The following is a 111,023-nucleotide window of genomic DNA, read 5'->3' as shown; positions in this document are numbered from 1 at the left end:
GGACGGCTGGAGAAGTATAGTTAAGGCGGGCCGCCGCCGTCCGGAGCGGCGGGTTTGACCCCCGGCCCCCCGCGCGTTACCACACGCCGGAACCGAGCCAGCGAGCAGCGATGTCCTTCAACACCTTCGGTCACATGTTCCGCGTCACCACCTTCGGCGAGAGCCACGGGGTGGCGATCGGCTGCGTGGTCGACGGCTGTCCGCCGATGATCCCGCTGACTGAAGCCGACATCCAGGGCGATCTCGATCGCCGCCGGCCCGGCCAGTCGCGCTTCACCACCCAGCGCCAGGAGCCGGACCAGGTCAAAATCCTGTCCGGCGTGATGGCGCATCCGGAGACAGGCGTGCAGGTGACGACAGGCACGCCGATCGGGCTCCTGATCGAGAACACCGACCAGCGCTCGAAGGACTATTCCGAGATCAAGGACAAGTTTCGCCCGGGTCATGCCGACTTCACCTATGAGGCCAAATACGGCCTGCGCGATTATCGCGGCGGCGGCCGCTCCTCCGCGCGCGAGACCGCGACGCGCGTCGCCGCCGGTGCGATCGCGCGAAAGGTGCTGCCCGATGTAAAGGTACGCGGTGCGCTGGTGCAGATGGGCCCGCACAAGATCGATCGCGACAAATGGGACTGGGACGAGATTGCGAAAAATCCGTTCTTCTGTCCGGACAAGGACAAGGCCGCCTTCTTCGAGACCTATCTCGACGGTATCCGCAAGAGCGGCTCCTCGATCGGCGCGGTGCTCGAGATCGTCGCCGACGGCGTGCCGGCAGGACTGGGCGCGCCGATCTACGCCAAGCTCGACGCCGAGCTTGCATCCGCAATGATGAGCATCAATGCGGTGAAGGGCGTCGAGATCGGTGCCGGCTTCGGCGCGGCCGAGCTCACCGGCGAGGAGAACGCCGACGAGATGCGTACCGGCAATGACGGCACGCGCTTTCTGTCCAACCATGCCGGCGGCGTGCTGGGCGGCATCTCCACCGGGCAGCCGGTGGTGGTGCGCTTCGCGGTGAAGCCGACCTCGTCGATCCTGCAGCCGCGTCTGACGGTGGATCGCAAGGGCGCCGACACCGAGATATTCACCAAAGGCCGCCACGACCCCTGCGTCGGCATCCGCGCCGTTCCCGTCGGCGAAGCCATGATGGCCTGCGTGCTGGCCGATCACTTCCTGCGCGACCGCGGGCAGGTTGGGCGGTAGGGCAGGGCGAGCGGTCGTGTCGCGGTACTAGCCCACCGCGCAGCTTGACGATCCCACAACTTCGTCCGCAAATGCGGACATGCAAAACTCCGAGATCCAGCGCATCACCAACTGGCTGATCGACGGCGCGAGGTCGTCGGGGACACCCTCCGAGATGATCGCCGAGGTCTGCGAGCATCTGGTCGCGGCCGGCCTCCCGCTGTGGCGGTTCGGCATCTTCATCCGCACGCTGCATCCGGAAATCTTCGGCCGCAATTTCGTCTGGCGGGAGGGGCAGAAGGTCGAGATCGGCACCGTCGATTTCGAGATCCTCGAGACGCCTGAATTCGCACGCAGCCCGCTGCGGATCGTGTTCGAGGAGGGACTGGAGGTCCGGGGGCGGATGGACGATCCGGACAGCAAGCGGTTTCCGTTCCTCGACGACATGCGCGCCGAAGGCGTGACCGACTATTTCGCGGTGCCGATGCCCTATCTCGACGGCTCGATCCACGCGACGAGCTGGGTCACGCGGCGTCCCGGCGGTTTCAGCGAAGACGACATCGCGGCGATCCGGACCCTCGTGGCGCCGCTCGCGCGCGTCAGCGAGATCATCAGCCTGCGCCGCACCGCCGAGATGCTGCTCGACACCTATGTCGGCAACCGCGCCGGCGCGCGCATCCTCGGCGGCCAGATCCGCCGCGGCCACAACGACACCATGCAGGCGGCGATCTGGCTCTCCGACCTGCGCGGCTTCACCGCGTTGTCGGACCGGCTGCCGGCCGAGACCGTGGTCGAGATCCTCAACCATTATTTCGACTGCCAGGTCACCGCGATCCGGGGCCATGGCGGCGAGGTGCTGAAATTCATGGGCGACGGCCTGCTCGCGGTGTTCCCGATCGACGAGTATGTCGGCGACGCCGCCCATGTCTGCTCGCGCGTGCTGGAGGCGGCGCGGGAGTCCCGCGCCAGCGTCGAGGCGCTCGCCTATCCCGTCGGCGACGTCGTCGAGCGCTTCCGCTTCGGCGTCGCGCTCCACGTCGGCAACATCCTCTACGGCAATATCGGCGGCGGCAATCGCCTCGATTTCACCTGCATCGGTCCTGCGGTCAATCTCGCGGCAAGGCTGGAGAAGATCGCAGGCCGGACGGGACGGACCGTCGTGGCGTCCGAGGGCTTTGCCAGCGTCTGCAACGGCGGCTGGCGCGAGCTCGGCGAATTCCCGATCGCGGGCTTTTCCAAGGCGCAGCGCGTCTACGGACTGGCGGAGGAAACGCCGGTGGTGATGGCCTGAGGTAGTCCCCGGAAGTCGGCCGCCGCCAAACCGGTCGGCAGAATTTCAGGTGCCACTCGCCATCACCGACCTCAGCGGTACATCCAACTGATAGACAAATCCGGACGCTTCATAGGCGAGGCGCACCTGCCCGTTCAGTTGCTGGCCGAGTGACTCGATCATCCGGGTGCCGTAGCTCCGCCGGGTCGGCGGCGTCACTGCGGGTCCGCCGCTTTCGCTCCACTTCAGCCGCAGCCTCTGCTCGATCTCGTCTACGGTCCATGCGATCTCGACATGGCCGGAGGAATTGGACAGTGCGCCGAATTTCGTCGTGTTGGTGCAGAGCTCGTTGAATGTCATCGCGAGCGCTATCACGGCACCGGATGTGATCCTGAGGTCCGGTCCATTGAAATGGAATCGTCTGCCCCCCTGAACGTCAAAGGGATCGGTGGCGCCGCTCAGGGTATGGGTGAGGCTCGCATTTGCCCAGCTGACCTGGATCAACAGGTCGTGGGCACGCCCCAACGCCAGCAAGCGGCCGTCCATGGCCTTTTGCCCCTGCTCCAGATTGATTGCGGCCCGGAAGCTCTGGGCTGCGATTGCGCTCACCGTCGCAAGCGTATTCTTGATGCGATGATGCAGTTCTCCGAGAATGAGCTTTTGCAGCTTGTCGGCAGCCTCGCGCTCCTGGGCTTCGATGCCCGCTTGAGCGAGCAGCAGCTTGGCGTCGGTGTCGGCCTGTTCCAGCAAGAGGCGGAGATTGTCGTTTTCCGCGACCAGAATCGATTCCTGCGGCGATCGAACCACCTCGAGGTCTTCCCCGGAGGCCGTGGTTGCGCTCGGGACGATCTTCAACGCGCCCGCCCCGATCATTCCCTGCAACTGAGAGATCATTTCTTCGACAGCGAGCGGCTTGCGAAAGAAGCGGCTGTCTGCCGGCGCTTCGGCTTCAGACGGCTTTACCTGGCCGGACACCAGCACGATCTTGATGGCAGGCCAGCGATCGTGCACCGCGTGGGCCAGCTTCAGGCCGTCCATGCTGCCGGGCATTTGGATGTCGCTGAACAGAAGCGAGATGTCCGATCGCGACTCGAGGATCGCGATTGCTTCGTCGGCGTTGACGGCCTCCACGGGGTGGAATCCTGCATCCTCCACGATATCGACCGCGCGCATGCGCAGTATCATCTCGTCTTCGACGACGAGAACGTTCGGCGAGGACGTTGGAATCGTTGACATCTGTGCACCACTTTCCTGCATCGGCCGACAAGCCCGGTCGGCGCCTTGCAATTGTTGGTCTAGCGGCGCGCAGTCACCAAACGAGCGTCATGAACTCTGACATCCGACCCACTTCTGCGCAGGCACGATGCTTTGAAGTCCGGCCAGACTTGGCCGGAGCAATTCCGGACAACAGGATGGATTGCGAGCCGATCCGCTTTTGCCAGAGCGACTGTCTCGCGCGCCTTCACTTCGGGAGCAAAGCCGGGCAACACAATCACGGACGCTCCGAGGAGGAAGAACATCGCGAACGCGATAAGAGATTTCATCATTCGGGGGCCGCTTTGGCTGTTGTCTGCCCCCGCTTCGTTTGGGGAGTGCTGCTACAACGGCCAAACCGAAATATCGTTCATTATATGCAACTTATATTCGAGGTCGCATCTGTCGGCGGATGCCGACCGTGGCCGGTGGTCGCTCGACATGAAGAGACCGCCGTCCAGGGTTGGCTTTGCCGCTACCTTGGCACTTTCGGGCGAGGCGGGCTGATCCAGTTATGAATGTGCGAGGCGGTTTCGCTCAACTGCGCTGCCTTGAGAAGCGCTTCGCGCTGGGCTCCGGGTGGCGCGATCTCTGCGCGGCGGCGGGCTTCGTCTGCCAATTGGGCAAGACGATCGCTGAGCGGGATGCTTGTCTTGGTGGTGTTTCGCACGGGAGCTCCGCATGTGGGCGGGAGCGCGAGAATCTCTCAGTCACCGTTGGAGGCCGGGATGAGCCGGTGATGGCTCACCATGCGCTTCCTGGCGGCCAATAGATACCTTATTCGGCGGGCAAATCGGGCTGGAAACGAAAGACGGCGCGCCTCATTCCTCCGGCTCCGTCGTGAACAACAGCGGATAGCCCTTGGCCCGGCCGGCGTCGGTGGCGCGGGTCGCCTTGGTCTCGGCGACGTCCCTGGTGAACACGGCGACCACGCAGGCGCCCAGCTTGTGCGCGGTGATCATGACCTTGTAGGCCTGATCCTCGGTCATGCGGAATTCGGCCTTCAGGATCATGGTGACGAATTCACGCGGCGTGAAATCGTCGTTGATCAGGATGACCTTGTGCAGCTTCGGCCGCTCGACCTTGGTCTTGGTCCTGGTTTTCGGCTTGGTGACGGTGTCGTTCATTCCGCCTCCTGGACACGGCGGGCTGGGGGTTCGGCCGGAGCGCTCAGCCTCCGGCCTTCTCACCATATTGCAGGACCTGCACCTTCTCCAAGGTGATCAGCCCGCTCGACATCATGCCGTCCAGGATGGGCAGGAATGCGTTGATGTTGTCCTCACTGTCGACGATCTCGATCAGCAGCGGCAGGTCTTCTGACAGCCGCAGGATCTTCGATGTGTGCAGCCGGCTCGACTTGCCAAACCCCATCGGTCCGCGCAGCACGGTGGCGCCTGCCAGATGCCGCTCGCGTGCCGTCATCACGATGGCTTCATAGAGCGGCTTGCCGTCGAAATGGTCGCTCTCGCCGATGAAGATCCGGAGCGAGACAGCCTGATTGGGGATTTGCATGGTCAGCTCCTTTTCAAGCGGTTGTAGCGGCTTGCCATCATATGGCCTGCCCACACCGATACCAGCCAGCAGACGACCGACGCCGCGATATAGGCCAGCGCCGTGTATTTCAGGCCGCCATGGAGCAGGCGGAAGGTCTCCAGGCTGAAGGTCGAGAAGGTGGTGTAGCCGCCGCAGAAGCCGGTCATCACGAACTGCCGGTGCCCGGGACTTGCCAGCACACGGCCGTCGGGACCGGTCAGCGCCGCATAGAAGCCGATGATCAGCGATCCAGTGGCGTTGATGAAGAGCGTCGCGAAGGGAAAGCCCGGACCGGTATCGAGCGCGAGCCCGACCAGATAGCGCGTCAGCCCGCCGGCGATGCTGCCGGCTGCAACCCAGGCATAGAGCGTCGCGCTGTGCCAGCGCTCGGCGGAGGAGGGAGCGTTCATCTGCGTCTATCCTCCAAGGCTGTCAGCAAGGAGGAAACCGCAGCTCACAGCGGCAAGACACAGTCCGACCGAGAACACGATATTGCCGAGCGCATGCATCGGCTCGCCGTTGCGCGCCAGGGTGAGCGTCTGCAGGCTGAATGAGGACACCGTGGTGTAGCAGCCGAGGAAGCCGGTGACCGCGAACAGCCAGGGATCGGGCGCGGCGAACACCGACCCGGGGTGGGTCGCCAGCGCGCCAAAAATGCCGATCAGGAAGGCGCCGGTGACGTTGATGGTCATGGTTCCCCAAGGAAAGGTCTCGCCCATCCGCCGCGCGATCGCGCCGGAGACGAAATAGCGCGCACAGCCGCCAAGGACGCTGCCGATCGCGATCGCAATCACTCCGCTCAGCACGACGAACAGTCCTCCGTCATCTCATTTGCTCCGCTGCGAGCCCGTTGCCGACGGCGAAGAGTCCCACGAGCGCGACCAGTGCGAAGCCGAGCCCGGCCAGGAACGTTGCGGCCGGACCATAGGCATCCCACAGCGCGCCGGCGATCACGCTTGCGGCCAGCAAGGCAAGGCCGGTGAACAGGTTGAAATAGCCGAACGCGGTGCCGCGCAAGCTCGGCGGTGCTGCGTCGGCGACGAGGGCCGAGAGCAGGCCTTGCGTCAATCCCATATGCAGCCCCCACAATACGACGCCGAGCGCGAGGCCCGCGAGATTGGGCAGCAGCGCAAGCGCAAGATCGGCGCCGGCGAGGAGGACAAGGCCGAGCGCGAGCAGGCCGGTGCGGTTGATCCGGTCCGAGAGCACGCCGGCCGGATAGGCCGACAGCGCGTAGACGACGTTCATCAGCACCAACACGGCCGGCACCCACATCGCGTTGAGCCCGATGTTCTGCGCGCGCAGGATCAGAAAGGCCTCGCTGAAGCGCGCCAGCGTGAAGACGATTCCAACCGCGACGACACGCCAGTACACCGATCCGAGTTGCCGCATCGCGACGGCGTTCAGCGGATTGCTCGACGGCTCCCGGCGCGGGTCCGGATCCGGCTCGCTCACCGCAAATGTGACCAGTCCGAACGACAGGAACGCTGGCAGCACTGCCACCCAGAACACGATCGTAAAATTGTCCGCCGTCCACCACATCAGGCCGATCGCCACGAGCGGACCGACGAACGCGCCGATGGTGTCGAGCGACTGTCGCAGCCCGAAGCTCGCGCCGCGCAGGCCGATGGGTGCGATATCGGCGATCAGCGCATCGCGCGGGGCGCCGCGAATGCCCTTGCCGACGCGGTCGATGAAGCGGGCGGCAATCAGCCATCCGACGCTTGGAGCAAGCGGAAACAACGGTTTTGTCAGCGCGGCCAGCCCGTAGCCGAGCGCGGCGAGCAGCTTGCGCCGGCCGAGCCAGTCCGACAGCGCGCCGGAGAAGATCTTCGTGATCGAGGCGGTCGCCTCGGCAATGCCCTCGATGAAGCCGACGGTGAGCGTGGAGGCGCCGAGCACGGTGACCAGATAGACCGGCAGCAGCGCATGGATCATCTCGGAGGAGATATCCATCAGCATCGAGACGAAGCCGAGCACCCAGATCCCTCTGGGCAGCCCCGCACGCGCAGCATTCGGTGTCGTCGTCACGCCTTGGACTTCTCCTTGACCTTCACGTCCTGACCCTCTCCTGGCCTTCTTCCAGGCAACAAAAAACCCGCCATTGGCGGGTTCGTCCATGCTCCCGCCGAAGGCAGAGGCCCAAAAGATTGCCTCTCCTCAAGCAGGAGTCATCAGCCCATTACAGCCGGAGGCCGCCGGGCGGTTGTCGGGGGACTCCATCCCCATCTGTGCGGCCAGCCTAGCATGGAAATCGCGCCGGACAAGTGGGCGGGACGCTCTGTCCCAATGGCTCGTCATTCCGGGAGCGCCACTCGAGCCGCGGCACGGCGGGGCCGGACGGGCGCGTGTGTTCCAGCGGCGCAAGCGCGGCAACATGACGGCAGCTTTGCGTAAAGCGCGCCAGTCCCGACTCGCAAATCCTGTCTCGCAAGATTCTCAGCCCGCAAAGCTTAACTGGAATGTGAAGCGCAAGCGATCTTCGCACTTTGCGGCAAGGAGATTGCATGTCACCATCGCGTCATACGACGGGAGGCTGCGATGCGCTTGCTGTTCTCGATCGGGGCTGTGCTGTTGACCGGCATGTTCGCCGGAGGGGATGTTGCGGGCATCGCGGCACCAGGACCCAGGTTTGGTTCGCCTGGATCCGAGCCGCCCAAGATTCATCCGCGACGGCTGGCGGCCGACCGGGACGCGCAGACGGTCGATGTCGAACTGATCCTCGCGGTCGACGTGTCCTACTCGATGGACATGGATGAGCTCGCGATCCAGCGCGAAGGCTATGCGCAGGCGATCCAGTCGAAGGAATTCCTGCAGGCGCTGAAGCTGGGTCCGAACGGCCGGATCGCCGTGACCTATTTCGAGTGGGCCGCTTCGACCGACCAGAAGATCATCATTCCCTGGCGGCTGATCGACGGGCCCGAGACGGCGGACGCCGTCGCCGCCGAAATCATGAAGACGCCGATCCGGCGCGCCTCGCGCACCTCGATCTCCGGCGCGATCAATTTCGCGATGCCGCTGTTCGATGAGGACCCCTATCGCGGCCTGCGCCGCGTGATCGATATTTCCGGCGATGGTCCCAACAACAATGGCGGCCCGGTCACGGTGGCGCGCGACGCCGCGATCGAGAAGGGCATCGTCATCAACGGCCTGCCGATCATGGTCAAGGAGCCGTCCTATTCGACCATGGATATCGACAATCTCGACTACTACTACGAGGATTGCGTCACCGGCGGCCCCGGTTCCTTCGTGATCACGATCAAAGATCGCGACAAGTTCAAGGAAGCAATCCGCACCAAGCTGCTGATGGAGGTCGCCGGCCGCACGCCGGAGCGCCCCGTGATGCACGTTGCGGAGAAGGAAAAGGAGCCGCGCGTGAGCTGCATGATCGGCGAGAAGATCTGGTCGGACCGCTGGGGGCGCTGAACGCCCACCTCCAATGAGACCTTTTGCCCGATCCCGCCCCGTAAGATCTTAACTGCGCGTTAACTGTCGCGTGGCCCTAATCGGTTGTTTCCAATTGTTTCCGGATAATGTTCTGACGTCGCTGTCGGCGCGCGAACGAAGCGGGCCCGTCAGACCAATCCGCCGAGCAACCCGATGGCCATCGTCACCTCGAGCACCAGCCAGATCGCTCCCGCCAACGAGCGGCTGTATCACCAGAGCTCCCTGCTCGGTGACTGGAAGGGCAATTGGGTTGGCAATAATCAGCCCGTCGGCTTCAAGGTCGTGAACATCCGCGGTAACCGGGCGCAGGTCGAGTATACCCACAACGGACACACCGAGCGCGGCTTTGCCCAGGTCAGCGGCACGCTCATCACCTTTGGCGGGGTCACGGTCGGCACCAAGGACGGCAAGAACATGGTGCTCCTGTTCTCCTTCGGGGGCGCCGGCAAGCAGACCGCCAATCTCGAGAAGCAGGCGCCGCCGGCCTCCGACAGCCGCCTGATGGGAAGCTGGGGCGGCTATTCCAGCGACAACGGCAAGAGCGCGAGCTTCAAGGTGCTCTCCGTCGATGGCAAAGAAGCGCAGGTCAGCGTCACCACCGACGGCATCACCCGTCAGGGCACCGGATACGTCTACAAGAACGTCATCATGTTCGGCCAGACGCAGATCGCGACCGACGACGGACAGAACGGCAAGATCATCTACCAGGTCGGCAGCAAGTCCTTCATGGTGCCGGTGACGAAATATCCGCCGGCGGATTCGTCGTCTTCGGTGGACAAGACGGCGTAGGGGCCTCACGGCCGTCGCTGCGGTATGAGGTCAGCGCCGCCGCACACCGTCGTTGCGAGCGCAGCGAAGCATTCCAGAATCTTTCCGGCATTGGCATGGCCGTCTACCGCAGGCTCGCGCCGGCATGAGGAAGATCAGATCCGTGCCTCCAGGATCAGGTTGAAAGGCGTTTCGGCGGCGCGGCGGAAACGCGTCAGGCCGCCCTCGCGCGCGACCTTGCGCAGCCTTGCTTCGCCGGCTTGTGCGCCCAGCGCGAGGCCGACCTCCTGGTCGAGCGAGGCCGGCGTGCAGATCATGGTCGACGCCGCATAGTAGACGCGGCCGACCGGACTGAGATTGTCTTCGAGGCGGTCGCCCGCGAACGGCTCGACCAGCATGCAGGTGCCGTCCTTGGCCATGGCTTCGCGCACGTGGCTGATGGCGCCGACCGGATCGCCCATGTCGTGCAGGCAATCGAAGAAGCAGACGAGATCGTAGCCTTCGGCCGGATAGGTCTTGGCCGAGTGAACAGCGAAGCTGACCCGGTCGCCCAGCTTTGCTTCAGTGGCCGCCTTTCGCGCGGCCTCGATCGAGCCCTCGTGATAGTCGAAGCCGTAGAAGCGGGAGTTCGGGAAGGCTTCCGCCATCAGCCGAGTCGAGACGCCGTGCCCGCAGCCGACGTCGGCGACCTTGGCGCCGCGCTTCAGCTTGTCCACGACGCCGTCGAGCGCGGGCAGCCAGGCCTGTACCAGGTTATGCATGTAGCCGGTGCGGAAGAAGCGGGCGGTGCCGCAGAACAGGCACTCGCTGCGGCGATTCCAGCCGACGCCCTTGCCGCTCTTGAATGCGTCCGTAATCTTCGGCTCGTCGAGAAACGCCGCGGCAATGACATTGCCGACCGCGCCGAGAAACACCGGGCTGTTCTCGTCGGCAAGCGCCATCGCCTGCTCCGGGAGCATCGAGAACTTGCCGGAAGCGGAGTCGTACTCCACGTAACCGGAAGCCGCCTGGCTCGCCAGCCATTCGCGGACGTAGCGTTCGTTCGTTCCGGTGGCGCTCGCCAGCTCGGCGGAATTCATAGGTCCCTTGCCGGCGAGGGCGCGGTAGAGGCCGAGCTTGTCGCCCAGCAGGAGCAGCGATGCGTTCATCGCCGCCCCGACCTCGGTGATCATCTTGCCCATAAAGGCATTCAACCTGTCGGAATTGACCTCCATGACAGCCTCCGTGCAATGTCGGGCATTTTCAAAGGTCTTGCGCAACTGCGCGTTGCAGGACGTCTTCAAGCCGTCGCGGTCAAAGCGACGGTCTGGGCTTGCGCGTCCTGTAAATGGGTCAATCCGGAACGAGGGAGGTTCAATGCGTCAGGAAGAGGTGAATCCTGGAACCCCATGGCGCGATCGGCGGCGTCGCATCGCTGGCATTTGCGCGATCCGGCGCGTATAATTTGCGGGCTTTCCAGACGGTTACCCGAATGCCCGGCCTTGCACGTTCCTGCACTCTTGTCGCTCTCTTGGCGGTGCTTTGCCTCAGCGCAGCTCCGGTACGAGCACAAGTGGCGCCTCTGCAATATTGGATCCCGGGCGGACCATTCGGCTTTGGCGGCAGTGTTGTCCAGAGCGCCGACGGCTATGGCAACTTTCCAAGCTTCAATGCCGGCGAGGCTGGCGGCTACGATTTTCGCCCGGGCTTCTTTGTCGGAAGCCAGCGCGGCACCCTTGGTTTGAGCGGCCTCAGCCAGAGCGCGCCCGCCGGCAATTTCAGCGCGCTCTCCTATGACAGCACGCAGTTCGGTTACAACACCAAGACCGCGGGCGGCATGCCCGTCACCTTCTTTGCCGGTTTCGACACGCTGAAATACGGCAACGGGATTGGCAGTTCGCTTGCGCCGCTCACCTCCGGCACCGCACCGGGCTATGGCGGGTTTGCCGGTGTCGAATTCAAGCCGACCTCCAACCTCAGCCTGTCGTTCGGGGCCGGGTTCGCCCAGCAGCAGTCGGGACGCATGGACAGCGACATCAACTCGTCGATGCTGCCCGGCGAGTCGCCGGCGTTGGGCGGACTTCGCCGCTAGCTATCGGCTGAACCGCGCCACCAGTTCCTCAAGGGGCGGTTATGTCGCGCGGCGGTCGGATGGCGTCTGGAGCATGCCCCCGGAAAGTGTGTCGCCTGGGCGGACCGTCCCGTCGCGCGATCGATCAAAATCAGAGCCACTGTCATTACGCCGCTGGCAAGGAGCAGCCAATCCTGCGGCACGCGCAGAAGTATTGCCGCGCTGCCGCCGATCAGCGACCAGATCACGGGGATTATAAGCAGGCCGGCAGGAAGGGTCCCGCGCGTGAGCAGCAGCATGCCGAATGTGAAGATCGTGACCGGGCACGGCGTCACTCCGAACATGGGCAGTTCGGGCCAGGAATGTCCTGTGATCAGGCCGATCAGTGGATACAGCAGCGCAGAATAGGTCACGAAGAATAGTCCGATCCAGCCAGCCAGATGGCAGCGAAAGCGGAACATGACACGGTGCTGCACCAGTCCTGCATGGATCAGCGCAGCCGCCTGAAGCACAAAGAGCGCGCCAAACAAAATGGCCGCCTTGTTGATCGTTGCGAAGAACACCAGGTGATAAGCCACGCCGGTCCAAGCCCACATGACGGCAAGGATCGCTGCGATGACACGATCCGACCAGCGGTTGGGCGCAACGAGCAGGACCAGCGCCGTGCCGCCAAGCAGATAGGCCAGCACCTGTGCCGGCCAGATCGCCTGGTTGTAGCTAGCGAAAATTGCGAGGAATTGGTATTCGGTGAACGGCAACATGGGCTAGCCGGGATTCCGGTGCGCCAGCTCCGGCATGATCGCGAACAGGAGCAGCAGCGACGCATAGATCGCGTCTTCGGCCGTCACGAAGCGAGCGATCTGTTCGCGCAGGCCGATTCCGCGAAGCGCCACACCGACGACGACGTCCGCGATCTGCTGCATGGCAAGCGCGGTCGCTCCGACGCCGAGCAGGGCGCGTGTCCGGGGCTCGAGCCGCACCGCACGCGGCGCCATCCGTGCGGCGACGAGGATGGCGGCCAGCAGGAACGGTGTCTCGCATAGCACGGCTCCGAGTGAGCCGATGCGCGGCTCCAGCAAGAACACGCGGATTGGCCCCAGCAGAAATCCCGCGCCGAAGACGATCAGAAAATAAAGGCCGGCAGCCGCCATGATCCGCAACGTCATCAGCGCATCACCTGCTCCGGGGCGCGCCGGAGCGATTTCGGCAGATCCGGCCCGGCTCCGAAGCGCATGATGACATCGGGACGCCGATCGCCGAGGCCGAGCGAGGTCGCGAATTGCGGCCTGAGCGCCGCCACCTCGACCGGCTGGTTGAGGAAGGAATATTTGAGCCCGAGCGCGGTCGCCTGCAGGCCGAACCGCTGACAGGCACGGCCGACCGCAATCCAGTGCGGCGGGTCGCCGCGATCGGCGGCAAGCACGACGACGCCCGCCGAGCTGTCGAGCTCGGCGCGGTATTTCCCGTTCTCGCCGCTTTCGGTGAAGAAGAACCTCAGCAGCGGGCGCGCGATCCATGCCGGCAGGGACGGATTTCCCGAGGCCCGCGAGAACAACCCGTCCATGGTTGCGACCGCATCCGTCTCGTTGAAGCGCATCCAGCTCACGAGCTCGCGCATGAAGGCCTCGTCGCGCATTTGCGCGGAGTTGCCTGCGAGCACATAGTCGGCGACGTTCGCGATCGCGGCGCGTTCGGTCAGCAGGATCGCCGAGACATTCGGCTCGCGACAGGCATTCTCGAGCTGGCGCAACGCGTCGGGCCCGGCCGCGCGGCCGTCGAAGGTTGCGCGGGTGCATTGCCTGAGCGGAATCGCGTCCGCGAGCGCCGATGCGGCAGGCGGGGCCTGTTCGAGTGCGATCACGATCCGGTCGCCGTCGACGATCGGGTTTGCGCGCCAGCCCAGCGTCGATGCCGCGAGGACGAGGTTCTCCACGGCGCAGCCGAGGCTGACGAAAAGGTGGTGATCGTCCGGATCGACCGCCGGACAGCGGCGCGCGAAGTCGGGCGCAATCACGATGTCATTGCCGCCTGCAGAGAAGATCCAGGGCTGGGTGTTGTGGCTGTTGGCGGCGAGTGTCGCAAAGCGTACGAGCTCGCGATCTCTCGGCGTCGCGCGCAGCGGCGCCCGCGACGCTTGCACGGCCTCCTTGTAGCTCATTGTCGTCGCTGCCGCGGGCCGGCCGGTGAGTGCCGCTGTGGAAAGCCCGAGCGCGGCCGCCATGAGTTGTCGCCGGTCAATCGTCATCATCCGCTCCGCGGCAATTCCGCACGACGCTTCTAGCGCCGCCGCAGACCCGGAGGGTTGACCGACGTCAAGGTCCGGAGTGCCTCGGCTAGCGCGTAAACCGCGCCACCAGCTCGACATGCGGCGTGTGCCGGAACTGGTCGACCGGCACGACGGTGTCGATCCTGTAGCCGCCATCGATCAAGAGCCGCGCATCGCGGGCGAAGGTTGCGACGTTGCAGGAGACCGCGATCACCACAGGAACCTTGCTCGCGGCGAGTTTCAGCGCCTGCGCCTGGGCGCCCTGGCGCGGCGGATCGAACACCACGGCGTCGAAGTCGCGCAGCTCCGGCGGCACCAGGGGGCGGCGGAACAGATCGCGCGGCTCGCATTTGATCGGCTTGAGGCCGGGCGTGCGCGCGGCCTTCGCCAGCGCTGCGATGGCGGCGGCGTCGTTGTCATAGGCGGTGACGCGGGCTTTCTCGGCGAGCCGGAGCGCAAACGGGCCGGCGCCGCAGAAGAGGTCCAGCACCTTCTTGGCCTTGCCGATGCGTTCGGCGACGAGCGTGGCAAGCGTCTCTTCGCCGGCAACGGTCGCCTGCAGGAACGAGCCCGGCGGCAGCGTCACCTCCGCCCGGCCCATCCTGACCGTCGGCGGCAGGCGTTGCAGCACCAGCTCGCCATGCCGCGTCAGCCGCGCCAGGCGATGCTGCTCGGCGACGCGCGACAGTGCCGTGACCAGCGGCGTCGGCAGCGGACCGGAGCCGCGTACGTCGATGTCGAGGCCGTTGATGGTGGCGGTGACCTGGATGTCCAGCGGCTTGGTCACCGACATTTTGGACGACAGCAGCTCGGCGAGCGCCCAGGCGGCATCGAGCACGCCGTCGAGCCCGGGATCGAGGATCGGGCAGCGATGAATCGGGATGACGTCGTGCGAACTCGCCGCCGAGAAACCGACCTTGAGCACGTCGTGCGAGCCGAAGCGGCCGTGCAGCGTGACGCGCCTGCGCCCCGTACCATGGGCGTCCACCAGCGGCGCCACCTCGCAGTCGATGCCGGCCTGGGCCAGCGTCTCGACCACGATGCCGCGCTTCCAGGCCTGGTACGGTTCGGTTGCCCAGTGCTGGATCGCGCAGCCGCCACAAACGCCAAAATGCGGACAGAACGGTGCGATGCGTTCGGGGCTGGCGACGTCTACCGCGAGCAGCTTGCGGCGGTCGGGATGGTTGCCCGGGACGTGGTCGACCTCGACGGTCTCGCCGCCGAGCGTGTAGGGCACGTAGACCGCATCGCCCGCCCTGAGCGAGACGCCGTCGCCGCGATGGCCGACGTGGTCGATCCTGACACGCTCAACCACGGCGCGCGCCCAGGAAGAATTCGATATTGCCGTCGCCGCCGGTGATCAGCGACGGGAACACCTCGATATCGGTGCAGCCGAGCGAGGTTGCAAAGGCGGCGATGTCGTCGCAGATCTGCTGGTGCACGGCGGCGTCGCGAATGATGCCCTTCTTGTTGTGCTTTCGGTCCGCCTCGAATTGCGGCTTGATCAGCGCCAGCAGGCTCATCGGCGCGGCCGCCAGCGACAGTGCCACGGGCAGCACCGCCTTGAGCGAGATGAAGCTGACGTCGATGACGACGACGTCGGGTCGCGCCTGGAGGCGCTTGCCGTCATAGGCCCGGATGTCGGTTTCTTCCATCGACACGATCTTGGGATGGTCGCGCAACGACGGATGCAACTGGCTGGTGCCGACATCGATGGCGAATACCAGGCTCGCGCCGTTCGCGAGCAGCACCTCGGTGAAGCCGCCGGTGGAGGCGCCGACGTCGAGGCAGACATGGTCCTCGATTTCGATCGGATAGCGCTCCAGTGCGCCGGCGAGCTTGACGCCGCCGCGGGAGACATAGGGGTGCGCAGGCTCGGCCTGGATCACGGCGTCCTCGGCGATGGTCTCCGACGGTTTTGCGACCTGCTTGTCATCGGCCGTGACGAGCCCGGCCTCGATCGCCGCGCGCGCCCGCGCCCGGCTCTCGAACAGGCCGCGCTCGACCAGCAGAACATCGGCGCGCTTGCGGGCAGGGGACATCGGTTCTCCGGAGGATCAAGTCGCGCACGCGGCGAGATCGTGTCGGACGTCGGCCGATCTCGGTCGCACCCGGCCGGAACACATTGGCGCCCGCCAGCCGGATTGTCGGGAGAGCGATCCGCCGACCAGGCACCGCGGCACAGTACAACGCCTCTCCCGGAGGGAGAGGCGAGGGGCGTCCGATCGACGATCAGATCAGGCGAGCTTGACCGTCTCGGTCTTGACGTCCTTGCCGAGCGCCTCGAACACCTTGGCGACGATGCCCTTGGCGTCGAGACCGGCGCGGCCGTACATCGCGGCCGGCGTGTCGTGGTCCTGGAACACGTCGGGCAGCACCATGGAGCGGAAGCGCACCATGCCGCTGTCGAGCGCACCCTGATCGGTCAGGAATTGCGCGACGTGCGAGCCGAAACCGCCGACCGAGCCTTCCTCGATCGTGATCAGGATCTCGTGGTCACGGGCGAGCTTGAGCACCAGCTCGGTGTCCAGCGGCTTCATGAAGCGCGCATCCGCGATCGTCGTCGAGAGGCCATGGGCGGCGAGCTCGTCGGCCGCCTTCTCGCATTCGGCCAGGCGTGTGCCGAAGGAGAGCAGGGCGATCTTGTTGCCCTGGCGGATCACGCGGCCCTTGCCGATCTCGAGCGGAATGCCGACCTCGGGCATCTCGATGCCGCGGCCTTCACCGCGCGGATAGCGCAGCGAGCTCGGACGGTCGTTGATCGCGACCTGGGTCGCCACCATGTGCACGAGCTCGGCTTCGTCGGCCGCGGCCATGATCACCATGTTCGGCAGACAGCCGAGATAGGCGTTGTCGAACGAGCCGGCATGCGTCGCGCCGTCGGCGCCGACCAGGCCGGCGCGGTCGATGGCGAAGCGCACGGGCAGGTTCTGGATCGCGACGTCATGCACGATCTGGTCGTAGCCGCGCTGGAGGAAAGTCGAGTAGATCGCACAGAACGGCTTGTACCCTTCGGTCGCGAGACCGGCGGCAAACGTCACCGCGTGCTGTTCGGCGATACCGACGTCGAAGGTGCGGTCCGGGAAGGCCTTGTTGAAGATGTCGACGCCGGTGCCGGACGGCATCGCCGCGGTGATGGCGACGATCTTGTCGTCCTTCTCCGCTTCCTTGACGAGGCTCTGGCCGAACACGTTCTGGTAGGCCGGCGCATTCGGCTTGGACTTGGCCTGGGTGCCGGTCGCGACGTCGAACTTGACGACGGCGTGGTACTTGTCGGCGGAGGCTTCCGCCGGGCCATAGCCCTTGCCCTTCTGGGTCACGACGTGGACCAGGATCGGGCCGGTCTCCATGTCGCGAACGTTCTTCAGCACGGGCAGGAGATGGTCGAGGTTGTGGCCGTCGATCGGGCCGACGTAATAGAAGCCGAGCTCCTCGAACAGCGTGCCGCCGTCCATCATGAAGCCGCGGGAGTATTCCTCGACGCGGTTGGCGCGGTTGGCGAGGATCTTGGGCAGGCGCTGGTTGATCTGCTTGGCCACATCGCGCAGCGTGCGATAGGTCTTGCCGGAATAGAGCCGCGACAGATAGGCGCTCATGGCGCCGACCGGCGGCGCGATCGACATGTCGTTGTCGTTGAGGATGACGATCAGGCGCGAGTTCATCGCACCGGCATTGTTCATGGCCTCATAGGCCATGCCCGCCGACATCGCGCCGTCACCGATGACTGCGATAACGTTGTTCTTGCCGCCTGCGAGGTCGCGCGCGACCGCCATGCCGAGGCCGGCGGAGATCGAGGTCGAGGAATGCGCGGCGCCGAACGGATCGTAATCGCTCTCGCTGCGCTTGGTGAAGCCGGACAGGCCGCCGCCGGTGCGCAGGGTACGGATGCGGTCGCGCCGGCCGGTGAGGATCTTGTGCGGATAGGCCTGATGGCCGACGTCCCAGATCAGCCGGTCGCGCGGCGTGTCGAAGACGTAATGGATCGCGGTGGTGAGCTCGACCACGCCGAGGCCCGCGCCGAAGTGACCGCCGGTCACCGAGACGGCATCGATGGTCTCCTGCCGCAGCTCGTCGGCGACCTGGCGAACCTGCTCGACCTTGAGCTTGCGCAGGTCGTCCGGCGTCCGGATGGTGTCGAGAAGCGGCGTTTTACTGTATGCGTTCACGGCGATTTCCAATTTGTCAGCGCCGGAAAGATCGTTCCGGTGCGCGATGGGTTTGCACAATATCGGCGCAGCGCGAGTCCTTAAACCGTCGGAGCCACCTGCATGGGGCAATGCCCCGTCTTCAAGCTTAGGTGAGCTTAAGTGCGCTCCGGTTCAGTCTCTGTGATCCCTGTCACTTAGATCGGCTTCGTCCGTCCCAACCAATTTCATTAGCAGTTTGAAGCGCTTGTCGTCGGTAATCAGTGCCCACGCAAGGCTAACAAAAAGCCACACTCCGCGCAGCTTTACACCAAAGCTTGGGCCAAAGCCAACCCGCTGGGCCGATTACGGGTATGCAGGTGCAACCCGTGGGCCAGAGTGGTTAACCCGGGCACCAGCGGAAGGGTTCCTGCCTTGCCCGGTTCCTCGGCAGGATTTTGGCCGAGAGCAAGGTCTTTTGGACGGGATTCAGAGGGGCAAAGGCCCTCGTGGGGGAGTTCCCCGATCGTCGTGCTTCGCCACCCGGGCCCAAACACGCAAATGGCAACGTGCGATCATGAAAAATTGCGGGCGGCCGTTGCTCGCGGCGGGCGGCTTCGAACGGTGGGCCTTACTGGACGTCGAGCGGCGCGGTTCCGGTAGCCTGGCCGCTGGCATCGGTGGTGATCTTGTCGACGCGCGCCTCGGCCTGGCGCAGCAGTTCCTCGCAACGGCGCTTCAGGGCCTCGCCGCGCTCGTAGATCGTCACGGATTCCTCGAGCGGCACCTTGCCGTCTTCGAGCCGCTTCACGATCGTCTCGAGCTCCTCGATCGCGCGCTCGAAGGTCAGCCTGGAGACGTCGACTTGGGTGTTTTCGGCCATATAGGTTTCCGATTGCCCGATTCGCTTCAGATCCAGAAGAAGCAGAGTTTTGCGGGCTTAATGTGGCGGGGGCGTCAGGCGCCCATCAGGGCGCCGACATGCGCCGTAACAGATTCTTTCAATCCTTGCAGGTCGTAGCCGCCTTCGAGCACAGAAACAACGCGCCCCCCGGCGCTCTTGTCGGCGAGGTCCATCAGCTTGCGCGTCACCCAGGCATAGTCCTCCGCGCGCAAATTCAGCGAGGCCAGCGGATCGCGGTAGTGCGCGTCGAAGCCTGCCGAGATCACGAGCAACTCGGGGCTGAATTTTTCGAGCTGCGGCAGGATCAAATTCTCGAATGCGGAGCGGAATTCGGGGCCGCCGTCCTCGGAAGCGAGCGGCGCATTGACGATGGTGTCGTGGTCGCCGCGCTCGCCCTTGGCGCCGGTGCCTGGAAACAGCGGCATCTGGTGCGTCGAGCAGTACATCACGGTCGGGTCGGACCAGAAGATGTCCTGCGTGCCGTTGCCGTGATGCACGTCGAAATCGACGATGGCCGCACGCTTGATGCCGTATTTGCGCTGCGCATGGCGCGCGGCGATGGCGACGTTGTCGAAGAAGCAGAAGCCCATCGGCTTGCCGATCTCGGCGTGATGGCCCGGCGGGCGCACCGCGACGAAGGCATTGCGATGCTCGCCGTTCATCACTGCTTCGGTCGCCGCGACCGCGCCGCCGACGCCGCGCATCACCGCTTCCCACGTGCCCGGCGACATCGAGGTGTCGCCGTCGATATAGACCTGGCCGCTGGTCGGCGCGATGTGGCGCAGCTCGGTGACGTAATCCTCGTTGTGGCACAGCGTGACCAGATCGAGGTCGCCCTCCGGAGCCTGGTCGCGCGCCAGGAACTGGAAGCGCTCATTCGACAGCGCTTCCTCCACCGCGCGCAGGCGGTCGGGCCTTTCAGGATGTCCCGGCGGCGTGACGTGGTCGAGGCAGGCCTTGTGGGAGAGGAGAAGCGTGCTCATCAGGTCGGCCTCACAGCTACGGGCTCTCGACGTCGCTTGGCGCATCCGGCGCCAAAACGCAATGCAAAACACAATCTATGCGTTCCATCGGGAATGGCAAAGGGTTGTCCCGGACCGGTCCATTTGATCCGAATCAATTCACGCGCAGGATGCGGCTCAGCGGCAGTGGCCCGATCGGTCCGTGCGCCCTGAAGAACGCGAACAGCGCGTCCGCGTCGTAGCCGCCATATTGCGGCGCCGTGCCCTGCTTGGCGACGGTAAAACCGTCGCCGCCGACGGCGAGGTAATCGTTGAGGGTGACACGGTAGCCGCTTCCAGCTTCGACCGTCCTGCCGTTGAGCGTGATCTTCTCGGCGATCACGCGCTCGCCGAAGGGCTTCGCCGCGTCCCAGGCATAACTGAACCCGTTCGACACCTGGAGGATCCGCGGCCGCTTCGGATCGAGCCATTGCTGCTCGAGCATGTCCTTGAGCTGGCTGCCCGTCAGAGTCATGGTGACGAGGCGGTTGCGGAACGGCTGGCTCGCGAAGACGTCGCCGAAGGATATCGCGCCGTTCTCCCTTGGAACGATGTCGGTGCGGATACCGCCGGGATTGGTGAGCGCGATGACGGCGCTGCCCTCCTTGGCGTCCCTGGTCGCGGCAAGCTGCGCGTCCGCGATGATATCGCCGAGCGCGCTTTCGCCGGCCTCGTTCGGAATGCGCGACAGCGTCTGCGTCACCGATCCGGCCGGACGATTGGCGATCGGCGCCGACAGCTTGTCGTAGGCATCGATCAATGCGGTCTGCTCGGGATCCCTGGCCAGCGAGGCATTGGCGACGATGACGTTCTCGCCCCTGGCGCCGACGACGTCGCGGGTTACAGGATCGAGCTTGAGGTCGATGGCAGTGACCAGCGTGCCGTATTTGTCGCCGCTGGTGACGAGCCGCCCGTCGATGTCGCAGACATAGGCGCGGTGAGTGTGGCCGCTGACGACGACATCGACGGCGCGATCGAACTTCTTCACGATATCGACGATCGGGCCCGTGATCGCCGGGCATTCATTGTAGTCGCCGGCGGGCTCGCCGCCCTGATGGATCAGCACCACGATCGCCTCGACCCCGCGCGCCTTCAGTTGCGGCACCAGCGCGTTCACCGTTTCGGCTTCGTCGCGGAATTCGAGGCCAGTGATTCCGGCCGGCGAGACGATGCCCGCCGTCTCCTTCAAGGTCAGTCCGATGAAGGCGACGGGGATGCCCTCGAATTCCCTGATCTCATAAGGCGGCAGCACGCTCTTGCCGGTCGACGTCTCGAAGGTGGACGCGGCGAGATAGTGGAATTTGGCGCCCGTGAAGGCATGCGGCCCCTGGCAGCCGTCGACGGGATGGCAGCCACCATTCTGCATCCGCAGGAGCTCAGCCGTGCCTTCGTCGAATTCGTGATTGCCGACCGAGGTGATCGCGAGCCCCATCATCGAGAGCGACTCGATCGAAGGCTCGTCGTGGAACATCGCCGACAAAAACGGGCTGGCGCCGATCAGGTCGCCGGCAGCGACGAAAATCGTGTTCTTGTGCCCCTCGCGCAACTGCTTCACCAGCGTCGCCATGTATTCGGCCCCGCCGGCGGTCACCGTCACTTTCTTGGTTCGATCCTCGGGATCGCCGATCCGGCTGCCGCCCGGCGGCGGGCGCAGATTGCCGTGGAAATCGTTGATCGCGAGGATGCGCAGCTCGACCGGCGCTGCGGTCTGGGCCGAGGCGGGGAGGGCGGCGAGTGCCAATGTGAAGGCGGTCAGGCGGAAGAGATGTCGCATGGAACCAGATTAATCGTTCCGCGCGAAGATTTCACGAAGCCTTTTGCCGAAACACCGCGCGTGCCGCGCGCCTCCCCCCAGGGGAGAGTCGCGTGCTTCACCGCTTCTTTCTGTTCGCGAACGCGTTGAACGCGGCAATGGCTTCTTCCGATTTCAGCCGCTCGCCGAACAGATGGGCTTCCTGGTCGATGCGGCGGGTGAGCTCTTCCGGCTGCACGCGCAGCAATTTGCGCGAGATCGCGACGGCTTCGGCGGGCAGCTTGCAGATCTCGCGCGCCACCTTGCGCGCCTCGACCTCGGTATGTCCCGGCGAGACCACGGTGTTGACGAAGCCGGCGGCATGCGCCTCTGCGGCAGTGAAACTCCGCCCCATCACCAGCATGGCGAAGGCACGCTGATAGCCCATCGTGTTCGGCATCAGGAGGCTGGCCGCGCCGACCGGCACGAGCCCGAGGCGGATGTAGGGCGCCGAGAAGGTCGCAGCGTTCGAAGCCAGCACGTAGTCGCAGTGGAACAGCATCACGGTGCCCATGCCGATCGACGCGCCGTCCACGGCCGCGATGATCGGCTTGACGTTGAGGGCGAGCGAATAGAGAAATCTGGCGCCGTCCGACAACGTCTCGGGGCGGGAGGTGTCGGCGTGCATGAAATCGTCGATGTCGTCGCCGGCGGTGAACACGCCGGAGCCGCCGGTGATGATCATGCAGCGGATGTCGGGATTGTTCTGCGCAGTGTCGATCGCGCGGCTCATCTCCCGGTACATGTCCTGCGTGATCGCGTTCTTCTTGCTCGGGCGGCGCAGGGTGATCACCCGCGTTTCCCGCTCTTCGGTGACGACGATATTGCCATTCGGCATGAAAGACCCCTGCAGTCGCCGCGACGCTTGACGCTCGCGAGTCTCGCGAGGCGTCAGCCTACATCATCCTGCAGGCGTGCCAATGCGCTCGCTGGATCTTTTCCGAGCCGAATTGCTGGCGGCCACGATCGTCATGGTGGTGCTGGTGCTGCCGGTGGTCGTCATCCGGCCTTACCCCAGCAGCACCGCATCCGCCGCAGCAACCGAATCCGCGCTCTCCGTCACGGTGCGCTCGAGCGCACCGGCCTGCACGGTGATGTTCTCGGCGAAGAAACGAGCCAGCGAGACGTAGCGCGCGGCGTCCGTGTTGCCGTCGGCTTTCGCGGCGAGCGCTTCGGATGCCAGCATGCAGCCGCCGAGCGTGGCGCCGAACTGCTGCAGATACGGGGTCGCGCCGGCGAGGGCCTCGTTGGGCGCGGACGCAACGCGCTCCAGCAGCCATTTGCTGGTGCGCGTCAACGCATCGAGTGCCTCGCGCAGCTTTGTACCCGTGGTGCCGAAGGCGGGATCGTTGGAGGCCTCGACCTGCTTGACGGTTGCGGAGAGCTCGTCGAGCAGCGCCCACACCGCAGCGCCGCCATTGGCCGCGAGCTTGCGCGTGACGAGGTCGATGGCTTGGATGCCGTTGGTGCCCTCGTAGATCGCGGTGATGCGGGCGTCGCGGTAGTGCTGCGCGGCGCCGGTCTCTTCGATGAAGCCCATGCCGCCATGCACCTGCACGCCGAGATAGGCGACCTCGTTGCCGATATCGGTGGAATAGCCCTTGGCCATCGGCGTCAGCAGCGCTGCGCGCGCGGCAGCGTCGGCGCGGACCTTCGGATCCTTGGCACGCGTCGAGACGTCGAGCGCAACCGCCGTCGCATAGCAAATGGTGCGCGCCGCCGCGGTCTGCGCCCGCATCCGCATCAGCATGCGCTTGACGTCGGGATGGACGAAGATCGCATCCGACCCGTCGCCCTTCTTGCCGACGGCGCGGCCCTGCTTGCGTTCCTGTGCATACGACAGGGCCTGCTGAAAGGCCCGGTCGGCGACGCCGACGCCCTCGAGGCCGACGCCGAGCCGGGCCTGGTTCATCATCGTGAACATGCAGCGCATGCCCTGGTTCTCTTCGCCGATCAAAAAGCCGATCGCGCCGCCATGGTCACCCATGGTCATGGTGCAGGTCGGCGAGGCATGCATTCCGAGCTTGTGCTCGACGCCGCTTGCGAAAATGTCGTTGCGCTGCCCCAGCGAGCCGTCGGTGTTGACCATGAACTTCGGCACGAGGAACAGCGAAATCCCCTTGGTCCCGGCGGGCGCGTCGGGCAGGCGTGCCAGCACGAAATGCACGATGTTGTCGGTCATGTCGTGCTCGCCATAGGTGATGAAGATCTTCGTCCCCTTGATGCGATAGGTGCCGTCGGCCTGCTTTTCGGCGCGGGTGCGCAGTGCGCCGACGTCGGAGCCGGCCTGCGACTCGGTGAGCTGCATCGTGCCGGTCCATTCGCCGGAGACGAGCTTTTCGAGATAGATCTTCTTCAACTCATCGCTGCCATGCGCATCCAGCGCCTCGATCGCCGAGGCCGTCAGCAGCGGACAGAGGCCGAAGGCAACGTTCGCGGCGCTCCAGATCTCGGTGCAGGCGGCATTGATCGCGATCGGCAGGCCCTGGCCGCCGAAATCCTCAGGGCCCGACACCGCGTTCCAGCCGCCCTCGGTCCAGCGCTTGTAGGCATCCGGCCAGCCCGGCGCGGTCGTGACCTTGCCGTCGTCAAGCTTGATGCCGTGCTCGTCGCCGACACGGTTGAGCGGCGCCAGCACGTCCGAAGCGAACTTGCCGGCTTCCTCCAGCACGGCGCTCACGATGTCGGCGTCGAATTCGCCGTAATGGCCGGCTTCCAGGGCGGCCTTCAGGCCGGCGCCATGGTTGAGCGACAGCAGCATGTCAGAGATCGGCGCGCGGTAGGTCATGGCTCACTCCCCGTGGACAGGTCTTGGCGGGACAGATCTTGGCGCCGTATTCCCATGAAACGGCAGAGGTCTCAATGGGCGGGAGGCCGGGACAGCGGCGGTCCGGAACGGAGCGTTGCAAGGGCCCAATAATAGAGTGTGGCGCGATTTAAAGCCGGCGATTGCCGCCCGTATTTGCCCCCCGGGGGCTCTGAGTTTGATTCTGGGGGCCCAATTCGATCTGCGTGATGCTCGTCACAGCCAGAGAGAACCGCCTGGCGTACTCCTGCGGTCACAGGTGCCGAGGGGAATGGTTCTCCTCATCAGGGGGCGGAATGGTCCGCCCGATCTCAACAGGAGCAGACGATGCAGAACATAGAGCATAAGAGTTCGGAAATCATCGAGCTGACGGATTCGGATCTCGAAACGATTGTCGGCGGTAACTGGCTGGGCGACGCCTTCCGCGCCATCGGCGGCGCGATCAAGGACGCCGTTGAGTGGGTCGGCGGCGCGATCTTTGGCGCATTCCAGGGCCCGGGCAACCTGCGCGGCCCGTTCGGTCCCGGCTCGGGACCGGGCCAGCCGCCCCTCTGATATCATCCTTCCAGACTTCCCCGCTAAATTGGAGGCCGCCCGGTTGGCGGCCTCTTTCATTTGCGCCTGAAGCTATCCGAGTTCCTAATCCCTTTGGAAATGCCATTTCGTCCGCCATTATTGAGGCGGACTCCGCCCACATTTTTTGGATGGCTCAAGTCGCGCACGCGCCGACGGCGGTGGTATTTTGCCCTTCAACCGGTTGAAATACCGCTTCTCTCCCTATAGACCGGCAGCGACCGGAGAGAATCCGCGGGCGCCAATTCTTCCGCCATCTCCGGTCGCCTGATGGGGCGTAGCCAAGCGGTAAGGCAGCGGATTTTGATTCCGCCATTCGGAGGTTCGATCCCTCCCGCCCCAGCCAGCTCGCCCGCCCAGCCCGCAATCACTCACGAAACCGGCCTGGCTGGGGAGCTGCTGCACAGCTCTGCGACACATATATTCCGCTCAAGCTCCGCGCTGGGCATGTACAGCGCTCTCACTTTATTGTCGCCCGTGCGCGGGCATCGGCGGCAACTCGCTTGAAGCCCTCGTAGTTCAGGGCCTGGGTCACACGGTACTGACCGACGATGTAGGCAGGCGTGCCCATCAAACCGAGCGAATCCGCCTGGGCGAGGTTGCGTCGCAGGAGCTTGGTGATGTCGTCCCCGTGGGCCTGGAGATCGGCATCGAGACGATCCATGTCGACGCCGGACTTCGCGATCGCTTCCCGCATCCGCTCGGCGGGAATCTTCGGCCCCGGCATTCCCATCATCGCGAAATGCGCGTCGTCGTAGCGATTCTGATACTTGGCGGCCAGAGCCCACTGTGCGCCCTTGATCGAGTCCGGCGTGAGGATGGGCCAGTCCTTGTAGACGAGGCGGATCTTGCCATCGGACTTCACCAACCGCTCGAGCTCGGGCTCCGCCTGTTTGCAGAAGGGGCAATTATAATCGAAGAAGACTACGATCGTCAGATCGCCCTTCGGGTTTCCCGCGGTCGGTGTCGCGGGATCGTAGAGGATGGCTTCGCGCGATACGTCCGCTTCGGTGGGGCCGTCGTCGGCGCGCGCGGGACCGACGAGGTAGCGGACGCCTGCGACCCCGATCATCTGGGCGAGCGTGCGTCGAGAAATGTGCTGAAGCATGTTTGCACTCCTTTTCCGTGAGGTGGGGTCAGTCGGCCGAAGCGACGGTCGACAGTTTTCCGAGCAGGGCGTCGGCATCGACCGCGCCAACGATTTTGATCGAGGGATTGGCGCTTCCGTGCGAGCCGAACAGCAGGATCGTCGGCGGCCCGACGATTTCGAAGCGCTTCATCAAGGCGCGGCTCGCGTCATCGACGGCGGTCACGTCGGCCCGTACCATCCTGAAATCCTGCAGCCGCTCTCGTACTTCAGGTTTGCGCAGGACGGCGTCCATGACCCTGCATTCGACGCACCAGTCGGCGGAGAAGTCGAGCATGACTGGCTTCCCGTCGGTACGCGCCGCAGCGAGTTCGTGCTCCAGCGCGGCGACCGATCGGATCGTTTGGACGGGGGCTTCAGGTCCGGGTTCGCGCGTCACGAATTGGTCGAGGATGCGGGTCGCGTTGAGATCGTCGTCGCCCGCCGAGCCGATCATCAGGACAGAGCCGACCAGGAGCGCGAAGCTCGCCATGCCCATCGACACGAAGCGCCATCGACTGTTCGCCATCAGGAACTGCGTTCCGAAATAGACCGAGACACCCGTCGCAAGGGCGCCCCAGAGCCGCAGCGTGGTCTGCTCCGATAGAACCCGGGAGAAGATGGAGATCGCGACGGCGAGGAGGATGATCCCGAAGGCATGCCTGACGCGGACGAGCCAAGGGCCTGGCTTGGGCAGGAATCTGGGCCCTAGCGCTCCGAAGACCAGGAGCGGCACGCCCATGCCGATGCCGAACAGGAAGAGGGCGGCCATGCCGCGCAGGACGTCGCCGGTGCGCGCGACATAGAGCAGGGCGGTGGCAAGTGGAGGCGTCACGCAGGGGCCGGCGATCAGCGCCGATCCGAATCCGAGAACGGCGGCGGCGGCCAACGGTCCGCGACTGCCTCCGGACGCCGCGCCTGATATCCGGTCGACAAAGGCAGCCGGGAGCTGGATTTCGAAGAGTCCAAACATCGAGAGAGAGAGGATGACGAGGACCGCGCTCATCACGCCCAGCGCGACGGGTGTCTGCAACAGGATCTGCAGGTTCTCTCCGGATCCGGACCAGGCCGCGAATGCGCCCAGCATGGAGTAGGCCGACGCCGACGTGCCGACGAACGTTGCCGCGAGCGCAAGACCGCGACCAAACGAAAGGCGCTCCTGCGAGCGGGCCATCAGGCCGAAGAAGATCGGCACCAGCGGGAAAGTGCATGGTGAGAACGACAACAGAGCGCCGAAGCCGAAGAATGACGCCAGCATGCCTCCAAGCGTCACCCAGTAGGAAATGCCATCGGCAGACGTGGGCGCGGCTTTCGTCGAACCGCCGTCGCTGGGTCCGCCGGCTGCGTCTGGAGCGTCCGCGAACGGTGATGAGAGTCCAGACCGGGCAGCGCGCGCGTCGTCGCGGTCCTTGATCGCCAGCGTCTGCAGATCGATCGTCTTGGCGACCGGCGGGTAGCAGATTTGGTACTGTTCCGCACAGCCCTGATAGGCAACTACGATTTCGTGCAGCCCTCGCAGATCGGTCGACGCGATCTTGGCCTTTGCGGAGTTCCGGTAGATTTCCTGCGGTCCGAAATCCGGATCATCCTTGAGTTCTCCCTGGGGCGTTTGGACCGTGACGGGCGTCCCGGGGGGGACCACGTTCTTGGCGGCGATCATTGCGCGGTAGAGGTAGCTGCCCGGCCCGATCGTCCAGACGAGCGACAACCCCGCGTCGTCGCGCGAAACCTTCAATTGGAACGCCTGGTCTGCAGACGGCGGCGTTACCGCCTGCGCCGTCGCGAACGAGGACAGCAGAACAAGCAATACGATCGAAAGTCGCTTAAAGCCTGGCATGTTCGGTGGCGGCCTTGCGTTTTGTGAGCGGATGCCGCGTCTTGGATAGGCTACCTTAAGCCAGCCTTAAGGCGGGCGACCGAGAGGAACCCTCGGAGGTACTGATGCGCATACTTGTCGTCGAAGACGATCCGATCCTGTCCGACGGTCTGCGGGCGGGCTTGTCGTTGACAGGCGCGACCGTCGACGCGGTCGAGACGTGCGAGGACGCCGACGCCGCGCTCGCGACGTCGCGCTACTCGGCGGTCGTGCTCGACATCATGCTGCCGGATGGAAGCGGCCTGGAACTGCTCCGCAAGCTCCGGGGACGCCGGGACGCGACGCCCGTCCTTCTCCTGACGGCGCGCGACAGCGTCGGCGACAAGGTCTCGGGACTGGATTCCGGAGCCGACGACTACCTGGCCAAACCGTTCGATCTCGATGAACTGGCAGCGCGCCTGCGCGCCATCGTCCGCCGGGAAGGGGGACGTGCCGCTCCAGCCATGACCCACGGTGCGATCGTGCTTTCGCCAGCTGATCTTTCGGCGACTGTCGCCGGCGAGCCCATCAACCTATCGCGCCGCGAGTTCGCGATCCTGGCAGCGCTGATGGAGCGTCCGGAGCAGGTCCGTTCGCGTGCCGAACTGGAGGAGCGCCTCTACGGATGGCAGGAGGACGTCGAAAGCAACGCGGTCGAGGTCCATATCCACAATCTGCGAAACAAGATCGGAAAGGACGCGATCCAGACGCTGCGCGGCGTCGGATATCGGATGGGACGGACCCAATGAGATCGCTGAAGCTGAGGCTGTTCGCAATGCTCGTCTCGGCGACGGGTATCATCTGGTTGGCCGCGGTGATCTGGATCTACGTCGGCAGCCGCGGTGAGCTGGAGCACGTTCTCGACACGCGCCTGCAGGAGGCCGCGCGCATGGTGGCCTCGCTCGCGTCCGGATTCGACGGCCTTCCCGGAAGCTCAGCGCCTGCCGCCGTGCAGCCGCTCGGCAGCTACGAGCGCCAATTGTCGTGCCAGATCTGGTCTCTCGACGGTCGCATGGTCGCGAAGTCGAGCGGCGCGCCCGACCAGCAGCTCTCGCCCGCCGCATCCGGCTTCTCCGACCGGATCATCGACGGCGAACCCTGGCGCGTGTTCTCCGTCGAAGACGCCGATCACAATCTGCGCGTGATGGTCGGGGACCGCGTCGGGCTGCGGGAGCGATTGGTGACCGATCTTATCAAGGGGCTGATGCTGCCCGCGCTGCTGATCGCGCCGCTACTTGGTGCGGCGATCTGGGCGAGCGTCGGGCAGGGCCTGCGCCCGCTGCGGCGAATGGCCCAGGATCTCTGCGCGCGGGAGCCGGACGACATGCGGCACGTGGCAACCGACCGGGCTCCAGCCGAAGTCAGGCCGCTGGCGGTCGCGCTCAACGGCCTTCTCAGCAGGGTGGAGGCCGCCCGCCGGCACGAACGAGAGGTAACTGCTTTCGCCGCTCACGAACTGCGCACGCCGCTGGCGGGCCTGAAGACGCAGGCGCAGGTGGCTCTGGCCGCCGAGGATCCACAGGTCGTGCGCGGTGCACTCGAGCAGATCGTAACCGCCGTCGACAGGAGCGCACGCCTGGTGCGCCAACTGCTGACGATCGCAAGGCTGGACTCCGACACCGTCGATGCGCCGCTGGCGCCCGTCGCGGTCGGACCGATTTTGGAGGAAATCGTCGCTGCTACTCCAAGGAACGATCGCACGACCGTGACGATCGATGCCAGCGTCCGGGCGATGGTGCTCAACACCAACGCAGAATGCCTCCAACTCGCGCTTCGGAACCTGCATGAAAACGCCATACAGCACACCCGCGAGGGGTGTGTCGTCTGGACCGCCGGAAGGAACGCCATCGCGATCGAGGACGAGGGGCCGGGGATTCCAGCCGACGAACTCGATCAAATCGGCAAGCGCTTTTTTCGCGGAAGACTGCGGAGTCCGGTCGGAAGCGGGCTGGGCCTTGCGATTGTCAAGCTCGCGCTTGCGAAGGTGGGAGCGGAACTCACCATATCGAACCGCGAGGGTCGCAGCGGCACCAGATCGGAGCTGACGTTCGGCGTTCGAGCAACGACCGGTGCCGCGGCATGACGCGCGACAGGCCTCTTGCCTACACGCAGGTCCGGGCGTCCCCCTTCAGCTTCTGCCGGTCGCGACTGGCCAGCATTGACTGCTCGAGCTTCAACACCAGGCGCCGATCGGCGCAAGAAGTCTCGCCTTCGTGGATACGCTGGTCGGACTTCCTGTGTTCCTCTGGTTCTTCCCCGGCCGGCCTTCGTCGTGCCGGGTTCGTTATGGCCGGCGTCACAGGGTTTTTGCGGTATGGCTCGCATCCTCATGCGGGCGCCTGGGACCGCAGCATCTGCCGGTGCAAGTCGCATGACGTTGCGAATTGAGGAGTTTTCACGATGCTTTCGCTGACGCAAGGCGCACTCGGCGTCGCCTCTGGCTCGCTGGTCGGCTTTTCGCTGGGGCTGGTCGGAGGGGGCGGCTCGATTCTGGCCGTGCCGCTCCTGATCTATCTGGTCGGGGTATCGGACCCGCATGTCGCGATCGGGACCAGTGCGATCGCCGTCGCGGCGAACGCTGCCGCTAGCCTTGCGAACCACGTCCGCGCCGGCAACGTGAAATGGCGCTGCGCCTCTGTGTTCGCGCTCGCGGGCATCGCCGGTGCCCTTCTCGGTTCGACGCTCGGCAAGATCCTCGATGGTCAGAAGCTGCTCGCACTGTTCGCCGTCGTCATGCTCGTCGTAGGCGCCCTCATGTTGAAGGGGCGCTCCGGCGCAGGCGAGCCGTCGGTGCGGCTCAACCGGGAAAATCTGCCGAAGCTCCTCGCTTCGGGGCTCCTCACGGGAGCTTTGTCCGGATTCTTCGGCATCGGCGGCGGATTCCTGATCGTCCCGGCGCTGATCGCGGCCACTGGCATGCCGATCCTCTATGCTGTCGGATCGTCTCTCCTTGCGGTGACGGCATTCGGGCTGACAACGGCGGCAAACTATGCCGTGTCGGGCTTTGTGGATTGGTCTCTGGCCACGTTGTTCATCGCCGGCGGCGTTCTCGGCGGGCTCCTCGGCGCCCGTTCGGCCAATTCGCTTGCCGACCGCAAGGGGGCGTTGAACACCGTGTTCGCTGCAATGATATTCGCGGTGGCAATCTACGTGCTAATCCGCAGCCTGGGTTTGTTGTGACGACGCGAAGCCAAGCGGGACAGCAGCCCGATCGCGTGCGACGGCCCGATCGGTCCGTCCTCCGCTCACATCCTGGTACACCAATTGGGGTTCCTTCATGCCGATGAAGCCGCAAACCTGGGTATCCGCTCTCCAGGCACAAACGTCTCTTCGCGGGGACGGAGATGGCCGTGACCTGCGGCTGGATGCATGCCGCGGGCTGGCGCTATGGTTCATCCTCATCGATCATATTCCCGACAGTTCGCTCGATTGGCTCACCCTACGCAAATATGGCTTTAGCGATGCCTCGGAAGTGTTCGTGTTCGTATCGGGGTACACCTGCATGCACGCCTATGGCGGCGGGTTGCGCGAACAGGGGTGGCCAACGACGGTGGTTCGCGCGCTGCGGCGAGGCGGGGAAATCTACGCCTCGTTCCTTCTATTGCTGATCGCCTATTTCGCTCTGGTCTGGCTGCTCGGCGACGGTCACCGCTATCTTGATGAGACCAACACGAGGATATTCTTCGAAAATCCCGGTGCGGCCATTCTCCACGCCGCGGCGATGCAGTATGCGCCCCTCAATACCGACATACTGCCAACCTTCGTGCTTCTGCATCTGGCCTTTCCCGGCCTTCTTTGGCTTTTTACCCGCAACGCTGCGGTAACACTGGTAGCATCGCTTCTTATTTATCTGATGGTGCAGCTGTTCAGCTGGCACGTGCCAGCGTGGCCCAGCGGCGAGTTGTATTTCAATCCGTTGGCGTGGCAATTGCTGTTCGTGCTTGGTGCCTGGTATTCGTGCGAGGCGACGGGTCGGTTGAGGGCAATGGTCCGGTCGCGCGCCGCACTGGTGCTGTCGATGCTCTATCTTGCATTCAGTCTTGCCATCGCGTTGAGTTGGCAAATTGAGGCGCTTGAACAGATGACGCCTGATTGGCTTTCATCAATGATTTATCCTATTGATAAAAGCCACCTTTCACCGTTGCGGGTGCTGCACTTTCTGGCATTGGCGATCGTTGTCTCCCGCCTGATGCCTCGGGACTGGCGCGGCCTGATGAACCCATGGACGGTGGCGATGATCCGCTGCGGCGAAAACTCGCTGGCGATGTATTGCCTGAGCATTTTGCTGTCATTCTTCGGCTATGTCATTCTGGTCACAGCTTCCAGCACCATCGCGATGCAAGTCGCCGTTGGCATTGCCGGTATCGCCCTCCTGGTTGGAACGGCTACTCTCATGACCTGGACTGCCAAGCAGGATCGGCCTGGGCCAAAGCTGTTTTGAGGGCATAGCGCAATGAGCATCATCATTGGGCGATCAGATCGATAACAAGAAGCAGAACGCTTGAGGTGAGGCCCGCAACGGCACCCAGCGCGGGCAAATGAAGGCACCCGATGGCGGCATTTCGTTTCCGCTTTCTCGGCGGAGTGTCGCGCCGGGCAGACAGCAGGAATGGCTGTAAGGGCGCAAAAAGCGGACGTTAGACCGATTTCGTCGCTATTCAGGATAGCAGATCGCGTCCGACATGACGCTGACATGGATCAACTGTGTGCTGTAGTCCCTCGGTGTATTCTTGTCGTGTCGGCCAAGACTCGCGGCTCGCTTTCACAGATGCCCGGTGTCGCTCGATCGTCGGCAGACAATGGAACATTGATCATGCGTCTCCGTCCGGTGAACTTGAGCCTGCGCTCCTGGCAGAGCTTGGCGCGAGCAGTGCTTGCGCTCGCGTTCGTCGGCCTCCCAGCCGCGTCGATGGCTGACGAGGAAGTGAAGCTTAGTCCCGCACAAGCGCAAACCCTGGGCGTTCGCGTCGTACATCCCGTCTCGAGCCGAACTGATCAGACCCTGCCGTACCCCGCTCAGATCGTGATCCCGACTCCCCAATTGTGGGTCGTGAGCGCTCCGGTAGCCGGTATGGTCGCCAGTCTATCGGTCGCGCGAGGCGACCGGGTGGACTCCGGCCGGCCGCTGGTAACGCTTGAGAGCCCTAGCTTTGTCTCGCTTCAACGTGACTATTTGCACGCCTTCGCCCAAGACGTGCTTGCCGCCCAGCAGCTGAAACGGAATACGGATCTGTTTGAGGGAAAGGCGGTGCCGCAACGTGTTCTGGAGACCAGCCAGGCCGAAGCGCGGCAGGCAAGCATCGCCTTGGCCGAGCGGCGGCAAATGCTTCGGCTCAGCGGATTTTCAGACGACGCAATTGCGCGCCTGACCAGCGAGACGGCGATTACGGCAACCGTTTCGGTCGCAGCGCCACAGCAGGCAACGGTGGTCGAAATTGTGGTTTCCCCCGGCCAACGGGTGGAGCAAGCTGCGCCGCTCGTCAAGCTCGCTCGATTGTCGGCCCTTTGGGCCGAGATTGCGATTCCGGCATCGAGCATCCGTGCTATCCGGCCCGGCGCGAAAGTGGAAATCGACGGTTATGCGACTCCGGGCCATGTCGTGTTGGTCTCGGAAACGACCGATGCGGCGAGCCAAACCATCCTGGTGCGCGCGGAAGTGCCGAACACGGGTGAACTACGCCCCGGACAAACTGCCGCGGTGCGGATCAGCTTTCTTTCGTCGGGTGAAAGTGCCTGGGAGATTCCGTACGCGGCGCTCGTGCGTCGCGGTGATAATGCGTCGGTCTTTGTTGCAACCGAGAGCGGATTTCGCCTAGTGCCCACGACGCTGCTCGCCGAGGATCAGGATCATGTCGTGGTCGCGGGCGGGATTACGGACAAGGATGAGGTGGCCGTCAGCGGCATCTCGGCCCTCCGGGGAATTCTGCTGCGGCTCGGAGCCAGCGAGTAATGCTTGAGCGTCTGGTCGCGTTCGCGCTTTCGCAGCGCATGTTCGTCGCTTTGAGCGTGCTTCTGCTCATCGGCGCAGGCGTCGTTGTTTTGCCTACCCTGCCGATCGACGCATTTCCCGACGTTTCGCCCGTACAGGTGAAGATCATCATGAAGGCGCCGGGCCTGACCCCGGAAGAGGTTGAACAGCGGATCACGGTTCCGATCGAGCTTGAATTGCTCGGATTGCCCAACAAGAAGATCCTTCGCTCGACGACAAAATATGCACTCGCCGATATCACGCTCGACTTTGAAGATGGCACCGACATCTACTGGGCGCGCAATCAGGTCTCCGAGCGCTTATCGAACATCGCGCGCGATCTGCCTGAGGGGGTGACCGGTGGTTTGGCTCCGATCACTAGCCCCCTCGGCGAAATGTTCATGTTCACGATCGACAGCCCCGATCTCTCGCTGGCGGAGCGTCGAACGTTGCTCGATTGGGTGATCCGGCCGGCGTTGCGGACTGTTCCGGGGGTTGCTGACGTCAATTCGCTCGGCGGTCATGTCCGGGCATTCGAGATCGTGCCTCTGAATGATGCACTCGCAGCACGCGGCATTTCGTCTGAACTGTTCCGGCGGGCGATCGAGACAAATAGCCGCAACGATGGCGCGGGCCGCGTCAACCAGGGTGAAGACAGCGCACTCGTCCGCATCGAGGGCAGCATCCGCTCAATCGATGACATCAAGGCGATTGTCATTGACACCCGGGACGGGGTCCCGATCCGAGTGAACGATGTCGCCCGTGTTCAGGTCGGTTCGCTGACGCGCTATGGAGCTGTCACGATCGACGGTCGGGGCGAAACGGTCGAAGGACTCGTGCTTGGATTGCGCGGTGCCAATGCCGGCCAGCTCGTCAGCGATGTGCGCCGGCGCCTAGAGGAGCTGCAACCGTCGCTTCCGAAGAGCGTTACCGTCAACGTGTTTTACGATCGAAGCCGGCTGGTTGGCCGCGCCGTCGGGACGGTTGTCCGGGCGCTGGGGGAAGCCACCATCCTCGTCATCGTCTTGCTACTGTTGTTTCTCGGTAACTGGCGTGCGTCGCTGGTGATTGCCCTAAGCCTGCCGCTCGCGATCATGATCGCTCTGATGGTCATGCGCGTGGTCGGGATGTCGGCCAATCTGATGAGCTTGGGCGGCCTTGCGATCGCGATCGGCATGTTGATCGACGCTTTGGTGGTCGTCGTCGAAAATATCGTGGGAAACCTCAGCAAGGATCAGGAAGGACAGACAGCACCGCTCATTCACATTGTGTTTCGTTCAGTCTGCGAGGTGCTCGAACCGGTTGCAACGGGCGTAATGATCATCATCATTGTTTTCGTGCCGCTGCTTGCGTTGCAAGGTCTCGAGGGAAAGCTCTTCATCCCCGTGGCGCTCGCGATCATCTTTGCATTGGCCGCATCGCTTTTGCTGGCGCTCACCGTCCTTCCTGTCGCTACCTCGTTTCTTCTCAAGGCGGCCCCGCATCGGGAACCATGGCTGATTCGACTTGCTTCACGAGGCTACGCGCCGGCGCTACGCTGGGCATTGGCCAATGAACGCAAGGTGATGGTGGCGGCAGTGGCATCTCTCGTTGCTGCGGGCTTCGCCTACACCCAGCTCGGCAAGACATTCATGCCGACCATGGACGAAGGCGACATTATCGTCAGCGTCGAGGCAATTCCGTCGATCAATCTCGATCAGTCAATTGCGATCAATACCAGGCTTCAAGCCGCGATTTTGACGCAGGTATCCGACGTTGCGGGTGCCATCGCCCGAACGGGATCGGATGAGCTGGGTCTCGACCCGATGGGGCCCAATCAGACCGACACGTTTCTGGTCTTAAAGCCGCCGAACGAGCGGAAGACGACGGATAAGTCCGTCCTGCTTCAGCAGCTTCGGCATGTGCTCGCCGACTTTCCGGGGCTGTCTCTCAGCTTTACGCAGCCGATCGACATGCGTGTCCAGGAGATGATAAGCGGCGTGCGTGGCGACGTCGCGGTGAAGATCTTCGGTCCTGACATCGCGAAGCTCAACGAAATTGCAAGCAGCCTCTCCGCGATCCTGTCCAGCATCGATGGTGCCGAGGATGTTTACACGACGCTCAACGAAGGCGCGCAGTACTATACGATTGTGGTCAATCGACTGGAGGCGGGTCGTCTCGGCTTGGCGGTGGATGCGATTGCCGCCTCGCTGCGCACGCAGATTGAGGGGCGCACCATCGGCACGGCGCTTGAAGAGGGGCGCCGCACGCCGATACTGGTGCGCGGCAGCGAGAAGACCCGCGAAGCACCCACCATGCTGGCCAATTTGCCCCTGACGCTTGCGTCCGGTCAGCACGTGGCCCTCTCACAGGTTGCGCGTATTCATCGGGTCGACGGTCCCGTGAAGATAGACCGCGAGGACGGGACCCGGATGAGCGTGGTTCGATCCAATGTTCGAGGTCGCGACATGGTGGGCTTCGTCCAGGCTGCGCAGCAGAGGGTTGCAACAGAGTTGGCGCTGCCGCAGGGCTATCGGCTGACCTGGGGCGGCCAGTACGAAAACCAGCAACGCGCCGCTGCACGTCTGTCGGTCGTCGTCCCGGTCGCCATTGGACTGATTTTCGTACTGCTTTTTACCACCTTCGGCTCGATGCGCCAGGCGCTGATGGTCCTGATAAACATCCCCTTCGCTCTCATCGGCGGCGTCTTTGCTCTCGTTTTGACGGGCGAGTACCTGTCCGTTCCGGCTTCAGTCGGGTTTATCGCGCTGCTCGGCATCGCCGTTCTGAATGGCGTTGTGCTGGTCTCCTACTTTAATCAGTTGCGCGCGCACGGCGTCCCGGAGGAGAGCATTGTCATGGAGGGCGCCAAGCGCCGGCTCCGGCCGGTGCTGATGACCGCCAGCATTACCGCGCTCGGACTGGTCCCGTTGCTGTTCGCCTCCGGCCCTGGCTCCGAAATTCAGAAGCCGCTGGCCATCGTGGTGATTGGCGGGCTGCTGTCATCGACGCTTTTGACGCTTGTACTTCTGCCAATTCTCTATCGTCGGTTCGGCCGCGCGGCTAAGGGGTCCAAATGACGGTTGAATCTGTCTGCCTGACGCTCGTCGTTGCTCGCAGGCTTCGCGAGGAACTGTTTGATTATCTCAGCGAGCAGCGCGATCTGCTATCCGGTTTTACGGCCTCAGAGAGCGCCGGCCACGGTCCGACCGTGCGGCTGCACACGACGGCCGAGCAGGTGAAGGGGCACGCCGATGAGGTCTTGGTGCGGACAATTCTGGAGAGGCGGGATGCTGCACGATTGCTGGGCCGGTTAAAGACGGCGTTCGCAGGAACGAGGCTGGTTTATTGGATCACGCCAGTCGTGGAATTCGGCACGATTGACGATCAATAGGAGAAACCTGAAGATTGAGCGGAGTTGCATTGTGTAAGGTCGCACTCGGTTCAACAGGAAGCCTACATGAGCACCTTCGAAGACAAAGTGTTCCTTTCCCTGGTCGTCGCAGTCTCACTCGCGTTCGGATGGATTCTCTGGCCATTCTACGGCGCGATTCTCTGGGGCGTTGTGGCGGTCGTGGTGTTTGCTCCGCTGTACCGGCGACTGTTGGAGATTCTCGATCATAGGCACAGCCTGGCTGCTATCTTGACGGTCATGATTATCGTGATGATGGTCATTTTGCCGTTGGCGTTGGTCGGTGGAGCGCTGGCTCGGGAAGCATCTTCCGTGTACGGGCGTGTCCAGTCAGGCGAACTGGATCTCGTCCGGTCGTTCCAGCAGATTGTGGATGCACTTCCCGCCTGGCTAACCAGTCTGCTCGATCGCTTCGGCCTCGCGAGCCTTGGTGGGGTTCAGGACAAAGTGTCTGGTGCCCTCTTGAAGGGCAGCCAGTTCATTGCTGCACAGGCGCTTGAGATCGGTCAAAGCACTTTCGGGTTCTTTGTGAACCTCTTCGCCATGCTGTACTTGCTGTTCTTCCTGTTTCGCGACGAGACGACGCTGTCGAGGCGCGTGAAAGGCGCAATACCGCTGCGCCCGGAACAATTGAACGCTCTTCTGCTCAAATTCACCATCGTTATCCGGGCGACCGTCAAGGGAGACTTGCTCGTCGCGCTGCTGCAAGGTGCTCTTGGCGGAGTGATATTCTGGTTCCTGGGTATAAACGCATCGCTGCTGTGGGCAGTCTTGATGGCCTTCCTCTCGCTGCTGCCCGCGATAGGGTCTGGCTTGGTCTGGATGCCGGTGGCGATCTATCTACTTGCAACCGGCGCTATCTGGCAGGGCATCGTCCTGATTGCCTACGGTGCCTTCGTCATTGGCCTGGTGGACAATTTCCTACGGCCGATGCTCGTGGGTAAAGACACCAAGATGCCCGACTATGTGGTGTTTTTTTCGACGCTTGGCGGGATCGAAGCCTTCGGTCTCAACGGCTTTGTCATCGGCCCCGTGATCGCTGCCATGTTTATCGCGCTGTGGGATATATTCTCGGACTCGCGACAGAGGAGCGACGACGCCGCGGCTTGAGTCTTTTCAAGAGCTCAAGCGGCCATGACAGGGCATGGGCCCGAAAAGCGGATTATTCAGCGGACGTCCGTTGATCCATCGCAACAAGGATTTGGAGCGCTGCTATCTAATCCCCGGGTCCCGACCGAGGCCAACCACGCGGGGGGGCTTGAGTGGAATAGCTTATGATGTCTCACTTTCGCGCGTTGAATGCTCCGACGCCGTATCTGTTTTTTACAGGAAAGGGCGGTGTTGGTAAGACGTCTCTTGCGTGCGCCACCGCCGTTGCCCTTGCGGACCGCGGACTTCGCGTTCTTCTCGTCAGCACCGATCCTGCCTCGAACCTCGACGAGATGCTCGAGGTCGGTCTGACCGATCGCCCAACGCCGGTGCCAAACGTGACCGGACTTTCGGCGATGAATATCGATCCCGAGGCTGCTGCGGAGAGTTATCGTGCACGGGTCCTTGAACAGCTCGGACCGCAAGTTACCGCTCCCGAGCGGTCGACCGTGCGCGAGCAACTGTCCGGCGCATGCACCACTGAAATTGCCGCCTTCGACGAATTTGTAGGGCTGCTCGACGGCGATATTGCGGGCTTCGATCACATCATATTCGACACCGCCCCGACCGGCCACACGCTACGCCTCCTCAGCCTCCCAAAGGCATGGACCGGCTTTCTCAAGGATAATGATCGGGGAGCGTCCTGCCTCGGGCCACACTCGGGTCTGAAGATGCAGGAGAATCGCTTTCGCAAGGCGCTCGAGGCGCTGGGTGATTCCGCGCGGACCACCATCGTCCTGGTCACTCGCGCCGACCGGGGTGCGATCCGTGAAGCGGCCAGGACGGCCGGCGAACTCGACGGGCTCAATCTGTCGAACCAGCTCCTCGTGGTGAATGGGCGTTTCCACGCCTCGGACCCGACGGATGCCGTCGCAGTTGCCCTCGAGCGGGATCAGGACGAGGCGTTGGCGGCAATGCCTGCCTCTCTCAAAAAACTGCCGCGAGACGAAATTCCATTGGTCGCTTTCGACATCGTCGGCCTGACGGCACTGAGGGGGCTCCTGTCGCCCTCCAGTCAACCGTCAGGTGCAATTATCAAGTCAGACCCAGAGACAATTGACCCGCCGAGTCTTGAGCGGTTGGTCGATGAAATTGCGCTGGGCAAGCACGGCCTCGTCATGGTCATGGGGAAGGGTGGCGTCGGAAAGACGACGATCGCTGCCGCTGTCGCCGTGGGATTGGCCAAGCGAGGCCATGCGGTCCACCTCAGCACGACCGATCCTGCAGCTCACGTTGCCTTCGTCGTTGATGGCGTTATGCCCGGCCTGACGGTCGACCGGATCGACCCGCGGGTCGAGACAGAGCGGTATGTCGCGAAGATATTGGCGAGCCGGGGCCGTGACCTCGACGAGCAAGGCAAGGCCCTGCTCGTCGAGGACCTTGCTTCGCCATGTACCGAGGAGGTCGCCGTGTTCCATGCCTTCTCGCACGTTGTTGCGGAGGCCCGGAGCGCGTTCGTGGTGCTCGATACTGCGCCAACTGGCCACACACTGCTCCTGCTGGATGCGACCGGCGCCTATCATCGCCAGATGACCAGCCAACTTGCACCGGGCGGATCGGGGCGTATCGTTACCCCGCTGATGAGGCTGCAGGACCCCGCATACACAAAGGTGATCCTGGTTACGCTGCCGGAGACGACGCCCGTTTCCGAGGCCGCTTCCCTTCAGGATGACCTGCGGCGTGCCGGTATCGATCCGTTCGGCTGGGTCATCAACAAGAGCCTCGCCGTCTCGGGGACTCGCGATCCTCTGCTGCGGCTTCGGCTCGATCATGAGCGAACGCAGATCGCTCGCGTTCGAAACAGGCTTACAAAGCGGGCCTTCATTATTGGATGGCGAAACAAGCCGCCGATCGGAGTGGACGAACTCCGGACTCTGTCATGAACGTCCAGAATCCAAGTTCATCCGACGACCAACGAGCTCCCGATACGTCGAGTTGGCACCGTTGGCAAATGAAGAGCGGACATCTGTGGGGGGCCTGCTTCGCGCAAATGCCGGACCGCACTCCAGCTGTTTGACGCAGATCAACGTGATTGGAAATGCACCTTGCAAACTGTTTAGCCATGCAAACAACGGAGCTGCAAAAAACGGGGCTAACGACACCTCCTCGCCGAATTCACACGGCGTGGGAGTGGATCTGGAAGTCCGCCATATCTGGATTTTGCGGTAGCGCCGCTTCGACGGCGCTCATGTACTTCAAGGCCAAGGCCGGAATCCTGCCGTCATTCCAGCCCTACGAGAACTTCCAGATGGCTGCAGGCCACTTGTTCGGGCACGACATTCACCCAGGAATCCTTTGGCTGGTTTCGTTTTTCAACGGATCGACCGTGATCGGCCTCGTCTTTGGGTATCTCTATCGATATCTGCCCGGGGGCAGCGGCACGTCCAAGGGACTGGTCTTCGGCATCTGCGGTTGGCTGGTGATGAATCTCCTGGCGTTTCCGATGATCGGTCTCGGCTCGTTTGCAACCTCAACCGGACTGGGCTTTTGGCCTGCGATGTTTTCGTTGGCCATGCTCACAACGTATAGTCTGGCGATGGGATCAGTTTACGGCGTACTGGAGCGATCTGAAGGAGCGAGACGATAGCGTGCATGGGATCATCAACCAACGGAAGCCCAATCGACCTGATCGCCGTGGCGCAAGATCCGAATTGAAATTCCTCGTTTCTTCAATCGATAGTCCAGCATAACTCGAGAATCGCTCGAGCGTATCGTCGATACCTAAGGCTGGTTGATCCATACGCTGCATGCCGGGCAAACCCGGCTGAGCCCGGCGAGCCTGTTTCGTCTCTCTCTATGCTGACGCACCAAACATCCGCCGGATCGCCGGCCACCATTCTCCGGTCATCGTATATTCGAGGCCAAGCCGCGCTCCGCAGGCGATGGCCAGCATCGTGATGGGCGCGGAGAGAGCGAGTGTGGAGAATGCGGAAAGGCCTTGTCCGATGGTGCAGCCCATAGACAGGATGCCGCCCGTTCCCATCAGCAGGGCGCCGATCATGTGACGCTTCAGCTCACGAGCGTCGTCGCAGGCCTCCCAGCGGAAGCCGCGCGAAAACAGCGCGGCGAGAAATGATCCGAGGACGACACCCGCAACCGACCCGATGCCGAAGTCGGCGCGACTGCCAGAGAACGTCGCAACGTACAGAATACTGTTTCCAAGCGGGGCGACGAAGGTGAGAGAGGCCAGACGATCGGGGTCGAACTCGTCGTGGCCGAGCCAGCCGGTCGCGAACCAGCCAAAGGCGACCGCCAGCCCCGCGGTGCCGCCGGCAAACAGCAAGCGCCGCGAGCGAAGGAGGTGGCCGTCAGCCAAGGCCCAGCCGACCAGCGAAAGCGACACGCAACTCGCCACGATGGCCCGTGCGTGAGTCCCGAAAACCGGCGCGAGCAGGGAGTCGAGACTTTGTGTCGTGCCTTCGGGAAGCCGGACGGAGAGGGGCTCGATCAGGGCGAGCCGCATGAAGCCGGTCAATCCACGCATTGCTGCGAGGGCGGAAATGCCTATCACGAGATAAGCGACGATTGCCCTGAGATCTCCGCCGCCGATTCGCACCAGTGTCCCAAAACCGCACGTGCCCACCAGAGCCATCCCGATGCCGAAGGCCAGCCCGCCTATGATTGCTCCGCCCAGTCCGATTGAGGAAGACAAGTAGATCGACGTGGAAAGGTCGATGAGACCAAGCGCCGCCATCGACTGGGTCAGGAGCAATGCAATCCCGGCAGCGAACGCAAACGACTTCAGCCGGCGCGTATCGGACGCATAGAAGGCATCCTCCAGCATCGCAAGCGTGCAGAAGCGACCCGCGCGACCGGCGACACCAAGCGCAGCGCCGGCGAGCAGCCCGCACACCAGGCTGACCTGAGAGAGGGTGAGCATATCCTCCGGATTTTCCTTGTCGTTCGCTTCGGGCAGTCTGCGCCAGGAAGGACCAGGAATCCAGAGCAATCCCGGCGTCAGCGTCGTCGGCGGCGTACCGGCTCGCAGAACACGTCGTAGATCGCGGTCAGAATCTTGCGCACGTCGTCATTCGCCAGGCTGTAGTAGATGGCCTTGCCGTCGCGACGGGTCGTCACCAGGCGATCGAGTCGGAGGCGCGCGAGCTGCTGGGACACTGTCGACTGGCGTTCACCGAGAAATTGCTCGAGCTCCGTGACCGATTTCTCCCCCTCGGCGAGAATGCAGAGCAGCAACAGCCGTGATTCATGCGAGAGCGCCTTCAGCATGTCGCTCGCCTCGCGTGCCCTCTCGATCATCTGCTCGAGCTCGGCCGAGCCCTCGATATCCTTCAACTTCGGCAGCGGCATGTCTTGCTCATTCCTTTCGCACCGTCAGGACTGACCTGCCCGCAATCCCGCATTGAGAAGGATCCGGTCCAGCAGCCCGAAAAAGAACGCATCCCCCGGGTAGCCCCTGATGCGTCCAACTTCACGCCCTTTATCTACTATCACGAATGTCGGTGTGAAAGGACCGGCGTCAATCCCAACAAGGTCCGTCGGCAGAGGTCGATCCACGTCAATGCGACGAAGCGGTGCGGATCGGCTCTCGTCCGTATTGGGGTAGATTGGTGCGATCTCGGCATTGAACCGCGCGCACCACACGCAACCTGCGCGCTCGAACATCACGAGCTCGGCGGCAAGCGCGCTCCCCATCTGAAGCGGCAACAGGGCAATGGCTATTGCTGCCAAGAATAGGAAACGGGCAGGGGACATCGCTGGACGTATCTTCTGGACTTCTCGACGGTATTATATCATTAAATTCGTATACGTATAGAGGGGAGCGGAGCAGTATGGGTCTGGACGTCTCGCTCGGCGCCGCCTTTCTTGCCGGTCTTCTCTCATTTCTCTCACCCTGCATCCTGCCGCTGGTACCGCCTTTCCTCTGCTACATGGCCGGCGTCTCGGTGACGGACCTGCCCGCCGAGGGGGCCCGGACAAGAGGGCGCGTTCTGCTTTCCGCCCTTTGTTTCGTGGCTGGATTTTCCCTCGTCTTCGTCGCCCTTGGATCGAGCGCAACGCTGCTGGGGCGCTTCATCTCGGCACATCTTTCGGCGCTAGGCACGATTGCGGGGATTCTGATCATTGTCATGGGCGTGCACTTTCTGGGGTTGATCAGAATTCCACTTCTTTACCGTAGCGCGACCGTCCAGATCGAGAATAAGCCGGCGGGTCTTGCCGGAGCATTCGTGATGGGACTTGCCTTTGCGTTCGGGTGGACGCCTTGTGCCGGGCCGATCCTTGCAGCGGTGCTGCTGATGGCGGGCTCCGAAGATACGACCGGTCGCGGTGCGCTGCTGCTGCTGTCCTATTCCGCGGGGACTGGCGTTCCCTTCATGATCGCCGCCGCCTTTACCGGCCATTTCATCGCGTGGCTTGGACGCGCGCGCAGGCACCTGGGGACCATCGAAAGGGCGATGGGCGTGTTTCTCGTAGCGACGGGCCTCGTGTTTCTCTCGGGCTTCATGCCCTGGATTTCTCAATGGCTGCTCGAGCGCTTCCCCGGGCTGACCAACGTCGGTTGACTAGCCGAAGCGAAAGTCGAGGAGTTGGGCGAAGGATTGCAGCTCGATCAGGTAACGATGGACAAGCGGAGCGTCGCCGGAGAGCGCGGCGCGGGATATCTCGCCGGAGCTTGCGATAGCGCCGTCGATCAGCCGGCGAAACTCAGACTGCTTCGAGATTTCGACGCTCGCCCAGTCGTTACAGCGCTGCAACCGGTCGCCGAACACGCTGGCGGCCGCAACCGTCCCTTCGGCCCGATGAGGAAGTTGTTCGCCGAATCGCGTCGCTTCGTCGCGAAGCGTGGTCATTGCAGGCCCGAGTTCGAAGACACAGTCGCTGAGATCGTAAAGGCCGGAGTGACGTCGCAGCTCGCGAAGCGCGCGTCGCAGGCCTTGCACTTCCCTGATCGCGCTGTCGGCATCGCCGCGGTCGAGTGCACGGTCGGCGGCAATGAGCTGTTCCTGCCCTGTTGTGAGAAAAGCATCCAATGCGACCGGTGGATACGGAGGTATTGCCGTGCCGTTGAAGTGCTGCAACTGCTTCCAGCCGACCAGGGCATCGCTGATCTCGATCTGCGCGAGTGCGATGTTACCCGTCCTCGCATAGCTCATGGCCGTGCGCAGATTTGCCATCACAGGAACGATCCCGTTGGCGAATTCCGGGGGAGCTTCCGCGCCCGCGGCAGCGACATTCAAAGTGAGCCACAGCAATATCGTCGTGACGCGCCGCAACATCGGAAATCCTTGTCATATTCTAATATTCGAATATCATGAACGCAATTCTATAATGTGCAAGCAGGCAGGATGCACCTTTCCATCGCAACACCAAACGGCCTCACCAGACGCGGATTTCTCGCGTTCGCTCCCGTGGTGCTCGTGATGATGCAATCATCCGTTGCGCGCGCGGAGGCGATGCTGGGCGACGATGGGCTCTATCACCAGCCATGGTTCTTGCAGAGCTTTCTCGACCTTCGCGAGGATCTCGAGACGGCTGCTTCAAACCGCAAGCGGCTTGCCGTCATGTGGGAGCTGCGCGGCTGTCCATATTGCCGCGAAACGCACCTTGTGAACTTCGCCGACCCGGCGATCGCGGGCTATATTCGAGACAATTTTGAAGTCTTGCAGCTCAACCTGATCGGCTCGCGCAAGGTCGTCGACTTCGACGGGACCGAACTTGCCGAAAGGGACCTGGCGCAGAAATACGGCATCCGGTTCACTCCCACGTTTCAGTTCTTTCCGGCGACGGCTGACGGCATCGGCCGCAAGGAGCCCGCTGCGCGCGAAGTCGCCCGGGCGCCCGGCTATCTGAAGCCGCAGCACTTCCTTGCCATGTTTCACTTCGTGCGCGAGGAAGGCTACAGGCGGGGCAGTTTCCGCGACTTTCTGGAGCACCCGAAGGGGTAGGCGGGGCGGCTGCGGACAGTCGCAGAAATGTCCTTGACATCGTCCATTATATACAAATATCGTAATAAGTGAATTTGATGGGATCGTAAGTCCGTCATCACAACAAGCGAGAGTCTCGCAAAGGGATGGAAACATGCGCCGCCTCCTGCCGGCTGCCTTCCTGCTTGCCGTTTCTGCAGCCGCCGCGACGGCGCAGCAACCCGTCAAGCTCGATGTCGTCAACGACTCGCTCCCGAAATCCTTGAGCGGCGCGCCGGGCAATGCCGATGCAGGGAAGAAAGTTTTCCTGGCGCGCACGCTCGGTAACTGTCTCGCCTGTCATCAAGTGACGAGCCTCAAGTCCGAGGAATTCCACGGCGAGTTCGGCCCGTCGCTCGACGGTGTGGCCGGCCGCTACACCGAGGCGCAACTCAGGCTCATCGTGGCCGATCCCAAGCTCATCTTCACCGACACCGTGATGCCGGCGTTCTACAAGAACGAAGGCCTGAGCCGCGTGCGCCCCGAATTTGCCGGCAAGACCATTCTTTCGGCCGCGCAGGTCGAGGATGTGGTCGCATTTCTCGAAACACTAAAATGATGCCCCAGGAGAAATTGAGATGAAGCCCATCAGTCGAAGGCAGGCATTCGCGCTCGGGGGCGGCTTCGTCGCGCTGACCCTGGTGCCAATGGCTGCCGATGCGCAGGTGTCGAACGATGCCGCGCAATGGATCGCGAAGTTCACCGGCGGAAAGGAAGCGGCGAAGGGCAAGATTTCACTCGATTTGCCCGAGATTGCAGAGAACGGCAACACGGTCCCCCTGTCGTTGACCGTCCAGAGCCCGATGACCGCGGAGTCTTACGTCAAGGAAGTGATGCTGATTGCGGACGGCAATCCGAATGCCGGTGTTGCCACGCTGATGTTCTCGCCGCTCTCCGGCAAGGCGGAGGCTGCGGTCCGTATCCGGCTGGCCGCGACCCAGAACGTGATCGCACTCGCGAAAATGAGCGACGGTTCGCTGTTCACCGAGCAGAAGACGGTGAAGGTGACCATCGGCGGCTGCGGCGGCTGACAGAGGGGAAACGATCATGGCAGACAAACCGCGCATCAAGCTTCCCAAGGAGGCCACCAAGGGCGAGATCATCCAGATCAAGACCCTGGTTTCGCACGTGATGGAATCCGGTCAGCGCAAGGACGCGCAGGGAAAGCCGATTCCGAGAAAGATCATCAACAAGTTCAGCTGCGAGTTCAACGGCAAGCCTGTCTTCGCTTGCGCGCTCGAGCCCGCGATCTCGGCCAACCCGTACATCCAGTTCACCGCGCGGGTCGACGAGGACGGCACGTTCAAGTTCGCATGGACCGACGATGACGGCACGGTGATCACGGCCGAGGAAAAGATCGCGATCAAAGCTTGATCCCCACGATCAAATCAGAACGGAGAGCGCGAATGCCGTATCGTCATGTCGGCCTGCTGGCCGCCGTCGTTGCCATAACCGCGCTGGCTGGCGTACCCGCTGCCGCTCAGGATGCCGGGCGAAAGGGCATACCTGCGCCTCCCGGACACGTCTTCAAGACCATCATCTCGGGTTACGAATTCCGCACCAAGGAGACCCGGGCGGTGCAGGACGACGACCTCGAGAACCCGGGCTTTCTCGCCGTCGAGCGCGCCGCCGATGTCTGGAAGAAAGTCGAAGGCAGCGAAGGCAAGTCGTGCATGAGCTGCCATGGCGAGGCAGAGAAGTCCATGAAGGGTGTCGGCGCCGCCATGCCGAAGTGGGACGACAAGCTGAAGAAGCCGGTCAATCTCGAGCAGCGCATCAACATGTGCCGCAGCGAACACATGAAGGCGGAGCCTTGGGCATTCAAGTCACAGGCGCTCACCGATATGACCACTTTCGTGCGGTACCAGTCGCACGGAATGCCGGTGGCGGTGAAGACCGACGGCCCGATGTCACCCTGGTTCGAGCGCGGCAAGCAGATCTACTACACCCGCTATGGACAGCTCGATCTCGCCTGCGCGTCCTGCCACGAGCGCAACAACGGCAAGTTCATGCGCGCCGACTTCCTGAGCCAGGGGCAGACCAACGGCTTTCCCACTTACCGATTGCGGGATCAGCGCCTGGTCCCGCTGCACGAACGCTTCGAGGGCTGCATGTTCGACGTCCGCGCCGAGCCCTTCAAGCCGCTTTCCGACGAGTTTCTCGCGCTCGAGCTTTATGTCGGTTGGCGCGGCATTGGACTGCCGGTGGAGACCCCTTCGGTCCGCAACTGAGCCATCTGGAAGGCATGCAAGGGAACGGAACGGATGATCTCGCGCCGTGAATTCATTCAGGTTGCCGCAGCGACGGCCGCGCTTGCTGGTGGAACAGGTCTGGGCCTTGGCCGGGCTGCCGCCCAGCAACGGCTGACGCAGAAGGACCTGCTGGCATTCGAGCCGCTCGGCAACGTAACGCTCGTGCATGTCACCGACATCCACGGCCAGCTGATGCCGCTCTACTTTCGCGAACCCTCGACCAATCTCGGCGTCGGGGAAGCGAAGGGACTGCCGCCGCACGTTACGGGCGCTGAGTTCCTGTCACGGTTCGGCATCGCGCCCGGCTCGTCGGCTGCCTATGCGTTGACGTCCGAGGATTTCGAGGCGCTGGCGAAGAACTATGGCAAGATCGGCGGACTGGATCGCGCCGCTACCGTGATCAAGTCGATCCGCGCCGAGCGCGGCGATAAGGTCGTGCTGCTTGACGGCGGCGACACCTGGCAAGGCTCGTGGTCGTCTCTGAAAACGCGCGGCCAGGACATGATCGACTGCATGGCCCTGCTGAAGCCGGACGCGATGACCGGCCATTGGGAGTTCACCTATGGCGCCGAGCGGGTCAAGCAGGCGATCGAAGGTCTGGGTTTCCCGTTTCTTGGGCTGAACATCCGCGACACCGAGTGGAACGAGGCGGCGTTCGATGCCTCCACCATGCTCGAGCGCGGCGGGGTCAAGATCGCTGTGCTGGGCCAGGCGTTTCCGTATACGCCGGTCGCCAACCCGCGTTGGATGATTCCGAACTGGTCTTTCGGCGTGCGCGAGGAGGACGTCCAGGCGCAGGTCGACAAGGCTCGCAAGGGCGGCGCGCAGCTCGTGGTGCTGCTGTCGCATAACGGATTCGATGTTGATCGCAAGCTAGCCAGCCGCGTCAAGGGGCTCGACGTTATCCTCACCGGGCACACGCATGATGCGCTGCCGGAGGCGGTGAAGGTTGGCAAGACCCTGCTGATCGCGTCCGGCTCGTCCGGCAAGTTCGTCTCGCGTCTCGATCTCGACGTGCGCGACGGCGAGGTGAAGGCGTTCCGCTACAAGCTGATTCCGCTCTTTTCCGACGCCATCGCGCCGGACGAGGAGATGGCGGCCAAGATCGCCGAGGTGCGCAAGCCGTTCGCCGGAGAGCTCGGCAAGATTCTCGGCAAGACGGAGTCTCTGCTCTACCGGCGTGGCAATTTCAACGGGACTTTCGACGATCTCATCTGCCAGGCGCTGTTGCAGGAGCGCGATGCGGAGATCGCGCTGTCGCCCGGCTTCCGCTGGGGTACCAGCGTGCTGCCCGGACAGGACATCACTTTCGAGGACGTGACCAACGCAACCGCGATCACCTACCCCGCAGTCTATCGCATGGGCATGACTGGCGCGCGGCTGAAGGAGATCATCGAGGACGTCGCCGACAACCTCTTCAACGTCGATCCCTACTATCAGCAGGGCGGCGACATGGTGCGGATCGGAGGTCTCGCCTACGCCATCGACGTCGCCAAGCCGCAGGGCCAGCGCATTACCGCCATGCAGCTCGTCAAGACCGGAGCTCCGATCGAGGCAGGCCGGGAATACCAGGTGGCAGGCTGGGCCAGCGTGAACGAGGGAACGGAAGGCCCTGCGATCTGGGATGTGGTTGCGAACTACCTGACCCGACAGAAAACCGTGCGGCTCGAGCCCAATCGTGCCGTCAAGGTCACCGGAGCTTGAGATCGATGACGACAGAGAGTCCGAAGCAATCCCGACGGAGCTTTCTCGCTGCCGGTGCCGGCGTTGCCGCGACCGTCCTGGCGAAGCCCGCAACTGCCGCCGGCAATCCTGCAAACCAGCCTCCGAACGTACCCGACTGGAGCAAGTCCCTCGGTGAAGGCGTGGCGGTGCGCCCCTATGGCAAGCCGTCGAAATTCGAGAAGGACGTCATCCGTCGCGATGTCGAATGGCTGACGGCGTCACGGGAATCGTCGGTCAGCTTCACGCCGCTCCACGAGCTCGAAGGCATCATCACGCCCAACGGGCTCTGCTTCGAGCGCCATCACGGTGGCATCGCGGAGATAGACCCTGCGGATCATCGCCTGGTGATCCATGGCCTCGTCGAACGCCCGTTGATCCTCTCGCTCGAGGAATTGAAGCGCTACCCGCGCGTCAATCGCATTCATTTCATGGAATGCGCGGCCAATTCAGGCATGGAGTGGCGCGGCGCGCAGCTCAACGGCTGCCAGTTCACGCACGGCATGGTTCATTGCGTGCAGTATACGGGCGTCTCCCTGCGCACCCTTCTGGAAGAAGCGGGCGTCAAAAGCAACGGAAAATGGCTCCTCGTGGAGGGCGCCGATGCGGCCGCGATGGACCGCAGCCTGCCGATCGAGAAGGCGCTGGATGACTGCATCATCGCCTACAAGATGAATGGCGAGGCCCTCTATCCGGAGCAGGGCTATCCGATGCGGCTCGTGGTCCCGGGCTGGCAGGGAAACCTGTGGGTGAAGTGGCTTCGCCGGATAAAGGTCGGCGATCAGCCCTGGCACACCCGGGAGGAGACGTCGAAATACACCGATCTGTTGCCGAACGGAAAGGCGCGTCGCTTCACCTGGGTGATGGACGCCAAGTCGGTGATCACGAGTCCAAGCCCGCAAGCCCCGATCAAGCACGGCAAGGGCTTCACAATCATCTCGGGCCTGGCCTGGAGCGGCAACGGCAAGGTCAAGCGCGTCGATGTTTCGCTCGACGGCGGTCGCAACTGGCGTCAGGCGCGGCTCGACGGCCCCGTGCTCGACAAGGCGCTGACGCGCTTCTACTACGAGTTCGACTGGAACGGCGAGCCGCTTCTGCTGCAATCGCGCGTGCAGGACGAGACCGGCTACGTGCAGCCGACCAAGGTCGACCTCCGCAAAATCCGCGGCGTCAATTCGATCTATCACAACAACGGTATCCAGACCTGGCACGTACTGGCCAATGGTGAGGTCGAGAATGTTGAAGTTGCCTAGATTGTTTGCCGCGGCGGCCCTGGCCTGCCTGATTAACACTCCGCTGTTGGCCGGAGAGAAGCCCGACGCGAAAGGCGGACCGAAATACAACATCGGACGCGCTCCGACTGCGGAGGAAATCCGCGGCTGGGACATCGACGTTCGGCCGGACGGGCAGGGACTACCCGAAGGCAAGGGTACGGTCGCCCAGGGCGAAAAGCTCTTCATGGACAATTGCTCCTCCTGCCATGGCGAGTTCGGCGAGGGCAATGGCCGCTGGCCTGTGCTCGCCGGCGGCAAGGGATCACTGACCAGCGACAATCCGGTAAAGACGGTCGGCTCGTACTGGCCTTATGCCTCGACGGTATTCGACTATGTCCGCCACGCCATGCCCTATGGAAACGCGGAGTCGCTCTCGGTCGATGAGTATTATGCGCTGGTGGCCTATGTTCTGTTCCTGAACGACGTGATCACGGATCAGAATTTCGAGCTCAGCAACAAGAACCTGGCGTCGATCAAAATGCCCAATGAGCAGGGCTTCTACATGGACGACCGCACGACGTCGGAAAAGGCTTTCTGGCAGAAGGATCCCTGCATGAAGGACTGTCTCGGACCGGTCAAGATCACGGGACGGGCCGCCGCCATCGATGTGACGCCCGAAGATTCGAAGGAAGGCAAGCCGCGAGGCGTCGAGTGACAAATTCCGTGGTGAGCCGCCGTGTCCTTTGCTTCACGGCCCTCTCCGCAGCGGTTTTCGTCGATGCGGCAATGAATGCGACCCGCGCCGCCGAGCCGCACAGGCTAGCGCTCCAGATCAGTGATGACGAACCCGCAAAGATGCGGGCGGTACTTGATATCGCGGCCAACGTATCTCGCTACTATTCCGGCCACGGCGAGGAGGTCGAGATCACCGTGGTCGCCTTCAATGGGGGACTGGACATGCTGCTGGACGATCGCTCGCCCGTCCACGAGCGGATGGGAAATTTCGCGAAATCCATGCCCAACGTGAGTTTTGTCGCTTGCGGCAATACGCTCGACACGCTGACCGGCAGGGACGGCAAGCGGCCCCGGCTGATGCCGGGCGTCAGGGTCGTCGAGGCCGGTGTTGCCGAGCTGCTCGACCTGGCGGAGAAGAACTGGACGATCATTCGTCCGTAATTGGGGTCGTCCTGAATGCGCCTTCTGGCCGTGCTTTTCGTCCTGGCATTTTCTCAGCCGCTGTTGGCCGCCGAGCAGGAACGCGAGCTGACCGTCGGCGGTCGCGTGGCGCTGGCGACTTTGCGCACGCCGGAGCCGATGACGGCGGAGACGCCGCTGGTGGTGATGACCCACGGCACGCTGGCCCACAAGGACATGGAGACCATCCAGGGACTCGCCAGGCTGCTGCAGGAGCGCGGCATCGCGACGCTGGCGCACAATCTGACGCTCGGCCTCGATCGTCGCAAGGGCATGTTCGATTGCGCACAGAAGCACGACTATCTGACGGGTGACGCCGTCGCGGAGATCGGCGCGTGGATTGCCGAAGCCGGGAAGTCGTCGCGGCGGATTTATGCCTTTGGCCATTCCCGGGGAGCCAACCAGGTTGTGCGCTACCTGACGGCCGGATCTGACGCCGTGCGTGGGGCGGTGCTGCTTGCTCCGGCGACCCGCGCGACCGAGATCGACCTGCGCGCGGCCTATGCCAAGACCTATGGCGCGCCGCTCTCGCCGTTGCTGGATCAGGCTTCACGGGCGGTCGATGCGGGCCGCGGCGGCGAGTGGATCAATGTTCGCGGGTTTATCTATTGTCGCGATGCGGTCGTCACGCCGCGCGCCTTCCTGTCCTTCTACCGGGATGATCCGCTGCAGGACACGGCGGCTTTCGCCGCCACGCTGAAGCTCCCCGTCCTGGTACTCGCCGGCGCCAAGGACACCACGGTTCCCGATGTCCTGCCGTCATTCGGCCCATTGGCGGCCAGGCAGAGCGGCAACATTCGCATCGCGACCATCGACGATGCGGATCATTTCTTTCGGGACCTGGCGGCGGAAGACGCTGCGGACCGCATTGCGGAGTTCGTCAAGCAGACGCCTTAGGAGGAATCATGGAACGTCGATCGTTGCTGAGTGCCGGTGTCACGTTGCTGCTGGGGGCTTTCGGGGCCGGACAGGCCGTTGCCGCAGCTGGGCCCGGCCCGCGGCAGCGCGTGGTCTACCATCTTGCAGATATCGATCGCGTCGTGTTCGTGCTCGGCAATATCCAGAACCACGTCGACGGCGTTGGCGGGCCTGGTCAGGCCGACATTCGGCTCGTCGTTCACGGTCCGGCGCTGCGCGCCTTTCACGCGCTGTCGGCGGATAGCCACGTCGTCTCCACGATGGAGCGGCTCACCAAAGAGCAAGTCGGCTTCGACGCTTGCGCCAACACGATGAAGGCCCAGGGCGTGAAGCTCGACGATCTCACCCCGGGGTTCGTCGTGGCCGAGAAGGGCGGTGTCGTCCGGCTGGCCGAGCTGCAACAGCAGGGCTATGCCTATCTGCGCCCCTGAGCGCTTCGAAAATGCGTTATCGCCCTGTTCGACATCTGGTCGGTTTTGATCTGGCTCATTTGGGGAAAATGCAGGATCGATAGACTGGGCAGATCTCGAGGGAGTCGAAGCGAACGTGCTGACGTCCATCGCCGATCTCATAGGTGAGGATCTGCTGTCGTGGATCGGCGGGCTTCTGGTCGGCGGCCTTTTCGGCTTCTTCGCGCAACGCAGCCATTTTTGCCTCCGCGCCGCGGCGATCGAGTTTTCGCGCGGGCAAGCAGGGCAACGACTGGCGGTCTGGTTGTTGACCTTTGCCGGCGCTCTGATGGGAACGCAGTTGCTGGTTGCACTCGGATGGCTTGACGTCTCCGAGGCGCGTCAGCTTGCCCAGCAGGGCAGTATCTCCGGCGCGCTGATCGGCGGCTTGATGTTCGGTTGCGGCATGGTGTTGGCGCGAGGCTGCGCGAGCCGCCTGCTGGTGCTTTCGGCCAACGGCAACCTGCGCGCCCTTCTATCGGGTCTGGTGTTCGCTGTTGCGGCACAAGCAGCCTATCGCGGCCTGCTGTCGCCGGCTCGGGAGTGGCTGACCAATCTTTGGCTGATCAACGGCGGCCCGTCGCGGGACATCATGAGCCTGGTGGGCGGCGGGACGCCGGAAAAGCTTGCCTTCAGCGCGATCTGGCTGCTGGCCGGCTTCGGTTTCGCGTTTCGCAGCCGTCTTGCTCCACGGTTGCTCTGGTCCGCGCTTCTGACCGGCGCGGCCGTTGTTGCAGGCTGGGTTTTCACTTACCAACTGTCCCAGTCCTCTTTTTCGCCCGTGGCGCTGAAGAGTCTCACTTTCAGCGGACCATCCGCCGAGGTCCTGACCGTCGTGCTGAACAGTCCCTACATTCGTCTTGATTTCGATCTGGGTATCATCCCGGGTGTTTTTCTCGGCTCTTTCGCCGCCGCCGCCTGTGGGCACGAACTCCGGCTGGAGGGCTTTTCCGACGGGCTCGGCATGCGCCGCTACCTGATCGGCGCCGTCCTGATGGGGTTCGGCGCCATGCTGGCCGGCGGCTGCGCCGTCGGCGCCGGAATCACGGGCGCCTCGGTGTTCGCATTGACGGCATGGCTCGTGCTTATCGGCATATGGGTCGGGGCGGCACTCACCGATCTGCTCGTCGACCGCGGCTGGTCACCACAGCTGCGCCACGCCGCCAGCGCCGAGCGCGCGTGACGTGCCGGTATTATTTTAGATATTGCTAAATTCAATTTATTGAATATAAATAGTCTCGATGGCCATAGCGGCGGCCGCGAAAGTCGCTTTCGGGGAAGACGCACCATGACGACGATCACCCATGATATCGCACGAGACGTGCCGCGAAGTGCCCGGATCGACTGGTCCCCTTATCTGGTCGGCGCCGGCATCGGCATCCTGAGCTGGATCGCGTTCGGCCTGTTTGGCGATCCGCTCGGCGTCACCACCGCGTATTCACGCATCGCATCGCTGTTTGCCACGCCGTTCATCGGTGCCGATGCGGTTGCGCAAAACAGCTATTGGAAGAGCATGCCGCTGAAGTGGGACTACGGCGTTTGGTTCCTGGTCGGCATTCCCTTCGGCGCCTTCGTATCGGCCGTGCTGTCGGGGACCTGGCGCCTCGAACTCGTGCCCGAAGTCTGGAAGGAGCGTTTCGGCCCATCGGTGACGAAGCGCTTCATCGCCGCTTTTGCCGGCGGGGTCGTCATCATGTACGGCGCGCGCCTCGCCGGCGGCTGCACCAGCGGCCACGGCATCTCCGGCGGCCTTCAGCTTGCGCTGTCGAGCTGGCTGTTCCTGGGGGTGATGTTCGCAACCGGTCTCGTCGTGTCGGCCGTCATGTTCCGCAAGTCCTGAGGAGACGATCATGCTTGCTATCTTTGGTGCCTTGGTGATGGGGGCGGCCTTCGGTTTCCTGCTGCAGCGTGGCAAAGTGACAAGCTGCAACGTGATCGAGAACCAGTTCCGCCTGCGCGACTTCACGGTCCTCAAGGTCATGGGCACCGCGATCGTGGTCGGCGGGATCGGCGTCCTGCTGCTGGTCGATACCGGCAACTCCAAATATTACGTCAAGGATGCCAACATGCTCGCGGTCGCGCTGGGCGCGGCGCTGTTCGGCGTCGGAATGGTGGTCTACGGCTACTGCCCCGGAACGGCTCTCGGTGCGATCGCGACCGGCAGCGTTCATGCGTTGGTGGGTGCCCTCGGCATGGTGGCCGGCGCGATTCTCTATGCGCTGAGTTTCGACTGGCTCAAGGGGCATGTCTTGAATGTCTGGGCGCTTGGCAAGGTCCGGTTGCCGGATCTGACAGGTGTGCCCGACGCGGCGTGGTTCATCGCGCTCGCGATCGGGGCCGGATTGTTCTTCTGGTGGGTCGAGACGAGTCAGCCGAAGCGGGCCTGAAACACCGGGCGCCGGCAGGGCGGCTCAGTGAGCCTTCCTGCCGCAATACAGCCGGTGCAGGGTGGCAAACAGCTCTTCCACCCGCGGATCGGAAATGCGGTACCAGATCGTCTGGCTGTCGCGCCGGGAGGCGACCAGCCGTTCGCCGCGCATTTTCGCAAGATGCTGCGAGAGCGCCGAGGGTGAAATCCCGACGGAGTCCGCGAGGGTGCCGGCGCTCGCTTCGCCGAGCTCGACCAGCTGGCACAGGATCAGCAGGCGATGCTCATTGGCAAACATGCGCATCAGCGCGGCGAGCTCGCTCGCTTTTTTCTCCAGGATCTGAGTATCCGGCTTGCGCATCTGGTCCTTCAATAGCATTCGGCATTCCATCGTCAAGGGCCGCGCCGGCACCGCTTCCTTCGCGAAGATCGAGCGTGATGCCGCGATCGTTTGGATCCAAAAGGTTGAATATATTCGATAATTAGAATATGAATTGCGGTGCGGCGGCTGGGTCGGTTTAGCGAAGCAAAGAAGGAATCTGCCATGTTGTCAGGATTGCTGAAGAAGTTTGCGGGGGCGACCAGCGTTGCTGCGATCGATCATGATGAGCTGGTGCAGGCGCATCGCGAGAAGAGCTGCACGATCGTCGATGTCCGGGAGCCGCACGAATTCCGTAATGGTCACATTCCCGGTGCTCTCAATCATCCGCTGTCGCAGTTCGATCCGGCGAGATTGGCGCAGGGCAAGCCGATCGTTCTGATTTGTCAGGCGGGAGGTCGCTCGGCGACCGCGCTGCGCCGCGCACTCGCCGCCGGCCAGCAGAACGTGCGCCATTATCCGGGCGGCATGAGCGGCTGGCGTTCGCGTGGTGGCCACGTCGACTAGCCGTCTGCAGGTCGTCAAGCTCTGCGCGATCAACGGTACGAAGGGACAACGAAAGCCTGTCGCCAACCAGATCGGCGTCAGTCCAGAGGCGTTCCATCGGGAATTGGCCGGCTAATGCTCTACCAGAGGTGCCGCCAAAAGCGGCCGCGGTCCGAAGGCGAATCCAGTCGGCCCTTCTGCTCGTCGGTGAGAGTGGCGTAGAATGCCTCGAAAGCGGGACGCATGGTCTTGACCGACTGCAGCATCCCTTCCATGCGCTTCTCCATGAACTCCATTCGACCGACCGCGGTGGTTGGCACGTCGGTCGAACAGGCGAGGCGGAGGGCCTCCGAGGCTTTGTCGGATGCCGCCTTCAATTCATCGAACTTGGCACGTTGCGCATCTGTTGGCTTGATGACCTGTTCGAGCCGGTCAATGCGCCATCCGGAAAAGCCGGCGGCAGCGGGGCTGCACATGCCCCCGAATCCACCGCGACCCATAAACCCCGGCCCCATCATCATGCCGGAGCCCATCATGTCCCGTCCCCATCCATGCGCCCCAGGTCCGTAAGGCTGGGCGTTGGCGGCTGGGGAAGACATTGCGATGGCGATTGATACGGAAGCTATTGTGACGAGTTGATTGAATTTGAGCACGGCATGGTCCTCCATTGCTAATCAATCTCTCGGTCGAGGCCCGAGGCTCGACCTTACGAGGCGATGCTCGGTATGCCGTTGAGATGGATCAAAAGTGTCGCACAGCCCGCGAGACGTCCTGCATCCAGCAGCTGGACGACACGGATGGGCCGGGGCGATGTCTGCGATAGATCAATTTACCCTCGAATTGAGCACCTAGACTGATCGGAAGTTCAGTGGGAGGGCCCGATGGCCATCAGGGACGTTCTTCTAACGTTGACCAGCTACCCCGAACCGACCCCGGTTTCGGTCGTGGAAAAGGCGGTTGCGGTTGCGTCGTCCTTGGGTTGTCACATCGCCGCGCTCGCATGCGAGGTTCATGTTCAAGTTCCCGGCACGTTTCTTTCGAATTCTCTCGTGAATGTCGCGGGAATGGCTGCCAGCGAGGCCAAGAAGAGCCGGGAGAGCGCACAGGCGCTGCTCGCCGCGTTTGATTCCATCGCGGACAAAGCCGGCTTATCGCGCGAGAGGATCCTGGATAAATGCTTGACCAACGAGCTGCCGGACGTACTCGTGGAATATGGGCGGCTGCGCGATCTGATCCTGGTGCCCGTCCCCGAGGCCTACGATCAACGGTTTGCGGAGGCCATTATATTTGGCACGGGAAAGCCAACCTTGGTCCTGCCCGAAGCACAGCGAACCAAGCCATTCGAACTCAAGACCGCGGTGGTTGCATGGGATTTCAGCCGGGCTGCCGCTCGCGCGGTTGCCGATGCGATTCCGATCCTGGAGCATGCAAGGCAAGTGCGGGTCATAACGGTCGCGAATGAGAAGACCCTCGATACGAAGCATTCAGGCGATGAACTTGCCAAGAACCTTTCGCGGCACGGAATCGATGTGATCCTCGACAACGTCGATGCGGCGGGGCGGCCAATTGGGAAGGCCCTTGAAGCGCATGTCGCCTCCTGCAACGCAAACCTCCTCGTGATGGGAGCATACGGGCACTCTCGGCTCCGGGAGTTCATACTTGGAGGTGCGACCCAAAGCATGTTGTCGAACCCTCCCATCCCGATTTTGTTCTCGCACTGATCGATAGGGTTCTGCCCCCGGGGCGCGTGACGTCGGCCCGCGGCTTCAGGGCATTGTCAGGAGAACGATATGAGCCGCCTTCATGTGCACACCGAGAACCATCTCGTTGATCGGATCGGATGGCTCAGAGCTGCAGTCTTGGGAGCCAATGACGGTATCATCTCGACCGCGAGCCTGGTCGTCGGCGTTGCGGCAGCGGCGGCAACCCGAAGCGACGTCCTTATTGCTGGTATTGCCGGATTGGTCGCCGGCGCGATGTCGATGGCCGCGGGCGAATATGTCTCCGTCAGCTCGCAGTCGGATACCGAGCAGGCCGATCTTGCTCGGGAGCGCAAGGAGTTGAGCGAGAACCCTGGATTCGAGCTCGACGAACTTGCCGAGATCTACGTCAAGCGGGGTGTCGACACGTCGTTGGCGCGGCAGGTAGCGGTGCAATTGATGGCGAAGGACGCGCTGACGGCTCACGCGCGCGACGAATTGGGAATCTCGGAGATTACCGCAGCACGTCCGGTCCAGGCCGCGTTTGCCTCGGCTGCAATGTTCTCGGTGGGGGCCGCCATGCCCTTGCTGATGGTTTTCGTGTCGCCTGCCAGCGCCCTGGTCCCGATTGTGTCCGCTGCATCGCTGGCCTTTCTTGCCGTGCTGGGAGCGGTCGGCGCAAAGGCGGGAGGCGCGAATATGCTGCGTGCGACTGTCCGCGTGACATTCTGGGGCGCCTTTGCCCTGGCGCTGACCGCCGGCATCGGGAAGTTGTTCGGGACTGTGGTCTAGGGTCCGGACCCAATTGGTCCACCAAATAATGGCAGCGGCCCGAAGTGCATTTTGGCAGGCAGCGCGCCCAAAGGGTTCAGCAACGTCCCTCGGCTCCTGGCGACAAATCATTTCCGATAGCGACAAGGTGACTGCAGTCACATCAACCCCTCGTGCGTGCCGACACATTGCCCGTGGTTGCGGGATGGCCTCGCAGCGTCAACGGGAGAAAACGACGATGAGCGTTCCGACGAACAACGACTTTGCAAATTGTGAGCTGTCCCTTGAGGAGCTCGATTCCGTCGCTGGCGGCGGTCTGTGGGGCTGGATCAAGCACGAAGCATCCTCGGCCTGGGATTGGCTCAAGCACGATGGCCTGAAAGTCGCGGAAGCCATCATCAAGGTGATCGCGCATCCCCCGACTGGCCCCGGCCCGGGTCCAACCGTGCCCCCGCTCAGAATGTCCTGACCCTGGACGGGACCAGCCGGTCAAGCTTGGGATTCCCGGGCCATCGGCCCGGGAATTTCGTCTGAGCGAACGAAAGAGAGGCCAAAATCCGGTGCGGGCTCCCCTCCATGCTCCTGTGTGAGGGGCCTCACAGTCTGGACGAACCTCGGGTCCTATACCTGTGACCACTGATTGAGAGGGGCGGTCCCTCCTAAGGCAAACAGGAGATGGCAATGACAAAATCTGAGACCTCGAAGAACGAACACTCTGCAATTCTGCTCGATGATGCGGCGCTGGAGACGGTGGTGGGCGGTTCTACCGAAAGCATGCTCCAGAGCATTCTGGATTCGCGCGCGGTCGGCGGCTGGACGATGCGAGACGTCTTCGCTAGGCCGGTGCTGGGACAGTACATCCCGCATTAGTCCCGCCGGACATGAAACGGACCATTTGCGGGTCGATCGTTTGTCGGTGGAATGTCTCCGTCGTCAATCCGGAGTGAAGAGGTCATCCGATCGGATGACCTCTTTCGTTCCGCCATTCGTTAGGGTTCGACGACGACAGGTTGGTGAGTCCGCCGCTTCATCCGGATCTCGTCGCGCGGGTATCACGACCGACGTCGGTTCATTTCAAAGTCGAGAACGAATAGAACTCAAAATCCCGGTTGTCGCGTCGACGACTTGCAAAGCCTGCTGAGCCTTGGCCAAGGCCAGAGCCGACCTCGCGCACTGATCGGGAAGCTGGGCAATCTTCTTGCGCTGGCTGGTCAGAATATTGGTCGACTGCTCGACGGCGAATTTCACCACGTCGCGGGTTGGGTCATTCTCACTGACGCTGATCAGCTCCTTCTCGATCGTGATCAGATATTCGAAACTGGACAGCTCTTGCGAAATCTCGACGAGATTCTGAATCGTGGACTTGACGCAATCTGCATCGACAGCGGAGATGTCGGGCCTCTTCGAGGTCTGGACCAGATCGCCCATCAGGCCCGCGAACATCGGCCTGAGATCCTCGACCTTCTTCAGGTCCGCCTGGCTGAGAACGCCCGCCATGCACACGTTCGTGGCGACCAGCAATCCAATGCATTGTCTGGTCAGCTGAGCGACGACCACGCGGGCCGCTGCGGTAAGTGTGACGCTGTCCGCTCGTCGTTTCATTTGATGCGTCCGATATCCTCAGCCCCGACAGTGTCATTGAAATATCAGCGCAAGCTTAGCGCCGCACGGCAGAGCGCTCAATTGTATTTTCCGCCAGCGCCGCGCGCAGGACTGGCCGTTCGGGGGTGTCGCGGCCCGTTGTGCAAAAAATGGCTCCTGTGTATCATTGGAGAATACTTCAGGCGTTCCCTGCTGGTTTTGACAAGCGACAAGCAGTTGCGCCGAACTTTCTTGCGGGGAGATTGAGGCGTGACTGAGGGCCCCGAACGTATTTTCCGCGCCAGTGCGTTGCAGCGTGCGGCATCGCCCGACGAACTCGATCATCTCGTTGCGATCACCAAACCGGCCGATTGGATTCTCGCCGCAGTCGTGACGATTGCGCTGGTCGCCGCGCTCGTCTGGGGCATCTACGGCCGAATTCCGTCGCGCGTGTCGGGGCAGGGCATTCTGGTCGGCAGCGGCCGCGTCGTCGATGCGGTGTCCGGCGCGGATGGCAGGCTCGCATCGCTCGGCGTTGCGGTCGGCGACCATGTCGAGCGCGGGCAGGTGATCGCCCAGATCTCGCAGACCGAGATCGAGCAGAAATACGGCAACGCCGTGGAAACCTACAAGGAGCGGCAGCGTGAGCACGACGACATGGCCGCGAAGGTCGAGGCGGAGCTCGCAGTAAAAGCCTCCAACTTCGAGAAGCTGGAGACCGCCTTCAACAAGGTCATCGAAGCGACGGGCCAACGCGTTCAGTCCCTCGATATCGACGTGAAGAATCTCGAGCAACTGATGGTGAAGGGCCTGACGACGCGCAAGACGCTGGAGGATCGCCGTCTCGAATTGACCGAGGCCCAGCAGCGGCGGACGGACTCGCAGAACGAGATCCTCAAGCTCCACGCGCAAAAGACCGATCTCGAAACGCAGCGATCGCGCGAATTGCAACAGGCCGAGTTCGCGGCCAACAATGCGCGCCGTGAGATGCAGGCACTCGCCGGAACTTTGGGACGGAATTCACAGGTCTTGAGCCCGATTGCGGGGCGCGTGCTGGAGATCAAGACGTCGACAGGCTCGGTCCTCGCCGTCGGCACGCCGGTCGTCCTGATCGAGGACGAGGGCGCAAGGCTCGAGGCCATCGTTTATGTCCCCGCAGACCAGGGCAAGAGCGTCAAGCCGGGCTTTCAGGTGCGCGTGGCGCCCAGCACGGTCAAGCGCGAGGAATTCGGCACGATGATCGGAGTTGTCTCGAGCGTTTCCGAATTTCCCGTGACTCCCCAGGGCATGACGGCCGTGCTCCACAACGATCAGCTGGTAAAAGTGTTTTCCCATGACGGTGCGCCCTATGCTGTCGCCGTGTCCCTCGACCAGGATGCATCGACGGCAAGCGGCTATCGATGGGCGGTCGGAAAGGGTCCGCAGGTTCATCTGACCAGCGGCACCTTGGCCCAGGCCGAGATCACCACCCGCAACCGGCGTCCGCTGGACCTCGTCGTTCCTCTCATCAGGAAGCTTACCGGGATCGATGGGTAGTCCAGCTTCGCCGACGTCAGGAGTCAAGAAGACGCCCACCGTCCTGCAGATGGAAGCGGCGGAATGCGGCGCGGCGTGTCTTGCCATGGTGCTGGCGCATTACGGGCGGTGGGTGCCGCTGGAGCAACTTCGCGTCGAATGCGGGGTGTCGCGCGACGGCAGCAAGGCGAGCAACGTCGTCAGGGCGGCACGGCGCTTCGGCCTGTCTGCCAAGGGATTTCGGCAGGAGCTCGCGACGCTCCGTTCGGCGCCGACCCCCTGTATTATCCACTGGAACTTCAATCATTTCGTCGTTCTCGACGGGATCGAGGAAAAATACGCCTACATCAACGACCCCGCCTTCGGGCGGCGGCGCATCGGCATCGACGAGCTCGACCGGAGCTTTACCGGCGTCGTGCTCACCATGGAGCCGACGGCCGATTTTGTGGCGCAAGGAAGCAAGCCCGGCGGATTGCGCTTGCTGGTCCGCGAGCTGCGCGGCTCGAAAGCTGCGGTCGGTCTGCTTGTCCTGCTCAGCTTCGTCATGGTCATTCCGGGGCTCGTCGCCGCGAGCTTTTCCAAGATTTTCATCGACGACGTGCTGATCCAGCATTTGAACGGGTGGTTGCGCCCGTTGCTGGTTGGCATGGCCGTCACGGCGCTGATTCGTACGGTCTTGACGCTGCTGCAGCAGTCCCTGTTGCTCAGGCTTCAGACAAAGCTCTCGGTGGTGATGATCAGCCGGTTTCTCTGGCGGGTGATGGCATTGCCCATGGAGTTCTTCACCCAGCGCCATGCCGGCGACATCGCGACGCGCGTTGCGGCCAACGAGCAGATTGCGCGGCTGCTCGCGGGTGGAATTGCCGCGAACGTGCTCAATCTTACCTCGGTGGTGTTCTTTGCGCTCGCGATGCTGATCTACGATGCGTGGCTTGCCGCGATCTGTATCGGCCTGTCGCTGCTCAACGTTCTGTCCTTGCGGCTCTCGCACCGGCGCCGGGAGGACCTCAGCCGCGGCCTCTCACAGGAGCGCGGAAAGTCGTTGGGAGCAGTGGTCAGCATTGTCAGAACCATCGAGACGATCAAGGCAAGCGGCCTTGAAGACGAGGCGTTCGGGCAATGGTCCGGCATCCAGGCCAAGCTTCTGAATGCGGAGCGCCAGCTGGCATCGTCGTCGATCATGCTCGATATGATCCCGACCTTGATCTCCGGAATGACCATGACGGCGATCCTGATTCTCGGCGGCATGCGGGTCATCGAGGGGTCCCTGACGCTCGGCAGCCTCGTCGCTTTCCAGTCGCTGATGGCCAGTTTCTCCGAGCCGGTCGCGACGCTCGTCAATCAGGCCAGCGGATTCCAGTTGATCCGTGGCGCGCTCGACCGCCTCGAAGACGTCTACAACTATCCGCTCGGCAACAAGCCGAACGGCGATGCATCGAACAAGCGCTTTCCCGCCAGGCTTGCTGGGCGCATCGAGCTCAGGAACGTGCAGTTCGGCTATTCCCTGCTCGAGCCTCCCCTGATCGCCGACCTTTCGATTGCCGTCGCTCCGGGATCGCGCGTCGCCCTCGTCGGTGCGTCAGGCAGCGGAAAATCGACGCTGGGCCGTCTGATTTGCGGGCTCAACAAGCCCTGGGCCGGAGAGGTCTTGATCGATGGGGCGCGGCTTGAGGATGTTCCGCCCGAAATCCTCGCGAACTCCATTGCCTATGTTGATCAGGACATTTTCCTGTTCGAGGGCACGGTTCGCGACAATCTCACGCTGTGGGACCGGACGACGCCGGACATCGATCTCATGAGGGCGTTGAAGGACGGCGAGATCCAGGACGAGATCGCGGTCCGGGCCGGCAACTACGACTCATACGTGAACGAGGGTGGGACGAATTTCAGTGGCGGGCAACGTCAGCGCATCGAGATCGCGCGCGCGCTGGTCGGTCGCCCGTCCCTCATCGTTCTCGACGAGGCGACCGCCGCGCTCGATCCGGTCACGGAGAAGGCGATCGACGACAATCTGCGCCGCTCCGGCTGCACCTGCATCATCATAGCGCATCGTCTCAGCACGATCAGGGATTGCGACGAGATCGTCGTGTTGCGCCAGGGAAAGGTCGCCGAGCGCGGGACGCACGAGACTCTGCTGGCGCTCGATGGCGAGTATGCACGGCTGGTGTCCCAGGAATGACGCATCCGATCGAAAGCATCGCGTCCGGCACAGGCCTCGTCGCATCGGCGAAATTGCCGATCAATATGGCGCTCGATGGTCGCAGGCCCATCCTGCTCGATCATCATGGCCATGTGTTCGAGATCGTGGCCGGTCACGTCGACATATTCGCTGTCGATGTCGACGACGGCAAATGCGGCGGCAGACATCATCTGTTCCGGATCGAGGCCGGAGACATCATCCCCGATCTGCCATCAGCCGGCGGCTTGAGCTTCATCGCGGTCGGCACCGAAGGCACACGCGCGTCTGCGCGTCTCAGAACCGACCTGCCGTCAGCGGCCTGCGCAACGCGTTGGATCGAGCGGCTCGCTCGCTTTGTCGCGGGCCCGGCACCGTTATGGCAGATGGCTGAACTGCCGGAGGGGGCGAGTGCGCTGGCCGCCGGCGAAAGCCGCCGGGGTCCGATGCGCGGTCTGCTCTGGCTGACGGTGGAGCGGGGCGCTGTGAAATTAATGGGCGTCGGAGCGGCCTATGCAAGCGGAAGCCGCCTGCTGCCGTTGACGGCAGGCCTGTGGGTGGAAGCGGGCGACGACGGCTGCGTTGCGAGCGCCGACAGCCGGGGGCCGGGTGACGGCGCGATCTGGCCCGCGATTGATCAGTTTCATAAAGCCTTCGTTGCATGTGTCCAGGGCATGCTGGCCCGTGAGACGCAGGGCGAGAGCGAGCGTCTGGCGAACCGGAACGCACTCGCGGCTTCGCAATCGATGGAAGCCTTCGATCGCCTGTCCGGCATCATCGTGCGACGTTTCGATCACGACGCGGTCGATGCATCCTATTCGGACAGGCTGGCCGGTGCCTGCCAGATCGTCGGCAACGCGATGCGTACGCCGATTGCGATCTCCGGCCGGATCGACGGCAGCCCGCAGGACTTCCCGAGCCTCGCTCAAATCGCGCAGGATGCCCGCTTGCGGCTGCGCCAGGTGCTGCTTCGGTCGGATTGGTGGAGAACCGATGCCGGCCCCCTTGTCGGCTGGGTTGGCGAGCAACGCAAGCCGGTCGCCCTGGTTTATGAGCCGGGCCGCGGATATGTCATGATCGACCCGCTCACGAAAGCGCGCCGGTTGGTCGATCGCTCCCTTGCAACCCAATTCGCGCCGGAAGCGGCGATGTTCTATCCCCCGCTGCCGTCACGATCGCTCAAGTTCTCCGACCTTCTTCAGTTTGCACTGCGTTATGCGCGCGGCAGCGGCCTGCGTATTGCAGCGGCGGTGGTGGTGATCGGCCTGCTGTCCTTGGTGACGCCCTTCGTCACCAATCTGCTCATCAGCTCGATCATCCCGAGATCGGAGCTCGACCAGCTCGTCTTCTGTGCGTTGGCGCTTGGCCTGACGGCGTTGGCGGTGGCCGGCGTGCAGGTCATGCAGGGGCTCGTCATGCTTCGCATGGAGGCAACGATCGATTGGCGGTTGCAGGCGGCGATGATCGATCGCCTGCTCAGGCTGCCGACCGCCATCTTCCGGGAGTTCACGGCCGGCGAGCTGGTGGACCGCGCCATGGGCATTGATGCCGCGCGGCGTGCTTTGACAGGCCACGCGTTGCGGGGAATGATCGCCGGCCTGTTCTGCGTGTTCAGCCTCGGCTTGATGCTCTACTACAGTCCCAGGCTGGCGTTGATCGCGATTGCGCTGACCTTCGTGAGGGGCGCCGCCATCATCTCCACCAATCTGCTGCGGCTGCATTTCGAGAACAAGCACTTCAATCAGCAGGGCAAGGTCAGCGGATTCGTGCTCCAATTGCTGACCGGCGTCGGAAAACTGCGCGTGTCGGGGGCAACGCAACGTGCGCTCGGAATCTGGTCGAAGCAGTTTGCGACACAGAAGCAGTATTTCGTCTCGTCGCAAGTCGCGAGCAACGGCCTCGGCGCGTTCGAGACCGCATTTCCCTTGATCGCAACGCTGATCATCTTCGCCTACGCGTCCTATTCGGACAGCAATCTGCTGAAGGACATCGGCACGTTCTTCGCCTTCTTTTCGGCCTTTGGTCAATCGATGGGAGCCGTCGGGGCCTGGGCCGGCGGCGTGAGCGAGGCGCTCATCGCCATTCCGCCGCTGTTCCGGCTGCGGCCTCTCATCGTCAGTCCGACGGAGATCTCCGACGAGCGGAAGTCGCCGGGTGAATTGACGGGAGCGATCGAGCTTGCGCGCGTGTCGTTCCGGTATCTTGCGAGCGGCCCCCTGGTGCTCGACGACGTCACGCTGAAGATCGCGCCGGGAGAATATGTCGCGATCGTTGGGCCGTCCGGGAGCGGAAAATCGTCCTTGTTCCGGCTGCTGCTGGGTTTCGAGCGATCGGAATCGGGTGCGGTGTTCTACGACGGCAAATCGATCGAGACGCTGGATGTCAGCGCGTTGCGTCGCCAGCTCGGCGTCGTCCTGCAGAACGCGAAGCTCGCGAACGGAAGCATCTACGAGAATATCTGCGGCGGGCTCCGGCTGCCGCTAGATCAGGTCTGGGAAGCCGCGCGGCTCGCAGGAATGGAAGACGACATCAAGGCGATGCCGATGGGCATGCTGACCCAGGTGTCCGAGGGCGTCAGCACGCTTTCCGGTGGGCAGCGGCAGCGCATCATGATTGCGCGGGCCATCGCGCGGCGTCCCCGCGTCCTGCTGTTCGACGAGGCGACGAGCTCGCTCGACAACCGGTCCCAGGCCGTCGTCAGCGACGCACTGGAAAATCTGAACGTCACCCGGATCGTGATCGCGCACCGGCTGAGCACCGTCCAGCGCGCCGACCGGATCATCGTGCTTGTCGACGGCAAGATCGTCGAAACCGGGACGTTCGAGGAACTCAGCGCCGCTTCGGGAACGTTCGCGGCATTTGCGCAGCGGCAGATGCTTTGAGATATGCCGGCGACATCGTTCGCGCGTCGGCCGGCGGTTGAAAGCAGAAGCTCCCGGACAGGGTCCGGGAGCTTCGCTGTGAGTTGACTTGGAGCGTCTTGCTTCGGGCTTGAGGCTCAGTTCTGCTTCATCGCAGCCTGACCACCGACGACGATCGCGCCACCACCGACGAAAATGCCGGCAAGGACGGCAACCGGCGTGCTCGAGAGGAACTTGCCGATGGCTTGACCCGCGTCGTGGATGAAGTGGGTCACGCTGCTGAACCAGCCGCCGCCGGCGACTTCATCGAGCTGGTCGATCGAGAGTTCGAAGTTCGCGCTGTCTTGCTTGATCAGATGGGCCATGTTGTCTCTCCTGTCTGGATGCTGCGGGATCATCCCCGCAACTGTGGACAGGATGCCGCATGCGTCCGACGATCGCCGTGACCGGAGTCACGCTGTTGCGGCGAGCGATGATTTTGTCGCTGGCGTGCCAGTCTTGGCAGGATTGTCCAGGCAGCGCTTATCCCTCGTATTGATCCGGGCCCATCGCCCATGACGCTTGATCATGTCCGTTCGCGTAGTTGCGATTGTTGATTGCCGGATTGCGATTGACCATCGGCCGCATGAACATTGGATGGGTCGCGCTGCGCACTTCGTGCTCGACAGTGAAAAGATGCTTGCCGCTGTCGAGATCGACGATGTCGCAGAAGCGGTACTGGTACTGATTGTCCTCGCGCGAGACCAGGTCGCGGGCCAGCAGCTTGCGGTAAGGGCCGGAGAAATCGGTGATGTACATCTGCACATGGTGGCCGTCATAATCGCCTTGCGGCCGGTCAGTCTCGCGAAACAACAGATGCTGGTCGCGGCCCGTCTTCACGGCGGCGACCGTGCCGTCGCCGTTCCACAGCTCGGATGGCATGCCCATGATTTCAGGGTAGAAGGCGCAGATGCGGGCCGCGGATCCCACCGGCACGTCGAACTCGACATAGGGAATGCCGAGCGCAATGCGCCCGAAGCGCGCGGCGTCGGGCTCGTAGCAGCGCAGGCGGTTGCCCCACGGACAGGTCGCTTCGACATGGTCGTTGCGCTCGGCGAACGCGAACGCCGTGCCCTCGAGCTTCTTCGCCACCGACGCCAATCGCGTCAGCAGCGCCTCGCGGCCTTCGATGACCAGCCCGGTATGGCCACGCAGCACCTGCGGCCTGCCGCTCGGCAAATGAAACTGGCTCCGTCCGGCGTTGATCCACATGTTGGTGTCGGACACCATCAGATAGGGATCGCGGGTCAGCCCGAGCCCGGTGACGTAGAACAGAGTGGCGAGGCGCTGGTCCGGGACCTGGATGTTGACGTGCTCGAAATGGATCGCGTTGCCGAGATCTTCTTTGGATCGATCGAATTGTTGCGGCATGGATGGGGCTCTGGTGGGGGACGGATGGGAGCATAATAGAGCACAATTTCCGCCAGTCGAAATGATTTGCCGGTCGCATCTTGAGGGCGGGGCAGGGAACGGCATGGCGTCCGTTGCCACCTTGCCGCAAAAGCCAATCCCTGTAAGCTGACGAAAGACACATAAGGAAAGAGGTCGATGGGAGGAGTTCTGGAGGGCGTGCGCGTCCTCGATTTCGGGCGCTATATCGCGGGGCCCTATTGCGCGACCTTGCTGGCCGAATTCGGCGCCGAGGTCATCCGCGTGGAAAAGCGCGACGGCAGCGAGGACCGTTTCGTCGCGCCGGTGGGCGAGGGCGGCGAAGGCGCGCTGTTTCTCCAGGTCAACCGCAACAAGAAGTGCATCACGCTCGATCCGATGAAGCCGGAAGGGCAGGAGGTGATGCGCCGACTGATCGCGACCGCCGACGTGGTCGTCGCCAATCTGCCGCCGCAGACCCTCCGTGCCATGAAGCTCGATTATGACTCACTCAAGGCGATCAAGCCCGACATCATCCTGACGACGGCAACCGCGTTCGGCGGGCCGGGGCCCTGGTCCGACCGCGTCGGTTTCGACGGCGTCGGCCAGGTCATGTCGGGTGCGGTGTACATGACCGGCGCCGGCGATCCGCCTTACCGGGCGGCGGTCAACTGGGTCGATTTCGGAACGGCGCTGCATTGCGCGTTCGGCACGCTCGCCGCGCTGATCGAGCGCGGCAAATCCGGGCGCGGGCAGGTCGTCGAGGGCGCATTGCTGGCAACCGCGCTGTCCTTCACCAATGCGACGCTGATCGAGCAGGCCGTGATCAACGTCAATCGCGTGCCGACAGGCAATCTCGGCCAGACCGCGGCGCCGGCGGACATCTATCGCACCCAGGACGGCTGGGTGCTGTGCCAGGTCACGGGGCATCCGCTGTTCAAGCGCTGGGCCAGGCTGATGGGCGAGGAAGAGCAGTGGCTGAACGATCCGCGCTTTGCCGACGACATCAGCCGTGGCAACAACGGCCCCGTCATCAGCGAGCGGATGGCGCGCTGGTGCGCCGAGCGCACCACGCAGGAGGCCGTCGACACGCTCGGAAAGGCGATGATTCCGACCGGGCCGGTGCTGAGCCCGCAACAGGCGCTGGATCATCCCCACATCCGGGCCGCCGGCTTCATGCAGGACATCGACTATCCCGGCTTGCCGAAGCCCGCGCCGGTGACGCGCGCCGCCGTCCGCCTGTCGGAGACGCCGGGCGAAATCGTGAGCCGGCCGCCGACGCTCGGCGAGCATACCGATCTTGTCCTGACCGAGCTCGGCTACGACAAGGCCGCGATCGCGGCGCTTCGGCAAGGCGGCATCGTCTAGTCAATGCGCATCACGAATTTGCCCGATTACGAATGAGGCTGCGTGGCGGCGGTCGGAGACCGCCGCAGCCGCATCGAAGCGCCGCCGCGGGGCGGCGGATCGTCGTCGTCATCCAGCCTGCGCAGCGCGGCGAGGATGTCCGCGAGCCGGACGACGTGGTCCAGGCCGGGAATCTCGCGCAATGCAGGATGGGATTCGACCGCGTACATGTCCGAAGCCCACGAGGACAGGATGATCCGCTTCTCCGCTGTCGAGAGGGCGCGGTCGTTCAGGACGGCGGTCGGCGATTCGTAATGTGCGGCGGGATAAAACAGCGGGTCGAGACCGCCGGTGGTAGCATTGGCCTTGGTCATGGTTGTCTCCCTCTACACTCCTTTCAAAGGGATGGTTCCTGCTCGGCGGACGGCGACCAAGGTCGCCATCCGCCATGCTGGTTGCGGGCAGTGCCGAACTCGTTTTGGCGAGGCTAAGCCGCCTTCTTCTGCTCGATCTGCGGTGACGAGGCGCCCGCGATCGGGATCCGGCGCGGCTTCATCGCGTCCGGAATCTCGCGCACGAGATCGATGATCAAGAGACCGTCCTGAAAGGCGGCCTGCTTGACCTGGACGTAGTCGGCGAGATTGAACACGCGGCGGAACGGGCGTGCCGCGATGCCCTGGTAGAGATATTCGCGCGCGGCGCCGTCGGGCTTCCTGCCCTCGACGGTGAGCGCGTTCTGTTCGGCGGTCACGATGATGTCGCTGGCGCCGAAGCCCGCCACCGCCAGCGTGATCCGGTAGTGGTCTTCGCCGGAGCGTTCGATGTTGTAGGGGGGATAGTTGTCCTCGCTCGCCTGGCGCAGCGTGCTGTCGACGAGGTCGGCCAGGTGGTCGAAGCCGATGGTGGAGCGCCACAGGGGCGCGAAGTCAAAATTGGTCCTCATACCAAGTCCTCCAAAGAGCAAGATGGATACGAAGGAGCGCAAGACAGGGAATCGGAGCAGGTCCGAAGACCCCGGCCGGCGCCCGCGCCGGACCCGATCGGGCATCCGGCACACCGCTCTCGCGGCGAAAGACGACTTAGAATGGCGCAAGGACGTTGCAAGAGGGGAACTCCAAAAAATTTTCAGCCAGCGCCGGCGCCGGTGGGCGACGCCCTCCAACGGGCCGGGGAGCGGCGAGGGGACGTCTTGACAAGGACGGCCGTCCGAATATTTTTTACGCCGGAAGATTCCTCTTCCAACACGCTATTCGAAAAGGACTTTGAAAGACCGTCTGGAGTGACGATGATGCTCGATCAAGATCTGGCCCGCATTCGCGCGCACCGAAACAATCTCTCCCGCTACCGGCGCTTGCTGAAGACCAAGCTGTCGGACATCGAACGCCAGTTCATCGAACGACGTCTCGCCGAGGAGCAGGCCGCGCTGGACGCTCTCGCCGCCGGCACCTTCCCACTCACATTCATCCTTCCGAACACGCCATCGGGTGCCGCTGCCACGGGAGCGGAACGATGAGCAACGTCCGCGATCTCCTCATCCAGGGTAGCGGGAAGGTGATCTGGCACTATCGCCTGCTGCTGGCCGGCGCCAGGACCGAGAGCGAACGCAAACTCGAGCCGCGGCCTGACTGGAAGCTGCCGCGCGAAATCCCGTGACCGGTTTCGGCTGCGCTAGTTCGATGCCAGCGCTTTCTTGGCGACTTCCGCCATCCAGCCGGAGGCGACAGGAAGGATTGCGTCGTTGAAATCGTAGCGCGGGCCGTGCAGCTCGGCGCCGTCGCGCAATTCGCCATTGCCGATCCAGACGAAGGCGCCCGGCCGCTGCTGAAGATAGTGGGCGAAATCCTCGCCGGCCATGCTGGGCGCGAGGTCGCGCCGCAGCTCGGCCTGGACCTTGTCCGCGGCGAGGCGCGCGAGACCCGCCTCGGTCGGCGCGTTGATCACGACGCCGACGCCCATGACGATCTCCGGCGTCACCTTGACGCCGAAGCTCGTGGCAATGCCGGCGCAGATCTGATCGATCCGCGCCAGGATGGTGTCCTTCACCGCATCGCGATGATACCGCAGCGTGCCGCCGATCGCGACGCGTCCGGCGATCTGGTTGCGCGCCGTGCCGCCCTCGAGCGTGCACAGCGAGAGCACGGCGGTGTCGAGCGGATCGACACTGCGCGACACGATCGATTGCAGCGCCACGATCAAATGGCCCGCCGCCATCACCGGATCGCGCGTCAGATGCGGCATGCCGGCGTGCCCGGCATGGCCCTCGATGGTGATGGTGATGCGCCCGCCGGAGGCCATGACGACGCCGTCATGCACCGCGATGGTGCCGGCGGCAAGGCCCGGCCAGTTGTGAAAGCCGAACACCCGCTGCATCGGAAAGCGCTCGAACAGCCCGGCGGCGACCATCGCGCGCGAGCCGCCAAAGCCTTCCTCGGCCGGCTGGAAGATGAAGTCGACCGTCCCGCTCCAGCTGGTGTCGGAGGCGAGTAGCGCGGCGGCGCCGAGCAGCGAGGCGGTGTGCCCGTCATGCCCGCAGGCATGCATCACGCCGGCAGTTGTCGAGGCGTAGGGCAGGCCCGTGTCCTCGGTGATCGGCAGCGCGTCCATGTCGGCGCGCAGGCCGACGCGGCTCTGCGCATGGCCGCGCGTCAAGGTCGCAACGATGCCGTGGCCGCCGATTCCGGCCTCGAAGGGAATGCCGAGCTCGGCGAGTTTTTCCCGCACGAAGGCGGAAGTGGCCTCTTCCTGCAGGGACAGCTCGGGATGCGCATGCAAATGCCGGCGCCACGCGGTCAGTTTCTGGTGCAGCTCGGGTGTCAAGGTGGGTCTTTCGGATGATGACGGCTGCCGCCACCATAACCGATTATTCGCCCGCCGCATCCAGCGCGGGGGAATAGCTCGCGTGCAGCAACACGCGTACTATGGCGCGAGCTTCGCCAGCCCGCTCCAGTCGAAACTGATGCCGTGGCCCGGCCGGTCCGGCGCGAGCGCCATGCCGTCCTGAAGCACCAGCGGGTGCTCGATATATTTGTCCAGCCCGAACCCGTGAGCTTCGAGGTATGACCGGTTCGGGCAGGCCGCGAGCAGGTGGACGGTGATGTCGTGCGCGCCGTGGCTGGTGACGGGCAGGTTGAATGCCTCGGCCAATCGCGCGATCTTCACGAAGGCACTCACGCCGCCGCAATTGGTCACGTCGGGCTCGGGATAGGACACCGCCCCGGCGACGATGTAGTTCTTGAACTCCCACAGCGAGCGCAAATTCTCGCCCGCCGCGATCGGCACGCCGCCGGCTTGCATGATACGCGCGTGGCCCGCGACATCGTCGGGAATGATCGGCTCCTCGAGCCAGGTGAGGTCATGGGGGACGAAGGCGCGGGCGGCGCGGATCGCTTCCTCGACCGTCCATTTCATGTTGGCATCCGCCATCAGCGGAAAACCGTCGCCGAGATGCCTGCGCATCGCCGCGACCCGCGCGACGTCGGATTTGAGGTCGGGCCGGCCGACCTTCATCTTGATGGCGCGAAAGCCCTTGGCCAGATTGCCGTCGGTCTGCTTGAGCAGCGCCTCGACGGAGAGATCGAGGTCGATGCCGCCGGCATAGCACGGCACACGCGCATCGAAGCCGCCGAGCAGCCGGAACAGCGGCAGCTTCGCGCGCCGCGCCTTCAAATCCCACAGCGCGATGTCGAGCGCGGAGAGCGCCAGCACCGCCGGCCCGCCGCGCCCGCCATAATGCAGCGCCCACCAGACCTGATGCCAGATCGCTTCGGTGTCGTCGGCCTCGCGGCCCTCGACGAGCGGCGGGATCTCGCGCTTGAGGATGTCGGCGACGGCGCCACCATTGCGTCCGACCGTATAGGTGTAGCCGACCCCTTCGGCGCCATCTGAATCGCGCACCCGGCAGGTGATCAGCTCGAACGCCGTGATCTCGCCATGGGTCGAGTCGGAGAGCGTGACGGGGAGGGGGATCCGGTAGAATCCGGACTCGATGGTTGAAATGCGCGGCATTGGGCCTCCCTGCGTTTTCTTTGCAGGCTAGGCCGGCAGGCACCGCCAGGCAATGCAGTCGTGGTGAAAATCCTGGCGCACCTTGCGAGGGCCCCCGGCGTCGGTCGAGGCTAGCGGGTTGATGTAGATCAAGGAGGACCATCGCCGGGGTGGAGACATGCCGTACGGCTTTCGATCAGAAGGAGCACCCGATGTGGATCCTGATGTATGTATTCTCCTACTCCGTCAGTCCGGCCGCCACGAATGACAGGGCCGAATGGAGACTGCTTCCGAATGTCGTATTCCAGGAGTTCTCCAACGAAAAGCGATGCAAGACGGCCAAATCGAAACTCGAGGACAGCTTGAAGGATGCCGGCGCGAGGTTGAGAAGCGGCCTGGAGGATTTGAAGGCTCTGGGCAAGGCCGACCCGGCGCAGATTATCATCGCTTTCAATGTGGAATGCGTCCCGAAATGAGTCGCGTGTCGACTGACCGCTTGCAGATGCAAGCCTGAGCCGGGCTACTGTGACGCCGCCCCCGCCGCCGGCCGCCGCGAAGCGTCCTCGGCCAGCTGCTGACCCTGGGCGAGCCTGCGCTCGATCAAGCCCATGACGGTGCTCGCGTCTTCGAATGCGCGCGAATGCGCCTGTCCCTGCAGGCGGGTGATGTCGAACACCAGAATATTGGCCCGCGCCAGCTCGCCCTTGTAAGGCTCTTCTTCGGGATTGACATCGCCGAGCCGGGCGAGGCCGCCCGCGATCGACTTCGACAGTTTCAGCGCGCCGTCATCCTGCGACAGGAACAGCGCGAAGCGCGGCCGCGACGTCCCCATGCCCTGCATCTGTTCGCGAAACGCCGCGAACGCGACGTCGGGGGCCACCATCGCCACGTTCTTGATCTTGCCGCCGATCTTCCCGGTCCGTCGTGCCCTGGCCTGGAGCGCATCCAGCGTGATCAGGCAGCCCATGGAATGGCAGAGCACGGTGATCTCGCGGATTGCGGGATTGAGTGCGACCTGGTCGATCAGCCCGTCGAGCGATCCGGCGGAGTCGCGGGCGACCTCGCCGTCGCGCTCGTAGGCGCGCAGTCCGACCAGACCTTGCGAGGGCCACGAGAACAGGATCGGAATCACTGGGGCCTTCGAGTCCTGGACGATCTGTGCGAAGCGATAGACCGCATCGTCGAAGCGGTTGTTGAAGCCGTGGATGAAGATCATCGCCTTGCTGCGGCGGGTCGTCCTGGCGACGCTGTTGACGGTGGTGTTGAAGGCGACCTTGTCGAGGTAGTCGGCCGACACCGTGACGAACTCGCGGCGCGGATCGCCGGGCGGCACCACCGGCCACTGGATCGCTCCGACCACACGGGCCTCGTCAGGCGGAATCGAGACCGAGACCATCGCGTAGGACATCGCGGCCGCGCGCTCGCGGCTGAACATGTCGCCGGTGTCGGTGGCTGCGCGCTCGCGAGTCGTCGCGACAAGGACCGGGACACGCGAGGTGCTCTCCGCGGCCTCGACCGGAACGAGCACGCCCTGCAAGGGCCGTCCCGCACAGGAGGCGCAAGCCAGAGACAGGATCAAGGCGGCTGTCACACGCCGGCAATTGCGGAAGGTGGCCTGGGAACTCATGCTGCGGCGAAGCATGGCAACGGTTCCGTGCCTCGACGCTTGATTTAGATCAAGCGTAGCAGGCCGGTGGTGTTTTGGCTGGGCAGCTCACCGCATCGTCGCAAGCTGCACGGCCAGCGCACACGCCCGGTCGTATTCGTCGAGATTGATCCATTCGTCGATGGTGTGCGCCTCGTTCTGGCCCGCGCCGAAGGTGACGGTCGGGACGCCGTGGCGCACCATCCAGTTGGCATCGAGGCCGCCATTGGCGGCGCGCACGTTCGGGGTTCCGCCAACGGCAGAGACCGCCTCGATCGCGCGTTTCACGACGGGGAGGGTCTCCTTCATCCGAAACGGATAATAGTCGGTCTCGGCCTTGAACTTGACCTTGCCGGATTTGCCTTGCGCGTTGGTGACTTTCTTGGCCGCCTTCTCGAACGCGGCCTTGTAGGCTTTGGTGATTTCCTTGAAGAACTTTCCGTCATGACTGCGGCTCTCGCCGCGCACATGCACGTAGTCGGTGACGACATTGGTGGCGTCGCCCGCGGGCCGGCCCTCGCCGCCGGTGACGGGACCGACATTGCTGGTGCCTTGCTGCTTGCCCTTCACCACCTTGCCGAACCAGCCGCCGGCCTTCACCTCGGCGAGCGCGAGCGCCATGATCATGGTGGAGGAGATGCCGCGCTCTGGTGCGACGCCGGCATGCGAAGCGCGGCCGAATATCTCGACGTTCCAGCGGTCCGCGCCGACGGCGCCGATCACGACGTTGGAGGCCGAGCCGCCGTCATAGTTGAACGCCATCACCGGCGAGCCGAGCTCGTCCAGCTTGACGTGGCGCGCGCCGTAGAGCCCGCTCTCCTCGCGCACGCAGAACAGCAGCGTGATCGGCGGATGATCGAGCTTCTGCTTGGCGAGCTCGGCGGCCAGCGTCACCAGCACGCCGCAGCCGCAGCGATTGTCGCCGCCGAGTGCGGTCCTGGCCTCGTTGACGATCTTGCGGCCGGATTTCTTCGGCTTGGCGCCGGCGCACAGCGGCACGGTGTCCATGTGGGTCATGAACATGATGCGCGGCTGGTTGTGCAGCGCGCCGCGGCCGGGCAGGTCGACGATCAGGTTGCCGGTCTCGGTCGGCACCGGAATGCGGGTATTGGCGTCGTCGAGCCGGATCGCCTTGGCCGGCACGCCGCTCTCCTTCAGCGCGGTGGTGAGCTCACGCCCGATCGCCGCCTCCTGTCCGGTGACGCCCTCGATCGCGAGGAAGCGCATGAGGCGGTCGGTGGCGGCTTTGGTGTCGACAGGCATGGAGTTCATTCCCTTGATGCAATGTGCGCATCAGCATCCCCTGAGGCGCGCCGTTGTGCAAGGGCCTGAAACGGTGCGGCGAGCTTGCAGGATGGGTAGAGCGCGAAGCGAAAGCCATCCTGCGTGCTGGCGTCACATCGACCGCATCACGTATCCGCCGGCTGCCAGGGCGCACACAAGGGCGAGCCCAATCAGAAATGCTTCCTGCCCGGTGCAGTAACGCGTATGGACGCCCGATTTGCCCATTATAGGAGTCCGTCGACCCTGCTCGCGTTCCTTCTTGCTGAACAATCGATAGTGCCCGATCATGCAGATGGGATGGAAAGCAAGCAGAACGGCAGCGACCGTGAACACGAGAATCGAGGTGTTGTCGTATTTTTGATGGTGGGCTAGAGGCAATACGACGCAGAATACGACCACGATCAGCATCATCAGGATATTGATGATATCCGGAACGGGAAACCACGTTTGGTTGTTGTTGTCTCCCACGTCGATCTCGCGTTTGATGCGCAGCTGGAACAAGGCAAATTGCGCCGCAAGAGTGACCGATATCAGCGTGTTGAGATTGAGCAGGCTCGAGTCCGTGTTCGGGGCCATGGGACCATCCTCGCGAAAGGTTTGCCGCACCAGCGGGGGACCGTCGAAAGCCGAGCCAGTCGACGCTGGGTACGGGCGATGAAGATGCACTTTGCGAGAAAAGAAACTAGCGCGTGCATAATGGAGGTCTTGTGAAATGGCTCACAATCCCTTCCGGACGCGCCGCCATTTCGTTCGCATGCCGCACGCGCGCTGATGATGGCTCTACCCATCCTGCGAGGTCAGACGCTCCGCGTGTATGCCATGAAGACCAGCGCGCCCAGAAGGAGCGCCCCCGCCATGAACAGCAACACCGCCGGCAGCCCGGCCAACGCGGCTACCGCGCCGGTGACCGATTGCATCAGCGCCGCGCCGAGGAAGAAGGCGAGGTTGATCGCCGCGAGCGCCTTGCCCGCCATCTGCGCGTCGACCAGCTGCCGCGACATGCCGAACAGCAGCGGCTGGGCGGAGGTGGCAAGGCCGATCAGCACGAACAGCACCAGGTCATATTGCGGCGGCATCACGGGCACGCCGAACAGCGCAGAGACCGCATAATGCGGCGCGCCCAGCGCCATCAACGCCAGCAGCAGCGCCCCGATCAGATGCGTGCCCGCCACCAGCTCGCGGCGACGACCGAGCCTGCGATCGATCATGCCGATGCACAGGGGCCCCGCGATCATCGCCAGCGTGAACGCGCCGAGCTGGTTGCCGGCCTCGACCCGCGACAATCCCTTGATGTCCATCAGCCACGGCCCGCCCCACAGGCCGCGCAGCACCAGCGAGGTCGCCAGCGACACCAGCGCCAGCGCGATCAGGCCGCGCAGCGGTCGTGAGAAGCCCAGCCGCAGCACCTCGATCATCTGCGACAGCGGCGAGGAATCGTCCTTGTGCTCGGCTGGCTGTCTCGGCACCAGCAGGAACACCGCAAGCGCGACGAAGACGCCGCCGAGCGCCGAGATCCAGAACCCGGCACGCCAGCCGTAATGATCGACCACGAAGGCGAGCGGGCTCGACGACAGCAGCATGCCGATATTGCCGATCGAGAGGATCGCGCCCGACCACAGGCCGAACCGGGCCGCAGACAATTGCTTGGCCGCCAGCGTCATCGGACACATCAGCATGCCCGAGGTCGCGATGCCCAGCAGCACCTGCCCGACCGCGAAGCTTTCGGGCCCGGTCGCGAACCCCGACGCGATGGCGCCGACCACGGTTCCCGCGAGCAGGCTCAGCGATACCGGCCGCACGCCGAAACGGTCCATCGCGGCACCGACCGGGATCTGCGCCGCGGCAAAAGCAAAGGGATAGACCGAGGTGAGGCTCGCCAGCGCCTGCGGCTCCATGTGGAAATCCGCCGCCATCAGGTCGAGGCTGACAGCCGGAATGGTGCGCAGCAGGGTCGAGAGCATGTGCCCACAGGCCAGCGCAAGCAGCGCAAGGATCAGCGCGCGGGTGGCGCCTCCCGCGTCGTCAGTGGCTGCGGTCTCCATGAGTGCCCCGTCCCGAGAAGGTTTTGGGGTGGGGTACATGATTGAGGCGACGGTGCCAATGGGGGCGCGCCGCGCAACAGCCTTGCCAGACTGCACCGATCCCGTTCGTGCGCGCCGGCGAGATCGACCGGGACGCTCTACGACCAGACGCCGACGGCGCTCAGCAGCTGCGCCTGACTGAAGGGCTTGGGGATGAAGCGAGCGTGGGTTGGCAGTTCCTCGTCGGTGGGACGCCTCTTCCCCGACATGATGACGATCTTGACCGGCGGCCAGCGGTCGCGCACCGCAGCGGCCAGCTTCAGGCCATCCATGGAACCGGGCATGTCGATGTCGGTCAGAATGAGATCCACGGCTTGCGTGCGCAGAACATCGATCGCCCTGTCCGCGTTGCAAACCGAAATCACGGTATGATCCGCCTGCTGCAATCCATCTTCGACGTCCAGAAGGATCAACGGCTCGTCCTCTACAAGAAGTATCTTCAATCCGGGTCTCCTATCTGCTCGCGGCTCAAGTGATGAAGACCAGGCTGGTTGCTCGGATCTTCGTTGCTGTGCGCGCGTGGGACGGAAGCGCGGAAGTGCGGCATCACCTGAGGCTGCCCAGGCCGTCCGGCTCGGGACAATTTCGCTGGTGATTTTCGATGGCTCGGTTTGCCAGCATGGTGGGCCGGCGTTCGCCCATTCGAACCCGCGCATGGATGCTCTGGACGATCAACCGGCTCGCCAGTCCGGGATTTCCGAGCCGGTCCGTTCGCACGAGACAGTCACAAGCGATGGCAAGGGAGCTGTGGATGAGGGGTAAGAGGCCACTTCGTTCATGACGCACCAACCCGCGCCAACGGCCCATGTTCCCGTTCGCCACCGCGATCGCAGCGATGCCGATATGTGCCAAAGCGAACATCGGTCGCAGTCGGGAAATGCGGTCGAAGCCGACAGCATTGAAACCTTTCAGTGCTGCACCGCTTGCCATTGCGGCGTGTGCCGCAGCCAGGAAGATCATCTTCCTGGTTCCATCCATGGATTTGATGCAGACCAAGGCTTGGGCTCGGCTTCTGTTCCTTAACTGACGCGGTAGTTGGACGCCGGCCAGTCACCAATTTCCTTTGACTTCGAATATACCTGCGCGAATAAGGCTTATGACCGCGCCGGCTGGTGCGAACGGAGTTCTATGGAACACGACTTTAAAGCCGACATCGATGCCATCGAGGCGATTGCGGCGGTCCCGACCATTCTCGCAGTCGTGTCCCAGGTTACAGGACTGGGATTTTCGGCCATCGCGCGCGTCACCGGTGATCGCTGGATCTGCCTCGCGGCCAACGACCAGGTCGGGCTCGGCCTCGGGGCGGGTGGGGAGTTGAAGGTCGAAACGACCATCTGTCACGAAGTGCACCAGGCGCGCGAGGCCGTCGTCATCGATCACGTCGCCCGGGACGAGCGCTACGCGAACCATCATACGCCGGCGATGTACGGCTTTCAGTCCTACATCTCGATGCCGATCTTTCTTGCCGACGGGAGCTTCTTCGGAACGCTCTGCGCGCTCGATCCGAAGCCGGCAAAGCTGAAGGATCCGGGCATCACTGGCATGTTTCGGCTGTTCGCCGACCTGATCGGCATCCATCTCGATGCGGCAAGGCGCCTCGCGACCGCGGAGGCGAAGCTGCTCGATGCCAAGGCCGCGGCCGAATTGCAGGAGCAGTTCATGGCGGTGCTCGGGCATGATCTGCGCAATCCGCTGGCTGCGATCGCGGCCGGCACGCGCCTTCTTGCAAGCACGCCGCTCGATGAAAGGGCGATCTCTCTGGTCGCCATGATGGCGACGAGCACCGTCCGCATGTCTTCGCTGATCGAAGACGTCATCGATCTTGCGCGCAGCCGTCTCGGGGGCAAAATATCGCTGGCGCCATCGATGGAGCCGCTTGAGCCTTTGCTCAGGCAGGTGGTCGATGAAATGCGCGCCACGCATCCCCAGCGCCGAATCGAAGCCGAGTTTGCCGTCACGAAGCCGGTCTTCGCCGACCGCCAGCGGATAGCCCGGCTGCTTTCCAATCTCCTCGGCAACGCGCTCAGCTACAGCCCGGCTGAGAGCCTCGTCTTCGTGCGCGCCCAGACCTATGGAAGTTTTTCGCTTTCGGTCACCAATCACGGCCCGGCCATTCCGCCGGCCACTCTGGGCAAGTTGTTCGTGCCCTTCGTTCGCGGACAGGACACGGGCAACCAACAAGGCCTGGGCCTTGGCCTGTTTATCGTGTCACAGATTGCATCGGCCCACGGTGGCACCATCGATGTGACCTCGACCGACGATGTGACACGCTTCACCTTTCAAATGCCGCTGGTCGTCCTCGACGAGAGGGCTCGGCTGGCGGCCGGGCCGGTGATCTCGTAGACCGCCGGTCTCGCGCATCCATCCTCCGCGCCGCTCAGCGCTTGCCATCTGGTGTCGCCTTCGCAGGCTGCGTGCTGCTCGGCGGATCGGATGCCGGAAAGCTGTCCTTCAAGCTCTTCTCGAGTTCGCGGTCGGCCTTGTCCGGGCGGCGGGCTTTTCCGGCTGGTTCGGCATGCTTGTCGGCACGGGCCGGATCGTACTTTTCGGTCATCTCACGCTCCTTCGTTGTTCAGCCAACGCGGGGGGTGACAGCCCTGTTCCAGAACCGGGAACGATTGGTCCTGTGCCTGCTTGAATCCCATTGTGAAGGGAAATGTGATGGCGCGGCTTGAAGACGGCCGTCGAGACACCTACGGAAGCGCGCCGGGGCGAGCGGGGACCCACCGTGCTCGTGCTGCTCGCCGCCAGTCTTGCCTTGTCCATCGTCCTCCTGGCGGTGGTATGGGAAATTTCCTGAGGGGCTGACGACTGGCTGCACTCGCGCTGGGCCGAAGTCCCCAGGACGATCACGTCAGTTCACCGAGCATTTTGCGGGCCTCATCCAGCAGCACCCGAGCCGCCCTCAACTCTGCAATGGCTTCTCCAGTGAACAGGCCATGCGTCCGCGCATTCCCGTTCCCTCTCGGCGCCCCGGTTCCCCGCGCCCCGCCGTGCATGCGGCAGCGCGCCTTGCCGTGCGCGGCAGGTGCGCGGCAGGTGCCGCCATCGCGGGTCCTGGCGCCGCAGCGGGGACTGGCCCGCATCGGGACGGTATTGCGGGGGTGACCGTCGGTCATGGGTTGGCGCCTTGCCTTGCGTCGCTCGGGCCCGCCTCCGCCACGATCACGTTCGCATGCTGCGTGACATTCCCCACGATCGCTCGTCCTCCGTCCTGCACCGACAGATTCCGAACCGTGATCGTGCGCTCGTCGCTGTTGCGATGGCGGCTCAGGGCCTCGACCTGAGCGGCGAAGGTGCGGGTCAGCCGGGTCAATGCGCGTGTGACGCTCTCCTGCTGTGGAAGATTGTCGGTGATGGCGAGACGACAGGCGCAGCGCATCGTCGCCATGTGAACGGACACCATCTGAGACACCAGCATGGCTTCGATGGAATCCTTCGGTGCAATGCTCCTGATCATCGAGACCATGAAGGCCAGATTGGCCTCGTCGGGCTTCTGACCGATCGCGCTCGCCTTGACCAATTGCTTGACGATGCCATGCAGCGCGTCGCGGTCCGCCGCGCCGAGCGCCTCGGCCAGCAATTGCTCACCGGCTTGCGGGTCGGGATGACTGATCGCAATGCGGCGCTTGTAGAGTCTGATCCGGGGGCTCGCGGCGGGGCCGCCGCGATCGTTTGCCGCAACCGGCGAGGTGATGGGGCGGTTCGGTACTGTCGTCATGTGCTGTGTCCTGTGCTGGCGCAGACGCGCGAGCGACCGTTCGCTCGCTGCGCGCGATTACGAATTTTGAGATATCGATGAAGGGCTTACGCACAATCGCGTCGAGGCGGCCCGTGGTCGGGCGGCGTGGACGCTGGCGATTGTTGCGATGATGGCATCATGAAGGTGTTTTGCCCGACGTGTCAAACGACATTGCGGGGCACCAAGCCCTTGCGGGGCATGCAAGTCCTTGCGGAGCATGCAAAGTCCTTGGGCCGACCGGGACCGGCTACTGTGCATGGGGTTGTTTTCTCAATTTTTGTTTGGATGCCGCTCTGACGTGCCGCGCGGCGGAATGCGTGCGCGGAAACGCGATTGCGAAATCCGGCGCGGCCGCTCATCATGTCCCTCGAATGCGCCGCATCAATACATGCAAAGCGGCAGCTAGCGTCCGGGGAGAGAACGAATGCAACGAACGCTTCGCCTGCTGGCGATCGTCGCCGGGTTGTGCGTGACGAGCGAGGCTCTCGCGCAGAAATATCCGGTGCGGCCGGTCAGGATCATGGTCGGATTCAGCGCGGGCGGTCCGGTCGATGTCGTCGCGCGGATCATTGGCGATCGCTTGAGCAACAAGCTCGGCCAGCCCTTCGTCGTCGAGAATCGCGCCGGCGCCAACGGCATGATCGCCGCCGAGGGCGTCGCGCATGCGGAAGGCGACGGCTACACGATCCTCGCCTGCAACTCGTCCACCATCACGCTCAACAAGACGCTGTTCAAGGACATCCGCTACGACCCGCAAAGAGACTTCGCGCCGCTGACCAGCGTCGTGTCGGCGCCGCTCGTCCTCGTGGTCAATCCCGAGAATCCCAAGACGGCCAACGTCAGCACCGTTGCCGATCTCGTCGCCGCGGCAAAGGCTGCACCGGGCGCGCTCGCCTACGGCTCTGGCGGCAACGGCAACCTTGCCCATCTCGCCATGGAGTTGCTCAGCCGGAAGGCCGGCATCAAGCTGATCCACGTGCCCTATCGCGGCGGCGCTGCGTCCGAGGTCGGTATTCTCGCGCAGGAGGTGCTGGCGGTGTTCGATCCCTTGTCGGCCGTGCCGCTGGTCAAGGCCGGAAAGCTGCGCGCGCTCGCGGTGTCGTCGGCCGAGCGGTTGCCGTCGCTGCCGGACGTGCCGACCGTCGCCGAAGCCGGCTATCCCGGCTTCGACATCTCGTTCTGGGTCGGCTTCTTCATGCCGAAGGCGACGCCCGCGCCGATCCTGGAAACGCTGCATCGTGAGATCGTCGCCGCTGCTGAGGATCCGGCGGTCGTGGAGCGGCTCGGCTCGCAAGGCGTCGTGAGCGTGCTCAGCCCCGCCGACTACGCCGCCACGATCGCGAAGGAGACCAAGGAGCTTTCCGAGGTCGTCGTGGCCGCGAACATCAAGGCGGAGTAGGGGCTGCTGCGCTTGTGCGTGGTCGTGCGCTCCGCTGTACCTCTCCCGCTTGCGGGAGAGGGAGCGCATCGGTTTCCATCACAGCCACAGGATCTGCTTGCGATAGCTGAGATCGTTGAGCAGCGGCGCGGCCGGTCCCTGGTGGAACACGGCGCCGCGCTCCAGCGCGAAGACGCGATCGGCGAGCGCGAGCACGAGGTCGAGGTTGTGCTCGACGATCACGATCGACATGTGCCGGCGGAGCTGGTCGAACACCCCGAACAGTTCGAGCGTCACCGCCGGTGCGAGACCCTCGAACGGCTCGTCGAGCAGCAACAGGCTCACATTGCCCGACATCGCGCGGGCCACCGCGACCATCTGCTGCTCGCCGCCGGAGAGATAGTCGGCGGCAACGTTCATGCGCTCCTTCAGGCGCGGAAAATACTGCAGGATCTGCTCCTCGTTCCAGACCACGCCGTCGCTGCCGTCGGTCTTGCGGGCGAGGCGGCCGAGCGCGAGGTTTTCGCGCACGGTCATGCCCGCGAACAGCCCGCGGCCCTGCGGCACATAACCGACGCCGCGGCGCGCGATGTCGGGGGCCGGGAGGCGGGCGATGTCGGCGCCACGGTATGTGATGCTGCCCGACGCCGCCGGCACGAGGCCGGCGATCGTCTTCAGCAGCGTCGATTTGCCGGCGCCGTTGCGGCCCAGCAGCGCGACGATCTCGCCCTCGCGAACGTCGAGCGCGGCGTCGCTCAGGATGTGGCTCTTGCCGTAAAAGGTGTTGACGCCATCGAGGAGCAGGACGGCGGCGCGCTCGCTTGCATCCTCAATGCTGCGCCGGTGCGCGACCGCGGGAATGCCCTTGCCGGTGTAGATCTCCTGCACCCGCAGATCGGCGCGCACCGCCTTGGGGCAGTCCGACATCAGGACCTCGCCCTGGTTCATCACGGTCACCACTTGCGAGAAGCCGAGCACGCGGTCGATGTCGTGCTCGACGATCAGCACGGGAATGTTGGTCGCGATGTTCTGGACGAGGTTGGACACGCGCTCGCGCTCGGCCGCCGCAAGGCCGGCGAGCGGCTCGTCGAGCAGCAGCACCTGCGGCCTTGAGCCGAGCGCGATGCCGAGATCGACCAGCCGCTGCCCGCCATAGGAAAGTTCGCCGCCCTCGATCTGCTCGATGCCTTCGAGCCCGAGGAATTTTGTCAGCGCGGCGGTCTCGGCGTGGATGTCCTCGTACGCGTCGATGTCGTTCCAGATGTTGAAGCGCATCGGCCGCCGCGCCTGCAGCGACAGGCGCAAATTCTCGTAGATGCTCAGTCCGCGGAACAAATTGGTGATCTGGAACGAGCGCGCCAGCCCCTGGTGGCAGATGGCATTCGCGGGCACGCCGGCGATGTCGCGGCCCCGCAGGCGGATGGTGCCTTGATCCGGCGCGTAGAGGCCGGAGACCAGATTGAACAACGTGGTCTTGCCGGCCCCGTTCGGCCCGATCAGGGCGTGGATATCGCCGGCGGCGACGCTGATGCTCGCATTCTCGACCGCGCGGATGCCGTCGAATTTTTTGGAGACGCCGGTCACCTCGAGCACAGTGCCCTGGAGCGATTCCGGTTGGAGGAAATCAGGCAGCGGCAGGCCGTCATAGATCTTGCGCCGGCTCATCGCGGCTGTTTCTTCCGCGGGTGGACGAAGGCGCCGCATGACCAGCGCGCCGATGCCGACGAGGCCGCCGGGCGAATACATCACGAAGGCCACGAAGATGAGTCCGAACCAGAACAGCCAGTCCGACGTCCAGATCGAGAACAGCTCTCTGAACAGGATGAAGAACAGCGCGCCGAGTGCGGGGCCGAGCAGACTGCGCATGCCGCCGATGACGACCATGGCCAGAAGCTCGCCGGCGAACGGCACCGAGACGGCCTCCGCCGAGACCAGATAGTTCAGGAATGCGATCAGCGCGCCGGCAAGCCCGGTGACCACGGCGGAGATCACGAACACCGCGAGCTTGTAGCGCTCGACCGGATAGCCCTGGAAGCTCGCGCGCAGCTGGTTCTCGCGGATCGCCACCAGGACATGGCCGAACGGCGAGCGCACGAGGCGCATCAGCATGTAGAGGACGGCGAGCCCGACGACAGAGACCACGATGTAATAGTTGAGCGCATTGTCGAAGCTCATGGAGCCGATGCTGCCGCGCTTCAGTCCGCCGAGCCCGTCCTCGCCGCCGGTGAGACTCGTCCAGCGGAAGGCGGTGGTGTAGACCAGCGCGGCCAGCGCCAGTGTCAGCAGTGAGAAGTAGACTCCGCGCCGGCGCAGGATCAGCATGCCGATGACGCCCGATGCGATCGCGACGACGATCATCGATCCCAGTAGCGGCAGCCAGATCTCGCCGGGGAAGAAACGCAGCTGGATCAGGCCCGCGGCATAGGCGCCGATGCCGAACCAGGCGCTGTGGCCGAACGAGACGAGGCCGGTATAGCCGATGCAGAGGTTGAGCCCCTTGGTCGCGATCGCGAGCCCGACGATCCAGGTGCCGGTGTTCAAGGACAAGCCGAACGCCTTCAGCAGGAAGGGCAGCGCGACGATGGCCACGGTCGCAATCAGCAGCGGCTTCAGCCTGTGGATGGGCGAGGCGCTCCTCATTCGAACTTCTCGATGCGTTCGCCGAGCAGGCCGCGTGGGCGCACCAGCAGCACCAGGAACATCAGGATGTAGATCGAGGCTTCACCGGCGGCCGGCTCGAAATGAATGGCGATGCCGCGCACCACGCCGACGAGCAGGGCGGAGATGACGACGCCCCAGAAGCTGCCGAGGCCGCCGATCACGACGACGACGAAGGCAATGGTCATGATCTCGGCGCCCATCGCCGGATGCACGGTGGTGATCGGCGCGAAGAAGGCGCCGCCGAGCGCGGCCATGCCGACGCCGAGCATTACGATCCCCGTCATGTAGGGCTGCAGCCGGATGCCGAGCGCCGCGACCATGTCGGGCCGCTGGATGCCGGCGCGCACCACGCGGCCGAACGAGGTCTTTTGCAGCAGCAGCCAGATCCCGAGCAGTATGGCGGCGACGACAGCGAGGATCAGCAGGCGATAGCGCGAGAACAGGAAATCGCCGACGATGACCGAGCCGCGAAAGCTTTGCGGGATCTCGGTCGAGACCGGCGCCGCGCCCCAGATCATGCGGATCGCCTGCTCTGCGACCATCGCAAGCCCGAAGGTCACGAGCAGGCTGAGGATCGGATCGGCGGAGTAGAAGCGCCGCAGGATGAAGCGCTCGAAGAGGATTCCGAGCAGCGCGACCGCGAAAGGCGAGATCGCCACCGAAGCGCCGAAGCCGAGACGCCTGGTCAGCTCGACGCTGACATAGGCGCCGAGCGCATAGAAGGCGCCATGCGCCAGATTGACGATGCCGCCGACCGAGAAGATCAGCGACAGCCCGAGCGCAATGAGAAGGTAATAGCCTCCGAGCACGAGGCCATTCACCACCTGTTCCAGCAAGAACTCGAACTGCATGTTGCGTCCAAGCCGCGCCTCAGGCCTTCATCTCGCAAGGGTTCTGTTCCTTGGTCGGATAGATCGTCTCCAGCGGATCGCCCGCCCCCGGAACCGCATCGCCCAGCACCAGCATGTCCCACTGGTCCTTCATCTGGTCCTTCGGCTTCACGGTGAAGGGATAGGCCTCCTGCACGAGCTGATGGTCCCAGGAGCGGAAATAGGCCTTTCGCGCCTTGCCGATGTCGAACTGGGCCTGCTTCTCGAAATAGGCGATCAGTTCGTTGCTCTCGGTCGACTTCGTCGTGTTGATCGCTTCCGCCAGCAGCTTCAGCGTGACGTAATCGATCCAGGCGTGGTTCTCCGGCGGCTTGCCGTACTTCTTGCTGAAGGCCGCGACGAAGGCCTGCGACGTCGGATTGTTCAGCGTGTGATACCAGACCGTCGGCCAGGTACCGCCGAGATTGCCCGCGCCCGCGGCCCATGCATCGCCGGTGTTGAGATTGAAGCCGACCAGCGGGTAGGGCAGGCCGAACTCGGCATATTGCTTGACGAGGTTGGTCACCTGGTTGCCGGCGAGATTGCAGCAGACCACGTCGGGCTTGGCCTGGCGCACTTTCAGCAGATACGGGCTGAAATCGGTGGCGTCGGTTGCGATCAGCTCGTCGCCAATCAGGTTCGCCTCGTGCGTGCCGAAGAACGCCTTGGCGGCCTTCAGCAGGTCGTGGCCGAAGATGTAGTCGGCCGTGAGCGTGAAGAACTTCTTGCCCTTCACCATGCCCTGCTGCGACAGCGCGGTACCGACCGCGTTGACCATCACGGTGTTGGGGATGTCGCAGTGGAAGGCGTATTTGTTGCAGTTCTTGCCGCGTAGCGCGTCCGAGCGCGCGCCGGTCGAGAAGAACACCTTCTTGTTGCGCTCGGCGACCTGCATGATGGTGAGCGATGAGGCCGACGAGATCTCGCCAAGCAGCACCACTGCGCCGTCCTGCTCCAGCATGCGCTGCGCCTTGGTTGCGGCGGTGGCGGGGTTGATCGAGTCTTCCGATAACAGGTCGATCCGCTTGCCGAGGATGCCGCCGGACGCGTTGATCTCCTCGGCGGCGAGCTTGACGCCCAGTTGGGCGTAGCTGCCGATCACTCCGAGGAAGCCGGTCAGCGGTGTCAGGTGTCCGATCCGGATCCGCTCGGCCTGGGCCTTCACGATCGCCGGAAACCCAAATGCGGACGCGCCGACGAAGGCTGCGCCCGCGCGTAACAACGTCCGTCGCGGGTAGCGGATCATGTCTGTCTCCTCCCGGGTGCACCGCGTGCCTCCCTTCAAAATCGGCCATCCGACAATGTGAGAGACGTTCTTCTAATGCTGGAGGATAATCCCGAACGCCGTCGCCGGTGTCAACCGGCAAAATCGCCGTTGATGCGCGTCCTAGACTTTCGGCGTGAACGCCTTGTGCGCCCGATCCTTGGCGCCGAATTCGGCCGACAGGCGGTCGGCGGCGGCCTGCACGATCTGCGCGCCGTCATGCAGCGCCTGGTTGGAGAGCCGCCAGATCGGCCCGGAAATGCCGAGCGCGCCGATCACCTGTCCGGTGAAGTCGGTCACGGGCACGGCGACGCAGCGCACTTCCGGATTGAACTCGCCGTCGTCGAAGGCAACCCCGGTGCGCTGCACCTCGGCGATCTCGCGCATCAGCGCGCCGGGATTGCTGATGGATTTGGGCGTCGAGGGCTTGAGCTCCACGCGATCGATGAAACGCTTGAACTGTTCCGGGCGGAGCGAGGCCAGGATGATCTTGCCGAGCGCGGTGCAATGGGCGGGCCGCACCACACCGACACGGTCGGTCAGCTGAAACGCGCCGGGACCGCTGGTGCGGGCGACGACGATCACTGCATCGCCCATACGCACGGCAAAATGGCCGCTTTCGCCGGTCTGGCGCGACAGCTCCTCCAGTACGGGCGTTGCGACATTGACCATCTCGATCTCGTCCAGCGCGCTTGCCGCGAGCGCGAACAAGGGGCGCCCGATGCGGTAGCGCTTGTTGTCCTTCTCCTGGCGGAGGTAGCCGAGCGAGACCATGGTCTTGGCGAGATGAAAGGTCGTCGAGTTGTGCAGGCCGACCAGCTTGCTCAGTTCCGCAAGCCCGATTCCCTCGCGGTGGCGCGCCACTTCTTCGAGGATCGAGAAGGCGCGCCCGAGCGACTGAACCCCGCCGCCGCGCTGCTTGTCTTCGGCATCATCGTCGCCCTCAGCCTTGGGGGCGGAGACCAGTTTGGCAATCGCGGCCTTGCGCGGGCTGGCGGGCTTCTCGCTTGTGCTGGGCTTGGTACGCGATCTCAAGGACACCCCTCCGGCAAATCCGTCGTGACTCGATGCTGCGACAGTAGCACGCCAATTCGTGCCGGCGTCGGACTCGAGCTTCGCATTTTCCGCCGGCACGAGCCTACCACAATATAAATTGACGTACAGCATTATGAGAAATAGGGTGCCCGCGGCCTAACGACGACCGCGCCGTGTTTTCCGCCCCGGTCCACAAGAAGTCGTGGGCCGAGAGGGAGACGGGTTGATGTCGAGAAACATGCTCAATGGCGCCCAGGTCATTGTCGACTATCTGATCCAGGAGAAGGTGCCGCAGGTGTTCGGGCTCTGCGGCCACGGCAACATCCAGTTCATCGATGCTCTGTACGAACGTTCTTCCGAGATCAAGACGATCTCCGTGCATCACGAGAGCGTCGCCGGCTTCATGGCGGACGTCTATTATCGCGTCTCCGGCAGGCCAACCGCGACCTTCACCTCGTGCGGGCCCGGCTCGGCCAATCTTCCGATCTCGCTCGCCAACGCCTTCCTCGATTCCGTGCCGTTCATGGCGATCACCGGCAACGTGCCGACCAGCCAGTTCAACCGCGGCGCGTTCCAGGAGATGTACCGGCACTATCAGGCCGACTTCCCCTCGACCGTGCGCACGATGTGCAAGAAGGTGTTTCAGCCGACGCGCGGCGAGATGGTTCCGCTTGCGATACGGCAGGCCTGGAAGACGATGATCACGGGCCGGCCGGGGCCGGTAGTGGTCGACGTCCCCTTCGACGTCTTCATGGAATCAGCCGCGGAAGAGGCGCCGAAGGCGATCGAGTGGAACGCCAACATTTCCAGCCGCTGCGGTGCCGATCCTGAGGGCGTGGAGAAGGCGGTCGACATGCTGCTCGCGGCCGAGCGGCCGGTCATGCTGGTCGGGCAGGGCGTGCGCTATGGCGGTGCGGCGGACGAGCTGCGCAAGCTGGCCGAACGGCTTCAGATTCCGGTCGCCGCGTCCGCGAGCGGTCTCGGCGCGCTCGACGTCAATCATCCGCTTGCGCTCGGCCTCGTCGCGCGCGCCGGGCACTATCAGGCCAATCACGCGACGCGGCAGGCCGACGTGCTGCTCGCACTTGGCGTCCGCTTCGACGATCGCACCTCGAGTTCGTGGATTCCAGGCTATTCCTTCACGATTCCGCCGACGCGGCTGATCCACGTCGACATCGATCCCGAGGAGATCGGCCGCAACTATCCCGTCGCGCTGGGACTGATGGCCGATGTTCGCACCTTCCTGCGCCAGGTGCATGCGGAGCTCGACCGCCGCGACAACCTATTCAAGAAGTCAGACGCCCGCAAGAAATGGCTGGCGCAGATCGACACCTACCGAAAGGAGTGGGACAAATTCGTCGCGCCCGGCTTCTCCGACGACACCACGCCGATCAACCCGCAGCGCGCGGCCGCCGAGATCGACAAGGCGCTGCCGGAAGACGCCATCCTCGTCTCCGACATTGGCGTGCACCACAACTGGCTGCTCGGCTTCTGCAAGCCGAAGCGGCCGGACTCGCTGATTGGCTCGATGGGATTCGGTCCGATGGGCTTTGGCGTCGCCGGCGTGATGGGCGCGAAATTCGCGGCGCCCGATCGTCCCTGCGTGTCCGTCTGCGGCGACGGCGCCTTCTTCATGCATGCCCACGTGCTCGGCACCGCGGTCGAGTACAATCTGCCCGTGGTCTGGGTGGTCTGGAACAATTACGCTTATGCCTCGATCCGCGGACTTCAGCGCGGCTATCTCGGCGGGCGCGAGCTTGCGACCGACTTCAAGCATCCGGACACAGGCCAACGCTACAATCCGGATTTCGCGGCGATGGCGCGCTCCTGCGGCGTCGAGGGCGTGCGGGTCGATCGCGCCGGCGATCTTGGCGAGGCGATCCGCAAGGGCATCGCCGCCAACAAGCCGTATCTGATCGACGTCGACATCGCCGCCGACGTCAATCCGTCGGGCGCCGGCGTCTGGGAGCTGCCGGGCCTCGGCCAGAGCAAGGCCGGCATCGGCACCCGGTTCCAGCCGGGCTGACCGAGGGTCGCAAATCGCCCATCAAGAACATGTCGGGGAGATCGGAATGACGTTCGCAGGCAAAAAGGTCGTCGTGGTCGGCGGCTCCTCAGGCATCGGACTTGCCACGGCGGAGCTTGCGACGAGAGAGGGCGCGCAGGTCATCATCGCCTCGCGCAGCGCCGCAAAGCTCGATCCGGTCGCGGAGCGGTTGAAGGTGACTGCGATCCCCGCCGACGTCACCAGCGACCAGAGCGTCGCCGAGCTGTTCCGCCGCACCGGCCCGGTCGATCACGTCGTGCTGACGGCCGCCCAGCTTCGCACCGGCCCGTTCAAGACTGTGGCGATGGACGATGTCCGCGCCACCATGGAAGGCAAGTTCTGGGGCGCCTGGCGCGTCGCGCGCGAAGCCGAGATCAGGCCTGGCGGCTCGCTTACGTTCGTGACCGGCTTCCTCAGCGTTCGGCCGCGGCCGAACTCGGCGATCATCAGCGCCGCAAACGGCGCGCTGGAATCGCTGGCCCGCGCGCTCGCGCTGGAGCTGGCACCGGTGCGCGTCAATGCGGTCTCGCCCGGCGTGATCGACACGCCGATCCGGGCTGCGATGCCGGAAGCGGCGCGCCAGGAGATGCTGGCCAGGACGGCGGCCGCGCTGCCGGTCGGCCGTGTCGGCATGGCCGAGGACATCGCCCGGCAGATCGCGAGCTTCATGGCGAACGGTTTTGCGACCGGATCGATCGTCTATGTCGATGGCGGAGCGCTGGTGAATTGAGACGCGCGAAAGGGAGCATGATCATGGCCGAGGAGAGCAACGGCGCCTTCATCCGCAACATTGCCGAGGTGCCCTGGCGCGAATTCCCCAATCACTTCGGCGGCGCGCTGTCAAAGCCGCTGGTGATGCCGGAGACCGCGGGCTCGCGCCGGATCGACTACCGCATCTCGATGTACCAGCCGATGGCTTATGTCGCGCGGCACCGCCACAAGGTGCAGGAACAGGTTTATCACGTCCTCGACGGCGAGGGGCTGATGGAGATCGCCGGCAAGAACCACATCGTGCGCAAGCACGACGTGATCTTCCTGCCGCCCGGCGTCGAGCACGCGATCTCGAATTCGGGCCTGACCGACCTCGTTTTCCTGGTGGTGACGTCGCCGGTGACCGACGACGAGAAGCCGGTGTGACTGGTCAGCGCTCGCTCGATGCGAGGCGGATAGCGCGGGCCTTCGCGCTCTTTCCGGCCGCACGTGCCGCAATCATGCTGCGCGCCTTGCCATGGGTGCCCTTACGGATCACGGATGCAAGCCGCTTGCGCAGCCGGTCGGTCGCCAATCGCGCCGCCAGCTGCTCTGCCTTGCGAATGATGGTTGTGACCGAGGGCGTCAGGTTGACCGGAACCCAGGCGACGTCCTTCGTCTTGGACAGGCTGCCGATGCCTTCGCACGGCGCTTCGCGCGGCAGATCGATCCGGATCGCGAGCGCTTCGGTGCGTTCGGTCCAGTCCTCGGCCTTGGTGCCGGTGATGATGCGGACATAGTCGCGCGTCTCGCGCGGCAACTCGCTCTCTTTGGCAAGCCATTTCTGGATCCGGCCGGGGCCCGCATTATATGCGGCCGCGGCGAGGCCGAGATTGCCGAAATCGTCGCGGAGCTTGCGCAGGAACTTGGCCGATGCCGGCAGCGCCTTCATCGCATCGAAGGGATCATCCAGCCCGACCTCGGCTGCCGTTTCCGGCATGAACTGTGCAACGCCCTGCGCGCCGGCCTGGCTGACCTCGTTGGACTTGAAGCGGCTCTCCTGCCAGATCAGGCGCGCGAAGAACGGCACCGGAATGCCGCTGGCCTCGGCGGCTTCACGAAGCGCGTGGCAAAAGCGTTCAGTCGGCGACACCGGCGCTTGTGCGACCGGTTCGGCCGCAGGCAGCGGCTCGGGTGTCTCCTCATAGGCCGCGCGTGCATTGGCGAGCTCGATCGCGTGCACGCTTGCGAGGAACAGCTCGACCACCGGAACAAGTGGCGAGGCTTGGGTGTTTTGAAGAACGGCGCGATCGAAGGCCGATGTTTGCCGGGACGCCGACGGATCGAGGTCGCACATCAGAATCAGAAACGCGGCGCAAGCCGCGATGACAAATCGCATTGCGTGGACACCCTCGAACTGTGGGATGAACGGGCCAGCGCTGCGCCGGCGATAAGAAGTTCTTAACCGTCCGATTGCGGCAAAGCTGCGGTCTCGTCGGTTCCGTCGGTGTTACTACGGTGTTCCCGCAGAGAAACTTTCCGCGGTTCTTACGGGGCATTGGCGAATTGGGACGAGCGACATGATGCGATGGGTAATTGGCGCGGTGATCTCGCTGTGGGTGACCTGTCCGGCGCTCGCGAACAATCTCGATGCTGCCGCGGTGAACGACGCTGCGCGTCCTGCGAAGCAGCCTGCGACCGACAAGGTCACCGCATCGGTCGTGAAGCTCCAGGTCCTGCTCGATCGGGCGCAGTTCTCACCCGGCGAAATCGACGGCAAGTTCGGTGAGAACGCGCAGAAGGCGCTGAAGGCATTTGCCGAGCAGAACGGGTTCGCATCCGACAAGACTATCGCGCCGGAGCTGTGGGACAGGCTGAGCGCGGCAAGCGAAGGTGCCATGATCGTCGACTACAAGATCACCGACTCCGACGTGAAGGGGCCGTTCCTGAAAGAGCTGCCCAGCAAGCTGGAGGACATGAAGTCACTGCAGGCGCTGAGCTACACCAGCCCGCGCGAAGGGCTCGCCGAGAAATTCCATATGAGCGAGGATTTGCTGCGGACGCTCAATCCCGGCAAGTCGTTCGACAAGGCGGGCGAGACCGTCGTCGTCGCGAATGTCTCGGCACAGCGCGAGCTGCCGCGTATCGCGCGGCTCGAGGTCGACAAGACGGGCGAGACCTTGAAGGCCTTCGACGGGAGCGACCGCCTCGTCGCGTTCTACCCGGCGTCAATCGGCAGTCCGGACCGCCCCACGCCGAGCGGCGCGCTCAAGGTGACCGCTACCGACGAGAAGCCGACCTATCACTACAATCCCGAGTACAAGTTCCACAGCGTCAAGTCGAAGAAGCCGTTCGACGTCAAGCCGGGGCCGAACAATCCCGTCGGAGCGTACTGGATCGGTCTCTCCGCGCAGGGTTACGGCATTCACGGAACGGCGGAGCCCGACAAGGTCAGCAAGTCCGCTTCGCACGGCTGCATCAGGCTGACCAATTGGGACGTGCGCCGGCTTGGCGACAACGTCAAGCGCGGCACGCCGGTCGTTTTCCTGGATGCGCCGACGGACTCCTCCTCCAGGCAGCAGGGGAAGTCCCGCGGCAAGCGCGCCTCGCGCTAGTCTAGTCCTTGAACTAGTCCTTGGGAAAGTCCTTGCGCATCGCGATCTCGGCGGCATCGCCGGGCGACAGCACCGTCTGGTCGAACGCTGCTTGCGGCCTCGTCATGATGTCGTAGAGCGAGATGCCCTTGATGGGCTTGCCCATGAGTTCGCGGACGCAGTCGGCGAGCGTGCCGTTATAGACGAGATAGGGCGGGCCGCGGTTCTTCTGCCTCTCGCCCTTCAGCGACGGCCACTTCTTCAGCTCGGCCGGCGCGTCATAGGCGATCGGCGATTCCTCTTTGAACATGCGCTTGGCCCCTGAAGGCGTGGATAGCCCAAAAATCCTAGGGTTGCCCGGCAAACGCTTGTTAAAGAATTAGTTCAAATCAGCCGGCAACGAAGGCGAGCAGGGTGCCGTTGGCCTTGGCGGGCGGCACGCAGATCGCAGCCCCGCTGCGCACAGCTGCCGAGCCAAGCGCCTTCTGGGTTGCCGCCAGATCGCTGCTGACGAGCACCAGCGCCGCGCCGCCGCGCTCGGAGAGACCTGCGAGCGGCACGCCGGGATAGCGGTTGCCGAGCTGCTCCAGGGTCAGATAGACGAAGTCGGCACGATCGCCGCCGGAGGGCACGGCCACCGCGCCGTCCGCCTCCGTCTTCGGCGCGCGGTCGATCAGGTGCGCGAGGTGCGCGGCTTCCTTCGCGGGCTCCGGCGTTGCGATCAGCGTCTGCTTGATGTGCCTCGCCGCATTGGCGTGCTTCATCAACTCGGGAATCCACACGGTCTCGCGCGTCTTGTGCTGGCAGGCGAAGATACGCACGCCGCCGGGCGCTTCCGCGGTCGGCCACATGAAGGTGCGGAATTTTGCCGCCGACACCGTGCCATCAGGCAGCGTGACAGGTCGTTCGAAATCGGTGGGACCGATTGGCTCCAGGCCGCGTGCGTGAATCTCCTCCGCGCCGGCGGCGGCATCGACCGCGGTGAAGGCGATACGCTCGATGCCTTCGCCGCGCTTGTCGAGAAAGGCGCGTGCGGGCGCGTTGTGCTCGGTCGCCGCCAGCACGCCGAGCAGTTCCATGTAATCAGGATCGAACATGATGGTGTAGTTGCCGGTGCCCATATGGGCGCTGTGGGTGCCGCGCGGCGAGAGTGTGAAGCCGAACTGCCGATAATTCTCGGCGGCCTTGTCGAGGTCCTGAACCATGACCACGGCGTGGTCGATACCGATGACGTTCTTGAGGGTCACTGTTCTTTCCCCGAATGCAAACTGGACTTGAGCTGAATCTGGACCGCGCCAGCTGATCCTGTCTACGCCGGATGGGCGGTCAAGTCATTTTCAAATCGGCGGGACATGCAGAATTTCATTCCGCAAAATGCGGCATGGATGCGTAATGGCATCAGCGCGCCTGCTCGATATAGGCCGCGAGGATGGCGCGCTCCTCGCTCGTCATCTCGGTGATATTGCCCGGCGGCATCGCATTGGACCAGGCGGCGACGCGGCCGATCAGGCGGATGTTGCGATGGATGTGCTCGGGCGCGTCGAGCAGGATGCCCTTCGGCGCCGTCACGATGCCCTCCCAGACCGGCTCGGCGGCGTGGCACATGCTGCAGCGGGACATCACGATCTCCTCGACATTGGCGACCGTGACGGGCGCCGACAGCGCGCCGGTCTTGACCTCGCGCGGTCCGGCGGCGGACAGGAACAGGATCGCGATCACGCCGGCAGCGGCGACTCCCCACACCCACCAAGGCGATTTGCGCCCCGCATGACCCTCGTTGAAGAAGTGGCGGATCACGGGACCGAGCGCCAGGATGATCGCAACGATGATCCAGTTGAAGCGGGTGGCGTAGAGCAGGGGATAGTGGTTGCTGATCATCAGAACGACCACGGGGAGCGTCAGGTAGTTGTTGTGAACCGAACGCTCCTTGCTGGTCTTGCCGAGCTTCGGATCGGGCGCTTGCCCTGCGATCAGGGCGGCCACGATCTTCTTCTGGTTCGGGATGATCAGCGTGAAGACGTTGGCGACCATGATGGTGCCGATGATCGCGCCGATCTGGTTGAAGGCGCCGCGGCCGCTTAGCACATGAGTGAAGGCGTAGGTCAGCGCGACCAGGAACAGATAGCCGCCGATGGCAAAGGGCAGTTCGCGCTGCGCCAGCCCGGTGCGGCAGGCGCCTTCATAGAGCAGCCACGCCAGAGCAAGGCTGCAGAAGCTGAACAGGCCGGCCTGGAACGGCGTGAGGTCGAGGATCGACTTGTCGACCAGGAACAGGCCGGCCTCGAGATAGTACACCACCACCATCAGCGCGAAGCCGGACAGCCAGGTGGTGTAGGCTTCCCATTTGAACCAGGTCAGCTCGTCCGGCATCCGGGCGGGCGCGACCAGATATTTCATGATCCGGTAGAAGCCGCCACCATGGACCTGCCAGGCTTCGCCCTGCACGCCGTCCGGCAGCTCGCTGTCAGGCTTGAGGCTGAGGTCGAGGGCGATGAAGTAGAAGGAACTGCCGATCCAGGCGATCGCCGCCACCACATGCAGCCAGCGGAGCAGCAGGCTCGCCCATTCCGATACGATGGATCCCCACATGATCACCCCGACAGGTGCGACACCAATGCCGCAGCTTTGATGACCGCAATCCGCGGCCCCGCCCTTACAATGTGTCGCACCGATCAGCCGCATTTTCCAGTACGATGGGCTGCGGCTGATGCACATCGTGCGGGCATGAGCTGACGTGCGATTCGGCAGGCGTTTGACCTGTCGCAGAACGATTGCGGGTCGATCGGCGTAGACGCGCGACAGGTGAAGGCCGGGAGGAAGACGTGAAGAGCAGGATTTCGGCCGCGGCGCTGTCCGCGGGATTGCTGGTCGCCGCTATGACCGGTGTGCGCGCCGAGCCGGTGCTGCAGGGCAAGGATGCCTACGGCGATTGGCAGGCCGACAAGCCCGGCACGGTCAGGTTGATCCGGCCGCAAGATCTGGTCAGGCCCGGTGCCACGCGGTCGGTCGCGAGCTTCTCGCGCGTGGTGCCGCGTCCGTCCGAGGCTGCGCTTGAGGTGCCGGCCGGCTTCAAGATCGAGCTGTTCGCCGAAGGCCTGCGCGCGCCGCGCACTATACGCGTGGCGCCGAACGGCGATGTCTTCGTCGCGGAGACGCGGGGCGGGACCATCCGCGTGCTTCGCGCCGGCGAGGGCGGCAAGGTCGCCAGCAACGAATTGTTCGCCAGTGGCTTGAGGCAGCCGTTCGGCATTGCTTTCTTCCCGAACGGCGACAATCCGCAATGGGTCTATGTCGCCAACACCGACAGCGTCGTCCGCATTCCGTATCAGGCCGGTGACCTCAAGGCGCGCGGCAAGGCCGAAACGATCGTGGCGAGCCTACCGCATGACGGCGGCCATTCCACCCGCGACATCGTCTTCACGCCTGACAACAAGCGCATGCTGGTCTCGGTCGGCTCGCTCAGCAATGTCGCGGAAGGCATTGGCACGCCGCCGGGCGGATTGGAAGCATGGTCGAAAGCGCAGCCGCTCGGCGCGGGCTGGGCCAGCGAGACCGAGCGCGCCACGGTGCTCGCCTTCAATCCCGACGGCAAGGAGCGGAAGATCTATGCCACTGGCATCCGCAATTGCGTCGGACTTGCGGTGCAGCCGCAGACCGGTCTGCCCTGGTGCTCGACCAACGAGCGCGACGGCCTCGGCGACGATCTCGTGCCCGACTATGTGACGAGCGTGAAGGAAGGCGCGTTCTACGGCTGGCCGTGGTTCTATATCGGCGGCAACGAAGACCCGCGCCACGCCGGTGCGCGGCCGGATATCAAGGACAAGGTGACAGTGCCAGATGTGCTGGTGCAGCCGCATTCGGCCTCGCTCGGCATGACCTTCTATCAGGGCACGCAGTTTCCGTCCGAGTACCAGGGCGACGCCTTCGCCGCCGAGCACGGCTCCTGGAACCGTTCGAAGCGCACCGGCTACAAGGTCATCCGCATCCGGATGAAGGACGGCAAGCCGACGGGCGAGTACGAGGATTTCGTCACGGGGTTCGTGGTGAGTGACACCGAGGTGTGGGGGAGGCCGGTGGGCGTTGCGGTAGCGAAGGATGGATCGCTGCTGGTGTCGGAAGATGGCAACGGCACGATCTGGCGGGTGACGCATTAGAGTCGTGCCGCGCGATAGGTGCACCCTCGCCCCTTGTGGGAGAAGGTGCCTTCGCAAAGCGAATCCGGGTGAGGGGTTCTATCCGCGGTCCCTTCGCTTGTTGAATTTGCGGAGCGAACCACTCATCCGGCGCTTGGCGCCACCTTCTCCCACAAGAGGCGAAGGGAAGCGGCACTGTGCTCACTTCTACCCCCGTCTCACACTCGCCCCGCCATCCACCGGAAGCGTCACACCGGTGATGAAGTTCGCCTCGTCAGACGCCAGGAACAGCGCGGCGTTCGCGACGTCCCAGCCGGTGCCCATCTTCCTGCGCAGCGGCACCTTGCTGTCGCGTTCGGCTTCGACCTCGGCGCGGGTCTTGTGCCATTCGCGGGCGCGGGTATCGACTGCCATCGGGGTATTCATCAAGCCGGGCAGGATGACGTTGGCGCGGATGCCATATTCGGCGTTCTGGTAGGCGAGCTGCTCGGTGAAGGCGATCATCGCCGATTTCGTCGCCTTGTAGGCGACATAAGGATACGTCGTGATCGCCGCCATCGAGGAGATGTTGATGATCGCGCCGCTGTTCTGCGCGCGCATGATCGGGATCACCTCTTTCGCCGCGAAAATGCAGCTCTTGAGGTTGATGGCGACGACGCGGTCGAAAGCTTCCTCGGTGAGTTGCAACAGCTCGGAATCGCCGCCGGACAGGCTGACGCCGACATTGTTGTGCAGCACGTCGATCCGGCCCCAGCGCGTCTGCGCGTCCGCCACCATCGCCTTGATGTCGGCGGATTTCGTGACGTCGGCCTTGAAGGCCGCCGCGGTGCCGTGCTTGGCGGCGATCATGGCGGCAGTTTCCTGCGCCGATTCCAGATGATGATCGACGCAAAGCACCTTGGCGCCCTCGCGCGCAAAGGTGATTGCGGTGGCGCGGCCGTTGCCCATGCCTTCGCCGGGGCTTTGCCCGGCTCCGACCACGATGGCGATCTTGTCGTTCAGGCGCATGTCAGTTCACTCCCGGGATCGGGTACTGCTGAAGTACCTCTTTGTAATATGGCTCGTTGTCGATCTCCATGGTGGCGAGCACGCGCACCACGCCGCAATAGAATGCGATAGTCAGGACGAGATCGACCATGTGCTCGTCGGAGAGATGCTGCTTGATCTCGGCGAAGGTCGCTTCCGACATCGCGAGCGCGCGGACCATCTCGCGGGCGCCTTTCAGGATCGACCTGGCAAGCGGCTCGAGCTTCGAGGGCTTGCCCTCGGTCTCCGCAATCAGGCCGGCGATGTCCTCGTCGGTGACGCCGAATTCCTTGCCGATCTTCACATGGTGGGTGAACTCGTATTCCGACTTCTCGATCCAGCCGACCTGGAGGATCGCAAGCTCCCGCAGCCGCGGGTCGAGCTTGCTCTTGAAGCGTATATAGCTGCCGATGCCGTTGAAGGCGCGCGCCATCTCCGGCGAGTTGACCAGCAGCTTGTGCAGATTGGTGTTGCGCTTGAGCATGTCGCGATATTCGGGCGCGACCTGGTCGGCCTCGAGATAGGGCAGGCGGGCCATCCCTTTGTTTCCTTCTACTAGTGTTCCTGTGACTCGCGTTCTGGCGCTTGCAGCGTCACGCCGCCGTCGACAACCAGCACCTGGCCGGTGATGTAGCGCGCGAAATTGCTGAGCAGGAACTTGACGGCGTGGCCGACATCCCAGCCGGTGCCTTCGGTTTGCAGAACGGAGGCCTTTGCCCGCTGGGCGCGGGCCTGCTCGCTCATGCCGCGGGCATAGACCATCGGTGTGTACATTGGTCCGGGGCAGATGCAATTGACGCGAATGTTGTCGCGGCCGTGATCGACCGCCATCGCGCGGGTGAGACCGATGATCGCGGCCTTCGACGTCGTGTAGGTCGTGAGCCCGCGCGGCCGCAGCGCCGAGATCGAGGAGATGTTGACGATCGCGCCGCCCTGCGCGGTCTTGATCATGGCGGGGATCGCGTGTTTCGAGAGCAGGAACATGGTCTCCACATTGACCTGCATGACGCGGCGATATTGCTCGGGCGCCTCGTCGACCACGCTGCCACGGCTGCCGATGCCGACATTGTTGTCGAGGAAATCGAGCCGGCCCCAGCGGTCGAGCGCGGCTTCGACCAGCTGCTTGCAATTGCCCTCACTGGTGACGTCGCCGCCATGGGCAGAAGCAGTGCCGCCCTCCGCCGTGATCATCTCGACGGTGCTTTGGGCGAGCTTGGGGTCGCGGTCGCCGACCAGCACCTTGGCGCCGGCGCGGGCCAGCAACATTGCTGCAGCGCGGCCGTTGCCGATGCCGTCGCCCGCGGCGCCACCGCCGCTGATCAGCGCCACCTTGCCGGCGAGGCCGGCATCGTCCTCAGGGCCCTGCATCTCGTTCCATCCCTTTTTTCGTGCAAACTAGCAATGGAGTGCCGAGGTGAGAAGGCCAACTGTCCCGCGCAGATGTCATTGACATCGCACGGAATTGCATGCCGCCCCGCGAGATGACCGGCGGTTGAGCCGCGATGGTCCGGAACCCTCTTCACACAACCGCGTTTGTTGCGCGGGCTTTTCCGCGTTAGGCTCCTCTCGGGGTTTCCCAATCGCCAGTGGCTCGCCGATGAATTTGCTCGACCCACAAGGGCCGGTGGCTGCCGCCAACAGCACCATCCTGGTCGATTCCGTCTTCATCATGCTCGCGATCGTGGTGCCGACCATTTTCGCGATCCTGGCCTTTGCATTCTGGTTTCGCGCCTCGAATCCGAAAGCAAAATTCCAGCCCGACTTCGTCTATTCCGGGCGCGTCGAGATGGTGGTGTGGGCGATCCCCGCGCTCACCGTCATCCTGCTCGGCGGTGTTGCCTGGATCGGCTCGCATCGGCTCGATCCCGCGGCGCCCGTGCCGGGCACCGGCAGCCCGGTGAGGATACAGGCTGTCTCGCTCGACTGGAAATGGCTGTTCATCTATCCGGACCAGCGTATCGCCACGGTCAACACGCTGACGGTGCCGGCCGGCGCGGAGCTGAATTTCCAGCTAACATCGTCGAGCGTGATGAACACGCTCTTCATCCCGCAGCTCGGCAGCATGATCTACACCATGAACGGCATGGTGACGAAGCTCAACCTGCGCGCCGACAATGAGGGCAAGCTGCAAGGCCTGTCGGCGCATTTCTCCGGCGATGGCTTCCCGGACATGATGTTCGACGTCAACGTGATCTCGCCGCTGTCCTTTCCCGACTGGGTCGCGACCACGGCGAAGACCGATGCCGTGCTGAACGAGGACAGCTACAAGAAGCTGATGCAGCAGGGCATCGAAAAGGGCAGGCCGACCTATCGCCTCGACGATCCCCGCCTGTTCGACCTGATCGCGACCCAGCACATTCCGCCTGGGCCGGGGCCGGAGCTCGCATCCGAAGCGGGCCGATCGCACAGTGGAGCCCATGATGCTCGGTAAGCTCGATTGGTCGGCCATTCCGCTCGATCAGCCGATCCCGCTGATCGCGGGCGCGGTGGTGTTGGTCGCCATCCTCGGCGTGCTGGGCTGGGTCGTGGTGAAGGGACATCTGCCCTACCTCTGGCACGAGTGGATCACCAGCGTCGATCACAAGCGCATCGGCGTGATGTATATCCTGCTGGCTTCGGTGATGCTGTTGCGCGGCGGCAGCGACGCCATCATGATGCGGATCCAGCAGGCGGTCGCCTACCAGTCGCAGGGCTATCTGCCGCCCGAGCACTACAACCAGATCTTTTCGGCCCACGGCACCATCATGATCTTCTTCGTGGCGATGCCGTTCGTGATCGGGCTGATGAACCTGATCGTGCCGCTGCAATTGGGCGTGCGCGACGTCGCATTCCCGACGCTGAATTCCGTCGGGTTCTGGCTGACCGCGACCGGCGCACTGCTGGTCAATCTCTCGCTCGTGATCGGCGAGTTCGCGCGCACCGGCTGGCTCGCGTTTCCGCCGCTGTCGGAACTGTCCTACTCGCCGGGCGTCGGCGTCGACTATTACGCCTGGTCGCTCCAGATCTCCGGCGTCGGGACGCTGGTCGCCGGCATCAATCTGGTCACGACGGTGCTGAAGCTGCGCACCAAGGGCATGAACTATCTGCGCATGCCGATGTTCTGCTGGACCACGCTGGCCTCGAATCTGCTGATCGTCGCGGCCTTCCCGATCCTTACCGCCACGCTCGCGATGCTGTTGCTCGACCGTTATCTCGGCTTCCACTTCTTCACCAACGAGGCCGGCGGCAACGTCATGATGTTCATGAACCTGATCTGGGCCTGGGGGCATCCCGAGGTCTACATCCTAGTGCTGCCGGCCTTCGGCATCTTCTCCGAGGTAGTCTCGACCTTCTCCGGCAAGGCGCTGTTCGGCTATCGCTCCATGGTGCTCGCCACCATGGCGATCTGCGTCATCTCCTTCATGGTCTGGCTGCATCATTTCTTCACGATGGGGGCCGGGCCCGACGTCAACGCCATCTTCGGTATCGCCAGCATGATCATCGCGGTGCCGACGGGGGTGAAGATCTACAATTGGCTGTTCACGATGTATGGCGGTCGCATCCGCTTCGCGACGCCGATGCTGTGGGCGGTCGGCTTCATGGTCACCTTCATCATCGGCGGATTGACCGGCGTTCTGGTCGCGGTGCCGCCGGCAGACTTCATGCTCCACAACAGCATGTTCCTGGTGGCGCATTTCCACAACGTCATCATCGGCGGCGTGCTGTTCGGCGCGTTCGCCGGCTTCGAGTACTGGTTTCCGAAGGCATTCGGCTTCCGCCTCGACGAGCGCTGGGGCAAGCTGGCTTTCTGGTTCACCTTCCTCGGCTTCTACGTCACCTTCGTTCCGCTCTATGTCGCCGGCATGCTCGGCATGACGCGGCGCATGCAGCATTACGATGTCGCGGCCTGGCGGCCCTGGATGCTGGTGGCGGCCGCCGGCATGGCCGTGTTGACGATCGGGGTGATCTGCCAGATCATGCAGCTCGTCGTCAGCATCCGCAATCGCGAGGCGCTGCGCGACCGCACCGGCGATCCTTGGGACGGTCGCTCGCTGGAATGGGCGACCTCGTCGCCGCCGCCGGTGTTCAACTTCGCCTTCGATCCCGACGTCCGTGGTGAGGACGCCTATTGGGACATGAAGGCCCATGCCCAGCAGCAATCGCTCGAGCATGATCTGCCCGAGTATCATGATATCGAGATGCCCAGGAACTCGCCGACCGGTTTCGTTTGCGCCTTCTTTGCCACCATCATGGGCTTTGCCCTGATCTGGCACATCTGGTGGATGGTGATCCTGGGCGGTATCGGCGCGGTCGCGACCTTCGTGGTGTTCGCCTGGCGCGACCATGACGAATACGTCATTCCGGCCGGGGAGGTCGCAGCGATAGACCGCGTCAATATCGAGGAGCGGCGCAACCTCGTCAGCATGGCGGGGGCGGTCTGATGTCGATGACCGCGACCGCCGGCCGTGCGCACGCCGATCCCCATCACATCGGCGTCGTCATCGAGCATCCGGGGCCGGCGCCGAAGCGCATCGTCACCGCCTATGGCTTCTGGGTATTCCTGCTCTCCGACATCGTGATGTTCTCCTGCTTCTTCGCGGCCTATGCGGTGCTGGTCGACCAGACCGCTGGCGGCCCCAGGGGCTCGGAGATTTTCGAGCAGAGAAATGTCGCGATCGAGACGGTCTGCCTGCTGTTGTCGAGCTTCACCTGCGGCATGGCCGGTATCGCGGCCGACGTCCGCAACCGCTTCTGGTTCTACCTCGGCATGGCCGTGACGTGTTTGCTCGGCCTGATCTTCCTGGTCATAGAGTTCCGCGAATTCGCCGATCTCGTCGCACGTGGCTATGGTCCGTCGCGCAGCGCCTTCCTGACCGCGTTCTTCTCGCTGGTCGGCTGCCATGGCCTGCATGTCTCGGCCGGCGTCTTGTGGCTGCTCACCATGATGGCCCAGGTGTTCGCAAAAGGCTTTCGCGCCGACATATTGCGGCGGATGATGTGCTTTGCGCTGTTCTGGCACGCGCTCGACATCATCTGGGTCGGCGTTTTCTCCGTCGTTTATTTGCTTGGGAGCGGCGTATGAGCGATCAGACGCATATGCAGGCCGAACATGACCTCGCACCGGGCGATGAGGAGCAACACGGCGTTGGGGCCAGGATCCTCGGTTACGTCGTCGGCCTTGCGCTTGCGCTGCTGCTCACGGCGACGTCGTTCTTCATCGCCGGCACCGATCTGGTCTGGCAGCCCTCGATCCCCGTCGCGCTGATCGTGCTGGCGATCGCGCAGATGGGCGTGCATCTGGTGTTCTTCCTGCACATCACCACGGGTCCGGACAACACCAACAACGTGCTGGCGCTCGCCTTCGGGCTGATGGTCGTGTTTCTGGTGGTCGGTGGAACCGTCTGGATCATGGCGCACCTCAACCAGAACATGCCGCCGATGGACCAGATCATGCAAATGCGCCGATAGCGGCGTACGAAAAAGAAGAGCCGCTTGTTGTGACAAGCGGCCCAAGTCTAGGGAGGAAACGCCCGAGCAAAGACAACCCGATGAGGATCGTCTGCCAAGGAAGCACTCGCGCAAAGCGCGTGCGCACGTTGATAAGTGCAGCAACTCGCGACGGAGTTCAATTCCGGATCAATACTGTCTCCGGCTACCACTCACGGCTGCGTGATCGCCTTGTTCACTTTGGCCGGCGGCAATTATACGCCTTGCGGAAGCCGGCGGCCTGGGCGTCGTCCTCGGAACAGAACCAGCGGTCCGGCTTGGTGGTCGCGGGGTAGCTCGGGCAGCCCCGCAGATGATAGATGCCGATATTGCCGGTGACGCGTGCGCGCACCGCGAGCTTGCCCTTGATGCTGCAGCTCGGCGGCATCGTCAGGTCCTCCGGGAACAGCACCGCGCGGATTTCCTTGTCGCGGTCGGCGCGGCAGGCAGCACCCAGGAGCGTGCCGTCCTTTTTGCCGGTGCGGAATTCTTGCGGTGCAACAAAGCAGCCCTTCCAGATCCCGGCGGAGGCCGATCTGGCGTCGGTCGCGGCCGGCTTGACGTTGGCCTTGATCGGCTCGCGCGCCACGGCAAAGCCGAGCCTGACCAGCTGCTCGTTCAAGCTGGTCTTGTCGCCCTCGGCCGTGCAGATCGCGCGGTGCCGCTTGCCGAAGCTCTTTTCCGGCCCGACATCATCGCAACGCACGGATCGCTTGTCGATCAGCTTGGCGAGCTGGTCGCGGGCCTCGATGCCGCAGGTCCAGGAATCGGCATGATCGTCGATGCAGACCTGGTCCAGCTCGGGCGCGTCGACGCCGTCGAGGCGGTAGGTGACGTCGCCGAGCTGGACGGCGTTGCCGTCGCGGACTGTCGCGGCGGCGGTCAGCGCGGAGGCGGGGCCGGAGGTGCCCAGAAATCCGGACAGAGCGAGACAGAAAACGAGCGCGAAAGCGCGGGCGGCGGCAAATGAATTCTCGCTGGACATACGGTCTCGCTATCGATTGCTCTTTCGCCTTGTTCCTAGCATCCGGATGTGGCGATACCAATGGTCTGCGCCCTGCGAAGTGCGACATTCCGGCCTCGCGGCTTTACTCAGCCGTAGCTCTGATCCTATCGTTCGCCGGCCTTGCAGGACCGTGCAGGCCGAATCGCCCGGAAAGCGGCGAGGGCGGGAGGAAAAATTTGCGATGAAAGACCCCGTGGACGTCCTGATCATCGGCGCCGGCGCTTCAGGCGCCGCGATGGCGTGGTCGCTGGCCGAGACCAAGATGCACATTCTCTGCCTGGAGCAGGGCGGTTGGATGAACCCGGCGGAATATCCCAGCACGGGCCGCGACTGGGAGGCCAAGTTCTATGGCGAGTGGTCGTCGAGCCCCAACGTCCGCGGCCGGCCCGAGGACTACCCGATCAACGACGACAATTCGCCGATCAAGGTCGTCAACTACAACGCGGTCGGTGGCTCGACGGTGATGTACACCGCGCATTGGCCGCGGCTGCATCCCTCCGATTTCAAGGTCAAGACGCTCGACGGCGTCGCCGACGACTGGCCGATCGACTATGACGCGCTGACGCCGTTCTTCGAGGAGAACGACCGCATGATGGGCACGTCAGGCCTGTCGGGCGACCCGCTCTCGCCGCTGACGCATCCGCCGATGCCGCAACAGCCGCTTGGATTGTCCGGCGCGATCATCGGCAAGGCCATGAACAAGCTCGGCTGGCACTGGTGGCCGTCGGATACGACGGTCGCGACCATGGACTATGATGGCCGGGCGCGCTGCATCAATCTCGGCCATTGCACGCCGGCCTGCGCGCAAGGCGCCAAATCCTCCACCGACATCACCTATTGGCCGCACGCGGTCCGCGCCGGCGTCGAGCTGCGCACCCATTGCCGGGTGCGCGAGATCACCACCGACGAGAACGGCATGGCCTCGGGCGTGGTCTACTACGATAATGACGGCGTCGAGCAGTTCCAGCCGGCGCATGTCGTCATCATCGCCTGCAACGGCGTCGGCACGCCGCGGCTGCTGCTGAACTCGGCATCCAGCCGCTTTCCGAACGGTCTTGCCAATTCGTCCGGCCTGGTCGGCAAGAACCTGATGTTCCATCCCTATGCGCAGATCTACGGCTATGTGAAGGAGCCGACCGACAGTAACCGCGCGCCGCCGACCTGCCTGTGGAGCAAGGAGTGGTACGACACGGATCTCTCGCGTGGCTTCGTGCGCGGCTACGGCGTGCAGTTCGTGCGCGGTGCCGGCCCGGTGTTCGAAGCCGTCGTCAGCGAGCAGAAGGGCATTCTGCCCTGGGGCGCCGATCATCACCGCGTCTTCCGCAAGCTCAATGGCCATCGGCTCGGGTTTTCCGCGATCTGCGAGGACCTGCCGGAGGAGCACAACCAGGTCACGCTCGATCCGGTGTTGAAGGACAGCCACGGCATTCCCGCGCCGAAGATCGACTACACCATCAGCGAGAACAGCCGGAAGATGATGGACCATGCGCTGGCGCGCGGCCGGGAAATTCTCGAGACGGCAGGGGCGACCGACATCTGCGTCAATTCACCGATCCCCTGGGGCGGCTGGCATCTGCTCGGCACCGCGCGGATGGGCACCGATCCGGAGCGCTCCGTCGTCAACGAATGGGGCCGCACGCATGACGTGAAAAATCTCTTCATCATCGACGGCAGCATCTTCGTCACCTCGGGCGGCGTCAACCCGACCTCCACCATCCAGGCCCTCGCGCTCTACATCGCCGACCAGATGAAGCAGCGCCTCGCAAACCTGTTCGATTGATTGTGATGTGGATCGAAGCGAGCCGCGACTTCGCTGCACCTCTCCCGCTTGCGGGAGAGGTCGGCGTGAAGCGCCGGATGAGGGCTCTCTCCTCTGGGAGAATCTCCTTGCGAAGGCACCATCTCCCCGACCCTCCCCCGCAGGCGGGGGAGGGAGTACACCTTCGATGCGGCGCGAATTTTGGAAGAGGACACAATGCCTGATCAACTCTCCCTCTCTTCGCGGCAACGCGACGACCTCCGCACCATCGCCGCGATGATCGTTCCCGCCAGCGACGAGTACAAGGTGCCCGGCGCCGACGATCCGGCGATCCAGGCCGGCATGCTGGCGACGCTCGGCCGCGACACCGGATTGGTGACTGCGGCGCTGGACCATCTGGCGCGGCTCGCGGACCAGCCGCTCGCTGAGCTCGATGCCGAGAGGCGCGATGCGGTGGCGCAGGAGTTTCGCAAGCACGGCGGTGCGGCTGCCGCAGCTCTCGTGCGGGTGGTGCTGCAATGCTATTACCGGGACGACCGGGTGCTGCGCTCGCTTGGGCTGGAGCTGCGCGCGCCGTTCCCCAAGGGCTATGTGCTTCCGGACGGTGACTGGTCGCTGCTCGATCCGGTCAAGGCCAAAGCCGGCACCCTGCGACGGGCGCCCTAACCAACAGTCCAGGCTTGCGCCCCAGGCGGGTCACTTGCGCGAGAGGAGATAGGCCACCATCTGTGTGAGCCTCAAGGACTCTTGCCATGCTGGATTTCACCTCGGATATCGTCGATGACGCCTCGTCATCGCGAACGACAGCGTCTGCCCCGATCGACGACCGGGCCCTGCTGGACGCCTATTCCAATGCCGTGATCGACGTGACCGACCGCGTCGGCCCTGCGGTCGTGCGGGTCGAGACCGGGCCAAAGGTCCCGAACGGCCGCGAGCGCGGCGGGCTCGGCTCCGGCATCGTGATCTCGCCGGACGGGCTCGTCCTCACCAACAGCCATGTGGTCGGCTCTTCCAAGGAGATCCGGCTGCGCGATGTCGAGGGTCATGTCGGCGACGCCCGGGTGCTGGGCGTCGACCCTGACACGGACCTTGCACTGCTGCGTGCCAGCGGCGTGCGCGACTTGCCCTATGCCGCGCTCGGCAACTCCCAGAGCCTGAAGCGCGGCCAGCTCGTGATCGCGATCGGCAATCCGCTCGGCTTCGAATCGACCGTGACCGCCGGCGTGGTTTCGGCGCTCGGGCGCTCGATCCGCTCGGTCAGCGGACGTACCATCGAGGACGTGATCCAGACCGATGCCGCACTCAACCCGGGCAATTCCGGCGGTCCGCTGGTGTCGTCGAATGCCGAGGTGATCGGCATCAACACTGCCATCATCAATGGCGCGCAAGGCATCTGTTTCGCGGTCGCCAGCAACACGGCGCAATTCGTGCTGTCGGAGATCATCCGCCACGGCTACGTACGCCGCGCCCATATCGGCGTCGCCGGGCAGACCGCGCCGATCCCGCGGCGGCACGCGGTGCTGGCCGGTGTCGAGAACAAGATGGGCGCGCTGCTCGCGCAGATCGAGCCGGGCGGGCCGGCGGCGAAGGCGGGCCTGTTGCCCGGTGACGTCGTCATCAAGCTCGATGGTGCCGAGATCAACGGCGTCGATGACCTGATCCGCGTGCTCGATCGCGACCGGATCGGCCGGCGGCTGGTCATGGACGTGCTGCGGCTCGGCCGCCTGCGGGCGGTCGATATCGACCCGATCGAGCGAAAGCCGGCGCGCTAGTATTGGTGCCACCGGGCGAGGTATGACGGTGTCATGCCTCGCCCCTGGAAACTGGCCGCATGATGCCGGCGCAAGAGACTTATGACGTCATTGTGGTCGGCGCCGGTGCGGGCGGCATGACGGCCGCAGCGGTCGCCGCCGCCGAAGGCTTGCGTGTGCTGGTGATCGAGAAGACCGCGTTCGTCGGCGGCACCACCGCGTGGTCCGGCGGCATGGTCTGGATTCCCGCCAATCCCAAAATGAAAGAGGTCGGGCTTTCCGACAGCGTCACGGACGCCGTCCAGTATCTTTCGAGCACGGTCCCCGAGCCCGCCAATGCCGGCTTGCGCGCCGCCTTCCTTGCGCGCGGGCCGGAGGCGGTGGCCTATCTCGAAGCCAACACGGACGTCCGCCTCCAGCCTGTGAAGGCCTATCCGGACTATTATCCGGAGCGGCTGGGCGCGATGCCAGGCGGGCGTGTGCTGGAGCCGGTCGCCTTCGACGGCACGCGGCTGGGTGCGGGTTTTGCGCGGCTGCGCGCACCGCTGCCGGAGTTCACGCTGTTCGGCGGGATGATGGTCAATCGTCTCGACATCCCCCATTTGCGCCGGGTCGGAAAGTCGCTGCGTTCGACCCTGCGCGCGGCGCGGCTGGTCTCCGAATACGCGTTGCAACGGCTGCGAAGCCCGCGCGGCACGACGCTGCATCTCGGCAACGCGCTCGCTGCGCGGCTCTATGCTTCGCTATTGGCGCGGCAGGTCGAGGTGCTCTTCAGTGCGGATGTCGCGGACATATCGATGCAGGGCGATCGCGTCAGCGGCGTAGTCATCCGACATGGCTCGCGTGACCGCCTGATTGCCGCGCGTCGCGGGGTGGTGCTCGCGACCGGC

General features: G+C 63.8%; 113 protein-coding genes, 1 tRNA gene and 1 riboswitch (2 of these 115 only partly in view). Of the genes, 60 read left to right on the top strand and 54 right to left on the bottom strand.

The features are described 5' to 3' along the window. From NR187_RS12005 to NR187_RS11995, 3 genes are all read left to right on the top strand, one after another. On the top strand, window positions 1-24 hold the end of the coding sequence (locus tag NR187_RS12005) for a histidine phosphatase family protein (protein ID WP_211382504.1). 576 nt of this gene lie to the left of the window's left edge; 24 of the gene's 600 nt are visible here — the last part of the coding sequence; the start codon falls outside the window, past its left edge; the stop codon is at window positions 22-24. Window positions 25-110: 86 nt separating this feature from the next. Beyond that, entirely contained in the window at window positions 111-1,199 is a 1,089-nt protein-coding gene (gene aroC / locus NR187_RS12000; protein ID WP_211382505.1) for a chorismate synthase, read from the top strand. 79 nt (window positions 1,200-1,278) lie between these two features. Continuing rightward, complete coding sequence (locus NR187_RS11995; RefSeq protein ID WP_211382506.1) at window positions 1,279-2,469, top strand: adenylate/guanylate cyclase domain-containing protein; 1,191 nt, start codon at window positions 1,279-1,281, stop codon at window positions 2,467-2,469. A 45-nt stretch (window positions 2,470-2,514) separates the two neighbouring features. On the opposite strand, the gene NR187_RS11990 is transcribed toward NR187_RS11995, so the two are convergent. From NR187_RS11990 to NR187_RS11960, 6 genes are all read right to left on the bottom strand, one after another. Further along, entirely contained in the window at window positions 2,515-3,684 is a 1,170-nt protein-coding gene (locus tag NR187_RS11990) for a sensor histidine kinase (RefSeq protein WP_211383510.1), read from the bottom strand. Between the two features lie 839 nt (window positions 3,685-4,523). After that, window positions 4,524-4,829 carry an ATP-dependent Clp protease adapter ClpS gene (gene clpS / locus NR187_RS11980; protein ID WP_014497217.1) on the bottom strand — a complete coding sequence of 102 codons (306 nt, stop codon included), beginning with the start codon at window positions 4,827-4,829 and terminating at the stop codon, window positions 4,524-4,526. A 43-nt stretch (window positions 4,830-4,872) separates the two neighbouring features. After that, window positions 4,873-5,214: a DUF190 domain-containing protein gene (locus tag NR187_RS11975; protein ID WP_211382508.1), complete on the bottom strand. Its 342-nt coding sequence runs from the start codon at window positions 5,212-5,214 to the stop codon at window positions 4,873-4,875. Between the two features lie 2 nt (window positions 5,215-5,216). Then, complete coding sequence (gene crcB, locus NR187_RS11970; RefSeq protein WP_211382509.1) at window positions 5,217-5,645, bottom strand: fluoride efflux transporter CrcB; 429 nt, start codon at window positions 5,643-5,645, stop codon at window positions 5,217-5,219. 6 nt (window positions 5,646-5,651) lie between these two features. Then, complete coding sequence (gene crcB / locus NR187_RS11965) at window positions 5,652-6,041, bottom strand: fluoride efflux transporter CrcB (RefSeq protein WP_372703047.1); 390 nt, start codon at window positions 6,039-6,041, stop codon at window positions 5,652-5,654. A 16-nt stretch (window positions 6,042-6,057) separates the two neighbouring features. Beyond that, window positions 6,058-7,356: an MFS transporter gene (locus NR187_RS11960; RefSeq protein WP_315986378.1), complete on the bottom strand. Its 1,299-nt coding sequence runs from the start codon at window positions 7,354-7,356 to the stop codon at window positions 6,058-6,060. A gap of 37 nt (window positions 7,357-7,393) precedes the next feature. Further along, window positions 7,394-7,471: riboswitch (Fluoride riboswitch) on the bottom strand. Window positions 7,472-7,776: 305 nt separating this feature from the next. On the opposite strand from NR187_RS11960, the gene NR187_RS11955 reads away from it, so the two are divergent. Continuing rightward, entirely contained in the window at window positions 7,777-8,661 is an 885-nt protein-coding gene (locus NR187_RS11955; RefSeq protein ID WP_211382510.1) for a DUF1194 domain-containing protein, read from the top strand. A gap of 174 nt (window positions 8,662-8,835) precedes the next feature. Next, a complete protein-coding gene (locus NR187_RS11950) occupies window positions 8,836-9,471 on the top strand; it encodes a hypothetical protein (protein WP_211382511.1) in 636 nt (211 codons plus the stop codon). A 134-nt stretch (window positions 9,472-9,605) separates the two neighbouring features. On the opposite strand, the gene NR187_RS11945 is transcribed toward NR187_RS11950, so the two are convergent. Further along, the gene (locus NR187_RS11945) at window positions 9,606-10,664 is read right to left on the bottom strand and encodes a class I SAM-dependent methyltransferase (protein ID WP_211382512.1); all 1,059 of its coding nucleotides are present in this window, start codon (window positions 10,662-10,664) and stop codon (window positions 9,606-9,608) included. Window positions 10,665-10,921: 257 nt separating this feature from the next. Here NR187_RS11945 and NR187_RS11940 point away from each other — a divergent pair, with 257 nt between their 5' ends. Then, window positions 10,922-11,521 (top strand): hypothetical protein, encoded by a 600-nt coding sequence (locus NR187_RS11940; RefSeq protein ID WP_211382513.1) that lies wholly within the window; start codon window positions 10,922-10,924, stop codon window positions 11,519-11,521. Here NR187_RS11940 and NR187_RS11935 read toward each other — a convergent pair. From NR187_RS11935 to NR187_RS11885, 11 genes are all read right to left on the bottom strand, one after another. Then, window positions 11,518-12,261, bottom strand: a complete 744-nt coding sequence (locus NR187_RS11935; RefSeq protein ID WP_211382514.1) for a DUF6064 family protein — start codon at window positions 12,259-12,261, stop codon at window positions 11,518-11,520. The genes NR187_RS11940 and NR187_RS11935 overlap by 4 nt on opposite strands. Window positions 12,262-12,264: 3 nt before the next feature. Continuing rightward, the gene (locus tag NR187_RS11930; protein ID WP_211382515.1) at window positions 12,265-12,666 is read right to left on the bottom strand and encodes a hypothetical protein; all 402 of its coding nucleotides are present in this window, start codon (window positions 12,664-12,666) and stop codon (window positions 12,265-12,267) included. Beyond that, window positions 12,666-13,745 carry a Tat pathway signal protein gene (locus NR187_RS11925; protein WP_211382516.1) on the bottom strand — a complete coding sequence of 360 codons (1,080 nt, stop codon included), beginning with the start codon at window positions 13,743-13,745 and terminating at the stop codon, window positions 12,666-12,668. Before NR187_RS11925 ends, NR187_RS11930 begins: the two co-directional genes overlap by 1 nt. 88 nt (window positions 13,746-13,833) lie before the next feature. Then, a complete protein-coding gene (locus NR187_RS11920; protein WP_211382517.1) occupies window positions 13,834-15,081 on the bottom strand; it encodes a methyltransferase in 1,248 nt (415 codons plus the stop codon). After that, the gene (locus tag NR187_RS11915; RefSeq protein ID WP_211382518.1) at window positions 15,074-15,808 is read right to left on the bottom strand and encodes a TlyA family RNA methyltransferase; all 735 of its coding nucleotides are present in this window, start codon (window positions 15,806-15,808) and stop codon (window positions 15,074-15,076) included. Before NR187_RS11915 ends, NR187_RS11920 begins: the two co-directional genes overlap by 8 nt. Window positions 15,809-16,003: 195 nt before the next feature. Beyond that, window positions 16,004-17,932 carry a 1-deoxy-D-xylulose-5-phosphate synthase gene (gene dxs / locus NR187_RS11910; protein ID WP_211382519.1) on the bottom strand — a complete coding sequence of 643 codons (1,929 nt, stop codon included), beginning with the start codon at window positions 17,930-17,932 and terminating at the stop codon, window positions 16,004-16,006. A 589-nt stretch (window positions 17,933-18,521) separates the two neighbouring features. Beyond that, window positions 18,522-18,773: an exodeoxyribonuclease VII small subunit gene (locus NR187_RS11905; protein WP_008132970.1), complete on the bottom strand. Its 252-nt coding sequence runs from the start codon at window positions 18,771-18,773 to the stop codon at window positions 18,522-18,524. A 74-nt stretch (window positions 18,774-18,847) separates the two neighbouring features. After that, window positions 18,848-19,777 (bottom strand): histone deacetylase family protein, encoded by a 930-nt coding sequence (locus NR187_RS11900; RefSeq protein WP_211382520.1) that lies wholly within the window; start codon window positions 19,775-19,777, stop codon window positions 18,848-18,850. A 133-nt stretch (window positions 19,778-19,910) separates the two neighbouring features. Further along, the gene (locus tag NR187_RS11895; protein ID WP_211382521.1) at window positions 19,911-21,569 is read right to left on the bottom strand and encodes a bifunctional UDP-sugar hydrolase/5'-nucleotidase; all 1,659 of its coding nucleotides are present in this window, start codon (window positions 21,567-21,569) and stop codon (window positions 19,911-19,913) included. Between the two features lie 97 nt (window positions 21,570-21,666). After that, window positions 21,667-22,425, bottom strand: a complete 759-nt coding sequence (locus NR187_RS11890) for an enoyl-CoA hydratase-related protein (protein WP_211382522.1) — start codon at window positions 22,423-22,425, stop codon at window positions 21,667-21,669. Window positions 22,426-22,596: 171 nt separating this feature from the next. Then, the gene (locus NR187_RS11885; protein WP_211382523.1) at window positions 22,597-24,375 is read right to left on the bottom strand and encodes an acyl-CoA dehydrogenase; all 1,779 of its coding nucleotides are present in this window, start codon (window positions 24,373-24,375) and stop codon (window positions 22,597-22,599) included. Between the two features lie 345 nt (window positions 24,376-24,720). Here NR187_RS11885 and NR187_RS11880 point away from each other — a divergent pair, with 345 nt between their 5' ends. Together NR187_RS11880 and NR187_RS11875 are read left to right on the top strand one after the other, a co-directional pair. Next, a complete protein-coding gene (locus tag NR187_RS11880) occupies window positions 24,721-24,948 on the top strand; it encodes a hypothetical protein (protein WP_211382524.1) in 228 nt (75 codons plus the stop codon). Window positions 24,949-25,237: 289 nt separating this feature from the next. Beyond that, window positions 25,238-25,312: transfer RNA gene (locus NR187_RS11875), tRNA-Gln, on the top strand. A 114-nt stretch (window positions 25,313-25,426) separates the two neighbouring features. On the opposite strand, the gene NR187_RS11870 is transcribed toward NR187_RS11875, so the two are convergent. After that, window positions 25,427-26,062, bottom strand: a complete 636-nt coding sequence (locus NR187_RS11870) for a DsbA family protein (RefSeq protein WP_211383513.1) — start codon at window positions 26,060-26,062, stop codon at window positions 25,427-25,429. 40 nt (window positions 26,063-26,102) lie between these two features. Continuing rightward, a complete protein-coding gene (gene dsbD, locus NR187_RS11865) occupies window positions 26,103-27,929 on the bottom strand; it encodes a protein-disulfide reductase DsbD (RefSeq protein WP_211382525.1) in 1,827 nt (608 codons plus the stop codon). Between the two features lie 104 nt (window positions 27,930-28,033). Between dsbD and NR187_RS11860 the strand changes: the two genes are divergently transcribed. The 10 genes from NR187_RS11860 (at window position 28,034) to NR187_RS11815 (ending at window position 41,042) form a co-directional block, all read left to right on the top strand. Beyond that, the gene (locus NR187_RS11860) at window positions 28,034-28,696 is read left to right on the top strand and encodes a response regulator (RefSeq protein ID WP_211382526.1); all 663 of its coding nucleotides are present in this window, start codon (window positions 28,034-28,036) and stop codon (window positions 28,694-28,696) included. Next, window positions 28,693-30,030: an ATP-binding protein gene (locus tag NR187_RS11855; protein ID WP_211382527.1), complete on the top strand. Its 1,338-nt coding sequence runs from the start codon at window positions 28,693-28,695 to the stop codon at window positions 30,028-30,030. The genes NR187_RS11860 and NR187_RS11855 overlap by 4 nt, the downstream gene beginning before the upstream one ends. 317 nt (window positions 30,031-30,347) lie before the next feature. Next, a complete protein-coding gene (locus tag NR187_RS11850) occupies window positions 30,348-31,127 on the top strand; it encodes a sulfite exporter TauE/SafE family protein (RefSeq protein ID WP_211382528.1) in 780 nt (259 codons plus the stop codon). A gap of 97 nt (window positions 31,128-31,224) precedes the next feature. Further along, entirely contained in the window at window positions 31,225-32,388 is a 1,164-nt protein-coding gene (locus NR187_RS11845) for an OpgC domain-containing protein (protein WP_306235319.1), read from the top strand. Window positions 32,389-32,760: 372 nt separating this feature from the next. Then, window positions 32,761-33,897 (top strand): efflux RND transporter periplasmic adaptor subunit, encoded by a 1,137-nt coding sequence (locus NR187_RS11840; protein ID WP_211382529.1) that lies wholly within the window; start codon window positions 32,761-32,763, stop codon window positions 33,895-33,897. Then, window positions 33,897-36,974, top strand: coding sequence for an efflux RND transporter permease subunit (locus NR187_RS11835; protein WP_211382530.1), 3,078 nt, complete (start codon window positions 33,897-33,899; stop codon window positions 36,972-36,974). The genes NR187_RS11840 and NR187_RS11835 overlap by 1 nt, the downstream gene beginning before the upstream one ends. Then, on the top strand, window positions 36,971-37,288 hold the full coding sequence (locus NR187_RS11830) for a DUF3240 family protein (RefSeq protein ID WP_211382531.1): 318 nt from the start codon (window positions 36,971-36,973) through the stop codon (window positions 37,286-37,288). The genes NR187_RS11835 and NR187_RS11830 overlap by 4 nt, the downstream gene beginning before the upstream one ends. Before the next feature lie 66 nt (window positions 37,289-37,354). Then, complete coding sequence (locus tag NR187_RS11825) at window positions 37,355-38,416, top strand: AI-2E family transporter (protein WP_211382532.1); 1,062 nt, start codon at window positions 37,355-37,357, stop codon at window positions 38,414-38,416. A gap of 167 nt (window positions 38,417-38,583) precedes the next feature. Continuing rightward, window positions 38,584-40,338: an arsenical pump-driving ATPase gene (gene arsA / locus NR187_RS11820; protein ID WP_256806587.1), complete on the top strand. Its 1,755-nt coding sequence runs from the start codon at window positions 38,584-38,586 to the stop codon at window positions 40,336-40,338. Between the two features lie 155 nt (window positions 40,339-40,493). Next, window positions 40,494-41,042 carry a DUF6789 family protein gene (locus tag NR187_RS11815; protein WP_372703044.1) on the top strand — a complete coding sequence of 183 codons (549 nt, stop codon included), beginning with the start codon at window positions 40,494-40,496 and terminating at the stop codon, window positions 41,040-41,042. A gap of 207 nt (window positions 41,043-41,249) precedes the next feature. Here NR187_RS11815 and NR187_RS11810 read toward each other — a convergent pair whose 3' ends face one another. From NR187_RS11810 to NR187_RS11800, 3 genes are all read right to left on the bottom strand, one after another. Beyond that, window positions 41,250-42,335 carry a YeeE/YedE family protein gene (locus tag NR187_RS11810; RefSeq protein ID WP_211382534.1) on the bottom strand — a complete coding sequence of 362 codons (1,086 nt, stop codon included), beginning with the start codon at window positions 42,333-42,335 and terminating at the stop codon, window positions 41,250-41,252. 77 nt (window positions 42,336-42,412) lie between these two features. Further along, complete coding sequence (locus NR187_RS11805; RefSeq protein ID WP_211382535.1) at window positions 42,413-42,763, bottom strand: metalloregulator ArsR/SmtB family transcription factor; 351 nt, start codon at window positions 42,761-42,763, stop codon at window positions 42,413-42,415. A 24-nt stretch (window positions 42,764-42,787) separates the two neighbouring features. Beyond that, entirely contained in the window at window positions 42,788-43,168 is a 381-nt protein-coding gene (locus tag NR187_RS11800) for a thioredoxin (protein ID WP_211382536.1), read from the bottom strand. 77 nt (window positions 43,169-43,245) lie between these two features. Between NR187_RS11800 and NR187_RS11795 the strand changes: the two genes are divergently transcribed. Continuing rightward, the gene (locus NR187_RS11795) at window positions 43,246-43,977 is read left to right on the top strand and encodes a cytochrome c biogenesis CcdA family protein (RefSeq protein WP_211382537.1); all 732 of its coding nucleotides are present in this window, start codon (window positions 43,246-43,248) and stop codon (window positions 43,975-43,977) included. Here NR187_RS11795 and NR187_RS11790 read toward each other — a convergent pair whose 3' ends face one another. Continuing rightward, the gene (locus NR187_RS11790; RefSeq protein ID WP_211382538.1) at window positions 43,978-44,691 is read right to left on the bottom strand and encodes a hypothetical protein; all 714 of its coding nucleotides are present in this window, start codon (window positions 44,689-44,691) and stop codon (window positions 43,978-43,980) included. A 144-nt stretch (window positions 44,692-44,835) separates the two neighbouring features. On the opposite strand from NR187_RS11790, the gene NR187_RS11785 reads away from it, so the two are divergent. The 14 genes from NR187_RS11785 (at window position 44,836) to NR187_RS11720 (ending at window position 55,514) form a co-directional block, all read left to right on the top strand. Beyond that, on the top strand, window positions 44,836-45,360 hold the full coding sequence (locus NR187_RS11785; RefSeq protein ID WP_249128980.1) for a thioredoxin family protein: 525 nt from the start codon (window positions 44,836-44,838) through the stop codon (window positions 45,358-45,360). Window positions 45,361-45,493: 133 nt separating this feature from the next. Further along, a complete protein-coding gene (gene soxX / locus NR187_RS11780) occupies window positions 45,494-45,937 on the top strand; it encodes a sulfur oxidation c-type cytochrome SoxX (RefSeq protein ID WP_256806533.1) in 444 nt (147 codons plus the stop codon). 19 nt (window positions 45,938-45,956) lie between these two features. Next, window positions 45,957-46,409: a thiosulfate oxidation carrier protein SoxY gene (soxY, locus tag NR187_RS11775; RefSeq protein WP_211382541.1), complete on the top strand. Its 453-nt coding sequence runs from the start codon at window positions 45,957-45,959 to the stop codon at window positions 46,407-46,409. Window positions 46,410-46,425: 16 nt separating this feature from the next. Then, on the top strand, window positions 46,426-46,752 hold the full coding sequence (gene soxZ, locus NR187_RS11770; RefSeq protein ID WP_211382542.1) for a thiosulfate oxidation carrier complex protein SoxZ: 327 nt from the start codon (window positions 46,426-46,428) through the stop codon (window positions 46,750-46,752). A 32-nt stretch (window positions 46,753-46,784) separates the two neighbouring features. After that, window positions 46,785-47,609 carry a sulfur oxidation c-type cytochrome SoxA gene (gene soxA, locus NR187_RS11765; protein WP_211382543.1) on the top strand — a complete coding sequence of 275 codons (825 nt, stop codon included), beginning with the start codon at window positions 46,785-46,787 and terminating at the stop codon, window positions 47,607-47,609. 33 nt (window positions 47,610-47,642) lie between these two features. Further along, window positions 47,643-49,334, top strand: a complete 1,692-nt coding sequence (gene soxB, locus NR187_RS11760; protein WP_256806532.1) for a thiosulfohydrolase SoxB — start codon at window positions 47,643-47,645, stop codon at window positions 49,332-49,334. A gap of 5 nt (window positions 49,335-49,339) precedes the next feature. Then, window positions 49,340-50,605, top strand: coding sequence for a sulfite dehydrogenase (soxC, locus tag NR187_RS11755; RefSeq protein ID WP_211382545.1), 1,266 nt, complete (start codon window positions 49,340-49,342; stop codon window positions 50,603-50,605). Further along, on the top strand, window positions 50,574-51,281 hold the full coding sequence (locus NR187_RS11750; protein WP_211382546.1) for a c-type cytochrome: 708 nt from the start codon (window positions 50,574-50,576) through the stop codon (window positions 51,279-51,281). The genes soxC and NR187_RS11750 overlap by 32 nt, the downstream gene beginning before the upstream one ends. A gap of 71 nt (window positions 51,282-51,352) precedes the next feature. Next, on the top strand, window positions 51,353-51,742 hold the full coding sequence (locus NR187_RS11745) for a hypothetical protein (protein ID WP_256806531.1): 390 nt from the start codon (window positions 51,353-51,355) through the stop codon (window positions 51,740-51,742). Window positions 51,743-51,757: 15 nt separating this feature from the next. Further along, the gene (locus NR187_RS11740; protein WP_256806530.1) at window positions 51,758-52,657 is read left to right on the top strand and encodes an alpha/beta hydrolase; all 900 of its coding nucleotides are present in this window, start codon (window positions 51,758-51,760) and stop codon (window positions 52,655-52,657) included. 8 nt (window positions 52,658-52,665) lie between these two features. Continuing rightward, window positions 52,666-53,109 (top strand): DsrE family protein, encoded by a 444-nt coding sequence (locus tag NR187_RS11735; RefSeq protein ID WP_211382549.1) that lies wholly within the window; start codon window positions 52,666-52,668, stop codon window positions 53,107-53,109. 115 nt (window positions 53,110-53,224) lie between these two features. After that, a complete protein-coding gene (locus NR187_RS11730) occupies window positions 53,225-54,310 on the top strand; it encodes a YeeE/YedE family protein (RefSeq protein ID WP_256806529.1) in 1,086 nt (361 codons plus the stop codon). Window positions 54,311-54,415: 105 nt separating this feature from the next. After that, window positions 54,416-54,967, top strand: coding sequence for a YeeE/YedE thiosulfate transporter family protein (locus tag NR187_RS11725; protein ID WP_211382551.1), 552 nt, complete (start codon window positions 54,416-54,418; stop codon window positions 54,965-54,967). A 10-nt stretch (window positions 54,968-54,977) separates the two neighbouring features. Continuing rightward, window positions 54,978-55,514, top strand: a complete 537-nt coding sequence (locus NR187_RS11720) for a YeeE/YedE thiosulfate transporter family protein (protein WP_211382552.1) — start codon at window positions 54,978-54,980, stop codon at window positions 55,512-55,514. 24 nt (window positions 55,515-55,538) lie between these two features. Here the strand turns inward: NR187_RS11720 and NR187_RS11715 are convergent, their stop codons facing one another. Then, the gene (locus NR187_RS11715) at window positions 55,539-55,856 is read right to left on the bottom strand and encodes a helix-turn-helix transcriptional regulator (protein WP_211382553.1); all 318 of its coding nucleotides are present in this window, start codon (window positions 55,854-55,856) and stop codon (window positions 55,539-55,541) included. A gap of 183 nt (window positions 55,857-56,039) precedes the next feature. Here NR187_RS11715 and NR187_RS11710 point away from each other — a divergent pair, with 183 nt between their 5' ends. Beyond that, a complete protein-coding gene (locus tag NR187_RS11710) occupies window positions 56,040-56,381 on the top strand; it encodes a rhodanese-like domain-containing protein (protein WP_211382554.1) in 342 nt (113 codons plus the stop codon). Window positions 56,382-56,500: 119 nt separating this feature from the next. Here the strand turns inward: NR187_RS11710 and NR187_RS11705 are convergent, their stop codons facing one another. Continuing rightward, window positions 56,501-56,896, bottom strand: coding sequence for a Spy/CpxP family protein refolding chaperone (locus NR187_RS11705; RefSeq protein ID WP_211382555.1), 396 nt, complete (start codon window positions 56,894-56,896; stop codon window positions 56,501-56,503). Window positions 56,897-57,241: 345 nt separating this feature from the next. Here NR187_RS11705 and NR187_RS11700 point away from each other — a divergent pair, with 345 nt between their 5' ends. The 4 genes from NR187_RS11700 to NR187_RS11685 all read left to right on the top strand — a co-directional run bounded on the left by NR187_RS11700 (window position 57,242) and on the right by NR187_RS11685 (window position 59,701). Next, a complete protein-coding gene (locus NR187_RS11700; protein WP_211382556.1) occupies window positions 57,242-58,081 on the top strand; it encodes a universal stress protein in 840 nt (279 codons plus the stop codon). A gap of 69 nt (window positions 58,082-58,150) precedes the next feature. Next, entirely contained in the window at window positions 58,151-58,852 is a 702-nt protein-coding gene (locus tag NR187_RS11695; RefSeq protein WP_256806528.1) for a VIT family protein, read from the top strand. Window positions 58,853-59,069: 217 nt separating this feature from the next. Further along, window positions 59,070-59,300: a hypothetical protein gene (locus NR187_RS11690; protein WP_211382558.1), complete on the top strand. Its 231-nt coding sequence runs from the start codon at window positions 59,070-59,072 to the stop codon at window positions 59,298-59,300. A 212-nt stretch (window positions 59,301-59,512) separates the two neighbouring features. Beyond that, window positions 59,513-59,701 carry a hypothetical protein gene (locus NR187_RS11685; RefSeq protein ID WP_211382559.1) on the top strand — a complete coding sequence of 63 codons (189 nt, stop codon included), beginning with the start codon at window positions 59,513-59,515 and terminating at the stop codon, window positions 59,699-59,701. A gap of 204 nt (window positions 59,702-59,905) precedes the next feature. On the opposite strand, the gene NR187_RS11680 is transcribed toward NR187_RS11685, so the two are convergent. Beyond that, window positions 59,906-60,433, bottom strand: coding sequence for a hypothetical protein (locus NR187_RS11680; RefSeq protein WP_211382560.1), 528 nt, complete (start codon window positions 60,431-60,433; stop codon window positions 59,906-59,908). 249 nt (window positions 60,434-60,682) lie between these two features. Here NR187_RS11680 and NR187_RS11675 point away from each other — a divergent pair, with 249 nt between their 5' ends. Genes NR187_RS11675 through NR187_RS11665 form a run of 3 tightly spaced genes read left to right on the top strand, consistent with a single transcriptional unit; the run spans window position 60,683 to window position 66,985 of the window. Further along, entirely contained in the window at window positions 60,683-61,948 is a 1,266-nt protein-coding gene (locus NR187_RS11675; protein ID WP_211382561.1) for an NHLP bacteriocin system secretion protein, read from the top strand. Beyond that, window positions 61,941-64,106, top strand: a complete 2,166-nt coding sequence (locus tag NR187_RS11670; RefSeq protein ID WP_211382562.1) for an NHLP family bacteriocin export ABC transporter peptidase/permease/ATPase subunit — start codon at window positions 61,941-61,943, stop codon at window positions 64,104-64,106. Before NR187_RS11675 ends, NR187_RS11670 begins: the two co-directional genes overlap by 8 nt. Continuing rightward, on the top strand, window positions 64,103-66,985 hold the full coding sequence (locus tag NR187_RS11665) for an NHLP bacteriocin export ABC transporter permease/ATPase subunit (RefSeq protein WP_211383516.1): 2,883 nt from the start codon (window positions 64,103-64,105) through the stop codon (window positions 66,983-66,985). The genes NR187_RS11670 and NR187_RS11665 overlap by 4 nt, the downstream gene beginning before the upstream one ends. 116 nt (window positions 66,986-67,101) lie before the next feature. Here NR187_RS11665 and NR187_RS11660 read toward each other — a convergent pair whose 3' ends face one another. Further along, window positions 67,102-67,329: a hypothetical protein gene (locus tag NR187_RS11660; RefSeq protein WP_211382563.1), complete on the bottom strand. Its 228-nt coding sequence runs from the start codon at window positions 67,327-67,329 to the stop codon at window positions 67,102-67,104. 157 nt (window positions 67,330-67,486) lie between these two features. Beyond that, the gene (locus NR187_RS11655; RefSeq protein WP_211382564.1) at window positions 67,487-68,374 is read right to left on the bottom strand and encodes a hypothetical protein; all 888 of its coding nucleotides are present in this window, start codon (window positions 68,372-68,374) and stop codon (window positions 67,487-67,489) included. Between the two features lie 177 nt (window positions 68,375-68,551). Here NR187_RS11655 and NR187_RS11650 point away from each other — a divergent pair, with 177 nt between their 5' ends. Then, entirely contained in the window at window positions 68,552-69,739 is a 1,188-nt protein-coding gene (locus NR187_RS11650; protein WP_256806527.1) for a CaiB/BaiF CoA-transferase family protein, read from the top strand. Window positions 69,740-69,765: 26 nt separating this feature from the next. Here NR187_RS11650 and NR187_RS11645 read toward each other — a convergent pair whose 3' ends face one another. Both NR187_RS11645 and NR187_RS11640 read right to left on the bottom strand, forming a co-directional pair. Continuing rightward, window positions 69,766-70,092, bottom strand: a complete 327-nt coding sequence (locus NR187_RS11645; RefSeq protein ID WP_211382566.1) for a hypothetical protein — start codon at window positions 70,090-70,092, stop codon at window positions 69,766-69,768. Window positions 70,093-70,205: 113 nt separating this feature from the next. Continuing rightward, window positions 70,206-70,661 (bottom strand): Hsp20 family protein, encoded by a 456-nt coding sequence (locus NR187_RS11640; protein ID WP_211382567.1) that lies wholly within the window; start codon window positions 70,659-70,661, stop codon window positions 70,206-70,208. Window positions 70,662-71,003: 342 nt separating this feature from the next. Here NR187_RS11640 and NR187_RS11635 point away from each other — a divergent pair, with 342 nt between their 5' ends. After that, entirely contained in the window at window positions 71,004-71,231 is a 228-nt protein-coding gene (locus NR187_RS11635; RefSeq protein WP_372703041.1) for a hypothetical protein, read from the top strand. After that, entirely contained in the window at window positions 71,228-71,371 is a 144-nt protein-coding gene (locus NR187_RS11630) for a hypothetical protein (RefSeq protein WP_256806526.1), read from the top strand. The genes NR187_RS11635 and NR187_RS11630 overlap by 4 nt, the downstream gene beginning before the upstream one ends. Window positions 71,372-71,386: 15 nt before the next feature. Here the strand turns inward: NR187_RS11630 and NR187_RS11625 are convergent, their stop codons facing one another. Together NR187_RS11625 and NR187_RS11620 are read right to left on the bottom strand one after the other, a co-directional pair. Then, window positions 71,387-72,535 (bottom strand): amidohydrolase, encoded by a 1,149-nt coding sequence (locus tag NR187_RS11625; protein ID WP_256806525.1) that lies wholly within the window; start codon window positions 72,533-72,535, stop codon window positions 71,387-71,389. A gap of 99 nt (window positions 72,536-72,634) precedes the next feature. After that, window positions 72,635-73,723: a mandelate racemase/muconate lactonizing enzyme family protein gene (locus tag NR187_RS11620; protein WP_211382570.1), complete on the bottom strand. Its 1,089-nt coding sequence runs from the start codon at window positions 73,721-73,723 to the stop codon at window positions 72,635-72,637. Window positions 73,724-73,914: 191 nt separating this feature from the next. On the opposite strand from NR187_RS11620, the gene NR187_RS11615 reads away from it, so the two are divergent. Continuing rightward, window positions 73,915-74,178, top strand: a complete 264-nt coding sequence (locus NR187_RS11615) for a hypothetical protein (RefSeq protein WP_211382571.1) — start codon at window positions 73,915-73,917, stop codon at window positions 74,176-74,178. A 44-nt stretch (window positions 74,179-74,222) separates the two neighbouring features. Here NR187_RS11615 and NR187_RS11610 read toward each other — a convergent pair whose 3' ends face one another. From NR187_RS11610 to NR187_RS11585, 6 genes are all read right to left on the bottom strand, one after another. Further along, window positions 74,223-75,230: an alpha/beta fold hydrolase gene (locus NR187_RS11610; RefSeq protein ID WP_256806585.1), complete on the bottom strand. Its 1,008-nt coding sequence runs from the start codon at window positions 75,228-75,230 to the stop codon at window positions 74,223-74,225. A 186-nt stretch (window positions 75,231-75,416) separates the two neighbouring features. After that, on the bottom strand, window positions 75,417-76,610 hold the full coding sequence (locus tag NR187_RS11605; protein WP_211382572.1) for a M20/M25/M40 family metallo-hydrolase: 1,194 nt from the start codon (window positions 76,608-76,610) through the stop codon (window positions 75,417-75,419). A gap of 132 nt (window positions 76,611-76,742) precedes the next feature. Beyond that, window positions 76,743-77,207: a hypothetical protein gene (locus NR187_RS11600; protein ID WP_211382573.1), complete on the bottom strand. Its 465-nt coding sequence runs from the start codon at window positions 77,205-77,207 to the stop codon at window positions 76,743-76,745. A 221-nt stretch (window positions 77,208-77,428) separates the two neighbouring features. Then, window positions 77,429-78,673 (bottom strand): MFS transporter, encoded by a 1,245-nt coding sequence (locus NR187_RS11595; RefSeq protein WP_211382574.1) that lies wholly within the window; start codon window positions 78,671-78,673, stop codon window positions 77,429-77,431. Window positions 78,674-78,810: 137 nt separating this feature from the next. Continuing rightward, window positions 78,811-79,155 carry a response regulator gene (locus NR187_RS11590; RefSeq protein WP_249128931.1) on the bottom strand — a complete coding sequence of 115 codons (345 nt, stop codon included), beginning with the start codon at window positions 79,153-79,155 and terminating at the stop codon, window positions 78,811-78,813. Window positions 79,156-79,258: 103 nt separating this feature from the next. After that, a complete protein-coding gene (locus tag NR187_RS11585; protein WP_211383566.1) occupies window positions 79,259-79,708 on the bottom strand; it encodes a hypothetical protein in 450 nt (149 codons plus the stop codon). A 39-nt stretch (window positions 79,709-79,747) separates the two neighbouring features. Here NR187_RS11585 and NR187_RS11580 point away from each other — a divergent pair, with 39 nt between their 5' ends. After that, window positions 79,748-81,055 carry a GAF domain-containing sensor histidine kinase gene (locus NR187_RS11580; protein ID WP_306235318.1) on the top strand — a complete coding sequence of 436 codons (1,308 nt, stop codon included), beginning with the start codon at window positions 79,748-79,750 and terminating at the stop codon, window positions 81,053-81,055. A 34-nt stretch (window positions 81,056-81,089) separates the two neighbouring features. Here NR187_RS11580 and NR187_RS11575 read toward each other — a convergent pair whose 3' ends face one another. The 3 genes from NR187_RS11575 to NR187_RS11570 form a co-directional block, all read right to left on the bottom strand. Beyond that, window positions 81,090-81,266, bottom strand: a complete 177-nt coding sequence (locus tag NR187_RS11575; protein WP_211382576.1) for a hypothetical protein — start codon at window positions 81,264-81,266, stop codon at window positions 81,090-81,092. A 295-nt stretch (window positions 81,267-81,561) separates the two neighbouring features. Beyond that, window positions 81,562-81,798, bottom strand: a complete 237-nt coding sequence (locus tag NR187_RS34890) for an HGGxSTG domain-containing protein (protein ID WP_283814078.1) — start codon at window positions 81,796-81,798, stop codon at window positions 81,562-81,564. Window positions 81,799-81,827: 29 nt separating this feature from the next. Then, on the bottom strand, window positions 81,828-82,433 hold the full coding sequence (locus NR187_RS11570; RefSeq protein ID WP_256806524.1) for a hypothetical protein: 606 nt from the start codon (window positions 82,431-82,433) through the stop codon (window positions 81,828-81,830). Window positions 82,434-82,878: 445 nt separating this feature from the next. Here NR187_RS11570 and NR187_RS11565 point away from each other — a divergent pair, with 445 nt between their 5' ends. Further along, window positions 82,879-83,853, top strand: coding sequence for a tripartite tricarboxylate transporter substrate binding protein (locus tag NR187_RS11565; protein ID WP_211382578.1), 975 nt, complete (start codon window positions 82,879-82,881; stop codon window positions 83,851-83,853). A gap of 78 nt (window positions 83,854-83,931) precedes the next feature. Here the strand turns inward: NR187_RS11565 and NR187_RS11560 are convergent, their stop codons facing one another. The 4 genes from NR187_RS11560 to NR187_RS11545 all read right to left on the bottom strand — a co-directional run bounded on the left by NR187_RS11560 (window position 83,932) and on the right by NR187_RS11545 (window position 89,667). Continuing rightward, window positions 83,932-86,472 carry a branched-chain amino acid ABC transporter ATP-binding protein/permease gene (locus NR187_RS11560; RefSeq protein ID WP_256806523.1) on the bottom strand — a complete coding sequence of 847 codons (2,541 nt, stop codon included), beginning with the start codon at window positions 86,470-86,472 and terminating at the stop codon, window positions 83,932-83,934. Further along, window positions 86,469-87,344: a branched-chain amino acid ABC transporter permease gene (locus tag NR187_RS11555; RefSeq protein ID WP_211382580.1), complete on the bottom strand. Its 876-nt coding sequence runs from the start codon at window positions 87,342-87,344 to the stop codon at window positions 86,469-86,471. The genes NR187_RS11560 and NR187_RS11555 overlap by 4 nt, the downstream gene beginning before the upstream one ends. A gap of 19 nt (window positions 87,345-87,363) precedes the next feature. After that, window positions 87,364-88,608, bottom strand: coding sequence for an ABC transporter substrate-binding protein (locus tag NR187_RS11550; protein WP_211382581.1), 1,245 nt, complete (start codon window positions 88,606-88,608; stop codon window positions 87,364-87,366). 141 nt (window positions 88,609-88,749) lie between these two features. Beyond that, window positions 88,750-89,667, bottom strand: coding sequence for an IclR family transcriptional regulator (locus tag NR187_RS11545; RefSeq protein WP_211382582.1), 918 nt, complete (start codon window positions 89,665-89,667; stop codon window positions 88,750-88,752). Between the two features lie 220 nt (window positions 89,668-89,887). On the opposite strand from NR187_RS11545, the gene NR187_RS11540 reads away from it, so the two are divergent. The 3 genes from NR187_RS11540 to NR187_RS11530 are packed head-to-tail and all read left to right on the top strand — an operon-like array spanning window position 89,888 to window position 92,845. Next, window positions 89,888-91,687, top strand: coding sequence for a thiamine pyrophosphate-binding protein (locus NR187_RS11540; RefSeq protein ID WP_211382583.1), 1,800 nt, complete (start codon window positions 89,888-89,890; stop codon window positions 91,685-91,687). Window positions 91,688-91,733: 46 nt separating this feature from the next. After that, the gene (locus tag NR187_RS11535; RefSeq protein WP_211382584.1) at window positions 91,734-92,438 is read left to right on the top strand and encodes an SDR family oxidoreductase; all 705 of its coding nucleotides are present in this window, start codon (window positions 91,734-91,736) and stop codon (window positions 92,436-92,438) included. 23 nt (window positions 92,439-92,461) lie between these two features. After that, on the top strand, window positions 92,462-92,845 hold the full coding sequence (locus NR187_RS11530) for a cupin domain-containing protein (RefSeq protein ID WP_211382585.1): 384 nt from the start codon (window positions 92,462-92,464) through the stop codon (window positions 92,843-92,845). Window positions 92,846-92,849: 4 nt separating this feature from the next. Here the strand turns inward: NR187_RS11530 and NR187_RS11525 are convergent, their stop codons facing one another. Then, the gene (locus NR187_RS11525) at window positions 92,850-93,797 is read right to left on the bottom strand and encodes a lytic transglycosylase domain-containing protein (RefSeq protein ID WP_211382586.1); all 948 of its coding nucleotides are present in this window, start codon (window positions 93,795-93,797) and stop codon (window positions 92,850-92,852) included. Between the two features lie 181 nt (window positions 93,798-93,978). Here NR187_RS11525 and NR187_RS11520 point away from each other — a divergent pair, with 181 nt between their 5' ends. Beyond that, a complete protein-coding gene (locus tag NR187_RS11520) occupies window positions 93,979-95,013 on the top strand; it encodes a L,D-transpeptidase (RefSeq protein ID WP_211382587.1) in 1,035 nt (344 codons plus the stop codon). Window positions 95,014-95,026: 13 nt separating this feature from the next. Here NR187_RS11520 and NR187_RS11515 read toward each other — a convergent pair whose 3' ends face one another. The 3 genes from NR187_RS11515 to NR187_RS11505 form a co-directional block, all read right to left on the bottom strand. Then, window positions 95,027-95,302 (bottom strand): hypothetical protein, encoded by a 276-nt coding sequence (locus NR187_RS11515; protein ID WP_256806522.1) that lies wholly within the window; start codon window positions 95,300-95,302, stop codon window positions 95,027-95,029. 79 nt (window positions 95,303-95,381) lie between these two features. Then, window positions 95,382-96,239 (bottom strand): VOC family protein, encoded by an 858-nt coding sequence (locus NR187_RS11510; protein WP_256806521.1) that lies wholly within the window; start codon window positions 96,237-96,239, stop codon window positions 95,382-95,384. A 151-nt stretch (window positions 96,240-96,390) separates the two neighbouring features. Further along, complete coding sequence (locus NR187_RS11505) at window positions 96,391-97,581, bottom strand: urate hydroxylase PuuD (protein ID WP_211382590.1); 1,191 nt, start codon at window positions 97,579-97,581, stop codon at window positions 96,391-96,393. A 233-nt stretch (window positions 97,582-97,814) separates the two neighbouring features. On the opposite strand from NR187_RS11505, the gene NR187_RS11500 reads away from it, so the two are divergent. Next, complete coding sequence (locus tag NR187_RS11500) at window positions 97,815-99,146, top strand: sorbosone dehydrogenase family protein (protein WP_211382591.1); 1,332 nt, start codon at window positions 97,815-97,817, stop codon at window positions 99,144-99,146. A gap of 186 nt (window positions 99,147-99,332) precedes the next feature. Here the strand turns inward: NR187_RS11500 and NR187_RS11495 are convergent, their stop codons facing one another. From NR187_RS11495 to NR187_RS11485, 3 genes are read right to left on the bottom strand one after another with little or no spacing between them, the layout of a single operon-like run. Beyond that, entirely contained in the window at window positions 99,333-100,133 is an 801-nt protein-coding gene (locus NR187_RS11495; RefSeq protein WP_211382592.1) for an SDR family NAD(P)-dependent oxidoreductase, read from the bottom strand. A gap of 1 nt (window position 100,134) precedes the next feature. Continuing rightward, window positions 100,135-100,689, bottom strand: a complete 555-nt coding sequence (locus NR187_RS11490) for a carboxymuconolactone decarboxylase family protein (protein ID WP_211382593.1) — start codon at window positions 100,687-100,689, stop codon at window positions 100,135-100,137. 17 nt (window positions 100,690-100,706) lie between these two features. Next, window positions 100,707-101,519, bottom strand: a complete 813-nt coding sequence (locus NR187_RS11485; protein ID WP_211382594.1) for an SDR family NAD(P)-dependent oxidoreductase — start codon at window positions 101,517-101,519, stop codon at window positions 100,707-100,709. Window positions 101,520-101,748: 229 nt separating this feature from the next. Between NR187_RS11485 and NR187_RS11480 the strand changes: the two genes are divergently transcribed. Genes NR187_RS11480 through cyoD form a run of 4 tightly spaced genes read left to right on the top strand, consistent with a single transcriptional unit; the run spans window position 101,749 to window position 105,599 of the window. After that, window positions 101,749-102,582: a cytochrome ubiquinol oxidase subunit II gene (locus NR187_RS11480; protein ID WP_211382595.1), complete on the top strand. Its 834-nt coding sequence runs from the start codon at window positions 101,749-101,751 to the stop codon at window positions 102,580-102,582. After that, window positions 102,572-104,572, top strand: coding sequence for a cytochrome o ubiquinol oxidase subunit I (cyoB, locus tag NR187_RS11475; RefSeq protein WP_211383520.1), 2,001 nt, complete (start codon window positions 102,572-102,574; stop codon window positions 104,570-104,572). Before NR187_RS11480 ends, cyoB begins: the two co-directional genes overlap by 11 nt. Beyond that, window positions 104,572-105,213, top strand: a complete 642-nt coding sequence (locus tag NR187_RS11470) for a cytochrome (ubi)quinol oxidase subunit III (protein WP_211382596.1) — start codon at window positions 104,572-104,574, stop codon at window positions 105,211-105,213. The genes cyoB and NR187_RS11470 overlap by 1 nt, the downstream gene beginning before the upstream one ends. Continuing rightward, window positions 105,210-105,599 carry a cytochrome o ubiquinol oxidase subunit IV gene (cyoD, locus tag NR187_RS11465; protein ID WP_211382597.1) on the top strand — a complete coding sequence of 130 codons (390 nt, stop codon included), beginning with the start codon at window positions 105,210-105,212 and terminating at the stop codon, window positions 105,597-105,599. Before NR187_RS11470 ends, cyoD begins: the two co-directional genes overlap by 4 nt. A gap of 214 nt (window positions 105,600-105,813) precedes the next feature. Here cyoD and NR187_RS11460 read toward each other — a convergent pair whose 3' ends face one another. Then, window positions 105,814-106,602: a thermonuclease family protein gene (locus NR187_RS11460; RefSeq protein ID WP_211382598.1), complete on the bottom strand. Its 789-nt coding sequence runs from the start codon at window positions 106,600-106,602 to the stop codon at window positions 105,814-105,816. Window positions 106,603-106,804: 202 nt separating this feature from the next. Between NR187_RS11460 and NR187_RS11455 the strand changes: the two genes are divergently transcribed. From NR187_RS11455 to NR187_RS11440, 4 genes are all read left to right on the top strand, one after another. Beyond that, window positions 106,805-108,403 (top strand): GMC family oxidoreductase, encoded by a 1,599-nt coding sequence (locus tag NR187_RS11455; RefSeq protein ID WP_211382599.1) that lies wholly within the window; start codon window positions 106,805-106,807, stop codon window positions 108,401-108,403. 195 nt (window positions 108,404-108,598) lie between these two features. Beyond that, window positions 108,599-109,048 carry a hypothetical protein gene (locus tag NR187_RS11450; RefSeq protein WP_256806517.1) on the top strand — a complete coding sequence of 150 codons (450 nt, stop codon included), beginning with the start codon at window positions 108,599-108,601 and terminating at the stop codon, window positions 109,046-109,048. Between the two features lie 86 nt (window positions 109,049-109,134). After that, window positions 109,135-110,154 carry a S1C family serine protease gene (locus NR187_RS11445; protein ID WP_211382601.1) on the top strand — a complete coding sequence of 340 codons (1,020 nt, stop codon included), beginning with the start codon at window positions 109,135-109,137 and terminating at the stop codon, window positions 110,152-110,154. Window positions 110,155-110,213: 59 nt separating this feature from the next. Next, a protein-coding gene (locus NR187_RS11440; RefSeq protein ID WP_211382602.1) for an FAD-dependent oxidoreductase crosses the window boundary here: on the top strand, window positions 110,214-111,023 show its start. It continues 921 nt past the right edge of the window; the window shows 810 of its 1,731 coding nt (coding positions 1-810); it begins with the start codon at window positions 110,214-110,216; its stop codon lies off the right edge, out of view.

Origin of the sequence: Bradyrhizobium sp. Bra64 (assembly GCF_024519875.1) — a bacterium.
In the GTDB taxonomy this organism is placed as follows: Bacteria; Pseudomonadota; Alphaproteobacteria; order Rhizobiales; family Xanthobacteraceae; genus Bradyrhizobium; species Bradyrhizobium japonicum_G.
Note: the sequence above shows the minus strand (reverse complement) of the source record. Positions and strands in the feature narration are given on the sequence as shown.

Excerpts from the sequence above, each read along its gene's own strand:
- NR187_RS11745 (WP_256806531.1), top strand. The coding sequence starts at position 51,353 with ATGAATGCGACCCGCGCCGCCGAGCCGCACAGGCTAGCGCTCCAGATC.
- NR187_RS11600 (WP_211382573.1), bottom strand. The coding sequence starts at position 77,207 with ATGGCCCCGAACACGGACTCGAGCCTGCTCAATCTCAACACGCTGATA.
- NR187_RS11825 (WP_211382532.1), top strand. The coding sequence starts at position 37,355 with ATGAGCACCTTCGAAGACAAAGTGTTCCTTTCCCTGGTCGTCGCAGTC.
- NR187_RS11575 (WP_211382576.1), bottom strand. The coding sequence starts at position 81,266 with ATGACCGAAAAGTACGATCCGGCCCGTGCCGACAAGCATGCCGAACCA.
- dsbD (WP_211382525.1), bottom strand. The coding sequence starts at position 27,929 with ATGCCAGGCTTTAAGCGACTTTCGATCGTATTGCTTGTTCTGCTGTCC.
- cyoB (WP_211383520.1), top strand. The coding sequence starts at position 102,572 with ATGCTCGGTAAGCTCGATTGGTCGGCCATTCCGCTCGATCAGCCGATC.
- NR187_RS11550 (WP_211382581.1), bottom strand. The coding sequence starts at position 88,608 with ATGATCCGCTACCCGCGACGGACGTTGTTACGCGCGGGCGCAGCCTTC.
- NR187_RS11645 (WP_211382566.1), bottom strand. The coding sequence starts at position 70,092 with ATGACCAAGGCCAATGCTACCACCGGCGGTCTCGACCCGCTGTTTTAT.
- NR187_RS11460 (WP_211382598.1), bottom strand. The coding sequence starts at position 106,602 with ATGTCCAGCGAGAATTCATTTGCCGCCGCCCGCGCTTTCGCGCTCGTT.
- NR187_RS11530 (WP_211382585.1), top strand. The coding sequence starts at position 92,462 with ATGGCCGAGGAGAGCAACGGCGCCTTCATCCGCAACATTGCCGAGGTG.
- NR187_RS11650 (WP_256806527.1), top strand. The coding sequence starts at position 68,552 with ATGGGAGGAGTTCTGGAGGGCGTGCGCGTCCTCGATTTCGGGCGCTAT.
- arsA (WP_256806587.1), top strand. The coding sequence starts at position 38,584 with ATGTCTCACTTTCGCGCGTTGAATGCTCCGACGCCGTATCTGTTTTTT.
- NR187_RS11855 (WP_211382527.1), top strand. The coding sequence starts at position 28,693 with ATGAGATCGCTGAAGCTGAGGCTGTTCGCAATGCTCGTCTCGGCGACG.
- NR187_RS11685 (WP_211382559.1), top strand. The coding sequence starts at position 59,513 with ATGACAAAATCTGAGACCTCGAAGAACGAACACTCTGCAATTCTGCTC.
- soxC (WP_211382545.1), top strand. The coding sequence starts at position 49,340 with ATGACGACAGAGAGTCCGAAGCAATCCCGACGGAGCTTTCTCGCTGCC.
- NR187_RS11930 (WP_211382515.1), bottom strand. The coding sequence starts at position 12,666 with ATGACGTTGCGGATCATGGCGGCTGCCGGCCTTTATTTTCTGATCGTC.
- NR187_RS11720 (WP_211382552.1), top strand. The coding sequence starts at position 54,978 with ATGCTTGCTATCTTTGGTGCCTTGGTGATGGGGGCGGCCTTCGGTTTC.
- NR187_RS11945 (WP_211382512.1), bottom strand. The coding sequence starts at position 10,664 with ATGGAGGTCAATTCCGACAGGTTGAATGCCTTTATGGGCAAGATGATC.
- NR187_RS11490 (WP_211382593.1), bottom strand. The coding sequence starts at position 100,689 with ATGGCCCGCCTGCCCTATCTCGAGGCCGACCAGGTCGCGCCCGAATAT.
- NR187_RS11565 (WP_211382578.1), top strand. The coding sequence starts at position 82,879 with ATGCAACGAACGCTTCGCCTGCTGGCGATCGTCGCCGGGTTGTGCGTG.
- NR187_RS11890 (WP_211382522.1), bottom strand. The coding sequence starts at position 22,425 with ATGCCGAATGGCAATATCGTCGTCACCGAAGAGCGGGAAACGCGGGTG.
- NR187_RS11940 (WP_211382513.1), top strand. The coding sequence starts at position 10,922 with ATGCCCGGCCTTGCACGTTCCTGCACTCTTGTCGCTCTCTTGGCGGTG.
- NR187_RS11790 (WP_211382538.1), bottom strand. The coding sequence starts at position 44,691 with ATGTTGCGGCGCGTCACGACGATATTGCTGTGGCTCACTTTGAATGTC.
- NR187_RS11695 (WP_256806528.1), top strand. The coding sequence starts at position 58,151 with ATGAGCCGCCTTCATGTGCACACCGAGAACCATCTCGTTGATCGGATC.
- NR187_RS11560 (WP_256806523.1), bottom strand. The coding sequence starts at position 86,472 with ATGAGGAGCGCCTCGCCCATCCACAGGCTGAAGCCGCTGCTGATTGCG.
- NR187_RS11935 (WP_211382514.1), bottom strand. The coding sequence starts at position 12,261 with ATGTTGCCGTTCACCGAATACCAATTCCTCGCAATTTTCGCTAGCTAC.
- NR187_RS11515 (WP_256806522.1), bottom strand. The coding sequence starts at position 95,302 with ATGTTCAAAGAGGAATCGCCGATCGCCTATGACGCGCCGGCCGAGCTG.
- NR187_RS11725 (WP_211382551.1), top strand. The coding sequence starts at position 54,416 with ATGACGACGATCACCCATGATATCGCACGAGACGTGCCGCGAAGTGCC.
- NR187_RS11885 (WP_211382523.1), bottom strand. The coding sequence starts at position 24,375 with ATGACCTACCGCGCGCCGATCTCTGACATGCTGCTGTCGCTCAACCAT.
- NR187_RS11705 (WP_211382555.1), bottom strand. The coding sequence starts at position 56,896 with ATGATGGGCTCCGGCATGATGATGGGGCCGGGGTTTATGGGTCGCGGT.
- NR187_RS11950 (WP_211382511.1), top strand. The coding sequence starts at position 8,836 with ATGGCCATCGTCACCTCGAGCACCAGCCAGATCGCTCCCGCCAACGAG.
- NR187_RS11445 (WP_211382601.1), top strand. The coding sequence starts at position 109,135 with ATGCTGGATTTCACCTCGGATATCGTCGATGACGCCTCGTCATCGCGA.
- cyoD (WP_211382597.1), top strand. The coding sequence starts at position 105,210 with ATGAGCGATCAGACGCATATGCAGGCCGAACATGACCTCGCACCGGGC.
- NR187_RS11700 (WP_211382556.1), top strand. The coding sequence starts at position 57,242 with ATGGCCATCAGGGACGTTCTTCTAACGTTGACCAGCTACCCCGAACCG.
- NR187_RS11450 (WP_256806517.1), top strand. The coding sequence starts at position 108,599 with ATGCCTGATCAACTCTCCCTCTCTTCGCGGCAACGCGACGACCTCCGC.
- NR187_RS11470 (WP_211382596.1), top strand. The coding sequence starts at position 104,572 with ATGTCGATGACCGCGACCGCCGGCCGTGCGCACGCCGATCCCCATCAC.
- NR187_RS11795 (WP_211382537.1), top strand. The coding sequence starts at position 43,246 with ATGGGTCTGGACGTCTCGCTCGGCGCCGCCTTTCTTGCCGGTCTTCTC.
- NR187_RS11895 (WP_211382521.1), bottom strand. The coding sequence starts at position 21,569 with ATGCGACATCTCTTCCGCCTGACCGCCTTCACATTGGCACTCGCCGCC.
- NR187_RS11595 (WP_211382574.1), bottom strand. The coding sequence starts at position 78,673 with ATGGAGACCGCAGCCACTGACGACGCGGGAGGCGCCACCCGCGCGCTG.
- NR187_RS11955 (WP_211382510.1), top strand. The coding sequence starts at position 7,777 with ATGCGCTTGCTGTTCTCGATCGGGGCTGTGCTGTTGACCGGCATGTTC.
- NR187_RS11785 (WP_249128980.1), top strand. The coding sequence starts at position 44,836 with ATGATGCAATCATCCGTTGCGCGCGCGGAGGCGATGCTGGGCGACGAT.
- NR187_RS11680 (WP_211382560.1), bottom strand. The coding sequence starts at position 60,433 with ATGAAACGACGAGCGGACAGCGTCACACTTACCGCAGCGGCCCGCGTG.
- NR187_RS11555 (WP_211382580.1), bottom strand. The coding sequence starts at position 87,344 with ATGCAGTTCGAGTTCTTGCTGGAACAGGTGGTGAATGGCCTCGTGCTC.
- NR187_RS11605 (WP_211382572.1), bottom strand. The coding sequence starts at position 76,610 with ATGCCTGTCGACACCAAAGCCGCCACCGACCGCCTCATGCGCTTCCTC.
- soxY (WP_211382541.1), top strand. The coding sequence starts at position 45,957 with ATGAAGCCCATCAGTCGAAGGCAGGCATTCGCGCTCGGGGGCGGCTTC.
- NR187_RS11480 (WP_211382595.1), top strand. The coding sequence starts at position 101,749 with ATGAATTTGCTCGACCCACAAGGGCCGGTGGCTGCCGCCAACAGCACC.
- NR187_RS11750 (WP_211382546.1), top strand. The coding sequence starts at position 50,574 with ATGGTGAGGTCGAGAATGTTGAAGTTGCCTAGATTGTTTGCCGCGGCG.
- clpS (WP_014497217.1), bottom strand. The coding sequence starts at position 4,829 with ATGAACGACACCGTCACCAAGCCGAAAACCAGGACCAAGACCAAGGTC.
- NR187_RS11850 (WP_211382528.1), top strand. The coding sequence starts at position 30,348 with ATGCTTTCGCTGACGCAAGGCGCACTCGGCGTCGCCTCTGGCTCGCTG.
- NR187_RS11800 (WP_211382536.1), bottom strand. The coding sequence starts at position 43,168 with ATGTCCCCTGCCCGTTTCCTATTCTTGGCAGCAATAGCCATTGCCCTG.
- NR187_RS11620 (WP_211382570.1), bottom strand. The coding sequence starts at position 73,723 with ATGCCGCGCATTTCAACCATCGAGTCCGGATTCTACCGGATCCCCCTC.
- soxZ (WP_211382542.1), top strand. The coding sequence starts at position 46,426 with ATGGCAGACAAACCGCGCATCAAGCTTCCCAAGGAGGCCACCAAGGGC.
- NR187_RS11670 (WP_211382562.1), top strand. The coding sequence starts at position 61,941 with ATGGGTAGTCCAGCTTCGCCGACGTCAGGAGTCAAGAAGACGCCCACC.
- NR187_RS11810 (WP_211382534.1), bottom strand. The coding sequence starts at position 42,335 with ATGCTCACCCTCTCTCAGGTCAGCCTGGTGTGCGGGCTGCTCGCCGGC.
- NR187_RS11925 (WP_211382516.1), bottom strand. The coding sequence starts at position 13,745 with ATGACGATTGACCGGCGACAACTCATGGCGGCCGCGCTCGGGCTTTCC.
- NR187_RS11915 (WP_211382518.1), bottom strand. The coding sequence starts at position 15,808 with ATGTCCCCTGCCCGCAAGCGCGCCGATGTTCTGCTGGTCGAGCGCGGC.
- NR187_RS11995 (WP_211382506.1), top strand. The coding sequence starts at position 1,279 with ATGCAAAACTCCGAGATCCAGCGCATCACCAACTGGCTGATCGACGGC.
- NR187_RS11905 (WP_008132970.1), bottom strand. The coding sequence starts at position 18,773 with ATGGCCGAAAACACCCAAGTCGACGTCTCCAGGCTGACCTTCGAGCGC.
- NR187_RS11715 (WP_211382553.1), bottom strand. The coding sequence starts at position 55,856 with ATGCGCAAGCCGGATACTCAGATCCTGGAGAAAAAAGCGAGCGAGCTC.
- NR187_RS11740 (WP_256806530.1), top strand. The coding sequence starts at position 51,758 with ATGCGCCTTCTGGCCGTGCTTTTCGTCCTGGCATTTTCTCAGCCGCTG.
- NR187_RS11840 (WP_211382529.1), top strand. The coding sequence starts at position 32,761 with ATGCGTCTCCGTCCGGTGAACTTGAGCCTGCGCTCCTGGCAGAGCTTG.
- NR187_RS11660 (WP_211382563.1), bottom strand. The coding sequence starts at position 67,329 with ATGGCCCATCTGATCAAGCAAGACAGCGCGAACTTCGAACTCTCGATC.
- aroC (WP_211382505.1), top strand. The coding sequence starts at position 111 with ATGTCCTTCAACACCTTCGGTCACATGTTCCGCGTCACCACCTTCGGC.
- NR187_RS11495 (WP_211382592.1), bottom strand. The coding sequence starts at position 100,133 with ATGCGCCTGAACGACAAGATCGCCATCGTGGTCGGAGCCGGGCAAAGC.
- soxX (WP_256806533.1), top strand. The coding sequence starts at position 45,494 with ATGCGCCGCCTCCTGCCGGCTGCCTTCCTGCTTGCCGTTTCTGCAGCC.
- NR187_RS11635 (WP_372703041.1), top strand. The coding sequence starts at position 71,004 with ATGATGCTCGATCAAGATCTGGCCCGCATTCGCGCGCACCGAAACAAT.
- NR187_RS11630 (WP_256806526.1), top strand. The coding sequence starts at position 71,228 with ATGAGCAACGTCCGCGATCTCCTCATCCAGGGTAGCGGGAAGGTGATC.
- NR187_RS11535 (WP_211382584.1), top strand. The coding sequence starts at position 91,734 with ATGACGTTCGCAGGCAAAAAGGTCGTCGTGGTCGGCGGCTCCTCAGGC.
- soxA (WP_211382543.1), top strand. The coding sequence starts at position 46,785 with ATGCCGTATCGTCATGTCGGCCTGCTGGCCGCCGTCGTTGCCATAACC.
- NR187_RS11615 (WP_211382571.1), top strand. The coding sequence starts at position 73,915 with ATGTGGATCCTGATGTATGTATTCTCCTACTCCGTCAGTCCGGCCGCC.
- crcB (WP_211382509.1), bottom strand. The coding sequence starts at position 5,645 with ATGAACGCTCCCTCCTCCGCCGAGCGCTGGCACAGCGCGACGCTCTAT.
- NR187_RS11900 (WP_211382520.1), bottom strand. The coding sequence starts at position 19,777 with ATGAGCACGCTTCTCCTCTCCCACAAGGCCTGCCTCGACCACGTCACG.
- NR187_RS11990 (WP_211383510.1), bottom strand. The coding sequence starts at position 3,684 with ATGTCAACGATTCCAACGTCCTCGCCGAACGTTCTCGTCGTCGAAGAC.
- NR187_RS11860 (WP_211382526.1), top strand. The coding sequence starts at position 28,034 with ATGCGCATACTTGTCGTCGAAGACGATCCGATCCTGTCCGACGGTCTG.
- soxB (WP_256806532.1), top strand. The coding sequence starts at position 47,643 with ATGATCTCGCGCCGTGAATTCATTCAGGTTGCCGCAGCGACGGCCGCG.
- NR187_RS11835 (WP_211382530.1), top strand. The coding sequence starts at position 33,897 with ATGCTTGAGCGTCTGGTCGCGTTCGCGCTTTCGCAGCGCATGTTCGTC.
- NR187_RS11520 (WP_211382587.1), top strand. The coding sequence starts at position 93,979 with ATGATGCGATGGGTAATTGGCGCGGTGATCTCGCTGTGGGTGACCTGT.
- NR187_RS11455 (WP_211382599.1), top strand. The coding sequence starts at position 106,805 with ATGAAAGACCCCGTGGACGTCCTGATCATCGGCGCCGGCGCTTCAGGC.
- NR187_RS11815 (WP_372703044.1), top strand. The coding sequence starts at position 40,494 with ATGCACCTTGCAAACTGTTTAGCCATGCAAACAACGGAGCTGCAAAAA.
- NR187_RS11665 (WP_211383516.1), top strand. The coding sequence starts at position 64,103 with ATGACGCATCCGATCGAAAGCATCGCGTCCGGCACAGGCCTCGTCGCA.
- NR187_RS11845 (WP_306235319.1), top strand. The coding sequence starts at position 31,225 with ATGCCGATGAAGCCGCAAACCTGGGTATCCGCTCTCCAGGCACAAACG.
- NR187_RS11690 (WP_211382558.1), top strand. The coding sequence starts at position 59,070 with ATGAGCGTTCCGACGAACAACGACTTTGCAAATTGTGAGCTGTCCCTT.
- NR187_RS34890 (WP_283814078.1), bottom strand. The coding sequence starts at position 81,798 with ATGCGGGCCAGTCCCCGCTGCGGCGCCAGGACCCGCGATGGCGGCACC.
- NR187_RS11655 (WP_211382564.1), bottom strand. The coding sequence starts at position 68,374 with ATGCCGCAACAATTCGATCGATCCAAAGAAGATCTCGGCAACGCGATC.
- NR187_RS11975 (WP_211382508.1), bottom strand. The coding sequence starts at position 5,214 with ATGCAAATCCCCAATCAGGCTGTCTCGCTCCGGATCTTCATCGGCGAG.
- NR187_RS11880 (WP_211382524.1), top strand. The coding sequence starts at position 24,721 with ATGCAGAACATAGAGCATAAGAGTTCGGAAATCATCGAGCTGACGGAT.
- NR187_RS11540 (WP_211382583.1), top strand. The coding sequence starts at position 89,888 with ATGTCGAGAAACATGCTCAATGGCGCCCAGGTCATTGTCGACTATCTG.
- NR187_RS11640 (WP_211382567.1), bottom strand. The coding sequence starts at position 70,661 with ATGAGGACCAATTTTGACTTCGCGCCCCTGTGGCGCTCCACCATCGGC.
- NR187_RS11485 (WP_211382594.1), bottom strand. The coding sequence starts at position 101,519 with ATGCAGGGCCCTGAGGACGATGCCGGCCTCGCCGGCAAGGTGGCGCTG.
- NR187_RS11805 (WP_211382535.1), bottom strand. The coding sequence starts at position 42,763 with ATGCCGCTGCCGAAGTTGAAGGATATCGAGGGCTCGGCCGAGCTCGAG.
- NR187_RS11960 (WP_315986378.1), bottom strand. The coding sequence starts at position 7,356 with ATGGACGAACCCGCCAATGGCGGGTTTTTTGTTGCCTGGAAGAAGGCC.
- NR187_RS11710 (WP_211382554.1), top strand. The coding sequence starts at position 56,040 with ATGTTGTCAGGATTGCTGAAGAAGTTTGCGGGGGCGACCAGCGTTGCT.
- NR187_RS11830 (WP_211382531.1), top strand. The coding sequence starts at position 36,971 with ATGACGGTTGAATCTGTCTGCCTGACGCTCGTCGTTGCTCGCAGGCTT.
- NR187_RS11570 (WP_256806524.1), bottom strand. The coding sequence starts at position 82,433 with ATGACGACAGTACCGAACCGCCCCATCACCTCGCCGGTTGCGGCAAAC.
- NR187_RS11735 (WP_211382549.1), top strand. The coding sequence starts at position 52,666 with ATGGAACGTCGATCGTTGCTGAGTGCCGGTGTCACGTTGCTGCTGGGG.
- NR187_RS11525 (WP_211382586.1), bottom strand. The coding sequence starts at position 93,797 with ATGCGATTTGTCATCGCGGCTTGCGCCGCGTTTCTGATTCTGATGTGC.
- NR187_RS11505 (WP_211382590.1), bottom strand. The coding sequence starts at position 97,581 with ATGTGGGGATCCATCGTATCGGAATGGGCGAGCCTGCTGCTCCGCTGG.